This window comes from Mammaliicoccus sp. F-M27, from assembly GCF_022387115.1.
In the GTDB taxonomy this organism is placed as follows: Bacteria; Bacillota; Bacilli; order Staphylococcales; family Staphylococcaceae; genus Mammaliicoccus; species Mammaliicoccus vitulinus.
The window spans coordinates 1-115,343 of sequence record NZ_JAJNIE010000008.1 but is presented as its reverse complement, the minus strand read 5'-3'; the positions used below and the strand labels follow the sequence as shown (position 1 = coordinate 115,343).

Below are 115,343 nucleotides of genomic sequence, written 5' to 3'. Positions count from 1 at the left end.
TCTTTTCCTAAGTAAACCAATTCACTCGTCACGATTTTCTCTCTATATGAATCAATAGGCGGATTCGTAACTTGTGCAAAATGTTGTTTAAAGTAATTAAACAACGATTCAGGTCTTGTACTTAATACGGCAACAGGTGTATCAAAGCCCATTGCGCCAATAGGATCTTTTTTCTCGCTTGTAAGTTCAAACATATATTTGTTGATTTCTTCTTTTGTATATCCGAAACGACGTTGCAATTGGAATAATTTATCCTGTTCTATATGAGATGGTGAAGCTACAATGTCATTTACATTTAACGCTTTATGACTAACCCACTCATCGTATGGATATTCGCTTGCAATACGTTGTTTTAATTCGTCGTTCTCGATTACTTTATTTTCTTTAAAGTCTACTAACAATAGTTTCCCTGGGTTCAATTGACCTTTGTACACAACATGCTCTTCTTCGACGTCAATAACGCCTACTTCAGATGAAAATATAATTTCATTAGTATCTGTGATCGTATAACGTCCAGGTCTCAGTCCATTACGGTCTGTTAAAGCACCTAACTTATCACCATCACAGAAGCTAATCATAGTTGGTCCATCCCATGGCTCCATTAAGTAACTATAATACTCATAAAACGCTCTAATTTTTGGATCTTGCGTGTCATTATATAACCAAGGTTCAGGAATCAATAACATCGCCGCTTGCTCAGGAGGAATACTCAAACTCAAAAACTCTAAAGCATTGTCGACAATAGCTGAGTCACTACCTGATTCATCTAATACTGTTCCAATTTTATCTTTCACATCTCCAAAGATCGTCTCGATCAATCGATCTTGACGCGCGCGCATCCAGTTCACATTACCTTTAATCGTGTTAATTTCACCATTATGCATAAGTAATCTGTTTGGATGTGCTCTTTTCCAACTTGGGAATGTATTCGTACTGAATCTAGAGTGGACTGAACCAAACTTCGAAACATATGATTCCTCTAATAAATCGATATATAACCCTTTAATTTGATCTGAGCGCAACCATCCTTTGTAAACGATTGTTCTTCTAGATAAACTTGCAAAGTATAAATCTAAATTTTGTTCATCACCGTATCGTTCAATTTGTTTACGCGCAATAAATAAAGAGCGATCAAAATGTTCACTTGAATGATTTTCAACAAATACTTGTTGAATATAAGGCATTGTTTCTGCAACATGTTCAGCCAATACCGATATATCTACAGGTACATCTCTATATGAAATAACCTTTAAGCCTTCCGCTTCAAAAAATGCATTAAATTTTGTTTCATGCTCACTGCCAGCTATTTTCTCATCAGTGAAGAACATACCTACAGCATAATTTTCTTCTTCAGGTAAATTTAAATTTAATTTTTGTTTAAAATAGAGGTGAGGGACTTCAGTCATAATACCAGCACCATCGCCAGTAATACCATCAGCTCCAACTCCACCTCTATGATCTAACCTACAAAGCATTTCAATTGATTTTAATACAATATCATGTGACCTCTTGTTGTCCATGTTGGCATAAAAGCCAATTCCACAAGCATCATGCTCGTCCATTGAATCATACAGGCCAAGTTGTCTTCTATCTTTCTTAAATGACATACGACATCACCTCAACAATAAATTTCAGAATCTTCAATAATTGATAGTCTATATCATACTTTATAATGACTCATCTTAACAATATATAAAATAGATGAAATATATCTAAAAATTAGATAATATAAAACGTGAGGTGTTATATATGGAGATTAAACAATTGATTTACTTTAGAGAAGTTGCGTTACGAGAACACATTTCAGAGGCTGCATTAGAATTAGAAATCGCCCAATCTGCGGTGAGTAGACAAATTGCTAATTTAGAAAAAGAACTTAATACGACTTTATTTTTAAGAGAAGGTAGAAATGTTAAATTAACTGATAGTGGCGAACTGCTTCTGTCACAAGCGAATCGAATTTTAAATTTGATTGATGAGACGAAAGAGCTCTTCATACATCAAGACCAAACAGATAAACGCTCCATTAAACTCGCTTATACAGAAAGCTATGTTTCACAAGCTTTACCAGCGATCATCAAAACATATGAGCGCGACTTCAATATAGAAATAAGACCGATGATGATGACACCTGCAGAAATTGAAGAAGCTTTACTTTCACATCAAATAGATGTTGCGTTAAGCGAATTAACGCCGAAACTTTCAAATAACAAAAATACTCATAAACATGTTCTATTCGAAGAAACGTACAATTTATATGTACACAACAATAATGATTTATCTATGAATCCTAAACCACCGTTATCTCAATTAAGTCATCAATACATTTATCATTTCAACACTTTGCCTGACCAAATTTCACAATTAATACGGAAACATGCATCACAAAAAGCCTATCCTATTTCGAATTTTGCATTGTTACGTCAAACATTGCTATCGGAAAAAGGTGTGCTCATTATACCTGACTATTTGAGTAATGGAATGGAAGACGAACATCTCACTAAAATTCCTTTAACACATACAGAATTAAAAAGGACGATTCATATCGTTTACCAAAACAACAGTCAAAACAATCAATTAAAGACTTTTATAGAACATACACGCTCACTATTGCAAAGACAAACAACGTATCATTAAGGAGGAATTATTTTAAAATGGATTTTATTAATAGACCGACGGAAGAAACTGCTGCAGATTTACTTGGTGTTAAACTTATTCATGAAACTAAAGATATCACTTATACAGGCTACATTGTAGAAACAGAAGCCTATATCGGCAAACATGACCAAGCTGCGCACTCCTATAATGGAAAGAATACGAAAAGTGTACAATCACTTTATTGCGAAGGCGGTACAATTTATGCACATTCTATGCATAAACAGTTGCTCATTAACTTCGTTACGCAAGTTGAAGGAGAGCCTCAAGGGGTCTTGATTAGGGCTGTCGAACCTGAAGATGGTATTGAACAAATGGCAATCAATCGCAATGGTAGAACTGGTATAGAATTAACGAATGGGCCTGGCAAGTTCACACAAGCGATGAATATTTCTAAATCACTAGATGGCACTATGCTTAATGCTGGATGTCTTAAAATAGATACAATAAACCGAAAGTTCCCTAAAGACATCGACTTATCTGCTAGAATCGGTGTACCTAATAAAGGGGAATGGACGGAAAAACCTTTACGATTTACTGTAGCAGGACATCCTTACATTTCAAAAGCAAGAAAGCGTGATTCAATACCTTGCGAAGAAACATGGAAATAATTGAAGTAAGAAGTTGAAGGACGTATACTATAATTTATTAAAATCAAACGAAAAACGATGGTGTAATCACATGAATTCACAACTTAAAACACAATTTAAAAAGCCATTTAACATTACCATTATGATCTTCTTCATTTTAATCATGGGTGCTTATATCTTTACGCAGTATAACGCACAATTTTATAAGACACCGATCGGACAAATTACCGATATTACAAACAAGACGACTGAACAGACAGTTGATCAAAACAAAAATAAAGACACACTTCATAAAGAAAAAATTGAATTAAAAGTGTTGAATGGGAAGCATAAAGGAGATAACATTCAAATCTCTCATAAGTACACGGATTCTTTAACAGATTCCGAAAAATATCATAAAAATGATCAAGTTCTCCTATCTTATAAAGGCAAAGAAGATACTGCTATTATTAAAGGCTTAAAAAGAGATGGATCCGTTATATTAATGACTGGATTATTTTTATTAACATTACTTCTAGTCGGTAGAAAGTCTGGATTATATTCCATCATTTCACTCATCATCAATGTTACGGTTCTATTGTTTATGATTGATTATTTTATGAAATACAATAACCAGCACTTCTTCGTACTCATGACAGCTACTGTTATCTTTTCAACAATTGTTTCATTATTGCTTGTAAGCGGGTTTAAACGGAGAACTTTCGTCGCAATTATTTCAACATTACTTGGAACATTCTTAAGCATTGGAATATCTCAATTAGTGATGATGTTGACGAACAGTGACGGAATTAAATATGAAACGATGAGCTTTTTAACCATTCAGCCGACTCAAATCTTTCTTGCGTCAGTATTGATTGGTTCACTTGGTGCTGTTATGGACGTTGCAATTACTTTAACGAGTTCTTTATACGAAATTAAAGCGCAACATCCTAACATATCACTTAAACAGTTAAGACAGTCGGGTATTAATATCGGTAAAGATATTATGGGTACTATGACCAATATATTATTTTTTGCATATTTGTCAGGGAGTATTCCTATGGTCATTCTCTATTTCAAGAATAGTAACACCGTAACATATACCCTCTCTATGAACTGGTCGTTAGAAATTACGAGAGCTCTTATGGGTGGCATCGGTATTGTTATCACGATACCCATTACAATATTTGTTGCGATGATCTTTTTGCAGAGAGAGGAGGCTAACCGATGACAACATTTTTATTAGCCCTCATCTTATTGGTACTTATGATTTTAGTTGGTGGAAAGAAAGGTGTTAGATCCTATATAACGTTATTTTTAAATTTAATCACTTTATTTATAGCGTTATTATTAATTGTATATAAAGCACCTATATTCATCGTGTTAATCATTTTCTGCTTGTTAATCGCATGCATTAATTTGTTTTACATCAATGAATACAATACAAAGACGATTGCGGCCTTCTTCGCCACTATACTATCTACACTTATATTAATAGGATTAATCTATTTCATTGTCGATATTTCTATGTTGCAAGGATTTACCGAAGAAGAACAAGATGAAACTTATATATTTTCAATGAACATCGGGATAAACTATGCTCAACTCATGGTATTCACAATTGTATTAGCCGTTATTGCAGCAGTTATTGATTTAACCATTTCAATCAGCTCTCCGATGTATGAGTTATATGATGCACATCCAAATATTTCAATGAATCAACTATTCAAATCAGGCTTAACAATTGGGAGAGACATCCTTTCAACAACAACAAACACGATTTATTTCGCATATATCGGTGGCCAAATCACGTTATTCTTCTGGTTTGGTAAACTGAACTACACATTTGGCGAAATTATCAATGCTAAAATATTTGCCGCAGAAATCATTACAATATTGCTAGGCGGAATTGCTGTCAGCATTGCAATACCTATAACATCATTTATAACAGTGCGATTAATCAGGAAACAACAACATGTTAAAGAAAAAGAATATTAGCATTACAAAAAAGCTAGGACATAAATGTCCTAAACTATAATGTTTTTGTAAAGTGCATGCTTGCCTGGGGGTATGGTTCGAGCCTGTAGTCTCTCTCACATACTATCCCCCCGGGCGTCAGCACTTTACAAAACCAGAAATATAAAAACACCCAATCCGAAAATGATTCCAACGGATTGGGTGTTTTATTTTAAGTTGGGATTTATGTCCCAAACTCTTCAATTAATCTATATGCAGTAATGAACAGGCATAATGCCTTCTTACCTATTTATAATTAAATAGGCTCTAAATTATCTTCAATCTCTTTTCTTCTTGGTTCAAGGAATCCAGGTAAGTCTAATTGTTGACCGAGTTGTTCAACATCATCATACGGCAAACCAGGTCCTTCAGTAGCAAACTCTATTAATATATGTGAATGTCTATAATACAAACTCTTAAAGAAATCTCTATCTACAATTCCAGAATGTACGACTTTTTTCTCATCTAGCAATTGTTTCACTTTGTTCAATTCATCTTCATCAGCTACTGATAAAGCAAGGTGATGAATACTACCTTTACCAGGTCTTTCTTTTTCACCTTCTTCTTCTCTCAAAACAATATCACTATATAAGCCTTCAAAATCAATCGTATATAACAATTCACTTTCAGAATCTACCAATTCAAAATTTAAATCATTTTCCAAAAAGTCTTTCATTTCAGAAACGTCATCGATTTTAAATTCAATCGGACCCATACCCATAATTTGGTGTTCATTTGGAACATCAGTATATCTATTATTACGCCAATCTTGTGGCACTTTACGATCCCCATTAGGTAATAGCACCATTTCTAAGCCTTCGTGATCTCGAAAATGCAATGACATCATGCCATTATAAATACCGATAGCATCATGGTCGACACCTAAAGTTTCGAAACGATTTTTCCAATATCCTAAACTTTCTTCACTCGGAACTAACAATCCAATTCTTGAAATTGTGTTTGTACCTTTATGAGTTTGACCCATAGGTTTAAGTTCAAAAAATGTTAGAGAAGTACCAGGCGTCCCAACCTCATCACCATAGAACAAATGATACATTGAAGGGTCATCTTGATTCACAGTCTTTAAATACATACGCAAACCTAATTTATCCACGTAAAAATCTTTATTTAACTTAGCATCTTTCGTTAACATTGAAATATGATGGTGCCCTAATATTTCTACCATAATTGTACCTCCTATATATTTAACTACATTATACTCGTTAAATAATACCCATTACAAAAATTCAACTCAAATACAATAATAAAGACACCAGTCATAGTGACCTCTCTATGACTGGTGTCTTGTTATGCATATTTTTCGAAATATAAAATTTTTAGCGTTATGATAAATATCTAAGGAGAGATAAGTTATGACGATTGAACAGAAGAAGCGATCTATCTCATTATTATTAGCAGGGTTTATTATTTTCTCGAGTCTTTACGTTACACAACCAATATTTAATGGTCTTAGTCGCTATTTCAACGTTTCATTATCAGATATCAGTTTAACATTATCTGTATCTACATTTATGCTCGGTATCGGTTTAATCATCGTACCTATGTTCAATAATATTGAAAAGAAACGCATGATGTCTATTTCTGTACTACTCGTAAGCTTACTATCTATCGCTAGCGTATTCGCCACAAACTTCCATTTATTCCTCGTTATACGTGGTCTCATGGGTCTTGCATTAAGCGGCGTTCCATCTATTGCAATGGCATACATAGCAGACGAAGTTCATAAAGACCGTATCCGTAAAGTCATGGGATTATATGTCGCTGGTACAACTTTTGGAGGTATGTCAGGGCGAGTTGTTGTAGGTATTCTAACAGATATAGCCAATTGGCAAGTTGCCATCGCATCACTCAGTATCATCAATTTAATTCTTGCAGTATTAATGGTGATATTATTGCCCGCTTCAACTGTTCAAACACCAAATTGGGTCTCACCTAAGCAACATTTCATAAAATATGGTCAATTATTAAGGATACCTGCAGTATTAAAAGCAATGTCTTTAGCTTTTTTATTAATGGGTACTTTCGTAACAATTTATAGCTATATCACAGTCCGATTTGAACGACCACCATTCTCATTAAGTGAATCTACCATCGCGTTTATATTCATCTTATATTTAATCGGTACATATAGCTCAATCAACTTTGGTAAACTCAGCTACAAACTCGGTATAAAGAAAGCATATGCAGTAGCAATTACCATCATGATTATAGGTATCGCATTGACCTTTATAACTTACTTGCCAATAGATATATTAGGACTCGCAGCGATGACATTTGGATTCTTTGGTGCACATTCTATACAAAGTAGTTATATCGCAACACTCACAGAATCCAGCAAATCACATGCATCAACATTATACTTATTAGGCTATTACGTAGGATCTAGCCTGTTAACTATGCTCGGTGGATATATATTTATACATCTAGAATGGTTAGGTATCGGCATACTGTCACTCATGCTCACACTCACCGCAGTTATAATTAGTAAATCATTATTTAAAAATGTTTAATCAATGTTTCACACTGATTGTAGTCCAACTTTTTCTAATCCTAACTCTTCTACAGTCAGCCCTTCTTTGAAGAAGTCTCGCTCTAAAATGGTTGAGGCAATTACGATGATGGCATCTATATTTGGTGTTGGTACACCGATTACTCTGCCTAGACTTGACCAAAGTACTAAGCCAAATGCAATATCTTCTGTAAGATATCTATTTTCTACTTCATTTGGTCCATTGATCTGTGAAAATACTGGACTTGTATTAAATAGTTTGTTCAGTGGTTCGTCTTTATCTTCTTTAGATAAATAGCCTCGTTCTATACGAGCGCCTTTTGCTGTATTGAGCTCAAATCCTAACTTTCTACCTAATGAAAGTCTTTCTAATTCTACTGCATGTAACAGTTTAACTGTGTGTGGTGTAATACCTTCTTTGTATAGTGAGAAATTGTCTGCATAATCGATTCTCCCAACGTTTAGCAGTGTTGGTCCCGGATGCACTTCTGGATTCCCATTTTCTAAGTTGGTCTTCCAAAGACTTTCTTCTTTCACGATATATGGATATAACTTTTTGACGAGTTTAAAACTGTCTGTTAAATAACTTTTATCGTAAGTTGAAAAGTGCACTTTTTTTACGTTTAAGGATAAGTTTACTTCTGCTTTATCGTAGTCAACGCGTGTCCCATAAGTTAATGTATTTACTTCTGCAAACTTCGGCATAACTTCAATATGTTTATATTCTAAGACATTGATAAACCGGATTGACCCCATGGCTGCAGCTATGTTGAATAGGATAAGCTGTTGATCTGTGATAAATGGCGCCATCGTTTTAGCATAATGTTCAATGAACGAAGAAGGGATAATCATTTGTATAACTTCTGCATCTTTTAACACATATTCCATATCATCACTTATGTCCGTAAATTTTACGAAGCTTTTTTCACCTTCATTTATAAAATCAAAACCACCTCGTTCAAATGCTTTATCAAATTTATGAATAGATTGATTTCGACAATATAATTTTACTTGATGACCTTTCAAAATCATATCTAAAGCCGCCGTAACCGCTCCGTTACCCGATCCTACTATTGCTATTTTCATGTTATCAATCCCTTCTTTAAATGTGGTAATAAGTCTTTACTTAATATATACCCAGGAATTTTTAACATAAAAATAACTGAAGAAAATTAGAAAAATTTTCTTCAGTCAAATGACAAATAAATAAAGCTTTATGTTGTTTGTTTAGCTTTTTCTTCTATTGTTTGCGTGATCACATTAATAATTGTATCGATATCATCTTCTTCAATTACAAGAGGTGGTGCTAAACGTATAATGTTACCTTGTGTTTCTTTACATAAAATACCTTGCTCATTAATACTAGATACAATTGATTGTGCGTTCTCATTTAATTCAATACCGATAAACAATCCACGTCCTCTCACTTCTTTTATAATTGAACTATCAATTTTTTGAAGTCCTTTTAATAATTTTTCACCCAATTGTTCAGAACGTTCTGGCAGAGATTCATCTATCAGTACATCTAATGATGCGATAGACACTGCACACGCTAGTGGATTCCCACCAAAAGTTGAACCATGCGTACCTGGCGTGAGCACTTGCATAATATCATCATTAGCGACAACAGCAGAGATAGGATATAATCCTCCACCTAAAGCTTTACCTAATAAATACATGTCAGGTTCTACTTCTTCCCATTCCATCGCAAACATTTTACCAGTTCTACCTAATCCAACTTGAATTTCATCAGCAATTAATAAAATTTCATGTTCTTCACATAATGCTTTAACGTCTTTAATGAAATGTTTAGGTGGGATATTTACACCACCTTCTCCTTGAATAGGCTCCATGATGATAGCAGTCGTTTGAGGTGTAATAAGTGAAGCTATTTGTTCTACATTACCAAATTCACTATATTTAATATTACCTGCTAGTACACCAAATCCTTTTTTATAAGCTTCGTTTGAAGACAATGATAAAGAACCAATTGTTCTACCATGGAAATTACCTTCCATCGCTATAATCTCTGCATCATCAGCATTAACGCCTTTGATGTCTTGTCCCCATTTAGTCGCAACTTTAATCGCCGTTTCAACTGCTTCTGTACCAGTATTCATCGGTAAAACTTTATTCTTATTTGCTAATTTACAAATCTTTTCTTCCCAAACGCCTAAATTATCACTATATAATGCTCTAGAAGTCATCGTGATTTTTTGACTTTGATCAAGAAATGCTTGAACGATTTTAGGATGACTATGTCCTTGATTAAGAACGGAGAAACCAGATACACAATCAATATATGTATTGCCATCTGAATCTTTAACGTGTGCGCCCTTTCCTTCAGTCAAAACAATATTTAACGGGCTATAATTATTCGGGCTATACTTCTCTGTTAATTCAATAAACTGATTCATTTAGTACCCACCTTTAATAATAAATATACTTTAATTCGTATTATTATTCATTATCATACATTTATTTTGTATATAAGTCAAAATAAAAAGAGAAGTTTTTCACCTCTCTTTTGAAAATTACTTTTATTTCAACAAATTATTAATTGCATCATCTATATTAGGAAACTCAAATTCAAAACCTTGTTCAAGTAATTTCTTAGGAAATACTTTTTGAACATCTAATATAATCGTAGACTGTTCTCCTAATATTAATCGTAAAGCAAATTTAGGCGCAGGAATTAAATGTGGTCTATGAATCGCTTTACCAATTGATCGACCTAAATCATTTTGTTGAACAGGGTGTGGACTACATAAATTATAAACACCTTTAAACGCTTCATGATCAATCAACGTTGTAATACTTTTAATTAAATCTTCCATATGAATCCAACTCATCCATTGCTTACCTGAACCTAGTGGACCGCCAATAAAGAATTGATACGGTTTAACCATTGTCGGTAATGCGCCGCCTTTATCAGATAATATAACGCCAAATCTTCCAAGCAGCACTCTTGTTCCTAATTTATCAAATAACAGTGCTGTTTGTTCCCATCTTTCTACAACAGTTGATAAGAAATCATGAGATAAAAATTGATCGTCTTCATCATATGAAACGACTTTAGACGGTGGATAGTAGCCGACTGCACTCGCATTAAACAATACCTTTGGCGCATAATTTTGTTTCTCAAAATAATGATATAAACGGTTCGTAGATTCAATGCGACTATTCATAATGGCCGCTTTATGTTCTTCTGTCCAACGTTCATTAAGACTTGCTCCTGCTAAATTAATGACAATATCGATTTGAGGTAAGTCTTGTTCCCAACTATCTTCAGACCAATTAATATAATGAATCAGCGGCTCGTCTGAACTTCTATCACTTCGTGTTAAAATATAAATTTCACTGTCATTATTTAAATAATGTTCTACAAGTTCTGTTCCAACTAGACCTGTACCACCAGTCATTAATATTTTTTTCATTTTATCCCTACTTTGATTTAAATTGTTTTATAAAATCATCTATAATGATATATACCCGTTTAACAATAATTAATGGCCACCAATTAAAACTAAAGGAGCAATCATATGCATATTAGACTAGCGACAATTTCCGACTTAAAACAATTAGTAGCATTAAGAAAAGCTCAACTCATAGACGAAGGTTCCAATCCAACACCTAATATCGATATTGAATTAGAACGCTTTTTTACTGATGCATTAACAGACAAATCTTTATATCAATTGTTAGGCATTGAAAATGACATGATTATTGCAAGTGGCGCAATTATTTATTACCCATTCCCACCATCATTTACAAATCCATCTGGCGAAAGAGCATACGTCACAAATATTTATACGCATCCTGACTATAGAGGAAAAGGTATTGCACAAAAAATCATCAAAGAACTAATCAAAGATGTAGAATCTAGAAATATTAAAAAAGTTTTCTTAGCCGCTTCAACATTAGGTAAACCTGTCTATAAAAAGCTTGGATTTCAAGAAGCACCTGAATGGATGGAAATCAATTATGATTTATAGTACAAAGAAATATAGCGCTCATTTAACTTATTAATTTTAACCCAATCGTACTCGCTAATATAATGCCTATAAATAAGATGCGCTTATATTCTTTAGACTCACCGTAGAATATGATTCCCAATAAAGCGCCGCCTACTGCACCGATACCTGTCCACACTGCATAACTCGTGCTCATCGGTATTGTATTCATTGCTATTGATAAACAAATGAAACTCAATGAGAAGAACAGTGCTAACCCTAATAAAGAAGAAATATCATTACGTTTTGCATATATATTTATAAATAAGACCCCTAACATTTCAAAAAGCCCTGCCATCACCAATACTAACCATGCCATTTTATACGTCCTCCTCTTCATGTGTCACAAGTTTCAATCCGACAACACCAATAATCAACATCACGATTAACATGACTTTTCCTATTACTACAGGTTCACCAAAGAAAGCGAAATCCGCAATCGTAACACCTGTTGCTCCAAGACCTACATATACAGCATAGGAAGTCCCAACCGGCAGTTGTTTTGATGCATTAATGAGTAAATAAAAGCTCACTACAATGGCAACAATCGTTAAGAACCATTCAAACGTATTGCTCGCATGTGTTAGACCGACTACCCATCCCACTTCAAATATCGCACCGATAATAATTTTTAACCAATTCATTTATATATCCTCCTAAATTAAAAAAAGCCTGAGAAACTTATTCAATAAGTCTCCCAGGCTTTTATCCTTCCGTGTCACAAGTGCATACTCGTGGCTTTCTCTCGGTCCAGTCTAACATTTCTGTTACGGAACCCTAGAAAGCTTCTATTAGATTAATTCGAATTATAGCAAATCGATTTTTATTGGTCAACAAAGTATCATTCGTATCACTTAATTACAAATCACAACTTAAATCAGATATAATAGAATTAATACATAATGATCTATAATAATTGAGGTGAAAATATTGAATCAAACAGGCTATCGCATTAAACAAAGACGAGAAGAACTTGGATACAGCACATATCAATTAGCAAAACTTATGAACGTAAACCAATCAACCATTTCAAGATATGAAACCGGACAAACAGCCAAATTGACGCCAAACGTTGTAGAAAAATTATCAATCGCGCTCTCTACCACACCCGCATATATTATGGGCTGGGTAAACGTACCAGAAGCATACGAAGACGAAGAAGATTCTCAAATTATAAATGAGTCCATTCAACTTTTAAGATCATTAAACAAAGATAAAAAGAGACAAGTTTATCATTATATTCAAGAGATTTCTTCAGAGTAGAACAGATAAAACTCACTGAGCAAACAAGCTACTTTCAGGCGTTCTATGTTGCTTGTTTGATCAGTCTTGCAACTTTCGGGCGTTCTATGTTGCTTGTTTGATCAGTCTTGCAACATAGAGCATGTACTTAAAAGAACAAACGAAAAAATTTAAGAAAAATGGATATTTATAACGATTTTGTAAAGTGCTGACGCCTAAGGGAATAGTATGCCGTGCGCGACTATAGGCTCGAACCATATTCATAAAGCAACCACAGGCAAGCATGCACGAACAAAATCGTAGATTTATAATAAATAACAACTCATTTCTAGCTGAATAAATCAGTGAAATGAGTTGTTATTTATTTTGAGTTAGGATTTATATCCCACCTCTTTTTATAACCCGATAATTTTCATGCCATAGTATCCAATTAAAAAAGCTATCATCGCGAAAATAAAAGGTGTCACAATTGCTACAATTCTATCTTTAATTTTAACTTTCTTCGTTCTTTCACGAATTGTTTTTACATCTTTACCATCCATATAATCCATAATCTGACTATAAGCTTTAATATTATGTTTTCCTTTAAACTGCTCTACTTTATAACTATAAAACATACCTATTAACCACAATATAAAAGGTATTACGAGTCCATACATATCCAGAAACATCATACTCGGTATAAATGATATAGCTGCCAACGCTAAAAATAGCATCATCAATTTAGACCACTTATCAAATTCTTTTCTATTCATTTCTCTCTTCATCATATTTACGTCTCCTTTTACTAGATGATCTAAGGAAACATCAAAAATATTACTCAAAAGCAATAAAGATTCTATATCAGGGTAACTTTTACCCCGTTCCCAATTAGAAATAGACTGCCTACTCACAAATACTTTTTCTGCTAAATCTTCTTGAGATAAATTAAACTCTTTTCTTAAATGAATAATTTGCTTACTTAAGTTCATTTCGATGACTCCTTGCTATCAATTTAGTAAAAGACTTAAAAATAGTGTACCAAATAAAGTTTACATTGGACCAAAAATGAATCATAATCCTTGCCAAATGTTTTTTGCAACGTTGATATATCAGCGTTTACCAAAATAAAAAGCTGACACTTCAACTGTGTCAGCTTCTTTAACATTACATAGATTCCAATATACGGATACATTTTTCTTTTAATAGATCTGTTATTCTTTACTTATGCATCATAACACTTTATCATTTCGAGATATTTTTTCTTTCTAGACGATGTCATATAAAACTCAAAATGAGTTTCTTTTTCAGTTACTTCATATTTCGTTAATCCTGTTATTTCAAATAGTTTTTCTTTAGAGATTTTTTTCTCTTTTATGATGTTATTGAGTTTCTCACTTAAAACATCGCTCGATATATATAAATTAAAACGTATGGAAAATAGTAAAAATGATACTATTCCATAAATCATAACTTGTTGCATATTACTTTCTAAAATTAACAATGCTCCCCATACCACTAAACAAGGTAAGATGAATGACATTATAAACTGTTTCGGTCTTAGCTTCACGTTTTCTATAAATGCTTTCATAAAATCACCTCGCAATATAGTAATTGTTCTTAACACTTATTATACTTATATAATTAATAGACTTCAAACACACTCGTAAATTGAACTTTGAATTACAGATATGTATTCCCTTTCTTTAATTGCTTTTCGATAAATGATCGTTTTTCTTCAAGGTGTTCTGGTAAGTATAGTGGGATGTCTTGGAATGCCTTTTCTTCAAATGCTATTGCTTTCATATTAAGTGTTAATGTTGCGACTTCAAACAAGAGTTGATTTGGGTCTTGATAATATATAGATTTGAAAAATCCTCTGTTTTTTATTGGTGAATGTATCATGTTTAATTTGTCTAATGATGTTTCGATGTCTTGTAAAGTATCTCCTGTTTCTATTGATATCGCGACGTGATGTATACCTCCAAATCCTTGATCTTCTATTGGATTAAATGTGTCATATATAAAATGTATTTCATGGTACATATGACGATTATTGTTATGCAATATGTTAACAGTTAGATCTGTATCAAAGAATGTTGTTTGGCCATAGTCTTCCCAATTGTACATGCTTTGGAAATGTTGTTTACTTGCTTCTGGATATCTCACTCTAGCATGGACTGAATCTAAAGCGAGTATTTGGTGTTCGAAAGGAACAATGCTGTTCTCGTCTCTATTGAAATGACCTATATCTTCTTGTTCTGTCATCACGATTAAACCAAGTGGTGTTGCATCTGGTCCTTCAAAGCGGATTAGACTGCGGTCAGTGTAAATTTCTATTCCATAATGACAGACATCAAATTGATTAAATCTTTGTTCCCAGTATTTTAACGATTCTACTGATGGCACTTTAAAAAGTAATCGATCGAAAGCATTGGCTCCGAATTGATTATCCTTTCCTTCTTTCATTTCAAATAAAGTCACTTCAGTTCCAGGTCGACCATATTTATCTGCGAAGAATATATGATACATTTCATAGTTCTCTTGATTAACAGTTTTCATGAGTAAATTTAAGCCTAAAATATTACGGTAAAAATTAAATGATTGTTCTGCATCGTGATTAATAATCGATACATGGTGTATAATTGAATCGCGATTCATTAACAACAGCCCTTTCAAATTTATGGAGGTGATAGAATGGAATATTTCTTACAAGAAAACCCAAACTCTGATACTTTAATTGTACTTTTCCATGGTACCGGAGGCAATCAATACCAACTCTTACCTTTTTCAGGAGCGTTATTTCCTGAAGCTAATGTATTAAGCATGCAAGGAAGTGTTGGCGAAGGTAAAGAAAGACGATTTTTTGCACCCCTTAATCATAATGAATTAGATAGAGATGATTTTAATAAACAGACGGAATCCTTTGTTGAATTTTGGAATTCATTTACTAAAGCATATACTTTTAAAAATGTTATATTCCTAGGTTATTCTAATGGTGCCAACTTCATACTAGGCATACTTGAACACGGCATTGTAAATGTCGATCGTATTCTATTACTTCATCCTTCTGATTTAGCATACAATATCACTAAAAGTTATCAAGATACATCGCTTATTATCACGACTGGTTCAAACGACTATTTAACTGTACCCGGTAAAGTGAAAGCATTATCCAAAGCCCTTCAACCAAAGTTTAAAGACGTTCAATTTGAACTTTTAGACGGCGGGCATGAATTAGACGAACCTGAAATCAAATTATTAAAAACAATCCTCTAACTATTAGTTTAGAGGATTGTTTTTTGTGTCATATTTTCTTTCATCAATTTTTATATCGAAATCTTCTAAAGTGAGATCATCAATAGATTTTAATTTAAATAACTTAGGGTGTACAAACCAAAACATACCTAATAAGATAAAGAAGCATCCAGTCGTACTAATTAACGTAACAGGATTCATCACTTCTAGCAAGAATCCTCCGATTAGACTTCCTAATGGCAAACCCAACACACCTAGACTGCTAGTAATTGAAGTTATTCTACCTAATATATATTCTGGAATAATAGCTTGGCCAACTGAAAGAAATAGAATGTTAGTTAAACCTACAGATAGCCAACTCAAACCAAAGAAAATGATGTAAATATAAACCGGTACTAAGAAACCCAACAATAAAAATAAGCCTGATAACACAAAAGTAACGACCGTCGTTTTACCAAACGGAAATTTTTTAACATTATTTACTATCAATGTTGATGAAACCATACCTAAAGATATTGCAGATAAAAATAGTCCATAATATATAGGTTGATTTAAGTAGTGCGACAATACTGGTAGAGCAGTATATACCATGCCTATGCCAAAATTAACTACAAATGCTCCAATTTGAAAAATCCATAATAAAGAATGTCTTACTGTGTATAATCCTTCATATAAAGATTTTTTATATTCTTTGAAATTAAATGTGCTCACAATTTTATCATGAGATTTTATTTTAATCATCGAGTATACAACTGCAGCGATAATAAAAATAACCGTGTTCATTACATATAAAGAATAAATGCTAACAATAGAAATCAAGACTGAAATAACAGTATTTAATACTAAATCCATACTTTGATTTGAGAAAGACATCATTGCATTACCAGATACAATTTTCTCTCTCGGTAGTAGCGCAGGTACTAATTTATTACTGATTGGATACGAAACTTCACCTACCAATGCAGCAGTGACTACAAGAATGATAATAAGCATTGCATTCTCATAATTAAAAAGCAACATCGTTGCAATAATTCCAATTAAAACAGCTTGTAGAGTTTGAGAATGTATCAAAATTCGTTTCACATTAAAATGATCTATAATTGGACCATAAAACATCTGTAAACAACTCGGTACTAATATTAAACTGCTTAACATTCCTGTTAGTGTAGAACTTTTCGTAATATCATAAATCAACCACATAGTTGTTATAAAATAGATACTATCAGCAGTATTTGTTAATATCCGTCCAAAAATTAATTGTCTAAATCTAGAATATTTCAAGATATCTCTCATCAATCATCATCCTTACGATCAAAGACCTTATCATCAATTTCAAAGCCAATTACGTTTAAATAATAAATTTTCTCACTTTCGTCACTTTGTTGGTTATCTATCTCTTCAATTAATAAGTCGAGCTTTCGATTAAATGTATCAAACTGCTTCTCCGTCCAATTTGATTGTATAGTCTTTGAAATCAATTGATTATCAGTCGTAATTAATCCATATTGAAATAACACATCGATTGTTCTATTAATCTGCGAGTTAATCATACCTTTAGTTGAATCTGAGATTTCATTTTGATAATGATTCAGTAATTTAGGATTAACTTTAAAACCATTGTGTGTTGCAACATAATATTTATAAACATTGCTCCCCTTAACTTCACTGCGGTTGATTTTGACCATGTTGTATTTTTCAAGTTCTTTCAAATGATAAAAGATTTTAGCTTTTGGAATACTTAAATACTTACCAATTTCTGTAGCCGTCATTTCTTTTTCAATTAATAACATGGAAATTTCCATTCTCAACTTATCAGATATGCACTTTAACTCTTCAAAAGTATTGATTTCAAACCTATTTTGCTCCATTTGTTATCCCCCTTTTTTGTCGGTTAATTTATTTTAACCGATTAAAAAATTTAAATCAAGGAAATGTATAATGTGAAATAAAAATAGCCACATGAACTTTCATGTGGCTAAAATAGCATAACAGCATTAAATATCTGTATAATCTTTAATTTTAAATTCAGAGAATGTTGAATCATAATCTAAAACATATTTAGATTTTATACTGTTGCCATCTTGATCTTCTTTTGTAGTCTCAATTGTGATTGTTTTACCTTTTTTATCATACTTTGTTACTTCTAATGATGAGAATTCAGTACCTCCACCATCTTCAACAACATTTTCTATATGATCAGCTGTGTCTGAACTACTCTTGATATAACTTGATACGTACATATAGTCTTCTTCTTCATATGCTTCGTTCAACGCATCTATATAGTCTTCCATAAATGTTTGCACATCTTCTTTAAGGTCTTCGTTCTCTTCATAGTCTTTGATTGCTTCATCATCAAATGAAAGATCTACTGTAATTTCATCTTCGCCGTCTTCAGCTTTATCAACATTTACTGTGTCTGTTTTAAACGTTTTGTCATTTACTGTTATTTCGGCATATACTTCTACTTTTTCATCTGGTAAGAAAGGTCCATAAACTGTTTCATTATAAGAATCGTATGTACCTCTATCCTTACCATTAATATAAATATTTACATCTTCATCGCCATAACTATATTCTGAATCAATATTAACGGCAATATTTTTTTGTTTAAAGTTCTCTATTGCTTCATACGAACTCGCCATATTCACAATGATTTCACCTTCAAACTTCTTATTGCCTTGTTCTTTAGTCGCTTTCAAATTGTAATTTCCTATTGGAAGCGTAGCAAACATTTTTTCATTATCTTCTACAAGTTTAATTTTTTGTTTTTTTCCATCGTATTCGTAAGTAATCGTACTATCAGTATCTGGGTTGATTGAAACACTTTCTTTTACAACTTCAAAGTCATAATTATCAAAGATGCCATACTTTTTACCTTTTTTCTTTACTTGAATAACGGCTTCATCATCCGCGTTGATAGACGTACTTTGTTCATCATTTTCTTGCATTTCTTTTACTTTGCTTTCAACTTCATCAGCAAATCGGTCTGAACTATCCGCTTCAACTATGTAATCGTAAAAAGCTCTACTTTCAGTTTGATTGAGATTACGATTATTAAATTTCAAATGGTCTTTTAAGTTTTTTGTGTTTCCTTTTTTAATATCTGTAGAAATTTCTTTAGCTTCATTCACTGGAGATAATTTAGAATCAAACACTTTATAAACTGCAAATATTAATAAAAGTAATAAAGCTATAATCGCTATGATTATAATCGTTTTCTTGCTCATTTTCTTTTGTTCTTTAGGTTGTTCAGTCTTATTCTGTTGGTTGACAGGCATACCACATTTCGTACATACCTTTTGTTCTTCAGTCAGTTCTTTCCCACAATTTTTACAATATTTCATGCCTATCCTCCTAATAACCATTTAATAACGAATCAAGTATTTCTAATGAACTCGACATCGATCTTTCCACTAATATGCGTAAAATAATTGCTATGATAACAAAATAAATCAAAATGCCATAAATAACTGCCATACGCATGTTGTTATGATTACTGTATTTCGTCATTAAGTAAATAGGTGATATCACGAACAATAATAAACTTAGTATGATTAATATTGCCGCAAAGCTAGGCACTTTAATCGCCATGAACAGCATACCTAAGAAGAAAAATACCGTTGAAAATAAATTGAAAGCTATAAAATCAGATAATACTTTATGTACACTTAAATTGACGTTTAATATTTTTATAATTCCTAATGTAATACCGAATAACACGGCTAAAGATACAACTGAAGTAATGAGTATTCTAAACACAATACTTGATTTAGAAGGTTCCCACATTCCAAGATCAGCAGGCACTAAAATCAATAAAAAGATTAATAATAACAGCAGTCCCGCACCTACTAATGAAGCTATAAACTTATAACTATATGTATGTTGGCTCATCACTTCTTGATCTAATCTGGTGAAAATATTTTTAAAAAATCCTTTACTCTCATTTAAAGTATCCTTTTTATATGAGTTCAAAGAACTCTTAAACTTTTCTACTTTCTCATTATTGTTATTTGGTGCAGCGGTAGTTATATTTCCATCTGTCTGAGTTAACTTTTCTCCGCACTCCCCGCAAAATCTGTCATCTTGCGTCACTGCTGATCCACACTTTGGACAATTCACATTAAACACTCCCTATAGATATTTATATATAATGTTATCATAAAAATATATTACTTTTGATAGTAAATTTAAATAAATCTAAAAAATTACAATATTTTTATGCCAACACCTATTATTCACATAAATCTTAACAATAAATTTATAAATATTTAATATGAATTATTTTTACTTATTTTATATTTTCTTTTAAATATGCGCCGTACTGGCCGATATCATCCTTTATGATTAAATGATGATATTGCTTTGCAACAATTCGCTTTGTATCCCATCCTTGGCTAGCATAAAATGCTTCTCCCTCTTTGCTTGTGATCAATGCATCAAATGGGTCATCGTCAGTTTGACCCCCTTCATGGTCATGTTCACCAACAATCCAAGTTAAAGGGAATGAACCTTTAATATGTTTAGACTTCTCTAGTCGTTTAACAATGCCTTCTTTCTTTGGAGAACCACCCCCACCAAAAAGGACCGCACCGCCTGACTTAACATTCATTTCAGGCAATCTATCAAGCAACCAATAAGTCGTTGTTTCGGAACCACCTGAAAAACTCCCAATCCAAAGACGTTCATGGTTAGGCAGTGATGAAATAAGTTCTACTAAATATTGTGTATTAGCCTTACCCTTTTTCCACCACGTACCATCTTCACTAACCGTTTTAGGAACAATAAGCGTTAAGTTTTTTTCTTTAGCTACTTGTTTAATGCCATCTTTGCCACTTAAATAAGCTCGAGAATCTGGATGATGATATTCATATGCACCATCACCATGTAGCCATACTAACGTTCCTTTAGGATGTTTAGCAGGATACATTAAATAATCTACATTTGTACCATCTTTAGCATTAAAGTGATGCACTTCACGACCTTTATTTCCCCTCATATACATAAAGACAATTAAAATCACGATAATAAATATAATAAGAATGAATTTAAACTTTTTGATAACCATTTCCTCCTTTATCACTTACATATTATAGCCCGGGAAATATTTATCTTTTTATAAACTGGATGAGCTTTTTAATATTATATTATAAAACTTTTCCAATATTATCTACATTTAATTCATTCATATTTTATTCCTTAAAAAAAGAGTTAGATACACACATATAATGTGTTTCCAACTCACTTTTAATCTTTTATTTAATAATCGTATTCTCAAAGACAAGTTTAGGTTTCGCACCTAAAATTAATAAAAAGATTTGAGCATATTTTACATCTTGATGATTTTCAAAGATATTTATTAATGTATCAACATTTTCATCTTCAGTAATTTTTTTAACTTCTTCAGTATAAATTTGTAATACAGAATCTTTAATAAATGGTGGTTGTGATTCAACTTTATCAATACCATTTATTAATTCCCCTAAATATTGATAATGAATTTGTAATTGTCTCGTCAAACTCACAACATGCTCTACATTCTTAAAGAAATGAGGGTGTTTTTTTTCTAGTGATAAGATATCATCTTGAACATTATATATTTCATTTGTACTTGCAAACATCTTTAATAACTCCCTTCTTTAATTCTTTCCCAAGGTTTTTCTAAACCAATAATTTCTGTTAATTCTTGGCTATGCTCTCTTCTTTGTCTTCTCATGTTTGCTCGTTTGCTCCCTGATTCAAATAAGAATAATTCTTCTTTTGATTCTGGAACAATAGATGGTACTGTAATAGGTCTCTTGTCAGTATCTAAAGCTACAAAAGTTAAAAATGCTGTAGCTGCTATCTTTCTTTCTCCTGTTAACATATCTTCAGCAATTACTTTACAAAAGATTTCCATGGACTTATTCCCTGTGTATGACACGAAAGATTCAATACAAACTGAATCCGTTTGTCTAATAGGTACTAAGAAATCAATAGAATCTGTTGATGCTGTCACACATTCTTTGACTCTTGCATGTCTTCTAGCTGATAAAGTAGCATTATTATCTAGCTTTTTCATTAATACGCCTCCGAACAACGTATTATAATTATTCAAATCGTTTACTAAAACTTGATCCGTGCTTACTACTCTGCTTTCATTGGGGTGTTTAAAATGATTCATATACATTTCCTTTCTTATATCTCGTATATCTACATACTAAGCCCCTTAAAGCATTTATAAAAATCGTTAATTTTTATGCGACTCATAAAAATAATCTATGTAACCGCATAACTTAGCCGTTTAAAAGGAATCTGTCTTGTAAGAATTCAAGTAATTTTTTAGTAATATGATTTTGATAGCCTTCTTTTTTCCAAATAATCGCTAATTCCCAGCCTATATTTAAATTGCTAATGCTAATGCTTTTTAAGTCTTCATGGAGTAAATCCGTAATACTTGAAGGTAATATACATATACCTAAATCCGATAAAATCATCTGTTCAATGAAAGTCCATTGTGTACTTTCAGATATAATATTAGGAATGAAACCTGACATCCTACAACACTGCTTAATACGGTCATTTAAATAATAATCTGAATTAAACAGGATAAAACTCTCATTTGCTAATTTATTAAGATCAATAGATTGTTGATCTGCCATACAATGATTTTTATTCACGACAACTTTCAACTCTTCACTGAAGAAGAAGAATGAATTAAACAAACTATTATCAGTAGGCAATACAGTAATGCCTATATCTAAATCATCCTTTAAAATCTCATCTTCAATTCTTTTACTACCATCTTCTAAAATGTGAAAAGTAACATTAGGATATAATTGATGGAATTCAGAAATAAGCTTAGTAAACCTATTCACATTCATAATTGTAGGAATCCCAATTCTGACATGACCTTCTTCAATTTCTAATAAATTATTTAACTCAACAGGAATATTTTCATACATCTTTAAAAAGTCCTTACATATTTTATAAAAGACCTTCCCAGCATCCGTTAAAACAATCTGTCTCTTAGAACGATCAAACAACTCTACACTTAATTCCTCTTCTAACAACTTAATTGAATTACTAATCGTAGGCTGCGTAATATATAAATTTTCTGAGGCTTTTGTCATACTCTTGAACTTCGCAACTTCTATAAAATATTGCATTTGTTTTATCTCCACTGTAAACCTCCTAGAAATTATTCATCTTTCCTTATATTATTACATAAATGTTTTCATTATAAAAAACCGTTCTAACATGATTGTTAGAACGGCGGTATTTATAACTTATATGTAAACGTCAGAACGATGTTTTTTTATCCCTTAAAATCGGATAAAACTTTAATCCATCAGTTCGTATTTTCTAATTTGTTTTTCAATTTTTGGACTTGTCGCTTCAGCTTGTTCCTTAGCCTCTTTACTCATATTTTTATGTTCTTCAACATGAGCCGGTCTAGAAACCCAAGCTTGAAAGTCTTTTTTGTCATGCCATTTAGAAACAATTGCATATTCTAATTTGCTTCCCGCTTCCGACTTCCATACTTCTGCATCAATGAAACCTTCAAAGCCTTCAAAGTCTTGTTTAGCATGACTCATCTTATTATTTAAGATAGACTTTGCATCCGAATCTTTAGTTGAAAACGTTGCTTGTGCGATAAACATATATGATTCCTCCTCAACTTTATATATCCAAATATAACAAAGATTCGTGATTTATACTGAAAAACGGCTTATCGCGAGGAAAATCATTTACAATTTTTTCTCCTTTTAAATATTACAATAAATCCATATCTATCGTCTCGTTTCCAATATCAAAAAATGCTTTTTCATGTGTGGCCATAATAACTGTAATACCTTTACTATTTAATTCTTTGAATATATTCATGATATTCTGTTTGTGTATTTCTATCTTTTCGACACAAAACAACCCTCTAACCATTGCGGCTAGAGGGTTTGTTATGTTTATATCATTATTCCCATTCTATTGTACTTGGGGGCTTAGATGTAATATCATAGACGACTCTGTTTACGTGGTCTACTTCGTTTACGATACGGCTTGATACTTTTTGTAACACTTCCCAATCGATTCTTGCGAAGTCGCTTGTCATACCGTCTATTGATGTTACTGCGCGCACACCGATTGTATAGTCATATGTACGATAGTCTCCCATAACACCTACTGAACGGATGTCTGGTAATACTGTGAAGTATTGCCAAATATCTCTTTCTAGACCTTCTTCACTTACAACTTCTCTAAGTATAGCGTCAGATTCTCTCACGATTTCTAATTTATCTTCTGTAATTTCACCTAACACACGGATACCTAGTCCTGGTCCTGGGAATGGTTGGCGCCATACTAAATGTTCTGGTATGCCTAATTCTATTCCTAGTGCGCGTACTTCGTCTTTAAACAGTGTATTAATTGGTTCGATTAATTGGAACTGCATATCTTCTGGTAATCCACCTACGTTATGGTGTGATTTAATTGTTTGTGCAGTTTTTGTTCCTGATTCGATAATATCTGTATAAAGTGTTCCTTGTGCAAGGAAGTCTACACCTTCAAGTTTAGAGGCTTCGTCATCAAACACATAGACGAATTCATTCCCGATGATTTTACGTTTCTGTTCAGGGTCTGATACGCCTGCTAATTTGCTCATGAAACGTTCTTTAGCGTCTACTCTGATGATATTCATGTTGAATCCTTCACCAAAGTTTTCCATTACCATGTCACCTTCTCCTTTTCTAAGAAGTCCATGGTCTACGAAAATACATGTTAGTTGATCACCGATAGCTTTATGAAGTAACACTGCTACGACTGATGAATCAACACCGCCACTCATCGCACATAAAACGCGACGATCTCCAACTTGTTCTCTAATTTTTTCTACTTCGATATCAACAAAGTTTTCCATCGTCCAATTACTTGTACAATCACACACACGACGAATAAAGTTTCTCAATAAGTCATTACCATATTCAGTGTGACGTACTTCTGGGTGGAATTGAACACCGTATAATTTTCTTGATTTATCTTCGATTGCTGCATTTTGACAACTTGGGCTATCTGCAATGATTTCAAAGTTTTCTGGGATATCGATAACTTTGTCACTGTGACTCATCCAAACTGTTTGACTATCAGGTAAGCTAAAGAATAAATCATCATCTGATTTAACGTTTAATGTTGCTTTCCCATATTCACGTTCACTAGCTCTTTCTACAGAACCACCTAATAATTTTGTCATTAATTGCATTCCGTAACAAATACCTAATACAGGGATGCCTAGTTCAAATATTTCAGGATTAATTGTAAATGATCCTTCTTCATAAACTGAATTAGGTCCTCCTGAAAGGATAATACCTTTAGGATTCATTTTTTTAATTTCTTCGATTGAGATTTCATGGTCGTGTAGTTCACTATAAACGCCCATCTCTCTTATACGACGCGTAATCAATTGGTTATATTGACTACCAAAGTCCAATACAAGAATTAACTCTTGTTCAAAAGCCATTTCCATAATTGTTGATCTCCTTTAATTAAAATGAGTAGTTTGGTGCTTCTTTAGTAATTTGAACATCATGTGGATGTGATTCTTTTAGTCCTGCGCCAGTCATTCTAATAAACTGAGCTTCTTCTCTTAGCGCTTCTAAATTAGCTGAACCAGTGTAACCCATACCACTCTTAATACCGCCAGTTAATTGATAGATTGTATCTTGTAACGGTCCTTTAAAGTCGATTCTACCTTCAATACCTTCTGGAACGAATTTCTTAGCAGTCGTGTCTTCTTGGAAGTAACGGTCTTTCGAACCTTGTTCCATTGCGCCAAGTGAACCCATACCACGATATACTTTGTATTGACGTCCTTGGAAGATTTCAGTTTGTCCTGGGCTTTCTTCTGTACCAGCAAGTAAGCTACCTAACATTACAGCGTTACCGCCTGCAGCTAATGCTTTAGCAATATCTCCTGAGAACTTAATGCCACCATCTGCAATAATCGCTTTACCATGTTTACGAGCTTCAGTTGCACAATCATAAATTGCTGTAATTTGTGGTACACCCACACCAGCAACAACACGAGTTGTACAAATAGACCCTGGTCCGATACCAACTTTAACGACATCTGCTCCTGCTTCAAATAACGCTTTTGTACCTTCTTGAGTTGCTACATTACCTGCAATGATTGTTACTTTTGGATATGATTGACTAATTTCTTTAACTACATTTAATACACCTTTAGAGTGACCATGTGCAGTATCAATAACAAGAGCATCCGCTCCTGCTTCTACTAATTTTTGAGCACGAATTGGTGTATCTTTAGCAATACCTAAAGCTGCTGCAACAAGAAGACGACCTTCTTTATCTTTAGCTGCATAAGGGAATTCAATCACTTTTTCAATATCTTTAATTGTAATAAGCCCTTTAAGTTTACCTTCGTTAGTAATTAATGGAAGTTTTTCGATTTTATATTTTTGTAAAATTTCTTCTGCTTCTTCTAGAGTCGTTCCAACTGGAGATGTAACTAAGTTTTCTTTAGTCATAACATCTGAAATTTTGATTGAGAAGTTTTCAATAAATCTTAAATCACGATTCGTAATAATACCTACAAGTTCCATATCTTCATCGTTCTTAACAATAGGCACACCAGAAATACGATATTTACTCATTAATGCTTCTGCTGCATATACTTGTTCGTCAGGCGTTAAGTAGAATGGATTTGTAATGACACCATTTTCAGAACGTTTAACTTTTTGTACTTCGTCTGCTTGATGTTCGATAGACATATTCTTATGAATAACACCTAAGCCACCTTGTCTAGCCATAGCGATAGCCATTTTAGCTTCAGTAACTGTATCCATACCAGCTGAGATAATCGGAATATTTAACTTAATATTCTTAGATAGTGACACACTCAAATCTACATCACTTGGTAATACCTCAGATTTTGCTGGTACTAGTAATACATCATCGAACGTTAAACCTTCTTTTTGAAATTTGTTTTCCCACATGAATATAACCTCCACTAATTTATTATCATATTTATTATTTCACATTTTCACTATTTTGTTGATTGTTTAATCCATTAAAACACAAATTTAATATAATAGCTGAGAAAGTACCTAATACTATACCATTTTGAGTTAACCATGCATATTCTTCTCCAAATGTTTCAAGCGCTTGAGGTACTGCCGTAATGCCTGCACCGATTCCAACAGAAACAGCAATTACGAGTAAATTGTTTTGTTTATTAAAGTCTATACCACCAAGCATTTTAACACCATAAGCCATAACCATTCCAAACATTGCAATCATCGCGCCACCTAACACAGGGAAAGGTATCATACTAGCTAAAGCACCAATTTTTGGTATAGATCCACATACAATGAGCAGTGCAACCATCATATACATAATTTGATTCTTTTTAGCACCTGATAATGAAACAAGACCAACATTTTGAGAATACGCTGTATATGGAAAGGCATTAAATATTGCGCCGATGATAATAGCGATTCCTTCAGCTCGATAACCTTTTGATAAATCTTTTCTTGTAATAGGTTGTTTTGTAATTTCACTCAGTGCATGATAGACGCCTGTTGATTCGATTAGACTTACAATCGCAATAATGACAAAGACGATAGTCGTACCAAATTCAAATTCAAATCCACTAAATCTAAATGGTCTTGGCAACTCTAACCAATTAGACGTTTTTAAACTAGATGTATCTACTAAACCATAGAAGGAAGCGATGATCGTTCCAATCAATAAACCTAATAAAATGGCAATCGATTTTATAAACCCTTTTGATAACCTTTGTATAACTAATATGATAACTAGCGTAAAGATACCTAAGAATATATTTTTACTATCTCCATAATTTTTCTCACCTTGACCTCCAGCTAAATAGTTCATAGCTACTGGCATTAAAGTTATACCAATTATTGTCACTACACTACCTGTAACAACAGGTGGAAATAATTTAACTAAGTACGAGAAAAATGGTGAAATGAGAACGACGATAATTCCTGATAAGAATATTGAACCGTATAAGACGCCGATACCATGTGTATTACCTACTAATATCATTGGTGCAACTGCAGTAAATGTACATCCTAAGACTACCGGCAGTCCTATACCAATACCTTTATAAACTTGTAAAAATGTTGCCACGCCACACATAAAGATATCAATTGCGACTAAATATGCGACTTCTTCCGGCGTGAACTTAAGTGCAGAACCTACGATGATCGGTACCATTATGGCACCTGCATACATTGCGAGTAAATGTTGAATACTTAAGATGAAATTTTTCATTTTATTCTCCTACCAGTTTAACTTTATTTCCTAATAAAGAAGAAACTTGGCAAAGTGACAATACTTCCAATCCTTCAGATTCCAACTTCTCTCTACCTGGTTGGAAACTTTTTTCGATAACGATGCCAATTCCCGATGTTCTAGCATTTGCTGCTTGAACTAAACGATGTAAACCTAATGATGCTTCACCGTTTGCTAAAAAGTCATCGATAATAAGTACGTGATCATCTTCATTTAAAAATTGTTTCGCAATAACAACTGTACTTGTTGTATTTTTAGTAAATGAGTGGATATCTGTGTGATAATACTCAGACGTCATTGTAGATGGTTTCGCTTTTTTAGCAAATAAACACGGAACATCTAAATGTAACGAAGCCATAATTGCTGGTGCAATACCAGAAGCTTCAATAGTCAGTATTTTTGTAATCTTCTTGTCACTAAAATGATCAATAATGACTTGTCCAACTTCGTACATTAACTTTGCATCGATTTGATGATTTAAAAATGAATCCACTTTAAGAATCTTTTCATCGATGACTACACCATCTTCTTTAACCCTATCCTGTAGTGTCCTCACACTACTCGCCTCCTCATTTAGATTAAAAAAAACACACCTTAATCCTAGAAATTAGGTAAGATGAGTAAAAAATAATATAAAACCACACTATTTAGATAGTCTGATTCCAGTGTTATTCATTTACTCATAGTCGTGTCGTTTAAGGCAACACGGTAGAAACTTCTAAAGCCATATTCTTCAGATTATATGAGTTTTTAGTAATAAATTATTCATTGATAATAACAAAATATCAGTATTTTTACAATAGGCAAAAGCTTATTATAACGCTATTTAAACAGCATTTGAATAAACTGAATTGTTCAAATAATTAGAAAGCTATTATTTTTTTGTGTTTGAGTCGCTCGTACAAGGGTATTTGTGAATTATATTGTATTTTAGAAGACAATATTTATTAAGTTTTTAACATCTAGAGAATCATCACTATTTATCAGATTTTTACACATTACAAATTTATGGAGGTTTTAGTATGGGTAAAATAGAAAAGTTTAATAACGAAAGTGAATTACTGCAACGCATTGACCAATTAAAGCAAGAAGGTGCAGGAGAAAGTGATTTACAAGTCATCTCTGAAGAAAAGCTTGAGGATAATTCTCTAGACTACACAGATGTAAAAGTTAAAAACTCAAGAGGATCATTTAGTGATAAGATTACAGCTTTATTCTCTGGAGAAAGTGCTGAAGAAAGAGTTTTATCAAGCTTAAAAGTTCCAGAAGAACAATTAGATAAGTATAAAGCAGATTTAAGTAACGGTAAGATACTATTATATATTGATAATGATAATTTAGGAGATACTGACAACTACGATTCCGGTCATCCTAAAGATTCTCAATCAGGGAACGAACACTATGATGATACAAAACCATTTTCAAATAATGATAATGAAGAAACAGGTGTTTCTAAAGGAACAGCTGCTGGGGCAGGAGTAGGTGCTGGCGCTGCAGGTGCTGCAGCAGCTAGTTCGTCTAATCGTCACAATGAAGATGCGCAAGATCAAAATGAATTTAATCAAAGTGATGACGTTTCTAAAAATGATATTACAAACAATGATACAACTGAAAAAAATGAAACATCTTCATTCAATAAGCAAGCAGGAACAGATAATTATACAGACACTAACCGATACGGTAACAGTATAGGTGACGAAAGTGTTGCACATGATGATGTAGATGATTCTAATATTGCTGATAACAAAGATGAATTTAATCAATCTACTGGCAATCAAAATGACAAGCAAGCACATGATGATACTTCTACTTCGGCAAATCTAGCTGGTGCATCAGGTCTTGGGGCTGCTGGATATGCAAACAAACAAGCTGACGATGATTTAGAAGGTCAAGATGACCGTCAAGTTTATTCTAGTGATAACGAAAGAGATTTAGAAGCATTAAACAACAAAGAAACGACAAACACGAGATCTCAATATCGTGAAACGGATAACGTAAAAGACCAACAAAGCTTATCAAGAGAAGACGAATCTTCATTCTCAAGAGTTAACGATGATGATGTTGAAGCAGAGCGTTCATCATTAATCTATAATAAACCAAATGAAAGTGTTGATGCGCCTAATGCAACAAATGAAGATACAGCACGAGAATCAAACTTCTCATCTAGTCAAAATAGACAAGATACTAATATCAATGCATCAAATCAATCATTTAATGATCGTAATCAAAATATCGAAGATGAAGAATCTGTTCAACTACACGAAGAACGCTTAAATGTTGATAAAGAAAACGTTGAAACTGGGCAAGCTTCAGTTGATAAACGTGTCGTTGAAGAAAACGAAGAATTCGATGTACCCGTTGAACGCGAAGAAGTAACGATTGAACGTCGACCAGTAAATGAGAAGGTAGACGAGGACTTCAACGCAAACGAAGATGATTCAGTACACGTTCCTTTACATGAAGAACGTGTAAACGTTGATAAAGAAAATGTTGTATCTGAAGAAATCGTGATTAAGAAAAATAAAGTTCAAGATACTGAACATGTATCTGAAAAAGTAAGACGAGAAGAAGCAGATATTAACAATCCGACAGATGACCCAAATAGACAATAACTATAATATTTAAGACTGCCAACCGAGTCTCGGTTGGCAGTCTTTTTTGTGCGAAGTCTACCTCTATGAATATCTTATGTTATAATATTATAAAATATTGATTGGGGGGTTCATAATTATGAATTTTGAAGTTGTCACATCTATAGATGATCCATTATTTAAAAAAGCTTTAGAAATGTATGAAGATATTTTTAAAGCTGAAGTAAGAGAAGATCGTCACGTCTTTATTCACTCTTTAACATCAGATTATATACAAAAACATTATATATTTTTAGTTGGTTTAATAGATGATACTGTCGTAAGTTTATCTACAGGACATTATGAACCTACCACAAATTCAGCTTTTATCATTTATTTAATGACACATCCTGAATACCGAAACCAACGCGTCGGTGCACAAACATTAGAAAAAATTGAGAAAGAGCTTCATAAGCATGCTCAAGATGTTCATGGAAGAGATGCTAACATGATCATGCTCGAATCATTTGGCGTAGAAGTATATGATGATGAAAGCAAACAAGAAGATGCGATTATGCGAAAGAATTTCTTTAATAGACATGGTTATGAAATTCAACAAGACTTTCCGTATATACAGCCAAATCCTCAAAAATCATTACCGCCAACACCGATAGACTTATATATTAAACAATACTTACCACTTCAAAAAGATGTTATTGCTCCAAGTATTCGTTCTTGTTATATCAATAAATATATACACGGCAACGAAAATGATAGAGAATTTGTTTATGAACTCTTAGAATCTATGGATTTATAATTAATAAAATAAAAAAGCATATCACGCTACTGATATTTCTCAGTGAACAGCGTGATATGCTTTTTTATAGTGTGACGACTTTGAAAGTGCATGCTTGCCTAGATGTATGGTCCCAGCCCCTTAGTGTTATACTAAACGATACCTGTTCATCAATTCTGATACAGTCTCATCTCGTGCGCCTTCTGGATGTGTGCCACACCATAAATTCATATAATCTTTATTCCCCAATTTTTTAGACTGCCCTCTCATCGGCTGTGTTAATATATTTTGAATAGGATAAGGGCAAATACTGTCTTTAAATTGTTCAACATACCGAATATAAGGATTAATAATACCGTTTGCATATCGTCCACTAAATGTATTCGTAAGTATAATATCTTCTGATTTTGCATTTAATATACTTTCTTTATGCACCTTTGGAACACCACTTCCTCTTGTTGTTAAAAATGCTGTTCCAAGTTGTACAGCTGCTGCGCCTTTTTCGATATAATATTTTGCTTGCTCAGGTGTTGTAATACCTCCTGCTACAATAAGCGGTAAGTTTACTTTTTGATAAGTTTGACCGAAGAGTTCTTCTAATGTTAAACGTTCTTCAGGCAACGCTTGCTCAAATGATCCTCTATGACCTCCCGCTTCACTACCTTGTATCACAACGGCATCTACACCTATCGCTTCTAAAGCTTTAACTTCATCTAAATTAGTACCTGTTCCGACCACAATTATATGGTGTTGATGTAATTGTTGAACGAGATGTTCTGAAGGTAGTCCAAACGTAAAGCTAACAAGTTCCACACCTTTATCAATAATCACAGCTATCATTTGATCAAATGTGTTCTCAATCGAAACTTCTTTGACGGGTTCATAGTTTAATTTTTCAGCGATAGGCTCTAAAATTCTATTCATAAAATCGACTTTTTCTTGATTAACTTCTGGAAATTCAGGTACGAATAAATTAACGCCAAATGGTTTATGAGTCATTTCCCTAATTTGATCGATATCTCTCGCAAGTGTTTCTGGTGTCATGTAGCCAGCTCCAATTTGTCCAAATCCACCTTCATTACATACAGAAGCAACTAAATTCGGCGTCGTCACGCCTCCAGCCATTCCTGCTAGAAAGATTGGTTCCGTTATTTTTAATTCAGATAATAAAGTAGTCGCTTTCATTTACAAAACCCCCAAAAATAATTTTCAGCCATAAGCTAATCATTTTATTTTTCTTATAAATTAGTGCATTATAATCTCATCATACTAAAAGGAGAAATAAAATGACACAATCAAACCTTTCACTAACTGAAATTATTAACAAAAGAAAATCAGTTAAAGAATTCGACCCAAACTTTAAAATACCTAGAGAAGAAATAAAAGAAATGATAGAGCTAGCTACTAAAGCACCTTCTTCAATTAATCTTCAACCTTGGAGATTCGTTGTAATTGACTCAGAAGAAACAAAACAAAAATTAGACCACCTTGTACAATTCAACCAAAGACAATTACACTCTTCAAGCGCAATTATTCTTATTCTTGCAGACTTGAAACATGCTGACTACGTAAGTGATATTTATGAAAAAAATGTTGAACTTGGATACATGGATGAAAACTCTAAAGATTACTTCGTTGAAACAATATCTAATTTAATCAGCAACGCTGATGAAAGCTACTTCAACGCTCAAGGTTTAATGGATGTTAATTTAGCATCAATGCAATTAATGCTTATCGCTACAGACCACGGTTATGATACAAACCCTATCGGTGGTTTCGATAAAACAGCTGTATTAGAAGCTTTAAATATCGATACTTCAAGATACGTTCCAGCACATTTATTAGCGATTGGTAAAGGGGTTAAACCACCTCACGATTCTAGTAGATTACCATTAGAGAACATATTGGCTTGGAATGACGAAAGCAACGGCTCTATCGGTCAATAGGTTGCTTTAACATTTAACAATTTAGACACCCTACTTATCGACAACAAATGATTGTTGTCGATATTTTTTATATTGCAATCATTACCATAATCATGTAAAATTCACTTCTGTGAGTTTTATTTTTTTACTTAAAAGCTTTACCGCTTTAAAGTATTTATATAGTAAGGAAGGAATTCAAATGAAAAATTTATCGCAATGGTCATCAAATATTGGCTTTATTTTAGCTAGTGCAGGTTCAGCAATAGGTCTAGGAGCAGTATGGAAGTTTCCTTATATGGCTGGCACATATGGTGGTGGCGCATTTTTATTAATATTTATTATATTTACACTACTCGTCGGCTTACCTTTACTTTTAAGTGAATTTGTTTTGGGACGATATGGTAGAACGTACTCTACAAATATCTTTAAAAAAGTTTCTGGAAAATCATCGTTTAACTTAATAGGATGGCTCGGGAATTTAACAGTATTCGTACTATTTTCATTCTATAGTGTTATAGGTGGTTGGATCATTCTATATATTATACGTACATTGTTAGACAGCTTTGGATTAACGCAGTCACACGATTACGGTCATGTCTTTAATGATTATATTTCTAATCCATTATATTCATTAGCTAGCCAATTCGCTTTTATACTCTTTACTGTCATCATCGTCAGTAAAGGTGTCGAAAAAGGAATCGAGAAAGCATCAAAAGTAATGATGCCACTATTGTTTATCTCATTTGTCATCATTATTATTAGATCTGTAACTTTAGATGGTGCAGTAGAAGGTATTCAATATTTTCTACAACCTAAAATTTCAGACTTAAGTTCTGAAGGTATATTATATGCATTAGGTCAGTCATTCTTTGCTTTATCACTTGGTACATGTGGCATGATGACTTATGCTTCTTATTTAAACCGCAAGACCAATATCGTCAAAAGTGCTAATGCAATTGTATGGATGAACATCGCCGTTTCTATAGCAGCAGGTTTAGCCATATTCCCAGCAATATTTGCTTTTGGTTTAGAGCCAAATCAAGGGCCAGGATTATTATTCATTGTTCTTCCACAAGTATTTGACCAAATGTTCGTAGGTCAATTGTTCTATCTGTTATTCTTAATTTTATTCTTATTTGCAGCCATTACATCTTCAATTTCTTTATTAGAATTAAATATATCTAACATTACTAAAAATAATAACGATAATAGAAAAAAATGGTCTTATATAATAGGTGGTTTAGTATTTGTATTTGGTATTCCGTCAGCATTATCAAACGGACTATTACAAAACTTTACATTTGGTGTTGGAACCTTCTTTGATAACATGGATTACTTAGTCGCAAACGTCTTAATGCCTATCGGTGCATTGGGTGTTACCATCTTTGTCGGACACATATTTAACAAAGAGACCATCATGAAAGAACTGAATATGAGTGATACTAAAAAAGGTAGAATCTTTGTCAACGTATGGTATTTCCTAGTCAAATTTGTTTTACCTATTATTATCATCGCAGTATTTATTGGCCAATTATTATAAATCGATTTCCAAAATAAGACACTTCATATAAATAAAAGCATGTCACGCTAATCACGTAAAAATGACTAGCGTGACATGCTTATTTATTTTGAGTTGAACTCACTTATAATAATCCTAACCATTTCCAATAAGTCATACTCATCAAGATAATGAGCAAATAACCGATTATTGTTAATGGTATACCTGTTTTTATAAAATCTTTAACTGTGAATGTTTCAGTACCATACGCCAACATATTTTGTGGCGAACTAACCGGTAATAAGAATCCGAAGCTAATAACAAATTGCTGTATAAGTACAAATCCAATAGATTGATCACCTAGATTTAATGTTTGCGTTAATGCAATAAACACAGGTATTAAGGCCGAAGATAAACTTGTTGCACTGGCAAATCCTAAATGAATTAAAATATTGAATATTGAGATTAACGCAATTGTAGCTATAAGCGGCATATGATTAAGTCCCATCAATCCAAACGTCTTATCACTTAACCATTGTGCAGCTGTTGTTTCTAACAAAACTGTACCTAGTGATATACCAATCCCAAATACAATTACAGTACCCCATGGTATTTTTTTCTCAACATCTTCCCATGAGAATACACCAATTTTTGGCGTTAACATAATGGCTAATGCAATAATCGTTATGGAAGAAGAATCAATTGGATGTAATACTTTTTCTGTAGACCAGAATAGCAAGAGCAAGACAGAAATAATAATCAGTCTCCACTCTCTAGCAGTAATTGGACCTAATTCATTTAATTGCGCTTTTACTAATTCCGTACCGCCTTCAATTTCTTTTTCTTCAGGTTTGATAATCATGATCATGACGAAGTATAGAACAACTGACATGATAATGGACCAAGGAGCTGCTTACAAGAACCATTCACCCCATGAAATGTCTTGTCCCATCGATTTATTAATAAAGCCTATAGCGACTATATTTTGGGCTGCAGCCGTCTTTATACCGATATTCCATATAGAAACTGCATGTACAGCTGTAATAATCAATAACGCTGCTAATTTACTGTTTTTAGAAGTATTAAATGCTGCTATCATACCAAGTAGAATAGGTACTACTGCACCAGCTCTTGCTGTAGCAGAAGGTACAAAAAATGCTAATATAATTGCAACGATAATGGCACCTATAACAATTCTATTTGTTTTATTACCTACTATAGAAAGTACTTGTAGTGCTAATCGCTTATGTAAGTTCGTGACTTGCATCGCTGTCGCTAAAAATAATGCTGCAGCAACTAGTGCAACGGCTGAACCAGAAAATCCACTTAACGCCATTTGTAATGCATTACTAGTACCTAATAACGCATCCCCTTCTAATGCTTTACCATTTGCTGCCGGATTACCTAGAGCATCTCCTAAATTTTGCACTGGGCTAAATCCAATCAATACAACTATAAGACCGACAATCATAACTGCCGATACTGGATAAGTTACAGCTTCTGTAACCCACATAATAACTGCGAATGCTAAAATGGCTAACGCACATTTTGCCATAACGGGTAAATCATTTGGCGTTGGTAATAATAAAATTCCAATTAATAATACGAAACTAACAATAATCCAAATTGGTTTAAACGCTTTCTTCTCTATATCTTTTGACATTTGAAACAGCTCCAAATTTATTATTTATTGTTCTAATTTCCTAAATAATAACATATTTCTTATTTGTATATAATACTTTTTACAATTAATACAACAAATGCTTGAACTTTATCATAATTACATGTAATGTAATAAGGGAAGTGTGACGGTTGTCTGCCCATAGACAACCCTACCTATAAAACTACTGCCAAATAAAGGATGATATATAATATGTTAACGAAAGAATTCGCAGCTAAGGTCGGTCTTAGCGAAAAACAAGTTAGAAAAATTGTGCAACACTTAGAAGACAGAGGATATCAACTTTCTAAGACTGAATACCGTGGAAGAGAAGCAACAGACTTCCAAGAAGAAGATGTAGAATTATTCCAAGAAATAGCTGAAAAAGTTAAAGAAACAAACAGTTATGATCAAGCTTTTGAAACGCTAGAAAAAGAAAAAGACTTCTTACAAGTTCTAGTGAAAGATCAGCCAGATCAGCAATCACCTGAGCTTCAACAATTAATCGAAGAGTTAAGATCAGAAGTTCAACATATGCGTAGAGAAAGACAAATGTTAGGTGAAATGTTGCAACAAGTACATATCCAACAACAAAAATTGGAACAAACTTTAGCATTACAAGCACCTCAACAAACTGAAGAAGCTGTACAAACGAATGAAACGAAAGTTGCAGATAAAGAATCTTCACAAACTAACAGTTCAGAAAGTGTCACATCAGACATTACTTCTAAAGAAGCGGCAGAAAACAAAGAAGATACTAACATAAGTAAAGAAACTGTTTCTACTGAAGAAAAAATAGAGAAGAAACTTAAAGATGAAGATAAAGTTGAAGATAAAGCTTCAGCAGTTAAGACAGAACCTACAACTGACAAAACAGAAGAAGTTAAAGTAGAAACTAAAGAAGCTGATCCTACTCAAGAAGTTGCAGCTGACAAACAAGAAACAGCAGTTACAACTGAGAAGCAAGAAACTACAAATAATATTGCTGAAGAAGAAAAAGTAGATACAACTTCTACTCTAGATGCAACAAGTGAAGAAACTAAATTAGAAACAGAAGAACCAAAGAAAAAAGGATTCTTCTCAAGATTATTCAATATTTAATCCATTCAAAAAGGAGTTTGAGCTTATTGCTCAGACTCCTTTTTATTAAGATTTTGTAAATTTCCACTATATAATTGTTAAAAGAAGCGCTACTTTGTTATATTAAACTTTATATTAAGCTCGTTTAATTAACATTAACAATTGGGAGTGTTTCATATTATGGAAACATTAAATTACGAAGATATTACCAGCGAAAAGCTATGGCAACTAAACAATCAAGTTGTTAAAATCATAAAAGATGACTTAGACTTTTACATCAAACTAAATCTTAAAGAAAACAATGATAAATTAGTTGTATTTTCAAATGGTGCAATTGATCCTTCTAAAAGTAAACCACCTGTTTTTATGAGAAGTAAATGGCATGAAGACTTTAATGCCAATTGCCTATATATAGACGATAGAACAGTCCACTATAAGCAATTAAGGATTGGTTGGGGTGTTGGTAGAGAACAACGTCATTTTCTAGTAGACTATTCCGAAATTACCAAACATATAGCAGAACACCTTAATATAGAAGCTCATGATGTTGTTTATTGCGGCTCATCTGCAGGCGGATATATGTCTATGTATCTTGCCACTTTACATAAAGAATCGACAGCTGTTGTAAACAATCCGCAATGCTACGTTGATCGATATGATAAAGTAAATGTCGAAAAACTGTATAACAAAATATTTCCTGGACGCTCACGAGACTATATCAAAAAGCAATATTCACTTAGATTATCCATCACAAGTCTCTTTAGACATGAAAACTATGTTCCAAAAATTTACTATATCCAAAACAGATTGTGTCTGACAGATATGACAAGACACTATGAACCATTCTGCAATTTTCTTGATAAATACAACATAAATAGTATCAACATCAAATTTATCCTCTACAATAATAAGGAAAAGGGACACGATCCCATATCTCGTGAAGCCACTGTTGATTTTGTTAATAAAGTATTAGAAAATAAGCTCGCAATAGCTGACTTCTAAACAATATACGCCCTTAGGATACTATCCTAAGGGCGTTTTTATTCTATCCAAACCACCTCAATAAATGCTATTAAGACAAAATTTAAGATATTCATGTGAAAATTCAAAAATTAATAAAGCACTTTCATTAATATTTATGTTACCCTATACGAGTACTGTAAAAAATTGATAAATTCTTAAAGCAAAGGAACTCATTATGAAATTCACAAAAGAAGAATGGCGTAACACAAACTTTAAATTAGATATGGACACAAGTCATTTAAACCTTGAAGAAATCATCAGCTTAAATGACAATTTAACAAACTCTGAAATTAACGAAGTCTATTTACCACTCATTAATTTTTTAACAAACAAAGTTAAATTCCATAAAGATTACTCATTTGATATTAACAATAAATTACAAAACAAAGAAAACACTCCACCATTTATTATTGGTATTTCAGGTGGCGTTTCTGTCGGTAAAAGCACAGTTTCAAGACTGCTCTTAAGCTTACTTCAAGAATACAATACAGACTGGAAAGTTGATCTCATCACAACAGATGGGTACATTATGCCTAAACAAGAACTGATAGATAAAGATTTATTATCTAAAAAAGGATTCCCAGAAAGTTACGACACCAAAACTTTAATCAGTCACTTAAAACAAATTAAAAACAACGAACGAAACATACAAACTTACACATATTCGCATATCACATATGATCGATTAAAAGATCAATATCACAACATTGATTGCCCAGACATTCTCATCATAGAAGGTGTGAATATATTCCAAGTTAGTCCACATGAAGAAGAGCTCGTAAGTGACTATATCGATTATAAAATATACTTAGATACAACAATAGAAAACATGAAAAAATGGTATCTCAATCGCTTCTTATTGTTACAAGAAGAAGCCTTCCAGAAGCCTGACTCACATTTCTATAAATATCGAGACATCCCTCAAGAAGAAGCCATCACAATAGCTACAGACCTTTGGGATAATATAAACGAAGTCAATTTGATTAAAAACATCTTACCAACTAAAAATAGATCCGACCTCGTACTCTATAAGAATCATGCACATGTAATCGAGCAGTTGAAGTTTAATAAATTTTAGTGGAGAAAACGTGGAGTCTAATATAAATGAAAAAACATCTACACCTGTTAATACTATTAATAGTCATTGTAATTTCTGGCTTAAGTATTCTCATAGAACAAAAAACAAATATATTTCACAATTTATCGTCACTACTGTTTTTACAATATGTATTATCTATAGTCTTTAACCTTTTCCTGTTAAAGTACCTATTTAAATTTAAAAAAGTAGCACTCATGTTCAGTCGTGTTAACATTTTAATATGGTATGTTGTATATACAATTATTTTAATTGCCATTTCAAGCATTATTTTAAATATAGATTATTCAAGCTTAAGATTAAGATTAACCGAAGTTATACTATCCATACTATATTTATTTACAATGAGTTTTTTAACACAGTTTCTCATTTGTGAAACACTTAAAAAAATAAACTTTAAGACAGCCTATCCAATTTATATAAGCAGTATACTAATGTTGATTTTAGTCATATTCATTACACTGCCTATTTTCGTTAATTAAAATCTAAAACACCCCCTTAGCTCATTTGCTAAAGGGGTGTTTAGTGATCTAGTAGTCTAAAGATTATATTTCTACTTCTATTTTTTTCACATATACTGCATTACCAGTTATCTTAATATCATACTGCTTATCTTGCTTCTCAACGTGAACGATTACTTTGCCATTTTTTTCTATTTCTTGACCTTGTTCTATTACAAGTTCAAATGTTTCTTCTGCCATATTCTTAATATACTGAGCATAATATGCGCCCATCACTCCTGAAGCTGTTCCTGTTACTGCGTCTTCTGTTGTCCCGGAGTATGGTGATGAAAAATGTCTTGCATGCATATCTAAATGTTTATCATACGTTTCAAAACAGAATGGGTGTACAGATGCACGTGGTCTTTCTTTTAATATTTCAGGAAATAACTTATTTTGTGGTTTCATTTTCTTACAAGTTTCTAAATCTTTGACCGGAACTAATAATGTCCATGCTCCTGTACTTCCATAAACAATTGGGTATTTCATTTCTAAATCATGCTCATCAATCCCGATTGACTGCGCTAAGTCTACCTTAGAACCTTCAAATTTTTCGAATTTTGGTATTGCCTGATTCATCGTTATATAAATTTTTTCATCATATGTATTGATACTTACAGGAAGAATACCTGCTTTTGTCTCGATTTTAAAATCTTTTTTATCTTCTAAGTGTCCATTTATTTTCATTGCATACATAGTAGCCATTGTAGCATGTCCACAAAGTTCCACTTCATGACCAGGTGTGAAATATCGAATCTGAAGATCTGCACAATCAGATACTAGAGGAAATGCCGTTTCATTAAATCCAATCTTTTTTGCGATTTCTTTCATTTCATCATCAGTTAAATCTTCACTATTTAATACTACTCCTGCTGGATTTCCTTTATTAGGTTCAACACTAAATGCATCATAATGATATACCGTTATTGATTTCAAGAAGCAACCTCCTAAACTTTCAATAAATTTATTTAATATTTATTTTTAAAAATGAGTTTGCATTGGATTGAAACTCATAGTTCACTTGAACTTCTTCTGTAGTATAACCACGTTCATTTAAGGTATGTATAATTTTATCTAATTCTTCGTAGCGATCACCCTCAATATTAACGAGTGGGAATATGCGAATTTCTTCCTTAGTCACACGCAACATTTCTTCAAGTGTTTGAATATGAAAATTAAAATCAAACGCTTCTGAATATAAAAATAAAAAGTGAGCAGATAATAAAATATCAAATTCATTATCACTAAAAGGTAACTGAGGTAACTCAACGGCATGATACTTTTCTTGATACAGTTTCATATCTTTCACACAAGTATCCAGTGCTTCTATTCTATAATCTTTCAAATCATCAGTATCATTAAAAAATGTCCAATTATAATTTGATTTAGATTTTTCCATTTTATTAATCATGTGTTTAATATCTTCTTTACCCTTATTATATAATTCAACATTATTAAAATAATAAGCAATATCACAGGCTTCAACATCTATACCATTTTCTCTAGCCGTCGCACTAAACGAACACGCGCCAGCCGGACAGTCTAGAACCTTTTTGTTTTTAAGGTTTGCTATCGCTAAGTCAAACATATTTACGTATTCTTCAAAAGTTCGACCTATAAAGATAATTCGATCAATATCTAATTTTGTATTATTTGCTAAGTTACTCATCGTATCCTCCTATCAAAAACTTTTCCCAATGGTAACATAGTTACAAAAAGAATCATATTATCTTTTTATGATTGAGTTAAAGTACACATACAAGACCAAAACTAAAAGAGCTAAAAATATTCATCGATAATCTTGCTTAAGTCGAAAGTATGTACTATAATATTTACAAATAGCGGTACACATCTGCGGAGTGTACTTGAGGTTAACTGTTGCGACGGTTGCCTCTTTTTTTATGTCGATTTTTCTAGAAATATTCACACTCTGAGAAAAAATCGCGAAATTTTTATAAAAACAATCACAAAAAACCCCTCTAGCCTGATTGCTAGAGGGGTTTATATACATTAAAAATTATTGTTCTTCTTTAACATATGGTAATAAAGCCATGTGACGTGAACGTTTGATAGCTATAGTAAGCATACGTTGGTATTTTGCTGAAGTACCCGTTACACGACGTGGTAAAATTTTACCTCTTTCAGAGATAAATTTCTTAAGTAAATCTGTATCTTTGTAGTCGATTTGTGTAATACCGTTTGCAGTGAAATAACAAACTTTTTTACGACGACGACCACCTCTTCTTGGTCCACCTGCCATGATTGAGTTCCTCCCTTCTTTTTAAATTTTTATATTTATATTCGTTTCAATCAACTATTAGAACGGCAAATCATCATCACTGATATCAATTGGTCCATTAGCATTCGCAAATGGGTTACTTGATTGTTGATTATTATTTGACTGTTGATTTGAAGGTGCTTTTTGTCCTTGTTGCTGATTACCGCCAAAGTCTTGTCCATAATTCTGGAACTCGTTATTATTTTGGTTATTTGATTGGTTATCATTACCAGATTGACGTTGATTTGCGCCTTTAGGTTCAAGGAATTGAACACTGTCACAAACAACTTCAGTTACATAAACACGACGACCTTCTTGGTTCTCGTAGCTACGAGATTGTAGACGACCTTCAACACCTGCAAGACTACCTTTAGATAAGTAATTGTTTACATTCTCTGCGGGGCGTCTAAATACAACACAGTTGATAAAGTCAGCTTCTCTTTCACCTTGCGAATTCGTAAAAGTACGATTGATAGCTAAGGTGAAAGTAGCAACTTGAACGCCTGAGGGTGTTACTCTGTATTCCGGATCTTTAGTTAACCGACCGACTAATACAACACGATTAATCATTTAATCTCCCCCATATCTTAAAAGTTAAATTATTTTTCTTCTTCGCGTATAACGATGTGACGAATAATATCATCAGTGATCTTAGCTAAACGATCAAATTCGTTAATTGCTTCGTCATTTTCAGACTTAACTCGAACGATATTGTAGAAACCTTCTGCGAAGTCTTGGATTTCATAGGCTAAACGACGTTTACCCCAATCCTTTTCTTCGATGACTTCTGAACCGTTTGAAGCTAAGATTCCTTTAAAACGTTCAACGACAGCTTTTCTAGCTTCGTCTTCGATATTTGGACGTACTACGTACATTACTTCATATGTTCTCATCAATTTACACCTCCTTATGGTCTATGCGGCCTAACAACTTAGTATTAAGCAAGGAATAATTTTCATTACTCACAATCAAGAATTATAGCATAGAGTATTACTTTTTACAATCTTTTTATCACTCAATAGAACTAATAAAAATAGCCGCTTGTGTTAATCACAACCGACTATCTTTCAATATATCTTCAATTTTACACATTAAATCTAAAGTGAACGACGTCTCCGTCTTTCATAAGATATTCTTTACCTTCTAATCTTACTTTACCCGCTTCTTTTGCACCGTTCATACCATTATTATTTAATAAATCATCATAGCTCACGGTTTCTGCTCTAATGAAGCCTCTTTCAAAGTCTGTATGAATGATTCCAGCACATTGTGGTGCTGTCATGCCTTCTATAAATGTCCAAGCTCTTACTTCTTGTTCACCTGCTGTAAAGTATGTTGCTAATCCTAACAAGTCATATGAAGCGCGAATTAATTTGTCTAATCCTGCTTCTTCTACGCCTAAATCTTCTAAGAACATTTCACGATCTTCTTCGTCTAATGTTGCTAATTCTTCTTCGATTTTTGCTGAAATAACAATAACTTCTGATCCTTCGTTACTTGCATACTCTTCAATTTTTTGTACGTATTCGTTGTCTTCTGGGCTTGCTACTTCGTCTTCTGCTACGTTTGCTACGTATAGCATTGGTTTTGCTGTTAATAAGCTCAAATGTTTCACGATTACTTGTTCTTCAGGTGTGAATTCTAAGCTTCTTACTGGCTCGTTGTTTTCTAATGTCTCTTTAATTTTTGCTAACACTTTTTCTTCTGCAACTGCGTCTTTGTCTTTCTGTCTCGCCATTTTTATGACTCTGTCATAACGCTTTTCAACTGACTCAAGGTCTGCTAGCACTAATTCCATATTGATGACTTCGATATCATCTATTGGATCTACTTTACCTGATACGTGCGTTACATTTTCATCTACAAATGCGCGCACAACTTGGCAGATTGCGTCTACTTCACGAATATGTGATAAGAATTTATTTCCTAATCCTTCACCTTTAGATGCACCTTTAACAATACCTGCTATATCTGTAAATTCAAATGCTGTTGGTACTGTTTTCTTAGGTTTAACTAATTTCGTAAGTTCTTGTAAACGTTGATCTGGTACTTCAACGATACCTACGTTTGGATCGATTGTTGCGAATGGATAGTTCGCTGCTAATGCTCCTGCTTTTGTAATTGCGTTAAATAGTGTTGATTTACCTACGTTAGGTAATCCGACTATGCCAGCTGTTAATGCCATATGTTATTCACCTTGTCCTTTTTCAATTATTTTTTTTATTTTTTTATTAAATTCTTGTCTAGGTAGCATGATGCTACGAGAACACTCTTCACATTTAATTCTAACATCTGCACCGAGTCTTATGATTTTAAATCTATTAAACCCACATGCGTGTTGTTTTTTCATTTCAACGATATCATTTAAATTATACGATTTCATCATATGACTGCCTCCCGAGTAGATGATTACTGAATATTGTTAGGATTATACGAAACCATAGTTGGTATAGGTGCTTGTATACCTTCTTTATCGAAGAATGATTTTATTTCTCTTCTTAAGATTCTTGCACCCGACGTATGTTCATTAGGTTCTGTTTCACCTGCAATTTTTATTGTTGCTTCTCCTGCTGTAACGGTTTCTACACCTAAAATTTCTGGGTCTTTGATGAAGATTTCGTATTTCTCTTTAAGTGTAGGTAAAAATTCATTTAATTTACTTTCTACTTCGTTTAAATCTTCTTTAATGGATACGGGTATTTCCACGATTGCCATACCGTTATGAATTGAAAAGTTCACAATCTCATTCATCGTACCATTTGGAAGTATCGTTAAATCTCCTGCAAATGATAAAATTCTCGTAGATCTCATTCCTATTGATTGTACAGTACCTTCAGCAACAGTTGTACCCGTTGTATTAATTTTTACATAGTCTCCAACATCAAATTGATTTTCAAAAATAATAAAGAATCCTGTTATGACATCTTTCACTAACGTTTGTGCTCCGAAACCAATAGCTAAACCTACAACACCTGCACCTGCAATAATACTTTCAACTCTTATACCTAAATTGCTTAATATTGTTGTAACCACAATAAACCACACTACATATGAAATGACATTTTGTAGTAAGTTTACCATCGTTTTAGCACGCTTGTTAGACTTCCCTATCCTCTTAGTTCCGTATTTAGTAGTAAAGAATTTTTCAACAACTTTATGGAGAACCTTTATAATAATAAATGCTAATACAACATAAAATATTCCGATTAAAATTTGTTCTATCCATTTCTGCCAATTCTCAGGATTCATAAATGGGTCTATCATTTTATGAATGATATTCATAATTTTATCCAAAATTCTGCACCTCTTATTCTTCTAGCAATAATTCCATAATTCTCTTATATTCATCTTCAGAATTAAATTCAATAGATATTTTACCTGCTTTTTTTGTCTTTGAAATATCAATGTTAGTTCCATATTTCTCTTTTAATTGATATTCATGTTTAACTAAAAAGTTTGGCTTGCTCTTTCTTGCTTTTCTTGTCTTCCCATGATCATTAGCATTCAAAAACTTTATATATTCTTCTAATGCTCTAACACTCATGCCTTCTTTGACAATTTTTTGTGCTACTTGATTTAATTGATGTTTCTTTTCTAAACCAAGTAATGTTCGTCCGTGTGCACTTGATAATTTTTCTTCGTTAATTAAACTTTTCACACTTGGAGGTAAGTTAAGCAACCTTAAAACATTCGCAATATAAGATCTTGATTTCCCTAATCTATCCGCGACATTTTGCTGTTTTAAATTAAGTTCTTTCATCATCGTGGCATAACTCTTTGCTTCTTCTAAGGGTTTAAGGTTTTCACGTTGAAGGTTCTCTATAATAGCGAGTTCTAACATTTCTTCATCCGTTAATGCTTTAACAATCGCTGGAACTGTATCTTTGCCAGCTAATTGACTCGCTCTATATCTTCTTTCTCCAACTACGATGTCATAACCTTTAATCGTTTCTCTTACTACTATTGGTTGTAATACACCATGTTGTGAAATGGACTGCGTTAAATCTTTCAAAGCTGCTTCATCAAAATAATCTCTCGGTTGATATGGATTCCTTCTTAATTTGGATAAAGGAATTTCAACTATTTTATCATGACTCAGATTATAAGAAATCTTTTCAACAAGTTCATGATTTCTTTCTTTCATTTCATCACCACGTCATATCATCTAATTTGTTTCACGTAAAACATCCACAATAGATTATAACAATTTTGTTGATGATATGCACAAAAGAATAATTGACCGATAAGTTAAAATATTCAGAAAAGTTGTTGACAAAAAAACAACACCATAGTATTGTGTAATATATCAACAACGAAATATAAATTAAAATCACGATAAAAAGGAAAGTAAATCTTACACTGCAATTATCAGAGAGTTCCCATTTGCTGAAAGGGAATATTGAAAGAAAGATTGAAAATGGCCTTGGAGTGGTGACATCGATATTGAGGTGTCAACGGGATCGCCCGTTATAGCGATACAGTATTAAAGTCTCTTTAGTGTTGATGGCGTACTGGAATTTGTTTACGATTTTACTGCCATTATATACTCTTACTTAAGAGACCACGTACTTATAGAGGTAGTGTCAGTAATGTCATTACAAACAAAGGTGGTACCGCGAGCTAAGCTTTCGTCCTTTACATCCGATCATTTCGGGTTTAAAGGACGGAAGCTTTTTTTATTTTTTAAATACATTAGGGGGACGGCTATTATGAAATCTACTCAACTCGCTCAAATTTCATTAACTAAAGATCATACCGGGGCTACTACAAACCCTATCTATCTTGCTACAGCCTATCAACATGAAAAATTAGGTTGTTCAACTGGCTTTGATTATACAAGGACTAAAAATCCAACGCGCTCTCAATTTGAAGAAGCTTTTGCCAAATTAGAAGGTGGAAAATACTCATTTGCAACTTCTAGTGGTATGGCAAGTATTCAATTAATATGTAACTTATTTAAACCAAATGATGAAATACTCGTTTCATTTGATTTATATGGTGGCACTTTTAGACTGTTTGAGTTTTACGAAAAACAATACAACATTAAATTTAAATACATCGATTTTTCAAATATTGAAGAAGTTAACGCATCTATCAATGATCATACGAAAGCATTCTTTATCGAACCAATATCAAATCCGTTAATGTTCTCTGTAGATTTAGATCCACTTTATGCAATTGCAAAATCTAAAAATATTTTAACGATTATAGATAATACATTCTTAACACCATACTTATCTACACCATTAAAAGATGGCGCCGATATCGTACTACACTCTGCTACTAAATACATAAGTGGTCATAACGATGTATTAGCAGGAATTGTAACAGTTTCTGACGATTACTTAGGTGAATTACTTGGACAATTCCACAATATGATTGGTGCAACATTATCACCGTTCGACAGTTATTTATTGCTTAGAGGATTAAAAACGCTTCACTTACGACTTGATCGTGCTACTGAAAATGCTCAAAAGTTAGCCGCTTCACTTCAATCAGTTGATAGCATCGACGAAGTATTATATTCCGGTCAAACAGGCATGTTAAGCATTCGATTAAACCACGCTTATAGTGTTGATAGCTTTTTACAAAATATTGATTTATGTATATTTGCTGAAAGCCTAGGTGGTACTGAAACATTTATCACTTTCCCATATACACAAACACATGTAGACATGGCTGATGAAGAAAAAGATAAACGCGGCATCGATGAATACTTACTTCGTTTATCAATTGGAATTGAAGACTATGAAGACATTTACGAAGACATACTTCAAGCACTAAAAAATTCAAGAAAAGAAGGAGTGTCAATATGAGCTATTCAAAAGAAACATCACTAATATTAGATTCCACTAGAGGCAATGAACATTTATCAAGCAATCAACCATTATATTATTCATCAACATATCACCAACAAACTTTAGGTGGTAATGCTGAATATGATTACGCAAGAAGCGGTAATCCAAATAGACAGCTACTCGAAGAAAAATTAGCTGACTTAGAAGGCGGTCAATACGGATTTGCATTCAGTTCAGGTATTGCCGCTATTACAGCAGTATTTTTAACATTAGAACCAGGTGATCACGTCGTCCTTCCAGATGATGTTTATGGCGGTACGTTCAGATTAACAGAACAAATACTCAAGAAATTCAAAATCGAATTTACAACTGTTGATCAAACAGACTTACAACAAGTAAAAGCTGCTGTCCAAGACAATACAAAACTTATCTATGTAGAAACACCTTCTAACCCACTATTTAAAGTGACTGATATAGACGGTGTTAGCCAGATAGCTCGTAAAAACAACGCACTTTTAGCTGTAGATAATACTTTCATGACACCACTTGGACAATCTCCATTGAAACTAGGTGCAGATATTGTCATTCATTCAGCAACGAAATTCTTAGGTGGTCATAGTGATTTAATTGCAGGTGCTGTTATCGTAAACGACCCACAACTTAAAAACGACATTTACTTAATCCAAAATGGTACAGGTTCAGGTTTAAGCGTTTATGATTCATGGACACTCGCTAAACATTTAAAAACATTGCCTATTAGATTTAAACAATCCGTTTATAATGCGGAACAAATTTACAGATATTTAATTGAAAATGAAGCGATTGAAACTGTTTATTATCCAATTACAAGCGACACGCATTTAAGACAAGCTAAAAATGGTGGTGCCGTGCTTGGATTCAGACTTAAAGATGAATCAAAAGCACAAGCATTTGTCGATCATCTCAATATACCGCTCGTTTCTGTAAGCTTAGGTGGCGTTGAAACCATTCTTTCACACCCAGCTACAATGAGTCATGCAGCTATTCCAGAAGATGTGAGAGCTGAACGTGGTATAACAAATGGATTATTTAGACTGTCAGCAGGCTTGGAAGATGTCAAAGAATTGATTACAGATATCGATTGGGCATTAAAGGAGGCTACATATGAATCTAAAAAAAGCATTGAAGAACCGCATTTTAGTAGCTGACGGCGCAATCGGAACAATCCTTTATTCTGAAGGGTTAGACACTTGCCCAGAAAGTTATAATCTGACTCACCCTAAAAAAGTTGAGCAAATACATCGCTCATATATAGAAGCTGGCGCAGATGTCATTCAAACGAACACATATGGCGCTAACTTTGAAAAACTACAAGATTTCAATTTAGAACATCGTGTGAAAGAAATACATCGAGAAGCTGTTCAAATCGCTAAAAAAGCAAGCAATAAAGACACATTTATTCTAGGTACGGTAGGTGGCTTTCGCAACATTAAGAAAAGCCACTTATCTATAGAAGCCATTCAATACCATACAGAAATTCAAATCGAAACACTTGTTAATGAAGGTGTAGATGGCATTTTATTTGAAACTTATTATGATTTAGAAGAGTTGCTAACTGTTTTAAAAGATGCAAAAGCTAAATATGATATTCCGATTATCGCTCAACTTACTGCAAGCAATACAAATTATTTGAGAAATGGTACACCTATACCTGATGCATTAGAAGCTTTATTAAATGAAGGTGCAGATATCGTCGGTTTAAACTGCCACCATGGCCCTTACCATATGATCAAGACATATAAACATATTGAAATTCCTGACAATGCCTATCTTTCTTGCTACCCTAACGCAAGTTTGCTGGATTTAGAAGAAAACGACTTAAAATACAATAACAACTCAGAATACTTTTCTGATGCAGCTAAAGAACTTGTCAATCAAGGTGTCAGATTAATAGGTGGATGTTGTGGTACAACACCAGAACATATTAAAAAGATAAAGAATATCGTTAAAGACTTAACACCTATAAAACATAAAAATGTTATTCCGATAGAAACAAAGCAGTATAAAAAGCAAAATAAAAACGAACCAAGTATTAAAGAACTCGTCCAACAAAGACCAACCGTCATAGTTGAACTAGATACGCCGAAACATTTAGATACAAATAGGTTTTTTGAAGGTATACAAGCGCTTGAAGATGCGGGTGTAGAAGCTGTAACACTTGCTGACAACTCGTTAGCAAGCGTTAGAATTTCTAACATTGCAGCAGCCAGCATTATAAAAGAAAAATATAAAATTAGACCCCTCGTACATTTAGCATGTCGAGATAGAAATTTAATCGGTCTTCAATCACATCTGATGGGGCTATCCCTTCTAGGCATTAACGATATTTTAACAATTACAGGTGACCCATCAAAGGTTGGTAATTTCCCTGGTGCAACAAGTGTATTCGATGTCAATTCTAGCGGATTAGCCGAGATTATTACTCAATTTAATCAAGGTATTAACGCTGACGGAGATACATTAAGAAGTAATACGAACTTCTCTGTTGCTGGTGCATTTAATCCAAATGTAAGACGCCTTGAACCAGCAGTTAAAAGATTAGAAAAGAAAGTTGAATCTGGCATGGAGTATTTCATTACTCAACCGATTTATGAACCTGAAAGGGTTAAAGAGATATATGAAGCAACAAAACATATAGATGCACCCATTTTTATAGGCATAATGCCTATAACGAGCTATAACAACGCACTATTTTTACACAACGAAGTTCCTGGTATTAAATTATCAGAAACTGTTCTCAACGCTTTTGAAAAAGTGAAAGACGATCGAGACGCAACTCGAAAGCTCAGCATTAGCTTGAGCAAACAATTAATTGATGCAGTACACCAATATTTTAATGGCTTGTACTTAGTTACACCATTTTTAAAATATGATTTAACAGTTGAATTAGCAAATTATTCAAAATTAAAAACTGGAACACAAACCAAGGAGGCAATATTATGACAATTAAAACAGCAAATTTAGGATTTCCAAGACTAGGTAAAAAAAGAGAATGGAAAAAAGCCATTGAAAGCTACTGGGCTAAAAAAATAGATAAAGCTGAATTAGATCAAACATTGCAAGGTCTGCATAAAGAAATATTAACAATTCAAAAAGAACACCATGTCGATCAAATTCCTGCTGGTGATTTCTCACTATATGACCATGTTCTAGATACATCATTATTATTCAATATTATTCCAGAACGTTTCCAAGGACGCCCTGTTGACGATGATTTATTATTCGATATCGCTAGAGGTAACAAAGAGCATGTTGCAAGTGCACTGATCAAATGGTTTAACACAAACTATCACTATATCGTACCTGAATGGGACAACGTTTCACCTAAAGTAAATAACAACGTATTATTAGAGAAATTTAACTTTTCTAAAGAAGCGGGTGTCAACGCGCATCCCGTTATTGTAGGTCCTGTGACTTATGTTGCTTTATCTAAAGGTGGAGACCAAAGTTTCGATGAAAAAGTAAGAACACTTTTACCATTATATAAAGAAGTATTCGAAAGTTTAACTGAAGCTGGTGCAGAATATATTCAAGTAGATGAACCTATTTTAGTTACTGACGAAGCAAAAGAACTTCAAGACATTACGAAAGAAGCATACGAATTTTTCAACAAAGAAGTACCTTCTACAAACTTGGTATTACAAACTTACTTTGAACGCGTTGATTTAAGCTTTGTAGGCCAATTACCAGTATACGGTCTTGGTTTAGATTTTGTGCATGACAATGGATTTAACTTAAAACAAATTAAAGACGGTTTATTCCCTAAAGAAAAAGCATTATTTGCTGGTATCGTTGATGGAAGAAATGTTTGGGCAACAAACATAGAAGAGAAAAAAGCATTAATAGAATCATTACAATCTTATACAGAAGAATTAGTGATTCAACCATCTTCATCTCTACTACACGTACCAGTTACATTAGAAGAAGAAACTTTAGAAGATTCAGTACGCGAAGGTTTGAGTTTTGCTACTGAAAAATTAGATGAATTATATGCTTTAAAACAATTATTCAATGAAAATGATGACACTTTATACAATGAATTAAAAGCTCAATTTGAACGCTTTGAAAGTCAATCATTCAAACAACTTGAATACGATTATGATTCAGTGAAATCAGAACGTTCAACACCATTTAAAGAAAGAAAAGTATTACAAGATGAAGTATTAAATTTACCAGACTTACCTACAACAACGATTGGTTCATTCCCTCAATCTACAGAGGTAAGAAAATACCGTGCTGATTGGAAAAACAATAGAATTTCAGACGAAAAATACGAAGAATTTGTACAAAACGAAATTAAACGTTGGATTGATATTCAAGAAGAAATTGGTTTAGACGTATTAGTACATGGTGAATTCGAGCGTAACGACATGGTTGAATTCTTTGGCGAAAAATTAAACGGATTCTTAGTAACTAAGTTCGGTTGGGTTCAATCATACGGTTCTCGTGCCGTTAAACCACCAATCATCTACGGTGATGTTAAATGGACAGCTCCATTAACAGTTAAAGAAACATTATACGCTCAAAGCTTAACTGACAAACCTGTTAAAGGTATGCTTACAGGTCCAGTTACAATTTTAAACTGGTCATTTGAACGTGTTGATATCCCACGTAGCGAAGTTCAAGATCAAATCGCTTTAGCTATCAATGAAGAAGTACTCGCACTTGAAGAAGCAGGTATCAAAGTCATTCAAGTAGACGAACCTGCATTGCGCGAAGGCTTACCTTTAAGCTCAGAGTACCATGAAGATTATTTAAATAAAGCTGTTCATTCATTTAGATTATCAACATCTTCAGTCCAAGATTCAACTCAAATTCATACACATATGTGTTACTCTCAGTTTGGACAAATCATCCATGCGATCAAATCATTAGATGCTGACGTTATTTCAATCGAAACATCTAGAAGCCACGGTGATTTAATTCAAGACTTTGAAGACATTACGTATGATCTAGGTATCGGTTTAGGCGTTTATGACATTCATAGCCCTCGTATACCTACAGAAGAAGAAATTACAGTAGCCATCAATAGAGCACTTCAAAAGATTGACCGTTCTCTATTCTGGGTAAATCCTGACTGTGGATTAAAGACTAGACAAGAAGAAGAAGTTAAACAAGCATTAACAGTATTAGTCAAATCAGTAGAAAAATTACGTCAAGACAGCACAGTTAAACAACCAAATTAATCAATCATATGAGGTGATGTTATGTCATATCCATTGTGGGACACGCTAAATCAACTAAAAGAATATAATTGGATAGATTTAACGCATACTTTTGATTCTGAGTCTCCCCATTTCTCAGCTTTTGAAAATGCAGAAACAAAAACATTATATAAAGTTAAAGATGATGGTTTCTTTGCGCAATCATGGCAATTCCCTACACAGTACGGTACACATATAGATGCACCGATACATTTTGTAGAACATAAGCGATATTTACATGAATTAGGCTTACAAGAAACAGTATTACCTTTAATCGTATTAGATTTTTCAAAAGAAGTGGCTCAAGATTCAGATTTCAGATTAACAAAAGAACATATTCTTCAATGGGAATCAGAAAATGGTCCTATTGAAAGCGGAACGTTCGTAGCATTCAGAAGTGACTGGTCAAAAAAATGGCCAGACAAAGAACAATTTGAAAATAAAGATAAAGAAGGTCATGAACACCTCCCAGGATGGTCATTAGATGCCCTTAAGTACTTATTTGAAGAAAGAAAAATCAAATCTATAGGACATGAAACGTTCGATACAGATGCTTCTGTAGACATTCGTAAACATAACGATATAGTCGGTGAGCGTTACGTCCTTGGTTTAGATACTTTCCAAATAGAATTGTTAACCGGATTAGACAAACTGCCAACACGTGGTGCAGTTATATTAGCCATTAGCCCTAAACCTAATAATGCTCCCGGGTTCCCTGTCCGAGCATTTGCTATTACCCCTAAATAATAGCACTGCCATATAATATTTTTGAGCGAGTGTTATATGGCAGACTAGCTTCCCTATATTAAATATATATAAAAAGAACCTTTCGGTGGAGACCGAAAGGTTCTTTTTTCATGATTAGTATTTTGATACAGTTGCTGCGCCAATTTGATGATCTATTTCTATCGCATTCTCACTATTTTTTCGATATAAATAATAGAAGTACATTGTCCATAAAATTGTGAGACCGATAGATAGCCAATAGCTTAGCTTTAAATCCATTCCAAATCCAATAGGCTGACTTAAAATATAAGTGAATATATTCCACGTCATGAATAATGCGGGTATTAACGCGACATAGAAATTCTTTTTAGATAACAGCAAGTACATTACCCCTATCCACAACGCTATAACAGCTGTCGTTTGGTTTGCCCAAGAGAAATATCTCCACAAGATTGTAAAGTCCACTGTCGTTAATATAAAGCTAATAATAAACATTGGTATCGCGATAGCAAATCTCTTCCATACTTTCTTTTGACCAATATTAAAGTAATCAGCAAGAATCATTCTCGCACTTCTAAATGATGTATCTCCACTCGTAATTGGCAATACAATAACACCCAGTATTGCTAATGTACCAAATACAGATCCAAGTAACATAGTAGATGCTTCACTCACTACAAGAGCTGCTTCACCTTTAGCCAACACTTCTTGTAGGCCACCATATCCACCAAATAAACTCATTGCAGCCGCAGCCCAAATCATCGCTATAACACCTTCAGCGATCATCATGCCGTAAAATATTTTGCGACCATTTTTTTCATTATTCGTCGTTCTAGAAATTATCGGCGATTGTGTTGCATGGAAACCAGATAAAGCACCACATGTAATCGTAAAGAATAACAATGGGAATATCGGTGCAGAATCAGGATGCATATTCTTCAACGTTAATTCTGGAATTTCTGCCCCAGTCATTAATAATCTGATGAAAATACCAACTGCCGAAATCATCAGAACAAAGCCAAACACCGGATAGACTTTACCAATAATTTTGTCGATTGGTAAAATCGTTGATAAGAAATAATATAAGAAAATAACAAAAATGATAATACCTAGTGCAATTCTTCCATCCATTAACGAATGTAACAGTAATGCCGGACTTGTTACAAACACCGTACCCGTCAATAACAATAATAATAACGTAAAGACATTCACTAAATGTCTCATCACATTACCTAAAAACTTACCAGCTAATTCAGGTAGATGAGCCCCTTTATTACGAATTGAAATCATACCTGTTAAATAATCGTGGACAGCCCCAGCAAATATAGAACCTAATACGATCCATAAAAAAGCAACAGGACCATATAAAGCACCCATAATAGGCCCAAATATCGGTCCTACACCAGCGATATTTAATAATTGAATCAGTGAGTTTTTATTTGTCGTCATCGGAACATAATCGATGTTATCCCTTTGATCATGAGCTGGTGTCGGACGTTCATCCTTAACGCCAAACATCTTTTCAATATACTTACCATATGTAAAATAACCTACAATCAATAATACAATAGAAACTAAAAATGTAATCATTGAAATCCCCCTTATTATGTAAGCGTTTACAGAAAATTATAAATGAATCATTTACAAAATACAATGCTTTGCGCGCAATTTAACAACATTTTAACTTAGTATACATATCAACTTTGATTATGATTTACATAATATTACTTTATTTGCACATTGACTATGCAAGCATGGACTTTACAAAATCAAAAATATAAAAATCACCCAATCCGAACATGAATCAAACGGATTGGGTGATTTATTTTGAGCAAGAGATTGATGTCCCCAGCTCATTTTAGCTATTTTCTTTTATAAACTTTAATCGTAATTTCGTAAAAGTCTTTATGTTCTTCATCGATGCGTTTAATCTTAATTCCCTCTTTTTCAACATTTTTAATGCTTTGTCCAAGTGAATCAAGGGCTTCTGTAATATCTTGCTCGAATTGGAATTGTTTAGCTTTTACTTTTTCAGAGCCTCGTATTTTCTTAACACGATCCTCTGTTTGTTTAACGTTTAAATTTTGTGAATGGATGGCTGTTAAGACATCTTGTTGACCGTCATCGTCTAGACCTAACATCGCTCTAGCGTGTCTTTCTGTTATTTCACCTTTTTGTAGTGAAATTATGATCGGTTCTGATAATTTAAGCAATCTCAATTTATTTGCTATAAATGATTGGCTTTTCCCCATACTCACAGCTAAATCTTGTTGTGTAATATCTTCTAAATCAAGAAGCTTTCTATATGCTTCCGCTTCTTCTATTGCTGATAAATTTTCTCGTTGAATATTTTCAATTAGTGCTACTGCTGCTGTTTCTTTATCATTTAACGGCTTAATAATTACTTCTGTTTCAGGTAAATCGTTATGTTTTATTGCACGAAATCTTCGCTCTCCCGCTATGATTTCGTACATACCTTCTTCAATTGGACGAACAACAATTGGTTGTAATAATCCATGTTCTTTTATAGATTGTGCCAATTCTTTAATTTTTGATTCATCGAATACTTTTCTCGGTTGGTAACGGTTTGGCACAATTCTCTCTGTTGAAATTATCGCTACATTACCTTCAGCTCGAGCTTCTTCTATGTGTTCTAATTCTTTGTCTTTTAGTCCAAATAATTTAGAAAAAGGCTTTTTCATCTCAATATACCTACTTTCGTTCATACATATTTCCCAGGAATTATTTTGTTAACGGCTCTTTGTTTGGTGTTCCTGGTTTTCTTGGATATTTCTTAGGTGTTTGTTTTAATTTATCTATCGTAATTATTTGTCTCATACTTTCTTCTAAAGGTAAAGTGAAGTCATATATTTCATTCACTTGTCCTCCTAAGACTGAAATAGCAAATTGTGCATCTTCCAACTCTTCACTGCCTTGCGAACCTTTTAAAGCTACAAATTGCCCACCCTTTTTAACTAAAGGTATGCACAATTCACTTAATACAGATAATCTTGCCACTGCACGCGCTGTTACAAGATCAAAGCTTTCACGGTAATTGCTCTTACCAAACGTTTCAGCTCTATCATGCACAAAGTTCACATTGTCTATATTTAATGCTGCTGCTAATTCATTTAAAAATTTAATACGTTTATTTAATGAATCTACTATTGTAATTTGTAAATGTGGATATATAATTTTCAGCGGTATGCTAGGAAATCCTGCTCCAGCACCAACATCGCATATTGATTCAATTTTGTTGAAATCTAAATAAAAGCTAGGTGTTACAGAATCAAAAAAGTGTTTCAAGTAAACCTCTTCTTTTTCAGTCACGGCTGTTAAATTAATTTTTTCATTCCACTCTACTAACATTTCAAAATAAATCTCAAATTGATTAATTTGTTTATCTGTTAACGCTATACCTGATTCTTTTAAGGAATTAATAAATGTTTGTTCGTTCATCTAGTTCACCTTCTGAATTTTACCTTGTTCGATATAAACAAGCAATATTGAAATGTCTGCTGGATTAACCCCTGAAATACGTGAAGCTTGTGCGATATCTAGTGGGTTGACTTCTTTTAATTTTTGACGTGCTTCAGTCGCTAAACTGTTAATAGCATCGTAATCAATATTTTCAGGTATTTTTTTATCTTCCATGCGTTTCATTTTTTCAACTTGTGCTAATGATTTTTGAATGTAACCTTCGTATTTAGTTTGAATTTCTACTTGTTCTTGAACATCCGGACTCACTGGAGATTCTTCTTGTAAGATTTCCATAATTGCATCATAGTCCATTTCTGGTCTACGTAATAAATCTAGCGCTAAAATTCCATCTTTAAGTGCTGAACCTCCGCGACTTTCAATAACACTTTGTGTATGTTCATTCGGTTTAATACGGATATCTTTTAATCTTTCTTGTTCTGAAGTGATTGCATCACGTTTTTGGTTAAATTTAGCGTAACGTTCTTCAGAAATCATGCCAAGTTCATAACCAATGTCTGTCAGTCTTAGATCTGCATTGTCATGTCTAAGTAATAGACGGTGTTCGGCACGTGAAGTTAATAAACGATAAGGCTCATTTGTACCTTTCGTCACTAAATCATCTATTAATACACCAATATAAGCATCTGAACGACGTAAAATAACATCTTCTTTACCTTGTACTTTACCTGCTGCATTAATACCAGCCATTAAACCTTGACCAGCCGCTTCTTCATATCCTGAAGTACCGTTAATTTGACCAGCAGTGAATAAGTTAGTTACGATTTTTGTTTCGAGTGTTGGCCATAATTGCGTTGGAACAATTGCATCATATTCAATTGCATAACCTGCACGCATCATATCAGCTTTTTCAAGTCCTGGAATTGTTTCTAACATTTTGCGTTGAACATCTTCCGGTAAACTTGTAGATAAGCCTTGTACATAAACTTCTTGAGTTTTGCGTCCTTCTGGTTCTAAGAACAATTGATGTCTTGGTTTATCATTGAATCTTACGAATTTATCTTCAATGGAAGGACAATATCTTGGTCCAGTACCTTTAATCATGCCTGAATACATTGCTGATAAATGTAAATTATCATCGATAACTTTATGTGTATGTTCATTTGTATACGTTAACCAACAAGGTAATTGATCTAAAATGTATTCTGTCGTTTCATAGCTAAATGCACGTCCGACATCATCACCTGGTTGAATTTCAGTTTTGCTGTAATCTATTGTATTTCCATTTACACGTGGTGGTGTTCCAGTTTTGAAACGAACAATCTCAAAGCCTAATTCTTTCAAATGTTCAGCTAGTTTAATAGATGGCATTTGATGATTTGGGCCACTTGAATATTTTAAGTTTCCTAAAATGATTTCACCACGTAAAAATGTTCCTGTAGTTAATACAACTGCATCAGCTTCATAAGTTGATCCAATAACCATTTCTACGCCTTTAACTTTATTATCTTCTATAATTAAACGTTCTACCATACCTTGCATAATATCAAGATTTGGTTCGTCTTCGATTACACGTTTCATTTCTTCTTGATATAATACTTTATCAGCTTGTGCGCGTAATGCTCTAACAGCTGGGCCTTTACCCGTGTTTAACATACGCATTTGAATGTGTGTTTTATCAATCGTCTTAGCCATTTGACCACCAAGTGCATCGATTTCTCTCACTACTATTCCTTTTGCTGGGCCACCTACTGATGGGTTACATGGCATAAATGCTACACTATCTAAATTAATTGTAAGCATAAGTGTTTTTGCGCCACGTCTCGCTGAAGCTAAACCTGCTTCTACTCCAGCATGCCCTGCACCGACAACAATAACGTCATATTTTTGTGTCAAAATTTTTCCTCCTTTTTATTTTCCTAAACAGAATTGGCTAAATAATTGATCGATAAGTGATTCACTTGCTTCTTCACCGATAACTTCTCCTAGCAATTCCCAAGTCTTAATTAAATCAATTTGTACGATATCTATAGGTACACCGTCTTCTGCAGACTGTATTGCATCATTAATTGCCCTTTTCGCATCTTTTAAAAGTGCTATATGTCTTGAATTAGAAACATACGTCATATCTTGTGATTGAACTTGACCACCAAAGAATAATTCTGATATTTTTTGTTCAAGATCTTCTATACCTTGCTGTTCTATCATCGATGTTTGAACTAACGGATGATCACCTATCATTTCTTTTAATTCATCCATATCTAGGTTTTGTTCTAAATCCATTTTGTTTATGATAACAATAACGTCTTCATCTTTAATGACATCAAATAATTGATAATCATTTTCTGTGAGTGACTCGTTATAATTAAGTACAAATAGAATTAAATCAGCTTCTGATAAAGCTTTTCTAGACCTTTCAACACCAATTTTTTCTACGATGTCTTCCGTTTCACGAATACCTGCTGTATCAACGAGCCTTAATGGCACGCCGCGAACATTAACATATTCTTCTAATACGTCACGCGTTGTTCCGGCAACTTCAGTTACGATTGCTTTATTATCTTGAATCAAGTTGTTAAGCATCGAACTTTTACCAACATTAGGCTTCCCTACTATTACTGTAGATAGCCCTTCACGCATAATTTTTCCTTGTTGACCTGTTTTTAATAACTGATCAATTTCGTTCTCAATATGTCTAGCTTCCTTTAGTAGAAATTGTGCAGTTGCTTCTTCAACATCGTCATACTCTGGATAGTCAATATTGACTTCCACTTGTGCAAGAATTTCTAAAATGGACTGTCTCAGCCCTTTTATTAGACTACTTAGACGCCCTTCCATCTGCCCTAAGGCTACCTTCGATGCGCGTTCCGTCTTAGATCTGATGAAATCCATGACTGCTTCAGCTTGTGACAAGTCAATACGTCCGTGTAAAAAGGCTCTTTTCGTAAACTCACCTGGTTCAGCCATTCTAGCACCATTTGACATCGTTAATTCAAGCACACGGTTAACTGTTACAAGTCCACCATGACAGTTAATTTCTACTATATCTTCTCTTGTAAAAGTCTTAGGTGCTTTCATTACAGCTACCATCACTTCCTCAATCACTTCATCTGATTCAGGATCAATAATGTGACCATAATTTATAGTATGTGATGCTACTTCGTTGAGTTGTTTTTTTCCTTTATATATACGATTGGCAATGTTTAAGGCATCCGGGCCACTTAATCGTACAATTGCTATTGCGCCTTCACCCATAGGCGTTGAGATACTTGTAATTGTATCTAATTCCATGATTTTCTCCTCCACCATTAGTAACTATTCTATTGATTGTAAATGGTTTTGTTCTATTTTTCGAATTTTATGTTCGAAAAAATGCGGAGCGAGATCACTCACTCCGACTATTATCATTTATTCTTTATGACTAAATATCGATGTGGCTCTCTTCCTTCAGAGTATGTTTCGATATTTTCAATTTTACTCACTGCTTGATGCATAATTTTACGTTCAAAGTTCGGCATTGGCTCTAATTTAACCGGTTTTTTCGTCTGGGTTGCTTTTTTAGCCATATTAATTGCCAACTGTTCTAAAGTTTCTTTACGTTTTTCACGATAAGATTCAATATCTAATATGAGCGCATAATAACCTTTCACAAATTGATGCATATAATTTTGACCTACAGTTTGTAGTGCATTTAAAATTTGTCCACGTTTACCTATTATATAAGCAGCGTTATTCGAAGTCATATTAATATAAATTGTATTAGACTTAATTTCGTATGAACCATCTACATCAATGTTCATTTCTCTTATAATATTAAGCACATACGTTAATGTATCTTGTGCTACTTCATTTAATGAATCTTTTTTCTGATTGTTATGTTCACGTATATCTTCTTCTGACTGAATATCATTTTCGTCGTTATTATTTTCTTCTATAATTATTGCTTCTTCGTGATGCGTTTCATCACTTATTGGTTCGTCAGCTTCTTCATGTTGTTGATGACGACATTTTAACGCTTCAATTGACTCAAACTGCTTAAGTTCAGGATCAATGATAGTTAATTCAATGTGTGCATCTTGTTTCATAAATCCAAAAATACCTTTTTTACCTTCTTTAATAACATCAATTCTTACTTGTTGTTCTTGAACATTTAAATCTTCTAAACCTTGTTGAAGTGCTTGTTCTACTGATTGTCCTTCATAGCGTGATTTAAGCATGCTGCAACCTCCTAGTAAAATATCAATACTTAGGGAATACGTTTATTAAAAACTTTAGCAATCTTCAATACATGCTCTAAACTCTTCTGCGTTTCAACTACTTCTAAATTAACAGATTGGTTTCGAGCGATAACAATGATGTCTTTAGGAATAATATTTTCTTTATGATTCTTAAAACATTCTCTAATTGACCTTTTTATTCTATTTCTAGTAACAGCATTTCCTAATTTTTTTGAAACACTTATACCTAATCTAAAGTGTTCATGTTCGTTTTCTGCTGTATAAATAACGAATTGTCGATTAGCAACTGACTTACCTTTTTTATATATTCTTTGAAAATCATTGTTTTTCTTAATACGATAAGCCTTTTCCACAAACATCCACTCCAAAAAACAACACTTAATTATTGTTTATTATACAAAACAATTACATCAATTAAAACAAAAAAAAGACCACTGCTCTTCAGTGATCTTAAGCTGATAATACTTTTCTACCTTTACTACGACGGCGAGCTAATACTTTACGGCCGTTTTTAGAGCTCATGCGAGCACGGAAACCGTGTACTTTACTATGTTTACGCTTATTTGGTTGATACGTACGTTTTACCATTTAAGAACACCTCCATTATTTATTCTTAACATCTAAATTTACAGTTAGATAATTGTTTGTATGATATTCATTTATATATATCAGAAGATTAGTTTCAAAATTAGTTATACCATACACGTGACTTTTCACAATTTCAATAACTACTAAACTATAACAAATCAGTTTTTAAAAATCAAGAAGAAATTTACAACAATCGAAAATAGAGTTATCCACTTATTCACAATGCATTACCAACTTTTTGTGGATAATTATATAAATCTTATTTCTTATTCACAGCCTAATTTAATCTTTTTACACATATTCACAACCATTTGACAACTTGTTTTGTTTGAAAGTATAATTGTGTGGATAAGTTATACAAAGTATTGATACTACTATGATTTCTATAGAAGAATACTAGTGTAAAGATTGTGGACAAGAGAATTGGAAAGTTGAGTTATCCACCGTTTGTTAGTAAGTTGTGGATAATTATTAACAACCTGTGGTTTTCTTTATCAACAATCTTATTTTATGTGTATAACTCCATAAATTTAAATTAGAAAGAGGACTTTTATGAATTCAAAAGAAGAAATTTGGGAGCAAGTGTTATCTATTGCTGAAGATCAAATCGCTTCTGCTGGTTATAATACTTGGTTCAAAGGCACTTACTTACATCAAATAGATAGTAATCGTGCAATCGTCGTTGCACAAAGTCCTTTTGTTGCTGAGTGGTTAACCAATAAATATCATGAACATGTCATTAATTTCATCTATGATGTCATTGGAGACAAGGTTCAAGTTAAATTTATTTCAGAAGAAGATTTGCAAAGTGAAGATTTCGCTGAAAAGCCGAAAAGATCAAAAGTAACCGAAGAACATGAAGAAGTAATAAACAGCCAACTTAATAGTAACAACACGTTTGATACATTTGTTATCGGTCCGGGTAATCAGTTCCCGCATGCTGCTTCATTAGCTGTCGCTGAAGAACCAGCCAATGCTTATAATCCACTATTTATATATGGTGGTGTTGGTTTAGGCAAAACGCACTTAATGCATGCAATTGGCCATTATGTACTTGAACAGAATCCAAATGCGAACGTACTATATACATCTAGTGAGAAATTTACAAATGAATTTATTAAGTCTATCCGAAAAAATGATACTGAAAGCTTTAGAGACAAGTATCGTAATATCGATGTTTTATTAATAGATGATATTCAATTCATTCAAAAGAAAGAACAAACTCAAGAAGAATTTTTCCATACATTCAACGATTTACACCAAAATAAAAAGCAAATTGTTATTTCTAGTGATCGTCCACCTAAAGAAATTCCAACTTTAGAAGATCGTTTAAGAACGCGCTTTGAATGGGGTTTGATTGTAGATATTACGCCGCCTGATTTTGAAACAAGAATGGCTATCTTACAAAAGAAAATTGAAGAAGAAAATCTTGATTTACCAGTAGAAGCACTAACTTACATCGCAAATTCTATTCAATCTAACATTCGTGAACTAGAAGGCGCTTTAACAAGAGTTTTAGCTTATTCTAAACTTAGAAATAAACCTATTAATACTGATTTAGTTGCTGAAGCGCTTAAAGATATTATTTCAACACCAAGATCTACTAAAATAACAATTCAAGATATTCAGCAAGTCGTTGGTAAAATGTATAACATACGAATAGAAGATTTTGCTGCTAAAAAGCGTACAAAATCTATTGCGTATCCGAGACAAATTGCAATGTATCTATCTCGAGAGCTAACGGATTTCTCTTTACCTAAAATTGGTGAAGAATTTGGTGGTCGAGATCATACAACAGTGATTCATGCACACGAAAAAATCAGAAAAGATTTAGAAAATAATCCAGAACTCAAAACTGATTTAGAACAACTAGAAAAACAAATCCGTGGATAATGTGGATAAGTTGTGCACATTCGTACACAGTTTATTAACATGTGAATAACTTTCGTATCACGTTTTTAAGGCGCTTATCCACCAATCCACAGCCCCTATGACTATTACTATGATTTTAAAAGATATATAATTAAATATATAACGACTGGAAGGAGTTTTATAAGTTATGAAATTTACAATTCAACGAGATTACTTTCTTAATCAATTGAATGATACATTAAAAGCAATTTCACCAAGAACTACATTACCGATACTTACAGGAATCAAAATCGATGCAACAGATAAAGGCATCATATTAACAGGATCAGACTCAGAGATATCGATTGAAATAACAATCAACCAAAATATTGATGGTGAAAAGATTGTAGATATAGAAGAAAAAGGTTCTGTTGTACTTCCAGGACGTTTCTTTGTAGATATTGTTAAGAAATTACCAGGTAAAACAGTAAATCTATCAACTAACGAGCAATTCAAGACACTTATCACTTCAGGACATTCTGAATTTAATGTCAGTGGTTTAGATCCAGATCAATATCCACTATTACCACAAGTTTCTGAAGATGATGCAATCAAATTACCAATCAAAGTATTAAAGAACATTATCGCACAAACGAACTTTGCAGTGTCCACCTCAGAAACACGCCCAGTATTAACAGGTGTTAACTGGTTAATCCAAAATAATGAATTGACCTGTACTGCAACAGATTCACACAGACTTGCATTAAGAAAATTAAAACTTGAAGATGAAGAGATCGAAGATAAGAATGTCATTATTCCAGGTAAAGCTTTATCGGAATTAAATAAAATCGTTTCTGATTCTGAAGAAGATATCAATATTTTCTTTGCTAGTAACCAAGTATTATTTAAAGTTGGTCATATTAACTTTATTTCTCGTTTACTTGAAGGAAACTATCCTGATACTACGAGATTATTCCCAGAAAACTATGAAACTAAATTAACGATAAACAATAGTGAGTTTTATCATGCTATTGATCGTGCATCATTATTAGCACGTGAAGGTGGAAATAACGTCATTAAATTATCAACGGATGCAGATAAGTTAGAATTATCTTCAACTTCTCCAGAAATTGGTACGGTTAAAGAAGATGTAGCTACTGATAATGTTGAAGGGGAATCACTAAAAATATCATTCAATTCTAAATATATGATGGATGCATTAAAAGCAATTGATAATGATGAAGTGCAAGTGGAATTCTTTGGCACGATGAGACCATTTATTCTCAAGCCAAAAGGTGATGAAACAGTTATTCAACTGATTTTACCAATTAGAACATATTAGTAAAAATTTAAAGAAACTCTCTGGAATTTTGAGAGTTTCTTATTTTTTTGTTTATATATGTCAAGTCAACTTGACATATAATCCATAATCTTTTACTGTAAAGTTAACTTGATAGGAAGTGATCGATTGAAAAATAAAGTTTACGAATATCGGACGGATAGAAAGATGACGCAAAGCGAGTTATCTCGTTTAGTCAACGTGTCGAGACAGACGATTAATTCTATTGAGCGTTACAAATTTAATCCGACATTAGTATTGGCACATAAGCTTTCACAAGTATTTGAAGTATCTATAGACGAATTATTTATATTTGAAGATGATGAAAATATAGATGTTTCAGAAATACGACCCAATAAAAAGGAGTAAAAGTTATGACATTAATTATTAAAAATGTTTCAAAAAAGTTTAACGACTTTACTGCAGTACATGATGTTAACTTGGAAGTTCCAAAAGGCACAATGTATGGATTTTTAGGTGGAAACGGTGCAGGTAAAACAACAACATTTCGCATGATTTTAGGTTTATTACCTAAAACAACAGGCGTTGTTACTTTTAATGACGAGCCAATTGACTATTCCATGACGAATAAAATTGGCTATTTACCTGAAGAAAGAGGATTGCATCCAAAACTTAAAGTATGGGAGCAAGTACAATATTTAGCAGAATTAAAAGGGATGAAGAGAAAAGACATTGCAACTGAATTAGACTATTGGTTGAAAAGATTTGATGCGTTTGAAAATAAAGAAAAAAAGATTGAAGCATTATCAAAAGGGAACCAGCAAAAAGTTCAATTAATTGCAGCAATCATTCATAAGCCTGAACTATTGATTCTAGATGAACCGTTTAGTGGACTAGATCCAGTAAACGTTGAATTACTAAAATTAGCCGTTAAAGACCTTAAAGAACAAGGTACGACGATTATATTTAGTTCGCATAGGATGGAGCATGTTGAAGAATTATGTGATTATATTTGCATAATGAGTAAAGGAAAAGCGATTGTGTCAGGTTCTTTAGACAATGTTAAAGATGATTTCGGTAAGAAAGATATTTTCATCGAAGGTGAACATGATTTTGAATTCTTAAAAGACTTTGAAGGCGTTGAAGATTTCAAAATGACTAAAAAAGGCGTTAAATTCACAATTTCTGATGAATCATATGCTGAAAATATTTATCAAAACGTTACGAAATTAGGATATCTTAAACGATTCCAAGTAGCAGAACCATCACTTAACGATATCTTTATTGCTAAGGTGGGTGAAAAACATGAATAAATTTTGGCCAACTTTTAATTTAACGTATATGCAAAAAGTAAAGAGTAAGTCGTTTATTATTATGACAGCTATTTTTATGATTTTTATTTTTGCATTAAGCAATGTTGATAAAATTATTGATTTATTTGATAACAGTAGTAAAACAGTCGCGATACAAACAGATAACGACATGATTTACAACGTGTTAGAGAAACAATATAAACAAAGTGATAATATTAAAAAAGTCGAAAAAGTCTCACTGGAAAAAGGTAAAAAGGGCGTTAAAGATAAAAAATATAAACGCCTCATTCAAGTTAATGTGAAAGGTGAAAAAGTAGACGGTACAATCTACGAAAAGGGTAGTGTTAGTGAAAGCGAGAAGATGAGGTTACAATCAACGCTTAGTCAAATGCAATCATCATTAACAGCACAAAAATTAAACTTATCAGAAGACGATTTAAAAACATTAAATACGCCTAGTGACGTAAAAACAGAAGAAATTAAATCTAGTGATGAAAAGCAAACGAGTGATATTAACCCGAAAGTTCAAGCTTTAAATACTGCGGTCGTTTATATCATTATCTTCTTATCATTCTTCATAGCGATCAATTATGCTAACCAAATTGGTTCCGAGATTGCGACTGAAAAGACGACTCGTGTGATTGAAATGATCATAACAAGTGTGAAGCCGTCAATACATGTTTCAGCTAAAATATTAGCGATTATAGCTGTCGCATTTACTCAAATCTTCTTTATCATTCTCGCGATTGTGATTAGTATCTTTGCATTTGATTTAAAAGGTCTATTCGAATCAGCTGGTGTAGAGTATGGCCCTGAGACGACGAGAATCATCATTTACGGTGCAGTATACTTAATTTTAGGGGTAATATCCTATATTTCATTAGCGGCTATTCTAGGGGCCTTAACGAGCCGTATAGAAGATCTTGCTCAATCTATGATGCCCGTAACATTTGTATCATTAGGTGCATTTTATATTGCGATATTTAGTATTTCTAATCCTGATACAATGCTTGTTAAAGTGACGAGCTTTATTCCATTGTTGTCGCCAATGGTTATGTTATTGAGAACAACTTCAGAAACAACGCCTGAGTGGCATTTAATTTTAGGGATCGTTATATCAGTTATTACGAGCATCGTGTTACTTGTATTTGCTGCTAAAACTTATCGCGGTAGTGTGCTTACGTATGAAAAAGGTATCATTAAAAATTTAAAAAACGCATTAAATATTACTAAATAATTTTAAAAACTTTATAAATAGCTAATTTGTCACAAAACCTTAATGATTTTTTGTGGAATAATATAGAAATTCTCTGAATGATAGTATAAAATTTATAGTATCAACTATAGAGATTGAGGGGTTAATATGGCGAATAAAAATAGTAATAGTAATATAATGTTTCTGATGATAGCAATAGTTGTTGTTGTCGTAGGTATCGTATTACTAGTTGTGTTTGGTGGAAGCGGAAGTGACAACAAAGAAGAAAGTCTATTTGATAGAACTGTTAAAGCAACAGATTTATCAAAAGATACAAACGATAATCCAACACATAAAAAAGATAAAGCTAAAGTTCAAATCATAGAATTTGGGGATTTTAAATGTCCAGCATGTAAAGCATTCGAAACAAATTACATGGATCAAATTGAAAAAGATTATATCGACAAAGATAAAGTTGAATATAGATTCGTTAATGCACCATTCCACGGTGAAGGTTCTGAATTAGGGGGCGCTTCTGCGCACGCTGTGTATAAAATAGCACCAGATGCGTATTGGGATTATCATAGAGCATTATTTGAAGCGCAACCAGATGATCATAATGCTGAAACTGATGACGAATGGTTAGATTTAAAAGTAGTGAAAAAAGCAATAGACGGTTTAGATATCAATCAATCTAAAAAAGATCAAATTATGAAATTAGTGAAAGATAGAAATTCAGAATCATATAAACAAATGAAAAACGATTCTGATTTAACGAATAAATATGACATAGACATAACACCAACAGTAATTGTAGATGGTAAAGTGTTAGCAGATCCAATGGATTACGACAAAGTATCCAAAGCAATCGATCAAGCAATCGAAAAGAAAAATAAATAAAAATAGGTGATATATTTGAAGCAACAATATGCACTATTTATTTCCTGGGTAATAGCTTTAGTTGCTATGTTAGGCAGCTTATATTTTAGTGAAATACAAGGATTTGTACCATGCACATTATGTTGGTATCAAAGAATATGTATGTATCCTTTAGTAATTATATTAGGTATTGGCTCATTCCAAAATGATGGTAACGTTAAAAAAATAGCACTACCATTTTCAATAATCGGGCTGTTAATATCAACGTGGCACTATTTAGAACAAAAAGTACCAGGATTTGCTGACATCAAACCATGTACACAAGGCGTGCCATGTTCATCAGAATATATCAATGGACTTGGATTTATAACGATACCATTTTTAGCAGGAATAGCATTCCTGTCCATTAGCTTAATATTAATATTCTCAAAAAAAGATAAAGAAATTTTAAAATAAGAGCTTGAGATTCAGTATCTTGCTCACAATATGAAACATAGCTTGCTATCAAATGTGAGCTATGTTTTTTTAGTTTAAATATAAATTTTTTGGAGATTTATTTATCTTAAAATGAATTGCGCTTAAAAACATGATTTTTTAGTAAAAAAAAGGTATAATATAGAGATGACTAATTAAGATTGGAGTGAAGATAGTGGTACAAGATATCTCAGTTAAAGACGATATAACTTTAGGTCAATTCCTAAAAAACGAAGGCGTCATTGGAACGGGTGGTCAAGCTAAATGGTTCCTCCAAGATGAAGAAGTATTGATAAATGGTGAACGTGAGACTCGTCGTGGTAAAAAATTACATGATGGTGACGTAATCGAAATTCCTTCAGAGGGTCAATTTCGTATTAACCATCTTAGCGAATAAATTATGATACTACAAAAGCTTACTTTAACCAATTACAGAAATTATGATGAATGTACACTTCAATTTAATTCAAATGTTAATATATTAATTGGCGAGAATGCCCAAGGTAAGACGAATTTATTAGAATCTATTTATACTTTAGCATTAGCTAAAAGTCATAGAACTTCAAATGACAAAGAACTCATACAGTTTGGTGAAGAGTATGGTAAAATAGAAGGTGAACTAAGTTATCGTCATGGAACAATGCCTATTTCTTTAATCATTACTAAAAAGGGCAAAAAGGCGAGAGTTAATCATCTAGAACAGAGTCGTTTAACACAATATATTGGCCATTTAAATGTGGTATTGTTTGCACCAGAAGATTTGAATATTGTAAAAGGTAGCCCGCAAATCAGACGACGTTTTATTGATATGGAACTCGGTCAGATGTCTGCGGTCTATTTAAATCATTTATCTAATTATCAGAGATTACTTAAACAAAAAAATCATTACCTCAAGCAATTACAAATTGGGAGAATGAAAGATCGAACAATGTTAGAAGTATTCAATGAACAATTTTCAGAAGCGGCAGCAAATGTAACTTTGAAGCGTGCACATTTTATTAGTGAATTACAAAAAATTGCAGAAGTTATTCATCAAGGTATAACGAGTGAAAAAGAAAGTTTACAGGTTCAGTACGAACCTAATATAAAACTGGCTGAAACACATCAAAATGTATCTGAATTGAAAAATGCTTTTTGCGAGTTGCTTAATGAATCTATGGATAAAGAGATTGAGCGTGGAAGTGCAAGATTTGGGCCACATAGAGACGACATTAGCTTTCATGTTAATGACATGAATGTACAAATTTATGGTTCGCAAGGACAACAGCGTACAACAGCATTATCTATAAAGCTTGCAGAGATTGAGTTGATTAATCAAGTTGTTGGGGAATATCCAATATTATTATTAGATGACGTGTTGAGTGAACTTGATGATAAACGACAAACCCATTTATTAAGTACTATTCAAGAAAAGGTACAAACATTTGTTACGACTACATCTGTTGATGGAATTGAACATGAGATTATGAAAGATGCCAAGGTATTTAATGTATCTAAAGGCAATATTATTGAGTAGATGAAAGTGAAGGTGGAAATACGTGTCAGAACAAAATAACGGTACAAGTTATGGTGCAGATCAGATACAAGTATTAGAAGGTTTAGAGGCAGTCCGTAAACGCCCTGGTATGTATATCGGTTCTACAGCTGCAAGAGGTTTACATCATCTAGTTTGGGAAATTGTTGATAACAGTATTGACGAAGCATTAGCTGGATATGCAGATCATGTAGAGCTTGTGATTGAAAAAGATAACTGGATTAAAGTAACGGATAATGGTAGAGGTATACCTGTAGATATTCAAGAGAAAATGGGTCGTCCTGCTGTAGAAGTTATATTAACCGTTCTTCATGCTGGTGGTAAATTTGGCGGTGGCGGATACAAAGTATCTGGTGGTCTGCATGGTGTTGGATCATCTGTCGTAAACGCACTATCTTCTGAACTAGAAGTTTACGTTCACCTTAATAATAAAATATATCATCAAGCATACGAAAGAGGTGTACCAGCTTTTGATTTGAAAGTCATTGGCGACACAGATCATACAGGTACAGCTATTCGCTTTAAAGCAGATAAAGAAATTTTTACTGAAACAACTGAATACGACTATGAAACATTACAAAAGCGTATTCGTGAACTTGCATTTTTAAACAAAGGTATTCAAATCTCATTAAGAGATGAAAGAGACGAAGAAAATATTAAAGAAGATTCTTACCACTATGAAGGCGGTATTAAATCTTACGTTGAAATGTTAAATAAATCTAAAGAAGTATTATATGATGAACCAATTTACATTCATGATAGTAAAGAGGATGTAGAAGTTGAAATTTCAATTCAACATAACAGTGGCTTTGCTACAACTTTACTTACGTATGCCAATAACATTCATACTTATGAAGGTGGTACTCATGAGGATGGTTTTAAACGTGCTTTAACACGTGTTATTAATAGTTATGGACTGAAGAATAAACTTCTTAAAGAGAACGAAGAGAAGCTATCTGGTGAAGATGTGCGTGAAGGTATGACAGCTGTTGTATCAATTAAACATAGTGATCCTCAGTTCGAAGGACAAACTAAGACTAAATTTGGTAATTCAGAAGTACGTCAAATTGTTGATAAACTTTTCTCTGAACTATTTGAAAGATTCTTATTAGAAAACCCAAATGTTGCGAGAATTATTGTTGATAAAGGTGTTATGGCGTCTAGAGCTCGTCTTGCTGCTAAAAAAGCAAGAGAAGTTACGAGACGTAAATCAGCTTTAGAAGTTTCGAGTTTACCGGGTAAACTAGCTGACTGTTCAAGTAAGAAACCTGAAGAATGTGAACTATACATCGTTGAGGGTGACTCTGCCGGGGGGTCTGCGAAATTAGGTCGTGACTCTAGAACACAAGCAATATTACCTTTACGAGGTAAAATTTTAAACGTTGAAAAAGCACGTTTAGATAGAATCTTAGGTAACAATGAAATACGTGCAATGATTACGGGTCTTGGTACAGGTATTGGTGGAGAATTTGATATTAGTAAAGCAAGATATCATAAATTAGTTATTATGACGGATGCCGATGTCGATGGTGCTCATATTAGAACGTTATTATTAACATTCTTCTACAGATTTATGAGACCACTTCTTGAAGCGGGATATGTGTATATTGCACAACCACCTTTATACAAAGTAGAACAAGGTAAGAAAAAATATTACGTATTTAACGATAGAGAACTAGATAAATTAAAAGAAGAACTTAGCTCAACACCAAAATTATCTATAGCACGTTATAAAGGTCTTGGAGAGATGAATGCTGATCAATTGTGGGATACAACAATGAATCCTGAACATCGTTCAATGCTTCAAGTAACACTAACTGATGCGATAGAAGCTGACGAAACTTTTGAAATGCTTATGGGAGATGTTGTTGAGTTTCGTCGTCAATTTATTGAAGAAAATGCCGAATACGCAACGTTAGATATATAAAGCATTATTTACGATTTAAGGAGGATATGATTAATGGCTGAAATACCACAATCAAGAGTTATTGAACGTAACATCAGTAAAGAAATGAAAGAGTCATTTTTAGATTATGCAATGAGCGTAATTGTATCTCGTGCTTTACCAGATGTTAGAGATGGTTTAAAACCAGTTCATAGACGTATATTATATGGTATGAATGATCAAGGTATGACTTCAGATAAACCTTATAAAAAATCTGCACGTATCGTTGGTGACGTAATGGGTAAGTATCACCCTCATGGTGACTCATCTATTTATGAAGCAATGGTGCGTATGGCACAAGACTTTAGTTATAGATATCCATTAGTAGATGGCCAAGGTAACTTTGGTTCTATGGATGGCGATGGTGCTGCTGCAATGCGTTATACAGAAGCACGTATGTCTAAAATCACAGGCGAATTATTAAGAGATATAAACAAAGATACAATTGATTTCCAAGATAACTATGATGGTAACGAAAGAGAGCCGGTAGTCTTACCTGCAAGATTCCCTAACTTACTAGTAAATGGTACTTCAGGTATAGCTGTTGGTATGGCTACGAATATACCACCTCATAACTTGAACGAAGTTATTGACGGCGTATTAGCATTAAGCCATAACCCAGAAATTACAACGAATGACTTAATGGACATCGTTCAAGGACCTGATTTTCCAACATCTGGTTTAATTATGGGTAGAAGTGGTATTAGACGTGCTTACGAAACTGGTCGTGGTTCAGTTATCATGAGAGCCCGTTCAGAAATAGAACTTATGAAGAACGGTAAAGAGCGTATCGTAGTAAGTGAAATTCCTTACCAAGTTAACAAAGCAAGATTAATTGAAAAAATTGCTGAGTTAGCACGTGATAAGAAAATTGAAGGTATTACAGACTTAAGAGATGAAACAAGCTTAAAAGTCGGCGTTCGTATCGTTATTGAAGTTAGAAAAGATGCTAATGCGAATGTTATCTTAAATAATTTATATAAACAAACGCCATTACAAACTTCATTTGGTGTAAATATGATTGCTTTAGTAAACGGTAAACCTAAACTATTAGGCTTACGCCCAATACTATTCCATTACTTAGAACACCAAAAAGAAGTCGTAACAAGACGTACGAAATATAACTTGAAAAAAGCACAAGATAGAGCACATATTCTTGAAGGTTTAAGAATAGCGTTAGACCATATCGATGAAATCATCGCATTAATTCGTGAAGCACAAAGTGATTCAGAAGCGATGGAAGGTTTGCAAAATCGCTTTAACTTATCTGAAAGACAAGCTCAAGCGATATTAGATATGCGTTTACGTCGTTTAACTGGATTAGAACGTGGCAAAATCGAAAATGAATATCAAGACTTACTTAAACTTATTGAAGAATTAAAAGCGATTTTAGATGATGAAGAAAAGTTACTTGAAATCATTAGAGAAGAAATCACTGAAATTAGAGATAAATATGGTGATAAACGTCGTACTGAAATAACGGCAGCTGGTCTTGATCAAATTGAAGATGAAGACTTAATCCCAGAAGAACAAATCGTGATTTCATTAAGTCATAATAACTATATTAAACGATTACCAGTTTCTACATACCGTTCTCAAAACAGAGGCGGTCGAGGTGTACAAGGTATGAATACTATAGAAGATGACTTTGTTAGCCAGTTAGTGACGTTAAGTACACATGATAACGTCTTATTCTTTACGAATAAAGGCCGTGTATACAAACTTAAAGGTTATGAAATTCCAGAAATGTCTAGACAGTCTAAAGGTTTACCAATTGTGAATGCTTTAGAAATTGATAAAGACGAAATGATTAGTACAATGATAGCAGTTAAGGATCTTTCAAGCGAAGAAAACTTCTTAGTATTTGCTACTAAACATGGTACTGTTAAACGTTCGAAACTATCTAATTTCTCACGTATAAACAAAAATGGTAAGATTGCCATCAACTTTAAAGAAGGCGATGAACTGATAGCGGTTAGACTGACGGATGGTACTAAAGAAGTGATCATCGGTACGAAACATGCTTCGTTAATTCGATTTGATGAAACTAAATTACGCCCATTAGGTAGAACAGCAGCAGGTGTAAGAGGTATTTCATTAAGAGAAGGTGACGAAGTAATAGGATTAGACATCACAGATGAAGAGCATCAAGATGAAATCCTAATTGTAACCGAAAAAGGTTATGGTAAACGTACATCAGCAGATCAATACCGTATTTCTAATAGAGGCGGTAAAGGTATTAAGACTGCTACGCTAACTGAGAAAAATGGTGAACTTGTTTGCATTACTACTGTTACAGGTGATGAAGATTTAATGATTGTTACCAACTCAGGCGTAATAATTAGACTTCATGTGTCAGATATTTCTCAAAACGGACGAAGCGCACAAGGTGTTAGATTAATCCGTTTAGGCGATAACCAACACGTTGCAACAGTTGCAAAAGTTGAGCCGGACGAAGATGAAATAGCAGAATCTCCAGTAGAAGGCGATTTAGATGAAACTGTAAGTACAGAAGATACTGAAGAGCATGATGGAAAAGAAGACTTAAGAGAAGACTTCATTGAACGTGTAAATGAAGACATCGAAGAACAAGATAACGAAGAAGAATAATATATTAAAAAGAGCACAAATTCTTAATTCCGAAGAATTTGCGCTCTTTTTTTACTTTAATTTCTGAGTCTTCGTGCGATTTGTCTGTGAAATTATCAAGTCAGGCTCCACATGATAAATCGTAAACTTTAAAATATAAAAATATATCTTCACTAGGCGATTACCTAATGAAGATATATTTTATTATGATTCAAATGACTTCATTGCGTATGGAATTTCATCGATCAGTTTTGATGGTGGGACAATATACATATCTTTAGATAGCTTTTCACCAATATAACTGTGGATATAAGTTGCATTTATAACCGCTTCTTCTAAATCAAATTGCCCAACAAAACTTGTGATCATACCTGCTAACGTATCTCCCATTCCACCTGTAGCCATAGCGGGTGTACCGATTGATAATTTATATTCATGGTCTCTAAAGAATAATTCTGTACCATGTTTTTTTAATACGACAGTCGCATTCAATGCTTTAACTGCCTCTTTATTTTTTTCATATGTTTGTTCTTCTATTGGGATATTGCTCAATCGTTCCCATTCTTTTTGATGAGGTGTAAAGATAATTTCACATTCTGGTAAAGTATGCTTTAATTTACTCAAAATCGTTATAGCATCTCCATCAATAATTAAAGTTTGGTGTGGCTGAATATTTTGGAATAGAAACGTTAACGTATTATTCCCTTTAAAGTCTAAACCAAGTCCCGGCCCGATTAAAATACAATCCGATTGTTCGATTAATTTAGAGAGCTTTTTCAAATCTGTTATATCTGAAACCATTGCTTCAGGACAACGTGAATGTAATGCGGCGAAGTTTGATGAATGTGTGGAGACTGTTATAAGACCACTACCACTAAATACACACGCCCTTGCAGCTAACATGATTGCGCCACCTAAATTAGCGTTACCACCGATTAATAATATTCTACCATAATCCCCTTTATGAGATTCTTGTTCCCTCTTTGGAATTGTGACAGATGAAATTGTCTTCATATTAACCCACCTTCAAGTAATTGTACGATTCATTATGCCACTTAAAGATGAAATTGAACAGTATATTTTTTAAAACATTACAAAGAAATTACTTTAACAAGGTAATATATTAATCAATCACTGAATTACGGATGTTCTAAAAAGTATTGTCATAAATTTTATGAAAGCGTATACTAAAAGTGAATATAGACATTAGTTATTAGACGAGATAGGAGCTTTCACATGACTGAACAAATATCGATTGGAAAGTACGCTACATTATTAACCCTTACAGATGAGGATACTGCTAAACAGTTAATGCCTCAATGTCGTGAAATGCAATTTTTAACAGGCAGAATTGGAACAATGTCATTGAATAAAATTATTGCATCGGTTGAAACAGCGGCTAGAAGAGAAGGTATTATTTCTGAAAGTCATTATAGAGAAACGCACGCATTATACCATGCCATATTAGAAGCGGTTAATGGTATTACGAGAGGCGAATTATCTATAGGTGAAATCATGCGAACAGTTGGCTTAAGATTTGCTATTGTACGAGGTTATCCATATAAAGACGTTGGAGAAGGTGAATGGATAGCAGTTAGTTTATACGGTACGATTGGCGCGCCTATCAAAGGTAAAGAACATGAAACAATTGGATTAGGTATAAATCATATATAAGACATAGAAACGCCTATTAGACATTAGATATGAGAAAGGTGCAACAAATGATGATTTGTTGTATTTTTTTGTGTCCTGAAAAGGAGTGTTTTGAATGGCTTTAGTATTAAATGGTAAAGATTTAACAATTCATGATATTAAAAAGTTTTTAAAAGAAGATGGGCAAATCACAATATCAGAAGAAGCATTAGTTAATGTTAGAAAAAGTCGAGAAACAGTTGAGAGAATTATTAAAAATAAAGAAACTATTTATGGTATTACGACTGGTTTTGGATTGTTTAGTGATGTATTAATAGAAAAAGAAAAATATAACGATTTACAAGTGAATTTAATACGTTCACATTCGTGTGGTATTGGTAAACCATTTCCTAACGATGTGTCATTAGTCATGATGATTCTGAGACTAAATACGATGTTAAAGGGACATTCTGGTGTTACGGAATCACTAGTAGCATTACTTGTAGAATTTATTAATCGAAGAATTATACCTGTCATACCAGAACAAGGGTCATTAGGCGCTTCTGGAGATTTAGCGCCATTATCTCATTTGGCATTAGCGCTTATTGGTGAAGGAGATGTTCAATACGAAGGTGAAACACGTAATGCAAAAGAAGTATTACATGAAGTCGGATTAGAACCTCATTCGTTACAAGCGAAAGAAGGATTAGCACTCATTAATGGAACACAAGCAATGACATCACAAGGGGTAATTGCTTATATAGAAGCAGAAAATATTGCTTACCATTCTGAATGGATCGCTTCATTAACACATCAAGCGCTTAACGGTATAGTAGATGCTTATGATGAACATGTTCATATTGCAAGAAATTTTAAGGAACAAGTTGAAGTCGCAGAAAGAATGAGAAATTGGTTGGAAGGATCTCAATTAACAACGCGTCAAGGAGAAGTGCGCGTGCAAGATGCTTATACATTGAGGTGTATTCCACAAATTCATGGCGCAAGCTTCCAAGTGCTGAATTATGTAAAAGAAAAATTAGAATTAGAAATGAATGCAGCTAATGACAATCCTCTAATTTTTGATAAAGGTGACGAAACACTTGTGATTTCAGGTGGCAATTTTCACGGACAACCGATTGCATTTGCAGTTGATTTCTTGAAAATCGGTGTAGCAGAATTAGCTAATGTTTCAGAGAGAAGACTTGAGAGATTAGTTAACCCACAGCTGAATGGGGGTCTACCAGCTTTTCTAAGTCCTGAACCTGGTTTACAAAGCGGTGCGATGATTATGCAATATGCAGCCGCTTCATTAGTCTCAGAAAATAAAACGTTAGCTCACCCGGCAAGCGTAGATTCAATTCCTTCATCAGCAAACCAAGAAGATCATGTATCGATGGGCACAATCGGGGCGAGACACGCGTATCAAATTATTCAAAATGTAAGAAGAGTCATTTCTATTGAGTGCATCATTGCATTGCAAGCTGTAGAAATTAAAGGGGTAGAGAAATTATCGCCTAAGACTAAAGCGAAATATGAAGAACTAAGAGCAATAGTGCCATCAATCACACAAGATAGAGTATTTCATCATGATATAGAAAAAGTTTATGAGTATTTAAGATAATTGAAGAGCAAACATAGGGGTGATGTGATGCATAATCAGCAATTAGATAATACCGGTAAAAAGATGTGGAGATTTTATGTGTTTAGTTTATTAGGAATTGCATTATTCTTTGTGCCAATGCAAATCGGTGAAAATAGTACGATTTTAGTCGATCACATTCATTTAGCTATACGTGCTTTATTCGGTCACTTTATGGCTTATTACGCACTTATTATTATATTAATAGGCGCAATCTTACCGCTTGTACGGATGGACTTTAAGAAATCTATCACCGACTTTATATTGGTATTGTTTAAAGTGATGGGTGCTGTAATTGGTTGTATGTATGTTTTTAAAGTAGGACCTCAATTGCTTTTTAATCCTGACTATGGGCCATTCCTATTCGATAAATTAATGTTACCACTCAGTGTTCTCATACCAGTTGGTGCCATTGCTTTATCATTCTTAGTAGGTTATGGACTTTTAGAATTTATTGGGGTGCTTATGCAACCTATTATGAGGCCAGTATTTAAGACACCAGGTAAGTCTGCCGTAGATGCAGTTGCTTCATTTGTAGGAAGTTACTCTTTAGGATTGCTTATTACAAACAGAGTTTATAAAGATGGTATGTACAACAAGAAAGAAGCGGTTATTATCGCAACTGGATTTTCAACTGTATCAGCAACATTCATGGTTATTGTAGCAGGTACTTTAGATTTAATGGATATGTGGAACTTGTTCTTTTGGAGTACGTTAGTTATTACATTTATCGTAACCGCAATTTCTGCACATTTACCACCTATTTCAGGTGAATCAGAAGCTTATTATCATAACCAAGAAGGTCAGAAAGAAATGAAGGTTCAAGGTAATTATCTTAAAGCAGCATATAGAGAAGCAAAGCGCCAATCACATCAATCTTTAACATTATTTAAAAACATTATGACAAATTTAAAAGATGGAATAGAGATGACGATGGCAATATTACCTTCAATTTTATCGATAGGATTTTTAGGATTATTATTAGCTAATTTTACGCCTATTATCGATTGGTTGAGCTATATATTCTATCCATTCATTTATCTGTTTCCTATCGATGATAAACCGTTGTTAGCAAAAGCTTCCACAATATCAATCATCGAAATGTTCTTACCATCACTTCTAGTTGTTAAGGCATCGATTGAAGTGAAGTTTGTTACAGCAATTACAAGTATCTCAGCAATTATATTCTTCTCTGCTTTGGTACCTTGTATTTTGGCAACAGAAATTAAAATTCCGATATGGAAATTGGTTTTAATATGGTTTATTCGTGTCGCACTTACTTTATTAATCGCGATACCGTTCAGTTTATTAATTTTTTAGAAAAGGGGAAATGACATATGTCTAGAGAAATTAAAGCTAAAAAAGGTTTAGAAATTGAATGTAAAGGTTGGGAACAAGAGGCTGTACTAAGAATGTTATACAACAATCTTGATCCTGAAGTGGCAGAGCATCCTGATAAATTAGTGGTATACGGCGGTATTGGTAAAGCTGCTCGTAACTGGGAAAGCTTTGATGCGATTGTTGAAACGTTAAGAAGATTGGAAAGCGATGAAACGATGCTCGTACAATCTGGTAAGCCAGTAGCTGTATTCAAAACACATGAAGAAGCACCTAGAGTATTACTATCAAACTCTGTTCTCGTGCCTAAATGGGCAAATTGGGAACATTTCCATGAATTAGATAAGAAAGGTCTTATGATGTATGGCCAAATGACTGCAGGTAGCTGGATTTATATCGGTTCACAAGGTATCGTTCAAGGTACATATGAAACTTTTGCTGAACTGGCAAATCAACATTTTGATGGATCTTTAAAAGGTACAATCACATTAACGGCTGGATTAGGTGGCATGGGTGGTGCTCAACCGTTAGCAGTTACGATGAATGACGGTGTCGTCATCGGTGTAGATGTGGATCCTTCACGAATTGAAAAGAGAATTGAAACAAAATATTGTGATATTATGACTGATTCATTAGACGAAGCTTTAGAAAAGGCAGAAGAAGCTAAAAAAGCCGGTAAACCACTCGCAATCGGTTTAGTAGGTAATGCAGCTGAAGTCCATCATGAAATTCTGAACAGAGGATTTAAAATTGATATCATAACGGACCAAACTTCAGCGCATGATCCGTTAAATGGATATGTTCCAGAAGGCTATTCGTTAGAAGAAGCGGACAAATTACGAGAAAGTGATCCTAAAAAATATGTTAAATTATCTTCAGCGTCTATGAAAAAACATGTAGAAGCGATGTTATTATTCCAAGAAAAAGGCGCAGTAGCTTTCGACTATGGAAATAATATTCGACAAGTAGCATTTGACGAAGGTTTAGAAAAAGCCTTTAATTTTCCTGGTTTTGTACCTGCTTATATTCGTCCATTATTCTGTGAAGGTAAAGGACCATTTAGATTTGCAGCATTAAGTGGAGATCCTAAAGATATTGAAAGAGCAGATCAACTCATGAGAGAATTATTCCCAGAAGATGAGAAGCTCATGCGTTGGTTAGATATGGCTACTGAAAAAATCGCATTTCAAGGATTACCTTCTAGAATTGCATGGTTAGGATATGGAGAACGTGCAAAAATGGGATTAGCATTAAACGAACTTGTGAGAAACGGTGAAATCACAGCACCAATCGTTATCGGTCGTGACCACTTAGATTCTGGTTCTGTAGCATCTCCAAATAGAGAAACAGAATCAATGAAAGACGGTTCAGATGCTGTCGGCGACTGGGCAATATTAAATGCGCTTGTTAACACTGCTGCAGGTGGTTCATGGATTTCAGTTCACCATGGTGGTGGCGTTGGTATGGGCTACTCTTTACATGCTGGTATGGTAGTTGTAGCAGATGGTAGTGAACGCGCTGATAGACGACTTGGAAGAGTACTCACAACAGATCCTGGCATGGGTGTTGCGAGACATGCAGATGCGGGTTACAACATTGCTATCGATACTGCGAAAGAAAAAAATGTAGATATTCCAATGTTAAAGGAGAAAGATAACAATGAATAATATCATCATACAAAATATAGGTGAATTAATTTTACCGAAAAAGACTGCTAGACCTCTTAAAGGTAAAGAATTAAACGAATTAAATATTATTAAAAATGGTACGGTTGTTATTAACGATGGCAAAGTGGTTTATGCAGGTGAATATACTGATGAATATGAAGCGGACGAAGTGATAGATGGATCAAATAAAGTAGTCTCTCCAGGTTTAATAGATGCACATACACATTTAGTGTTCGGTGGGTCTAGAGAACATGAAATGGCTCTTAAACAACAAGGCGTAAGCTACTTAGACATCTTGAAACAAGGTGGCGGTATTTTAAGTACGGTTGAATCGACACGTCAATCTACTGAGGATGAGCTTTATCAAAAATCTAAAAAAGAGATTGTTAGAATGATTCAATTTGGCACGACGACTGTTGAAGCTAAGAGTGGTTATGGGCTAGATAAAGAAACAGAATTAAAACAATTAAATGTGGCACATCAACTAGATCAAGACACACCAATCAGAATGAAACATACTTTCCTTGGACCACATGCGGTACCTAAAGATGCTAAAGATAATGCGACATTTTTACAAGAAATGATAGATTTATTAGATGATGTGAAAGATAAAGCTGATTTTGCAGACATTTTCTGTGAAACAGGTGTATTCACAATTGAAGAATCAAGACGTTATATGCAAGCAGCAAAAGATAAAGGATTAAAAGTTAAAATCCATGCTGATGAAATTGATCCTCTCGGTGGATTAGGTTTAGCGATTGAAGAAGGTGCAATTTCAGCAGATCATTTAGTCGCTTCCAGTGAAGAAGATAAAGCAGCTTTAACAGATAGTGATACTGTAGCTGTCTTATTACCAGGTACAACATTCTATTTAGGTAAAGATCAATACGCGGATGCTAGAGGTATGCTTAATCATAACGGTGCGATTGCGATAGCAACGGACTTTAATCCAGGTAGCTGTGTAACGGATAACCTTCAACTGGTGATGAGTATAGCAGCATTAAAATTAAAGCTTACACCTAATGAAATATGGAATGCTGTTACAGTGAATGCCGCTAAAGCAATTGATGTAGACGCAGGTACACTTGAAAAAGGTGACCAAGCAGATGTGGTCGTTTGGGACATTCCAAACCATGAATATTTACCTTATCATTATGGCGTCAATCATGCTCATACAGTTATTATCAATGGTAAAAAAGTTTATGAAAATCCAGGCTTATTGTCTGAATCATAATATAGCTTGAAAATATGATGTCGATTTGATATATTTAGGTTAAATTAATATCCATATTGTTTAGGAATAAGTAATTTAAGACTGTCATGTAAAGAGAGCTTGTGGTTGGTGCAAACAAGACATGAAACTTAAATGAATCTATCCTATTAAGCAGAACAATCGGTTTAAACCGTTATATGACTTAGAGTGCAGTCTATACGACTGTTAAATAGGGTGGCAACGCGTAAGCACCACGTCCCTTGTGTAACAACAAGGAACGTGGTGCTTTTTTTCTTAAACAATTATGGAATAAGAGGGAGGAAATATTATGTTAGACATTAGGTTAATTAGATCTGAACCAGAATTCGTTAAAGACAAAGTATCAAAAAGAGGTGATGACCCAAAAGTCATCGATGAAATTTTAGAATTAGATAAAAAACGTCGTGAGTTAATTGCTCAAACGGAAGAACTTAAATCTCGTCGTAATAAAGTGAGCGGAGAAATCGCTCAGAAAAAACGTAATAAAGAGAATGCGGACGACGTTATATTAGAAATGCGTCAAGTCGGCGATCAAATTAAAGAAATAGATCAAGAATTAAATCAAATAAATGATGACGTTACTTATAAATTAGTAAGAATTCCTAATTTAATTAGTGACGAAACACCAGTTGGTAAAGATGAAGATGATAATGTTGAAGTTCGTAAATGGGGTACACCTCGTACATTTGATTTTGAATCTAAAGCACATTGGGATTTAGTTGAAAGCTTGAAAATGGTGGACTTTGATAGAGCTGCTAAAGTATCAGGTGCACGTTTCGTATTTTTAACAGGTAAAGGTGCTCAACTTGAAAGAGCGCTTATGAATTTCATGGTGACAATGCATACAACTCAACATGGTTATACTGAAATGATGGTACCACAACTTGTAAATGCAGATTCAATGTTTGGTACTGGCCAATTGCCTAAGTTTGAAGAAGACTTATTCAAAGTGGAAAAAGAAGGATTATATACAATTCCTACAGCAGAAGTACCATTAACGAATTTCTATCGTAATGAAGTGTTACAAAATGAACAATTCCCTATTAAATTTACTGGCCAATCAGCATGTTTCAGAAGTGAAGCAGGTTCTGCGGGAAGAGACACTAGAGGTCTAATTAGATTGCACCAATTCAACAAAGTAGAAATGGTAAGATATGAAAAACCTGAAGATTCTTTCAATGCGTTAGAAGAACTTACAGGACACGCTGAAAACATTCTTCAAGCGCTAGAATTACCTTACAGAACAATTAATCTATGTACAGGCGATATAGGCTTTGGAAGCTCTAAAACATATGATATAGAAGTATGGTTACCGAGCTACAATGATTATAAAGAAATCAGTTCTTGTTCAAATATGACCGATTTCCAAGCTAGAAGATCAAACATTAGATTTAAACGTGATAAAGATGCTAAACCTGAATACGTACACACATTAAATGGTAGTGGTTTAGCAGTTGGTCGTACTTTTGCAGCAATTGTCGAAAACTATCAAAATGAAGATGGAACAATCACAGTGCCTGAAGCATTAGTACCATTTATGGGTGGACTTAAAACAATTGAACTATAAGTGAGTTAAATCTTACAAAAAGGGTAATCATATATTGGTTGCTCTTTTTTTAGACTTAAATCTTGAATATACTTTTTATATCTGATATAATAAGTATATAAAATAAATAAAGGGAGTTTTGACACATGACTAATTTCAATTTTGACAAAACACACAGTAGTTTAGAATTTACAGTAAAACATTTAATGGTATCTCGCGTTAAAGGAACTTTTGAAGACTATGATGTAGAAGTTTCAGGAGACATTAATGATTTATCATCATTAAAAGCAAAAGTAACAATTAAAGCAGATTCAATTAATACTAAAAATGCAGACCGTGATGGACACTTAAAATCAGCAGATTTCTTTAGTGCAGATGAAAATCCAAACATTACGTTTGAAACAAAATCAATCAGTGAAGATTCAATCACTGGAGATTTAACAATGGCTGGTACAACTCACGAAGAAACTTTCGACGTTGATTTCAACGGCGTAAGTAAAAATCCATTAAACGGTGAAACAGTTACAGGTTTCGTAGTAAATGGTAAAATTGATCGTGAAAAATACGGCGTATCATTTAACCAAGCATTAGAAACAGGTGGCGTAATGATCGGTAGAGATGTTAAATTCGAAGCAAGTGCTGAATTCAGTTTAGGCGAATAATTTATAATAGATTATATAAGAACTACGTACAAAGTTGAAAAAGCTTTGTGCGTAGTTTTTTTGTTTTGTTTATTATTTTCCGAATATTTAATCAAGCTTTATTGCTAATGTACTTTAGGTATGATAAAACTAAGACATATTAAAATTATTAAAGAGGTAAGTCAGACTGAGGTTAGACAAACATTAGACTTACCCTCGTAGCGATATTTTGTTTGGAGGTAGGGTGTTGAACAGTTATAGCGTGACTCATAAAGCTTCGTTTCTTCAAGGCGTTAAAGATTGTATACCTACTATGCTTGGTTATTTTAGTGTCGCATTAGCATTTGGTATTGTTGGTGTTTCATCAGGTTTATCTATTTTAGAAATCACATTATTATCTATCTTTGTATATGCGGGTGCTGCTCAATTTATTATTTGTGCTTTAGTTGCCATCCAATCTCCTATATCAGCGATTTTTTTAACCGTATTCTTTGTTAATTCTAGAATGTTTCTACAAAGTTTAGCGCTCGTTCCAGCATTTAAAAGCAATTCATTTTGGTCTAACATTGGTATCGGAACACTCGTTACAGATGAGTCGTTTGGTGTTGCAATTACGAAATATGCGAAAGAAAAATCATTAAATTCAACTTGGATGCACGGTTTAAATATTTCGGCTTATTTATTATGGATTTTGACATCTATATTAGGCGGTTTAGTAGGGAATTTAATTCCTAGGCCAGAAGCATTTGGGCTGGATTATGCACTAACAGCGATGTTCATATTTTTACTTGTGGCCCAATTTGAAACGATACATAAAAGTAAAATCACCGTATATATATATTTAATTGTATTAACGATTGTAAGCATGATGCTCCTAACATTATTTATGCCGACTTACTTAACTATTATTATAGCGACCATCATTGCTTCAGTAGTAGGGGTGGTGTTCGATAAATGAGTATTTCGACTTATTTGTTGTTGATTACGGCAGGTTGTTTTGTTTTAACGTGGATGATTAGAGTATCGCCTTTTGTACTTTTAGCGAAGGTTGAATTACCGAAAAATGTGATTAAGTGGTTACAGTATGTACCTGTTTGTCTGTTTACTGCATTAATCGTCGAAGGTATGTTAAACCAAGAAGGTACGTCTGGATTTACATTGAATTATGAAAGTATGATTGTTGCCGTTCCAACCATCATGATCGCTTTAATATCTAGAAGTTTAACAATCACAGTTATAGTAGGGATGTTTATCATGGCGATGGTCCGATTCGTCTTTTAATTTCATTCGTTACCTTATTGAAAGAAATGCTCTTTTCTAGTATTCTTAATATAAATTATATAGCAAAGCTTATTCAGAGAAGTTAAGGGATTTGGCCCGATGACACTTCAGCAACCGGTCATATTGGATACGGTGCTACTACCAACGAGTTTACTCGCATAATAAGGATGATGAGGACTTCTTACTTCTTTAACGAGTAAGAAGTTTTTCTATTTAATAACAGAGGGGGTTCTAATATGATTATTTCTCGAGAAACAGGTTTAGTCGAATTAGGATATTTTGAAACAGAATCTGGTGAAGTGATTGATAACTTGAAACTTCAATATGAATATGTTGGATATAAAGGTCAACCTTTAGTCGTTATTTGTCACGCGTTAACAGGTAATCATTTAACGTATGGCGACGATGAAAATCCAGGCTGGTGGAGAGAAATTATAGATGGTGGTTACCTTTCAATTAATGATTATCAATTTATTACATTCAACGTAATTGGTAGCCCTTATGGCTCGAGTTCTAAATTGAATACATCAAATTTCCCAGAAAAAATAACGATGAGAGATATTTCTAAAGCGAATATTTTAGCGTTAAAACATTTTGGCTATGAAAAAATAGATGTACTTATCGGCGGTTCTTTAGGCGGTATGCAAACTCTAGAAATGCTTTACGATGGATCAATTGAAGTTAAAAAGGCCGTTATATTAGCAGCGACTGAGAAGACGTCATCATATAGCAGAGCATTTAATGAAATCGCTAGACAAGTTATAAATATGAATGGACAAGATGGCTTGAGTATAGCAAGACAGCTCGGCTTCTTAACTTATCGTTCAAGTAAAGATTATGAGGCGAGATTTTCAGCAGATGACGTCGTGAGTTATCAAAAATATCAAGGTAATAAATTTAAAGAAACTTTCGATAAAGATTGTTATTTAACCTTGTTAGACGTATTAGATAGCCATGACATATTTAAAGGCCGTAATGATGTTGAAGAAAGATTGCAACAACTAGAAACGAAAGTCTTAACTTTAGGCTTTGCGGATGATTTATTGTATCCAGATGATCAAGTGAGAGCTTTAGGTAGATTCTTTAAATATCATAGACATTTCTTTGTGCAAGACAATGTTGGTCACGATGGCTTCTTATTAAACTTTGGAGATTGGGCACCTAATGTCTATCACTTTTTAAAATTACATAAATTCAAAGCACGCTAATATCATTTAAAAAGTCACCTACATTGTTTTAAGAGATAAAAATCTGTAAAATAGAGAAAGATGTTTAAATTAGATTGGGAAGTGAAAAATTTGTCTTTTAAAGTCGATATAAAAGCGACAATTATAGCAACATTAGCACTAGTGCTAAGTGTGGTAGTTATGAATTTCGCACCATATTTAGCAATTATTATATTACCGTTCATTACGATACCTGGAACAATACTTTGGTATCGATCTAAACCGTCGTTTTTTGTGACTGTTGTCGTGACATTATGTGCGACCGTACTATTCAATAATATGTTTTTATTAACAGCGATGACGCTTATGGTATTTATGAGTGTATTCATTGGACAATTGTTACTTGAACGTACATCAAAAGAACGTATATTATACTTAGTTACAGCATTTATGAGTATATTAACAATCGGTAGTGTGTTAATTTTACAAATTACAGGGAACATACCTTTAACAAGCAAGTTATTTAGTCAGTATCAAGATGTATTAATGTCTTATTTTCAAATGAGTGGAAATTTAACGACAGAAATTGAAGAAGCATTACGAGTTTCAATTGAGATATTACAAGTAAGCATTCCTGGGTATATAATATTATGGGTATTTGTACTTGTCCTCGTTAATTTACTCGTGACTTTCCCTATATTAAGAAAATTCAAAGTAGCGACACCAGTATTCAGACCATTATTTATGTGGCAAATTAATAGAAGTGTTGCGTTTGTATTTGTGATAACTGTACTTGTAAGTTTGTTTGTTTCAAAAGAAAACGTAGTGATGTATGGCATAGTCACTAACTTACAATTTGTGTTAGAATGGGTTATATTTATTCAAGCATTATCCTTGTTCCATTTATACGTAAAAGTAAAAAAATTACCTATTATTGTAGGTGTTTTGATATTTGTAATGGCCTTCATATTTAAGCCGTTTGCATACTTATTTGGATTAATGGATATTTGGTTTAATTTAAAACAACGCATAAAAAAGTAAATTGAGGTGAGTTTATGAACCGTCAATCAGTTAAGAAAGCCCTAATATTTCCGTACGTCATTATGATGATATTAGCTTTAGTGCTACTCGTTTTCAGTTTTTTTAATTCGATATTTTGGGCGATTATTTCGACGGTTGTTACGATAATTCTAATTGCAATAAGCATATTTTTTATTAGAAAAAGCTTTGCGAAATTAGACTTATATATTGGAAGTTTAGCCGGAAGAATTACTAAAAGTAAGACAAGTGCTGTTAGTGACTTGCCAATAGGTGTAATACTATTAGATAAAAAAGATCATATCGAATGGATTAATAATTTTGTTAATAAGCGCTTAGAGCGAGATGTTTTAGACGAACCGATTAATGAAATCTTTCCAAACATTTTAAAAAGATTAGAAAATACACCAGAAGTAGAGATTGAAGAAGGTTCATATAAATATAAAGTTACGTATACCGAAGATGAAAAAGCGATTTATCTTTTCGATATTACAGAGTCTGCACATGTGTATGAGTTATATGAAAATGAAAAACCAATCATAGCGACGATTTTCTTAGATAACTATGACGAAATTACTCAGAATATGAACGATTCTCAACGTTCCGAAATTAACAGTATCATCACGAGCGTAATTGATGATTGGTCATCACGTTATCAACTCTATATTAAACGTTATAGTTCGGATCAATTTGTAGCTTTATTAAATAATAGTATTTTACAAGATATAGAAACATTGAAGTTCAATTTGTTAGATGACTTAAGAGATAGAACGCGAGAAATCGGACATCAATTAACACTGAGTATCGGTATTGGTGAAGGTAGTGAGAACTTAATTGAATTAGGTGAGCTATCTCAATCCAGTTTAGATTTAGCGCTCGGTCGAGGTGGAGACCAAGTAGCCATTAAAAATAGTAACGGTAATGTAAGATTTTACGGTGGTAAAACGGATCCAATGGAAAAAAGAACAAGAGTCCGTGCTCGTGTAATTTCTCATGCATTAAGAGATATCTTAATCGAAGGTGACAAAGTTATTATTATGGGTCATAAATCACCAGATATGGACGCAATCGGTGCTGCAATCGGTGTTTCTCGTATCGCTAAAATGAATAATTTAGAGTCTTATATCGTGTTAAATGACTCTGATATTGATAGCACTTTAGAGCGTGTTATGACTGAAATAGATGAGAAACCTGACCTTAAAGAACGGTTTATTACATCAGAAGAAGCATGGCATGAAATGACACCACGTACGACGCTCGTTGTTGTGGATACGCATAAACCTGAACTTGTAATAGACGAGAATTTGCTGAACAAGGCAAATAGAAAAGTGGTTATCGACCATCACCGTCGAGGAGAAAGTATTATTTCTAGCCCGCTACTTGTTTATATGGAGCCTTATGCAAGTTCAACTGCAGAGCTCGTTACAGAATTATTAGAGTATCAACCAACAGAACATCGTTTAACGAGAATCGAATCAACAATTATGTTAGCAGGTATCATAGTCGATACGCGTAACTTTACTTTAAGAACTGGATCACGAACATTTGATGCAGCGAGCTTTTTAAGAAGTCACGGTGCAGATACCATTCTCTGTCAGCATTTCTTAAAAGATGACATAGACACATATATTAAACGTTCGGATTTAATTAAGACTGTTAAACTATTCCGAAGTGGCGTCGCGATTGCACACGGTGAGGATCATCAAACGTATCATCCTGTAACAGTGGCACAAGCAGCAGATGAGTTGCTTGGTTTAGAAGGTGTAGAAGCATCTTACGTAGTTGCAAGACGTTCAGAAGATACAATTGGTATTTCCGCCCGCTCATTAGGTGAAGTGAATGTACAATTAACAATGGAAGCATTAGGTGGCGGCGGTCATTTATCAAATGCCGCAACACAAATTAAAAATACATCAGTAGAGAAAGCAATCGAAGAATTAATTAAGGTTGTTGAATCAGAAGAAAAAGGAGTGGAAGAATAATGAAAGTTATTTTCACACAAGATGTTAAAGGTAAAGGTAAAAAAGGAGAAGTAAAAGACGTACCAGTAGGTTATGGTCAAAATTACTTAATAAAAAATAATTATGCTGTAGAAGCGACTCCTGGAAACATGAAACAATTAGAACAACAAAATAAACGCCAAGAAGAGTTAAAACAACAAGAAATAGATGATGCAAAAGCACTTGCTCAAAAACTAGAAGAAATAGAAGTTGAAATACCTGCTAAAACAGGTGAAGGTGGTAAATTGTTCGGATCAGTAAGTACGAAACAAATTACTCAAGCATTAGAAAAACAACATCAAATTAAAGTGGACAAACGTAAAATGGACTTACCTAACGGCATTCATAGCCTAGGTTATACAAAAGTTTCTATTAAACTTCATAATAAAGTTTCTGGAACATTAAAAGTACACGTTGTAGAAGCTTAAGTGATTCATTAAAATGGTCGGTATTTGATTTACCGACCTATTTTAATGCGTTATAATAAAAAATATTAAAAACGGAAAGGAGTAATCAGTATGGATGGTATGGATAATATGATGAATGCAAAACAAATGCCCCATAGTATAGAGGCTGAACAATCTGTTATCGGTGCAATCTTGATTGATCCTGAACTGATTAACTCAACAGGTGAAACGTTAATACCTGAAGCTTTCTATCGTGCAAATCATCAACATATATTTAGAGCGATGTTGATGTTAAATGAGCAGAATAAAGAAATTGATTCGGTAACACTGATGGATGAGTTAGCAGCTGAATCTTTGTTAGAAGAATCGGGTGGTCCTGCATATTTAGCTGAATTAGCAAACAATGTTCCGACAACTAGAAATATTCATTTCTACACAGATATCGTGTTTAAGCATGCAGTGAAACGTCAATTGATTCGTGTAGCAGATAGTATTGCTGAAGATGGGTATAATCCAGAACTGGATTTAGAATCATTGTTAGGTGACGCAGAGAAAAGAATATTAGAAATTTCTGCTTCAAGAGGTACAGAAGGATTCAAAGACATTAAAGATGTCTTAAGTATTGTATTTGATAACGCTGAGCAACTTGATCAAAACAGTGGTCAAACGCCAGGAATACCAACAGGATATAGAGATTTAGACCAAATGACAGCAGGCTTTAACCGCAATGATTTAATCATTATTGCGGCACGTCCTTCTGTCGGTAAGACTGCCTTCGCATTAAATATTGCCCAACAAGTCGCTACGCATCAAGATTTTTACTCTGTCGGCATATTCTCACTCGAAATGGGTGCAGATCAGCTGGCAACACGTATGATTTGTAGTACAGGTAATGTTGATTCGAACAGATTGCGTACAGGATCGATGACAGAGGAAGACTGGAGTAGGTTTACAGTAGCTGTCGGTAAACTGTCTCGCACAAAAATATTTATCGATGATACGCCAGGTATCCGTATCACGGATATACGCGCAAAATGTCGTAGATTGAAACAAGAACACGGATTGGACATGATTGTGATTGACTACTTACAGCTCATTCAAGGTAGTGGTTCACGTAGCTCAGATAACAGACAACAAGAAGTATCTGAAATCTCACGTATGCTTAAAGCGATAGCTAGGGAACTAGAATGCCCTGTTATCGCACTAAGTCAGTTATCCCGTGGTGTTGAACAACGACAAGATAAGAGACCAATGATGAGTGATATTCGTGAATCGGGTTCTATTGAGCAAGATGCGGATATCGTTGCCTTCTTGTATAGAGAAGATTACTATTCAAGAGGTGGAGAAGACGAAGATGGAGAAGCAATGGATGCCGGTGCACAAGATGAGAATGGTGAAATAGAAATTATTATCGCCAAACAACGTAATGGTCCAACTGGTACTGTTAAACTTCACTTCATGAAACAATACAACAAATTCACAGATATTGATTATCAACATGCTGGAATGGAATTTGGATAAAAAAGTTTTTTGGTAAAAAGGCGTACATTTATATAGTTTTCTATTAAAATGTACGTCTTTTGTTTTGTGTAAAGTGACAATTATTTCTTTATGTTTGTGTTTGTACAATGAAATATTTAAGGTTAAATCCTTTTAAACACTATGGTTATGGTCTTTGATAGAGTTTATCATACATTTATAGGTTGTAAAAAAACGCTCCTTACTAATGTTCGTTTTTAGTTTGCAATTTAGTTATAGGACTGATAGAATACTTTATGGTTAATGAGAAAAAGCGGAGGTGCTCACATGTCATCAATCGTAGTAGTTGGGACGCAATGGGGAGACGAAGGTAAAGGTAAAATTACAGATTTCTTAGCAGAGGATGCAAACGTTATTGCACGTTTTTCAGGTGGTAACAATGCAGGTCATACAATAAAATTTGATGGAGAAACTTTTAAATTACACTTAGTACCATCAGGTATATTTTATAAAGATAAATTAAGTGTTATCGGTAATGGCGTCGTAGTAGATCCAGTTGCTTTATTAAAAGAATTAGATGCATTAAACGAACGCGGTGTTATAACAAATAACTTGAGAATTTCTAACCGTGCACAAGTAATCTTGCCATATCATTTAAAACAAGATGAACTAGAAGAAGAAAAACGCGGAGACAACAAAATTGGTACAACTAAAAAAGGTATCGGTCCAGCTTATGTAGATAAAGCGCAACGTATCGGTATTCGTATGGCTGATTTATTAGATAAAGAAACATTTGAAAAACGCTTAAAAGAAAATCTAGAATATAAAAATGAATTGTTTGAAAAAATGTTCAATGCTGAAGGTTTCACGTTTGAAGAAATCTTTGAAACATATTTTGCTGCTGGACAACGCTTAAAAGAGTTTGTTACAGACACACCTAAATTATTAGACGATGCTTTCGTAAATGATGAAAAAGTTTTATTCGAAGGTGCACAAGGTGTCATGTTAGATATCGATCATGGTACTTATCCATTCGTTACATCAAGTAACCCAATTGCTGGTAACGTTACAGTAGGTGGCGGTGTTGGTCCAACATATGTATCTAAAGTTATCGGTGTATGTAAAGCTTATACATCACGTGTAGGAGACGGTCCATTCCCTACAGAACTATTCGATGAAGATGGTCACCATATCCGTGAAGTTGGTCGTGAATACGGTACAACAACAGGACGTCCACGCCGTGTAGGTTGGTTTGACTCAGTTGTATTACGTCACTCACGTCGCGTAAGTGGTATTACAGACTTATCAATCAACTCAATCGACGTACTTACAGGTCTTAAAACAGTTAAAATCTGTACAGCTTATGAAATTGACGGTGTTGAAATTACAGAATACCCAGCAAACTTAAAAGAATTAGAACGTTGTAAACCAATCTTTGAAGAATTACCAGGTTGGGAAGAAGACATTACAGGATGCCGTTCATTAGAAGAATTACCAGATAACGCACGTCGTTATTTAGAGCGCGTTTCTGAATTATGTGACGTAAAAATTTCTATCTTCTCAGTAGGACCAGATAGAAACCAAACAAACTTATTAGAAAACTTATGGGATTAAGTTTTAAATAAAAAAGCATATCACGCTACTGAATTTTTCAGTCATAAGCGTGATATGCTTTTTTTATATAGTGTTACGATTTGCTCTTACAAGCTTCTCTTGAAATATCATAACCAACTTAAAATAAAAAAGCACAAAAACTTATCGTTTCAAGCTTTATTAAGACTCCCCTATCATACGGATGTCTAACTCACATACTAAATTTATAAGTTTTCATGCGTTTTTATTCAATATTAATGAATTTCTCTCTTTTTAAAGCGTCCACCTTTAACTTCGCTGACATCTCCTATTGATAGAAATGCGGTATTGTCGATTTCAGTAACGATATCTTTTAGTTTAGATTCTTCTAGTCGAGTGATTACACAGAATACGACTTTTTTATCTTCGCCTGTATAAGCGCCTTCTCCATTAAGATAAGTTACACCTCTACCTAGACGGTCGTTAATTGCTTCACCGATGTCTCGATATGTATCGCTAATAATCCATACTGCTTTTGATTCATCAAATCCTTGAACGGTCACATCAATCATTTTAGCTGCGATAAAGTATGCGATTACGGAAAACATGGCCGACTCCCAATTGAATACAAATCCGGCTGCTGCGAATATGAAACAGTTAATGAGCATCACGATTTCTCCAACTGAAAAAGGTGCTTTACTACTCACTAAAATTGCACTGATTTCAGAACCGTCTAAAGATCCGCCATATCTAATGACGAGACCGACACCTAAACCTATAATTGCGCCACCAAAAATTGTAACCAAAAAGGTTTCTTTAATAAAAGGTTCAAAATGATGTAAATAGGCAGTTGTAATTGATAAGACGGTTATCGCATAAATAGTCGAAATCGTAAATGTCTTACCAATTTGTTTATAACCTAAAAAGAAAAAGGGAATATTCAATATGAATATAAATAGTCCGAGTTTCATATTAGTTAAATGACTTAAAATAATCGCGATGCCTACTATTCCGCCATCAAGTAATTTGTTAGGGACTAAAAATAGTTCTAATCCAACGCCCATTAACACGCTACCTATCGTGATAAAAATGAATCGTTTCAGGATTTCTCCTTTACTTAATTTGCGATGTCCTTTTTTAATAACTTGCGCTTGCTCCATATCATCATCCCTTTTTATTACTTCTATTTATATTATATAAAAAATTTTGAATAAAATCTTGTCTTCTGTATAACAGTCATGCTATAATCAATCTTGTGTTAAACAGAGGCCCCTTGGTCAAGCGGTTAAGACACCGCCCTTTCACGGCGGTAACACGGGTTCGAATCCCGTAGGGGTCACCATCTAAATTATATACATATAAGGTCCCGTGGTGTAGCGGTTAACATGCCTGCCTGTCACGCAGGAGATCGCGGGTTCGATTCCCGTCGGGACCGCTTTTAATGCTTATCGTAATAACGATAAGCATTTTTTTGTTGTACAATTATAGAATAACGCCAAACAATAGAATTAATGGACAAATAGTGTTAAATTATAGTATAGGATATCATGCACGAGAGTGTGCTTGAAGATACTTATTTTCAAAAAGAAATGAGGTAAACATATGGCTAGAAAAATAGTAGTCGTTGATGATGAAAAACCAATAGCAGATATACTTGAATTTAATTTAAAAAAAGAAGGTTATGATGTTTATTGCGCATATGACGGTAATGACGCAGTAGATTTGATATATGCAGAGGAACCAGACATAGTGTTATTAGATATTATGTTACCTGGTAGAGATGGAATGGAAGTTTGTCGAGAAGTTCGAAAGAAATTTGAAATGCCTATCATTATGTTAACAGCTAAAGACTCAGAAATTGATAAAGTGTTAGGTTTAGAACTCGGTGCAGATGATTATGTTACGAAACCATTTTCAACACGTGAATTGATTGCGCGTGTTAAAGCGAACTTACGTAGACATTATTCACAACCTACTCAAGCAGAAAATGAAGAAACGAATGAAATTGTTATTAAAGATATTACAGTATATCCAGATGCTTATTCAATTAAAAAGCGTGGTGGAGATATCGAATTAACACATCGTGAGTTTGAGTTATTCCATTATTTAGCGAAACATATTGGACAAGTTATGACGCGTGAACATTTACTACAAACTGTATGGGGTTATGATTACTTCGGTGACGTGCGTACTGTAGACGTAACGATACGCCGACTACGTGAAAAGATCGAAGACGATGCATCTCATCCAGAATATATCGTAACGCGTAGAGGTGTGGGTTATTTCCTACAAACGCAAGAGTAGGCTGATAGTATGAATTGGCTAAAGAAATTTCAGTCCTTACACATTAAACTTGTCGTCATTTATGTTTTATTAATCATTATTGGTATGCAAATTATCGGTTTGTATTTTACAAACAGTCTTGAGAAAGAACTGACACGTAACTTCAAGACAAACATTGAGCAACACGTGAAACAGATTAATTACAACATAAAGAAAACGTACAACTCAGAAGATCCAAATCGGAACTTCCAAAAAGAAATACAAGGTATATTAGATGACTATGCAAACCGAACTGAAATTGATGAAATTAGATTTATTGATCAAGATCAAATTATCGTTGCGACATCTAAAGCTACAAATCAGAATACCGTCAATCAAAAAGTAAATGATAGCTCTGTACAAAAGGCATTATCGTTAGGTAAATCCAATGATAAAATCGTTTTGAAAAATGATTCTTCAGATAGTAACAGAGTGTGGATTAAAAATAAACCCGTTAAATATGAAGGTGAAGTTGTAGGAGATATATACGTTGAATCAGATATTGATTCTGTATATGAGCAGTTAAACAACATTAACCAGATTTTCATTATAGGTACGGCAATCTCATTATTGATCACAATTGTGCTCGGTTTCTTTATTGCGAGAACAATTACGAAACCAATATCAGATATGCGTAACCAAACATTAGAAATGTCTAAAGGTAACTATACACAGCGCGTGAAGATATATGGAAATGATGAAATTGGTGAACTGGCCTTATCATTTAATAACTTATCGAAACGTGTACAAGAAGCACAAGCGAATACTGAAAGTGAAAAACGACGTCTCGACTCTGTTATCACACATATGAGTGACGGTGTATTAGCGACGGATAGACGTGGTCGCGTACGAATCATCAATGAAATGGCGCTTAAGATGTTAGGGCTAGAACGTTCTGATGTAGAAGCTAAACATATATTAGACATTCTTAATATTGATGATGATTACTCATTAGATGATTTACAAGAGAACAATGATAGCTTCATTATCGATGTAAACGAAGAAGAGGGTATCATTGCACGCGTTAACTTCAGTACAATCATTCAAGATACCGGCTTTATTAATGGTTATATTGCGGTATTACACGATGTTACGGAACAACATATTTTAGAGAATGAACGACGCGAATTTGTTGCGAATGTTTCACATGAATTACGAACACCGTTAACATCCATGAGAAGTTATATAGAAGCATTAGAAGAAGGTGCTTGGCGTGATCCAGAAGTTGCGCCTACATTCTTAAATGTTACACGAGAAGAAACCGATCGCATGATACGTCTCGTGAATGATTTATTACAGCTATCTAAAATGGACAATTCAAGCGATCAAATGAATTCAGAGTTGATTGACTTCAATATGTTCATCAATAAAATTATTAACAGACATGAAATGTCACAAGGTAAGAATGTAACATTTATTCGTGATATACCAGTTAAAGGACTATTTGTAGAAATTGATCCTGACAAGATGACACAAGTGTTTGATAATGTTATAACAAACGCGATTAAATATTCTCAAGAATCTCAAAAACGTGTAGAGTTTCATGTGAAACAAAATACGTTATATAACAGAATGACGATCCAGATTAAAGATAATGGTATCGGTATACCTGTTAATAAAGTAGATAAAATATTTGATCGTTTCTATAGAGTAGATAAAGCAAGAGCGCGTAAGATGGGCGGTACTGGATTAGGTTTAGCGATTACTAAAGAAATCGTTGAAGCACATAAAGGTAGAATTTGGGCTAATAGTAAAGAAGGTCAAGGCACATCTATTTATATTACCTTGCCATGTGAAGTCATGGAAGATGAGTTTGGTGATTGGGATGCGTAATAGAGAAGTTATTAAATCTGCTATTCTCATAATCCTTGTGTTAGTCAGTGTATTTATGACATACCGTGTATGGACATTCACACCTGAACTGACAGACTTGGAAACGGATGTTAATACCGATACACCTTCTATTGGACCTAAGATTAGTAAGCCTATTGATAGCGTGATTATGCCTTTTAGAATGATTAATCGCAATGGCACAGACGTGAAAGGGACGTCTAATGTAAAAGATATTAAAAGAATAACGGATCAAATGTTGAGCAAAGAAGTTAAGAAAGTTGATATTTTAAGCAGTGAATCAGTTGTTGAACTTGAAGATTTATCTGAACGTTATACGATTTTAGACTTCCCTGACAGTGTCCCGAGTGAAATGTACTTGAATCAAGTATTAGGCATGAACATGAGTTATTATCCTAAAGTTAATTTTGATAGAATTTTAGTAGATACTAAGTCTACAAACGAAGCGGTTGTTTATTTATTAAGTGAAGATAAACGTAAAGCTGTAAAGCTACAAACGACGATGAAAAGTCATAAATTCGATCAAATTAATAAAGCAGCTGCATCAGATTTGAAACCTTATACGGGTATCATTACGAATGAAACGACTACAAATGAAATCAACCAAATTTATGCACCTGAAACTGCTGATAATATGAACATTTACCGTTATGTATCTAATAAAATATCAGTAGCGGACTTAAATGATGTTATTCTTGGAGAATCTGTTATTGCACGCAGTAACGAAGATAACATTTCAACATATAACAATAATACGGGGATTTCTACTGTAAACGAAGAAAAGCAAACGTATCGTTATACGAATTTATCGGAAGATGAAAATCGTCAAAAAGATATTTCTAAATCGATTACGAATACATTTAAATTTATTAATGAACATGCAGGATATACAGATGAGTTCCGTTTATTTGATACCGATCAGAAGACGGGTAAAATCGATTACCAAATGTTCTTAAACAACTATCCAGTATTTAATGATGATAAGCTATCTTCAATCGAAGCTGTGTGGGGTAGAGATACGATTAATGAATATAATAGAGGATTGATCACAACAGGTGTAGCAGTACCGTCTAAAAAAGAAGCAGATGAATTGCCTTCATCAGAAGAAGTGAGATACGGTTTAGCTTCTAATGCACAAATAGACTTTAATAAAGTTACAAACATGGCTATTGGATATGATTTATCAATACCAAATAATGAAATTGATAATTTACAAGATACAATTGAATTCACGCCAAAATGGTATATTAAATATGATGGTGAATGGAAAAGATATGAGAATGGAGGGCTTACTTAATGGATTGGAAACATGCCAAGTCACTCTTCATCATTGTGTTCGTTTTGATTAACATTGGATTGGTCGTCGTCTATTTTAATAAAATTAACAACTCGATCGTTCAAGAATCTAACGCACAATCAGATGTGAATTTCTCAAAAGAAGGAATAGAAATTCCACAATTACCAGAGTATAAAGATAAAGAAATGCAAGCTATAACAGGCAGTAGTAAATCATTTAGTTCTGATGAACTTGAAGGTGTGTATACATTAACTGAAAAAGACACACAGATTAATAAAGACATCAATGTAGACTTAGATAAAGGTAGCAAACAAGCATCATTCAAAAACTTCATCAATAAAGAGTCCTTTAAAGGTAAAGAATACAAAGATAAAAGTAACAACACAGATAAAAATAAAGTGATTTACGAACAAAACTATGAAGGTTTACCTATACTGAATAATAGTAAAGGGCAAATCGTCTTTAATATAGAAGACGGTAAAGCAAATAAATATACACAAACATATTTAGATAAACTGAAACCAGGTAACGGAGATAACAATCATAAGCAAAAAATTGCAGATGCTAAGACAGCTTTAGACATATTGTATTACAACACATACCTTAAAAAAGGTGATAAAGTAGAATCCGTGAGATTAGGCTATTATAGTGTCGTTAAAGAAATTGGAGGACAAGTACTTGTTCCTTCATGGGAAGTCAAAATTAAATCCGAAGAAAACGGTAAAAGTAAGACTAAAGTATTGTACATTGATGCAATCAAACCAGAATCAACTGTGTTAGAAGAATCATAAGAGAAGGTAATTAAAGGAGATGAACACTTGTGATCGCAATGAGCGTACTCGCAAGTGGCAGTACAGGAAATGCCACTTATATAGAATCAGATAAAGGAAGCCTACTCGTAGACGCAGGGTTGACAGGTAAAAAATTAGAAGGTCTGTTTCAACAAATAGACCGTAACATCAGCGACTTAGAAGGCATCTTAGTAACCCACGAACATGTCGATCACATAAAAGGGTTAGGCGTACTTGCAAGAAAATATAAACTACCTATCTATGCCAACAAGAAGACGTGGCAAATGATAGAAGCTAAAGATAAAAATATACCACTTGATCAAAAGTTTAACTTTGAACCATATGAAACAAAAACATTAGCAGGTATTGATATCGAGTCATTCAGCGTGTCACACGATGCGATAGACCCACAGTTCTATATCTTCAATCATGACTATAAAAAATTAACAATGATAACAGATACAGGATATGTGTCAGACAGAATGAAAGGTATGATACATGGTAGTGATGCATTTGTATTTGAAAGCAATCACGACGTAGATATGTTAAGAATGGGTAGATATCCATGGAAGACCAAACAACGTATATTAAGTGATATGGGTCACGTATCTAATGAAGACGCAGCACATGCAATGTGTGACGTGATAACAGGTAATACAAAACGCATTTATCTTTCTCACTTGAGCCAAGATAATAACATGAAAGATTTAGCAAGAATGAGCGTAGGACAAATATTAAACGAAAACGACATAGATACAAACAAAGAAGTCATCTTATGCGACACAGATAAAGAAAAAGCAACGCCAATATATTATATATAGGCAAAAGATATCCCCAATTCTGAAATTGGGGATATCTTTTTAGTTTGTCCACAGATATACCCACAGTTATACACAATTGTCCACAAACTGTGCATAACTACATGGGTTATCCACCATTCTATCCACAATGTATATAATTCAGTGGATAAATAGCACCAAAATGTATAAAAATAAACGACTAAATATTAAGAAAATATACAAAAATATTGAAATGTTGATATAATGATAAAGAAAACTGTGCATAAGTTGATAACCTGTGGATAACTTTTAAGACAATGAATAAAGGTGGATAATGATGAAAATAACAATCATAACAGTCGGTAAACTAAAAGAGAAGTACTGGAAACAAGCCGTAGACGAATATAATAAGAGATTAGGCGCTTATACGAAGACAGAATTAATCGAAGTAGCAGACGAAAAAGCACCAGATAATATGAGCGAAAAAGATATAGAGATCGTGAAAGAAAAAGAAGCGGACCGTATTATGTCGAGAGTAAAACAAGACAGTTACGTCATTACCCTGGAAATAGAAGGTAAGATGTTAACAAGCGAACAGCTTAGTAAAGAAATCGATAACCTCATGACACGAGGAAATTCACACATCACATTTATTATTGGCGGATCAAACGGATTGCATAGTAAAGTACTCCAACGCAGCAACTACGCCCTATCATTCAGCAAAATGACCTTCCCACATCAAATGATGAAAGTCGTGTTGATGGAGCAAGTATATAGAGCATTTAAGATAATGCGTGGGGAAGCGTATCACAAATAAAACTAAAAAATAGATTGTGTATAATAAAAGCTATTTCAAATACCGCATTACTACCCGATAAGCAGAAGCATATCATAAATGATGCGGTTTTTTGATAAGGTTCCCGTTGTTAATAATATAGAAGAAAATGAACTCATTATTAAAGAAAATTTTAAATCACTATATTAACAAGTAGACAAACCCTACGTAAATTAATTTGCGTAGGGTTTGTCTCTTTTTATTTATGTCCTGTTAGCATATGCTTTTAGGAGTAAATTGTGTCAACTTTTGTGAGAAAACTATTAGACGAAGACTATAGACTAAGAAATTAGTCGCGGAAAAAGTGAGCACAAAAACTGTTAGAAAGTAGAAGTCTATAAATATAGTATTAGTTATAAAATATAATTAACCCAGCAGTAAATCAAATTTTAAAATATTCAAGTATTATTTGGTTCAATTGCTCTGAAACTTGAATAAAATCGCAATTTAGATCTAATGTTTTTACACTAATATGATTTCCACTCATTTGATAGTCATTGTCGGGAAATACTTTTTCATCAGTTTTAGCATAAAGTAACATTCCCGAAACTTTTGCTGACTTTTCTTTTAAATCAATATCTAGATTTTTAACATAGGTGAAAATTTGATACAGATTTCCAGAATGAATTTTATTAACACCATAGTTATTTTGTAGTGTTTTAGTATAATACTTAGTATCAATTATTAAATATTTATTATTATATGAAAGGATAATATCGGTCTTCATCACAGGTAACATATCCCTAACTCCATCATCTACCATCCAAGGAATATAGGACGCTGTAACTGTTAATTGCGGAAATTCTTTTTTGTAATATTCAAAGATAAATTTTTCAAATAAACGTGATAGTTGTTGCTCATCTGAGTAATCCATTAGTTGATTACTTCCATCTTTTTTTGACTGTAGTAATCTTTTAATAATTAGATAACATATAGACGTTAACATTTTATATGTTTGATTATTACGAGTAAATTGTAAATTCCAATTGATATTATGTTTTTCTAATGTATCTACTTTGTCAAAAAATAATAATAACTTTTTAATTTTTTTCTTTCTCTCATTTGAAATTTCAGTTTTAAGTAACAAAATCATAGTTGTTTTAATTATCTTATTCATATACATATTAATCGAAAACTCATCATATGAACAATTGAGCTTCTGATTCATGATATCTAGATTTTTAATAGATTCTGTGATATTAATTTTGCCTCGAACCATTTTCAAAGATTCTTTTTCTTCTACGTATTCATGATGTAAGCCACGTTTTAGTTGAATAGATACGCCCTTAATTAAAATAGCTGCATACAAATCAATTGCATTCTCGAAATCTTCCGTCGCGACTTTACGGTAACCTTTTTCATTTAGTACTTTATATGCATATGACAACATATAATACACATTCTTAATAGCTATCATTGAATAGCTCCTCTTAATTTTCCAGACCATGAATCTACCTTATCTGGTTCATCAAACCAATATTCATTTATTAACGGAATAATTTCATATTCTACTATATTTTCTAATTCATAGTCAGTAACATTTGATAAGTTGCAGAAATAACTATGGCCAATAATAAATCCTTCACCAAGTGACTCATCTCTTTTAATTTCAGAGTTCAAATTTAAAATACATTGAATAAGAGAATCAAATTTAGAACTAGCTAGCTTTTCTTGATATGAACTAAATCCTGTTGTCATAAATCCTGTTGTCATATTATAAAAGGCAAATCGTCTACGCAATGCATAATCTAACATTGTTAAACTGCGATCAGCTGTATTCATCATTCCAAGAATATAAATATTTGGAGGGACAGAAAACTTTTCGTCTGCGTATAATAACTGAAGTTCTGTTCCGCGTTTATCATTCTCTATTAACATGAATAGTTCCCCTAAAATCTTACTTAGATTTCCACGGTTAATTTCATCAATAATAAAGAAATAATCATTTTCTATATCATTTTCTGCTCGTTTACAAAAATTGTAGAATGTTCCTTTACGGAGTTCGAACCCGGATTCTGTCGGTCTAAATCCCATAACAAAATCTTCATAAGAATAATTTTGATGAAATTGAACCATTTGAACACGTTTTTTATCCTTTACTCCCATCATTGAATAAGCTAGTCGTTTAGCTACAAAAGTCTTACCAACACCTGGAGCGCCTTGTAAAATAACATTTTTCTTTCTTCTAACTAAATTTACTAACTTAAGATAATCCTCTTCTTCCATAAATACATCATTTAAAAAATGATTTCTATCATAATTTGGTAAGACTACTTCTGTTTCATCTTCTATATCAATTTTATCTTCTTCAAATAATATTTTAAGATTTTCAAGAAAATCATTATATGGTGTAATATTGGTTAAAGTTTTAGGGGCTGGCTTTATAGAAGTGATCCATTCTCCTTTATCTTTCCAATCGACTGTACGAATATTTTTAAATTCTTGATTTGGATGATACTCATGTTCAGAAGTAACTATTCCCCAGCCAATTATTTGTTTTTGGCCCTTTTTAACATAAACAATATCTCCAATTTTCATTTCATTAGTAAATTGCCAAATAGCATTCGTAATATTAATATAGCTGTTTGTATTTCCATTAATTTCTTGTAACTTTTCTTTCATATCTCCTCTACTTGTATACATTGAAAAATCTTCTAATTCTTCCCAACCTATCGCCATAAGTCCTTTTTTATAAAACGCATCCCAATTAATTGCTTGCGACCCTGGTGAAAATATCCAATAATTCATTGATTCAACATCTTTATCTGCATCTGTTGTTTCAATTTTATTCTTTTTTTGTAAATTAATTTTTTCAGAATAAAGCCAAGCATCGTAACTCAATTCAATAAAGTTATCAATTAAAATTTCTTCATTTGAAAGATAATCTTGTATGTTATCTATTATTTCTATGTACTCTTCACCTGATAATTTGCCATTTATTCTAGGTAACCTATTTATTGTTTCACCAGTAATTTCACCAGATTCATATATATACCATCTAGAACGAGAATCGAGATTGACAAATTTTTCTGGAGCAATCCAGTATAAACCACTTGTCAATTTACTATTATGAATTCCTTTTTTGGACATAACTTTATCAAAATATTCTATGAATTTTTCTTGAGAAGTAGATGTAGGATCATTAGCAAATTCTAATGCTGCGTTAAATAGCATCCAAAGTTCATCAATATCATTTGCATTGCGGTCACCTTTAAAATAATAAAATGTAGCTCCCATATTATTGATAGTTGGAATACTCTCAAAACTATTTGGTAATTCTGCCTTAATTTCGAAAAGTTCTGCTATTGCTTCCAATATTTTCACCTTATTTGCTAAAGTTAACCTGCTTTTATTAAATAAAGCAAACACTGTAAATGGATCAATATCTGTTAAATCATTATTTCTCTCTAAAGTTGGTAGTTTAATTTCAGTCATTTTATATATTTTTTTTACTTTTTCAATTAAATCCTTACGATTTTCATGATATTTCAATAGTTTTATAGCAAATTCTTTATAAAAATCAACCCACGTTATATCTATTGCACTTTTCATTAAATCCTGATCCCCCTATAAATACCGTTACGATAACTTTTTATTTATATTTTATTAAATCAAATATAACATATGATTAGTATTAAAATTCTTTAGCTCCTACCACATATTCTAATCTTCCAACAATTGGTTTAATTCTATCTTCAAAATTAAATTAGAACATTAATCGATTTAATATCTGTCATTTTCATATCCATATATTTCATTTTAACCTCAATAAATTTATCATGCTAATTACAACTTATTGTCTAGCTTTATTTGCGATACGCTTCCCCTTATTAGTGATATTGCTAACAATCCCTAAATATAATTCTACTTTTTAATAATCGCTAATGCTCATATTTAACAACTATAATGAAGCTAGTAATCCATTTTTGTCAATGGTTAAATTTAACCATTGACAAAAATGGAAGGTTGATTTATAGTTAGGTTAACATTAACCGGAAGGAAGGTAATCAAATGGAATTATTTAATTATATTGATAAATTAAGAGGAACTATGTCATTAGAAGAAATACAAGAGTTAATAATTAATATTATAAAAGGTGAAGATATTGAAATAGAATCTAAAGCTGAAATAGCGGAAGAATTAATTCAAAAGTTAAAAACACTTAATTTTTCAGAATTACAAAATACTTACTACACACTCCAAACAATGAATAGAAATGCTATTGCTAACTACACTGATTCGATTGAATCTTTGGCTTTATCTATCTTTAAAAAATATAACAATGGAAATTCACTTTTAGATTTAGGGTCTGGTTCTGGACATATGCTATGGAGATCAAGTACTGAGGGACAATTTAAATATTTACGTGGTGAAGAAATCAATACCAAATCTGCCAATGCTAGTAAAGTACTACTTTCAAAATCAAAACCAAATATTGAAATCATTAACACTGATTCTACTTTAAATTTTGCAAATAAAGATAAATTTGATTATATATATTCAGACGCACTCTTTTTGAATGCAGATAACGAAAGATTGAAAAAAATCGAAAAAAATGCAGCTACAAATTACTTAAAAACAAGAAGTAAATTTTCTGAATGGATATTTACAAACCGTATATTAAATAACCTAAATGATGATGGTGTTGGAGTCATTGTATTAAGAGATGCCGCAATGTCTACTGAAATGGCAAAAGATATTCGAAAAGATTTAATTGAAAATAATTTAGTAAAAGCAGTTATACAACTACCGTCAAATTTAATTACCAATACTGCTATATCAACTACTTTATTAGTTTTACAGAAAAACAGTGAAGATAATGTAGTCTTTGTCAATGCTTCTGAAACATATACTAAAAAAGGGAGACTACAAAAAGCCTTTGAGACCAAAGATATTAAAAGCATTATGAACGGGCTGAGTTCAGATACAGAAATTTCGAAAAAAGTTAGTAAAGAAGTAATAAAAAACAATGATTATAATTTATCACCTGTAAGATACTTAGTTAATATTGAAGATCGTCTTCTTAATCCTGTTAAGCTGACAGATATCGTAGAAGCTATTCGAGGAAAAGATGTATCTAAGAAAAAGCTTGATGATGAACAAAACAAAGATAAAGCGGGTTATTTATTAAATCTTTCCGATTTAAAAGATTTTAAAATTAATATACCTAAACAAAAAATCAGCCAAGAGATACTTGATGAATATGATAAATATCTACTTAAACCTATGGACATTGTAATAAGTACTAGAAGTTCGGAACTTAAAATAGCAATTGTTAATGAAAATTTAGCAAGTAATAATATCATTATATCTTCTAACTTTAATATTTTGAGAGTGAAAGATAATAAAATTAATCCTTACTATTTATTTGCATTTTTGACAAGCCAAATAGGTACAGAACAATTTGAACAATTAATGACAGGAACAGTTATTAATGTTATTTCTCAGAAAGCATTACAAGAATATAAGGTTTCTTTATTGGGCCAAGAATCCCAAGAAGATATTGCATTTAAAATGGAAGAAGAATTAGTGGAGTATTATAGCTACTTGAATAAAATTCAAAGATTTCAAAATAAATTACCACAACTTTTTCATGAGAATGGAGGAGAATAGTGTTGAGTAAGTTAAGTATTGAGGAACTAAATGAATTTTTAGATGATTTGTTTGATAGATTAAAAAATGAAGCAAAGCTTTACAATTCTCAGAGTGAATTTGATATTTTCTTAGCCCGTTATCAATTTCAAAAAAATGACGATTATAAAGGCAACCTCTATAATGACAATGCTAAAGTACTGATTCTAGGTGTTAGAAATGGTGGATTGAAGTCTAAGGATATTAGTGGGATATTTAAAAAAGCTGGTTTGAAAGATAAATATAAAATAATTGAATATGATGATATGACTAATTTTGATGTGTCAATCTTAGAAAACTCTACTCAATATACAGATATATTTATTGGAGCTGCTCCTCATAAAATGAAAGGAATCGGCAATACTGGTAATCCTATTCAAAAATTATTGGATGGATCAGAAACATTATATCCTAAAATTCATAAATTAATAAGTGGAAACGAACTCAAAATAACTAAAACAAATTTAATGAATGCTATTGCAGATTCAGTTTTATCAAATTCTATTAGATATATAGATAGATATTAAAACTTTAAGCAAATACTTTTATATATGGAGGACTATTGATGGAGAGTAATATAAAGATAATTGAAGGGGAAATTATAGATCAAGGTGGTTTTTCTACAATTTACGAGTGTGAACTGGAACGGAATGGAGAATTATATACTAATTTAGTAATGAAAAAGTTAAATAATACTCACAAAAAAATTATACCTCACAGGTTTGATAGAGAAATACGATATATGACTCAACTTGTGCATAAAAATATCGTAAAGCCTATATATATTGATTATAATGAAGATATAATTGTAATGCCTAAATTCAAATATAATTTAGTGACATTTATTGAAAATAATAGTATTGATAATATAAATAAACAAGAGTTAATTCTAAAAATTTTAGATGCTATAGAATATTATTTATCTGAAGGTATATTACACAGGGATTTAAAACCTCAAAATATTTTAATTGACGAAAAAAACGAACCTTATTTAACAGATTTTGGATTGTCTTCTAAATTGGAAGGAGTAAAAACTCAACTTTCTTTAACTAAGACTGGTACTTCAAATTGGGGTACACCCTTTTATATTTCTCCTGAACAATATGAAGATTTAAAAAGTGCGGATGAAAAATCTGAAATCTATAGTATTGGGCGTGTAATATATTCAATTTTCACTGAAGATTTCAGAGCATTTGATATGGCTCATTTAGATAAGTTAGATTCTAAATTAAAGTATATTATTGAAAAATCTACTAAACCAAATCGAGAAGATCGATTTGGAAATGTTAATGAACTTAAGAAAGCAATAAATAACACTTTCAATACCGAAATAAGTATTGATGAAATGGAAATTGATGATATATTGGAAATATTAGAAGGAAACTCTAGTACACATAGTAAAGATGAGATATTTACAATTATAAATAATACAGATTTTGTTCAAATTGCTAATTTTTTCACTAGTTTAGATAATAATAAACATAAAAAATTAAAGGATATTAATAAAAGTGAATATAATATGTTTATTGATAATGTTGCCGAAAATATTAAGAATTCATCTTTTATTTTTAGTTATGTTGATACTATCAGTGCTAAATATTTAAACCTTCTGGAAAGTAGTATTATTGAAATAAAACAACAAATAAATTTATTACTATCATTTATAAATGTATCAACATCTCATAATCGCTTTGACGCTATGCAGAAGTGCGGGGAATATATCAACAGTATAACTGATAAATTTATACTAGAAGAATTAAAAAACGCAATAATTAAAGAAAATAAAGTTTTTGAATGTAAAAAAATAAATGAATATTATAACATAAGCAATTTATTAGATTTAATTAACAGTTCAAAAGGAGTGCATGACTAAGATGGCAACAATTGGATTTGAAGAAAAGTTATGGCAAGCAGCAGATAAGTTACGTGGAAGTATGGATGCAGCAGAATATAAAAATGTAGCATTAGGTATTATATTTTTGAAATATGTTTCTGATTCATTTGAGGAAAAGTATGAAGAATTATTGAATGATGAATATGCAGATGAAGAAGATAAAGATGAATACTTAGCAGAAAATATTTTCTGGGTTCCTAAAGAATCGAGGTGGCAATACATAAATGATAATTCTAAGAAGCCAGAAATTGGTCAAATTATCGATAAAGCTATGATAGCAATTGAAAGAGAAAATGAGTCTTTAAAAGGGGTCTTGCCTAAAGATTACGCAAGACCAGCTTTAGACAAGGAAAAATTAGGAGATATTATTGATTTATTTACTTTCAAGGTCGGAGACTCTGAAAGTAAGAAGCAAGATGTCTTGGGACGTGTTTATGAATACTTTATTGCAAAATTTGCGAGCGCTGAGGGTAAAAATGCTGGGGAATTCTATACACCAGCTTCAATAGTTAAATTACTTGTTGAAATGGTTGAACCTTATCAAGGTAGAATTTATGATCCTTGTTGTGGGTCGGGCGGAATGTTTGTACAAAGTGAACATTTTATCGAACGACATCAAGGCCGCATAGATGATATTGCTGTTTATGGTCAAGAGTCTAATCCAACTACTTGGAAATTAGCAAAAATGAATTTGGCTATTCGAGGTATAGATAATGATTTAGGTGATCATCATGCAGACACATTTCATAATGATTTACATAAAGACTTGAAAGCTGATTTTATATTAGCTAATCCGCCATTCAATGCAAGTGATTGGGGACAAGAAAAATTATTAGATGATTACCGCTGGAAATTTGGTATTCCTCCAAAAGGCAATGCCAACTATGCATGGATTGAACATATGATTTCTAAACTTGCACCAAGTGGTACTGCAGGATTTGTATTAGCGAATGGCTCGATGTCTACAAGCAGTAAAGATGAATTAGAAATACGTAAAAACTTAATTGAACAAGACTTAGTTGAATGTATAGTCACTTTACCAGGACAATTATTCTATTCTACACCTATCCCTGTATGTCTATGGTTCCTGTCAAAAAACAAATCTAAAAACGGTAAGAATGAGCGACGTGGAGAAGTACTATTTATAGATGCTAGAAATATAGGAAGCTTGGTATCAAGAACATTAAAAGAATTTTCAGATGATGAAATAAAAGATATAGCAAATGTCTATCATTCATGGCGTGGAACAAACGATAATCAATATGAAGATAAAGCAGGTTTCTGTAAAGTAGCAAAGACAGAAGAAATAAAAGATAACGAATACATCTTAACGCCAGGACGTTATGTAGGATTAGCAGAAGTAGAAGAAGATTCAGAACCATTTGAACAGAAAATGGAAAGAATCACAGCAGATTTAAGTGAACAATTTGCGAAATCAAAAGAACTCGAAAACCAAATCCGAAAATCATTGGAGGGGTTAGGTTATGGAGTATAAAGAATATGAATTAGGGGAACTTATAGAATATAGGAATGAAAAATTATTAATTGAAAACGTCAGCTTAGAAAACTATATATCTACCGAAAATCTATTGCCAAATCGTAATGGGAAGCAAAATGCTGAGAAATTACCAAATACTAAGTCTGTAAAAAAATACTATGAAAATGATATATTAATATCCAATATCAGGCCATACTTTAAGAAAATTTGGCAAGCAGAAATTCCAGGTGGTGCTTCTAATGATGTACTGATATTAAATTCTTGTAGCAATAATACAACAAATGATTATTTATATTATTATTTATCACAAGACAAATTTTTTGATTATATGACTCAAACAGCTAAAGGTACAAAAATGCCTCGTGGTGATAAAAAAGCAATACTAGGTTATGAAATTAAAGTTCCAAATATAAAACATATACAGAATTATATAGTGAACCTTGGGAAAAATATAGATAAGAAAATTGAAACCAATAAAAAAATCATAGCAAATCTTGAAGATCTTTCTCAAACACTATTCAAACGTTGGTTTGTTGATTTTGAATTCCCTGATGAAAATGGAAATCCATACAAATCAAGCGGCGGAGTGATGGTTGATAGTGAATTAGGGAAGATACCTAGAGATTGGGAAGTTAACGAATTAGGAAATTATGTGGATATTATAAAAGGTTTATCATATAAGGGTGCTTTTCTAGATAAACAACATGAAAGAAGTGATTCTTTTCCACTATTAAGTATTAGTAATTTCAACTTTATATCAGGTTTTAAATCAAATAAAACAAAGTATTACTTTGGTGATTATAAAGAGAGACATTTAGTTAATCCTGGAGATATCTTAATTGCAGCAACTGATTTAACTCAAGATAGAAAAATACTTGGAGCACCTGCAATAATTCCTAATTTAAATAAAACAATGATTTTTAGTTTAGATGTTTTTAAAATTACTGAGACAGCAATTCCTAAGTATGTATTGTATTTTTTATTACAATCTGCCAAATATCGTGAGTTTGTAGAAGGTAGCGCTACAGGCACAACTGTTATAAGAATTGCAAAGAATGTAATATTGAAAGTTCCCATAGTTATAGATAAAGATATATCTCTAAAATTTGATAATTTAATAAAACCATATATGGAAATAATAGAACATCTTTCTCAAGAAAACCAAAAATTGACGCAATTAAGAGACACGTTATTACCAAAATTAATGTCAGGTGAAATTGAGATACCTGATGACATCGAGGTGAATGAAGATGAGCTTTCAATTTAGTGAAGATGATTTAGAACAGGTTGCACTGAAGTGGTTTGAGGGTCTTGGCTATTCTGTTAAGAATGGTCGAGATAGTAGTGAAAATGGGATTATGAATGAACGGGAGAGCGACAAAGATGTTGTGCTTGATGATCGTTTGGAAGCGGCTTTGAGACTTATTAATCCTGAACTAAATAATAGTGCAATTGAACAGGCTATGCGTGAAATTTCTATTGAGAAGTCTCCTAGTTTATTAGAGAATAACCGTTCTTTCCATGAAATGATTACAAATGGTATTGAGGTTGAACATTATAATGATGACGGTGAGACGATTAATGATTTGGTATATGTATTCGACTTTGATAACCCAGGAAATAATGATTTCTTAGCGGTTAATCAATTAACTGTTGAAAATGGAGATTATAAAAAAAGACCTGATATTGTGTTATTCATAAATGGATTACCAGTAGTGGTAATTGAACTGAAAAATTCTACAAATGAATCTGTTGGTATTGAAGATGGATACCATCAGTTAGAAACTTATAAAATGAGAATTCCACAATTATTTAATCATAATGCAGTATTAGTGACGAGTGATGGTGTTAATACAAAAGCTGGTTCTTTAACTGCTGATTATGATCGTTTTATGACTTGGCGTACTAAAGATGGAAAAACTGAAGATTCATCAACGTTTCGTAGTTTAGATATATTGATTCACGGTATGTTAAATAAAGAGGTACTATTAGATTTAATTCATCATTTTGTTTTGTTCCAAGATGATGGTAAAGGAAATATAGTTAAAATATTAGCTGCATATCATCAATATTATGCAGTTAATAAAGCCGTTGATCGTGCTATGGAAGCAACATCTGAACATGGTGATGGTAAAGGTGGTGTTATTTGGCATACACAGGGTTCTGGTAAGAGTTTGACAATGGTTTTCTTCTCAGGAAAGTTAATTCAAAAATTAAATAATCCAACATTAGTGGTCGTAACAGACCGTAATGACTTAGACAATCAATTGTATGGTACTTTTGTTAAGTCCAAAGGACGTTCTGGTAAAGGATTATTAAGACAAACACCTAAACAAGCTGAATCACGAAAAGAATTGAAAGAACTATTATCTGTAGAATCAGGTGGTATCGTATTTACAACTATGCAGAAATTCGAACCTGAAGAAGGTCAAGTGACAATGGATGCATTAACAGAACGTAAAAATGTAGTAGTTATGGCAGACGAAGCACACCGCACACAATATGGTTTCAAAGCAACTTACGATGAAAAAGGTGAAGGTATTAAATATGGGTATGCAAAATATTTAAGAGATGCTCTACCTAACGCTTCGTTCGTTGGTTTTACTGGAACACCTGTATCTTCTACAGATAAGAATACGCAAATGGTATTTGGTAATTATATTGATGTATATGATATGACACAATCTGTAGAAGACGGTAGTACGGTTAAAATATACTATGAAAGTCGTATTATTCCATTAAATTTACCAACCGATTTAGATATTGATGAAGCATATGATGTCATTACTTCTGGCCAAGAAGAAGATACTAAATCTCGATTGAAATCTAAGTGGTCACGTATAGAAGCTCTATCTGGTGCAAAACAACGTGTACATGCTTTAGCGACTGATATTATTAATCACTTTGAAACAAGACAGAAGGCAATGAAGGGTAAGGGTATGATTGTCACAATGAGTCGTCGTATTGCAGTTGATTTATATGATGAAATTGTAAGACTTAAACCCGAATGGCATTCAGATGATGATGACAAAGGTGTTATCAAAGTCGTAATGACAGGTTCATCTAGTGATCCGCAAAACTTCCAAAAACATATAGGTCCGAAAAAGCGAAGAAATCTTCTAGAGAATCGTATGAAAGACGTTAATGATGAATTACAACTCGTAATTGTGCGAGACATGTGGTTAACAGGATTTGATGTACCTTCAATGCACACAATGTACATAGATAAACCGATGAAAGGTCACAATTTAATGCAAGCTATTGCACGTGTTAATAGAGTATTTAAAGATAAACCAGGTGGATTAATTGTTGACTATGTAGGTATTGCTGAAAGTCTGAAGGAAGCACTAAAAGAGTATACGGATTCTGATAGAGAACAAACAGGTATAGATACAGATAAAGCGCTAGAACTAATGTTAATGAAATACGATATCATTCAAGATATGTTGTATAACCATGACTATTCTGACTTTGAGTCAGAAGATCAATTAAATCGCTATAATGCTATCTCAAATACGATGGACTATATCATTGGATTAGGTGAGAAAGAAAGAGAGCGATTTGTGACAACAGTGACGGAGCTTTCTAAGGCATTTGCATTATGTGCAACTGAGGAAGCTGCTCAAGAACTGAATAGTGAAATTGCGTTTTTAAAAGCAGTAAAATCGGGACTTGTTAAATT

Annotated in this window: 103 protein-coding genes, 2 tRNA genes, 1 pseudogene, 3 riboswitches and 2 other annotated features (1 of these 111 running past the window's edge); of the genes and pseudogenes, 60 read left to right on the top strand and 46 right to left on the bottom strand. The window is 33.1% G+C overall.

Features of this window, described 5'->3' with window-relative positions; all coding sequences use genetic code 11:
- Window positions 1-1,607, bottom strand: the beginning of a protein-coding gene (gene gltB / locus LQ598_RS09380; protein ID WP_239745443.1) for a glutamate synthase large subunit. Its footprint begins 2,887 nt before the window's first position; 1,607 of the gene's 4,494 nt are visible here — the first part of the coding sequence; its start codon is at window positions 1,605-1,607; the stop codon falls past the left edge of the window.
- 142 nt (window positions 1,608-1,749) lie between these two features.
- On the opposite strand from gltB, the gene gltC reads away from it, so the two are divergent.
- From gltC to LQ598_RS09360, 4 genes are all read left to right on the top strand, one after another.
- Window positions 1,750-2,637, top strand: a complete 888-nt coding sequence (gene gltC / locus LQ598_RS09375) for a glutamate biosynthesis transcriptional regulator GltC (RefSeq protein WP_107536503.1) — start codon at window positions 1,750-1,752, stop codon at window positions 2,635-2,637.
- Window positions 2,638-2,654: 17 nt separating this feature from the next.
- A complete protein-coding gene (locus LQ598_RS09370) occupies window positions 2,655-3,266 on the top strand; it encodes a DNA-3-methyladenine glycosylase (RefSeq protein ID WP_239745442.1) in 612 nt (203 codons plus the stop codon).
- A 70-nt stretch (window positions 3,267-3,336) separates the two neighbouring features.
- The gene (locus LQ598_RS09365) at window positions 3,337-4,455 is read left to right on the top strand and encodes a YibE/F family protein (protein ID WP_239745441.1); all 1,119 of its coding nucleotides are present in this window, start codon (window positions 3,337-3,339) and stop codon (window positions 4,453-4,455) included.
- Window positions 4,452-5,222, top strand: coding sequence for a YibE/F family protein (locus tag LQ598_RS09360; RefSeq protein ID WP_016912603.1), 771 nt, complete (start codon window positions 4,452-4,454; stop codon window positions 5,220-5,222). The genes LQ598_RS09365 and LQ598_RS09360 overlap by 4 nt, the downstream gene beginning before the upstream one ends.
- 274 nt (window positions 5,223-5,496) lie before the next feature.
- Here the strand turns inward: LQ598_RS09360 and LQ598_RS09355 are convergent, their stop codons facing one another.
- Window positions 5,497-6,426: a VOC family protein gene (locus LQ598_RS09355; RefSeq protein ID WP_016912753.1), complete on the bottom strand. Its 930-nt coding sequence runs from the start codon at window positions 6,424-6,426 to the stop codon at window positions 5,497-5,499.
- 187 nt (window positions 6,427-6,613) lie between these two features.
- Between LQ598_RS09355 and LQ598_RS09350 the strand changes: the two genes are divergently transcribed.
- Window positions 6,614-7,771 (top strand): MFS transporter, encoded by a 1,158-nt coding sequence (locus tag LQ598_RS09350; protein ID WP_239745440.1) that lies wholly within the window; start codon window positions 6,614-6,616, stop codon window positions 7,769-7,771.
- A gap of 8 nt (window positions 7,772-7,779) precedes the next feature.
- Here LQ598_RS09350 and LQ598_RS09345 read toward each other — a convergent pair whose 3' ends face one another.
- The 3 genes from LQ598_RS09345 to LQ598_RS09335 all read right to left on the bottom strand — a co-directional run bounded on the left by LQ598_RS09345 (window position 7,780) and on the right by LQ598_RS09335 (window position 11,207).
- Window positions 7,780-8,856, bottom strand: a complete 1,077-nt coding sequence (locus LQ598_RS09345) for an NAD/NADP octopine/nopaline dehydrogenase family protein (RefSeq protein ID WP_239745439.1) — start codon at window positions 8,854-8,856, stop codon at window positions 7,780-7,782.
- A 128-nt stretch (window positions 8,857-8,984) separates the two neighbouring features.
- A complete protein-coding gene (rocD, locus tag LQ598_RS09340; RefSeq protein ID WP_239745438.1) occupies window positions 8,985-10,187 on the bottom strand; it encodes an ornithine--oxo-acid transaminase in 1,203 nt (400 codons plus the stop codon).
- A 123-nt stretch (window positions 10,188-10,310) separates the two neighbouring features.
- Window positions 10,311-11,207: a TIGR01777 family oxidoreductase gene (locus LQ598_RS09335; RefSeq protein WP_239745437.1), complete on the bottom strand. Its 897-nt coding sequence runs from the start codon at window positions 11,205-11,207 to the stop codon at window positions 10,311-10,313.
- A gap of 105 nt (window positions 11,208-11,312) precedes the next feature.
- Here LQ598_RS09335 and LQ598_RS09330 point away from each other — a divergent pair, with 105 nt between their 5' ends.
- A complete protein-coding gene (locus LQ598_RS09330; protein WP_016912748.1) occupies window positions 11,313-11,765 on the top strand; it encodes a GNAT family N-acetyltransferase in 453 nt (150 codons plus the stop codon).
- 22 nt (window positions 11,766-11,787) lie between these two features.
- Here the strand turns inward: LQ598_RS09330 and LQ598_RS09325 are convergent, their stop codons facing one another.
- Together LQ598_RS09325 and LQ598_RS09320 are read right to left on the bottom strand one after the other, a co-directional pair.
- Complete coding sequence (locus LQ598_RS09325; RefSeq protein ID WP_016912747.1) at window positions 11,788-12,102, bottom strand: DMT family transporter; 315 nt, start codon at window positions 12,100-12,102, stop codon at window positions 11,788-11,790.
- Between the two features lies 1 nt (window position 12,103).
- Entirely contained in the window at window positions 12,104-12,427 is a 324-nt protein-coding gene (locus tag LQ598_RS09320; RefSeq protein ID WP_016912746.1) for a DMT family transporter, read from the bottom strand.
- A 48-nt stretch (window positions 12,428-12,475) separates the two neighbouring features.
- Window positions 12,476-12,575: riboswitch (guanidine-I (ykkC/yxkD leader) on the bottom strand.
- Window positions 12,576-12,713: 138 nt separating this feature from the next.
- Between LQ598_RS09320 and LQ598_RS09315 the strand changes: the two genes are divergently transcribed.
- The gene (locus LQ598_RS09315; protein WP_016912745.1) at window positions 12,714-13,046 is read left to right on the top strand and encodes a helix-turn-helix domain-containing protein; all 333 of its coding nucleotides are present in this window, start codon (window positions 12,714-12,716) and stop codon (window positions 13,044-13,046) included.
- A 374-nt stretch (window positions 13,047-13,420) separates the two neighbouring features.
- Here LQ598_RS09315 and LQ598_RS09310 read toward each other — a convergent pair whose 3' ends face one another.
- From LQ598_RS09310 to LQ598_RS09300, 3 genes are all read right to left on the bottom strand, one after another.
- Complete coding sequence (locus LQ598_RS09310) at window positions 13,421-13,996, bottom strand: helix-turn-helix domain-containing protein (RefSeq protein ID WP_107558917.1); 576 nt, start codon at window positions 13,994-13,996, stop codon at window positions 13,421-13,423.
- Window positions 13,997-14,229: 233 nt separating this feature from the next.
- Window positions 14,230-14,595, bottom strand: a complete 366-nt coding sequence (locus LQ598_RS09305; protein ID WP_016911852.1) for a hypothetical protein — start codon at window positions 14,593-14,595, stop codon at window positions 14,230-14,232.
- Between the two features lie 92 nt (window positions 14,596-14,687).
- Complete coding sequence (locus tag LQ598_RS09300; RefSeq protein ID WP_239745436.1) at window positions 14,688-15,665, bottom strand: VOC family protein; 978 nt, start codon at window positions 15,663-15,665, stop codon at window positions 14,688-14,690.
- Window positions 15,666-15,701: 36 nt separating this feature from the next.
- On the opposite strand from LQ598_RS09300, the gene LQ598_RS09295 reads away from it, so the two are divergent.
- Window positions 15,702-16,283 (top strand): alpha/beta hydrolase, encoded by a 582-nt coding sequence (locus tag LQ598_RS09295; RefSeq protein ID WP_107558920.1) that lies wholly within the window; start codon window positions 15,702-15,704, stop codon window positions 16,281-16,283.
- 3 nt (window positions 16,284-16,286) lie between these two features.
- Here LQ598_RS09295 and LQ598_RS09290 read toward each other — a convergent pair whose 3' ends face one another.
- The 13 genes from LQ598_RS09290 to xpt all read right to left on the bottom strand — a co-directional run bounded on the left by LQ598_RS09290 (window position 16,287) and on the right by xpt (window position 29,124).
- Complete coding sequence (locus tag LQ598_RS09290; protein WP_107558921.1) at window positions 16,287-17,555, bottom strand: MFS transporter; 1,269 nt, start codon at window positions 17,553-17,555, stop codon at window positions 16,287-16,289.
- Window positions 17,555-18,130 (bottom strand): ArsR/SmtB family transcription factor, encoded by a 576-nt coding sequence (locus LQ598_RS09285; RefSeq protein WP_107558922.1) that lies wholly within the window; start codon window positions 18,128-18,130, stop codon window positions 17,555-17,557. Before LQ598_RS09285 ends, LQ598_RS09290 begins: the two co-directional genes overlap by 1 nt.
- 126 nt (window positions 18,131-18,256) lie before the next feature.
- Window positions 18,257-19,606: a TcaA NTF2-like domain-containing protein gene (locus tag LQ598_RS09280; protein WP_158256843.1), complete on the bottom strand. Its 1,350-nt coding sequence runs from the start codon at window positions 19,604-19,606 to the stop codon at window positions 18,257-18,259.
- A 10-nt stretch (window positions 19,607-19,616) separates the two neighbouring features.
- A complete protein-coding gene (locus LQ598_RS09275; protein ID WP_158256844.1) occupies window positions 19,617-20,381 on the bottom strand; it encodes a zinc ribbon domain-containing protein in 765 nt (254 codons plus the stop codon).
- Between the two features lie 169 nt (window positions 20,382-20,550).
- Window positions 20,551-21,327 (bottom strand): hypothetical protein, encoded by a 777-nt coding sequence (locus LQ598_RS09270; RefSeq protein ID WP_239745435.1) that lies wholly within the window; start codon window positions 21,325-21,327, stop codon window positions 20,551-20,553.
- Between the two features lie 187 nt (window positions 21,328-21,514).
- A complete protein-coding gene (locus tag LQ598_RS09265; RefSeq protein ID WP_016911847.1) occupies window positions 21,515-21,880 on the bottom strand; it encodes a hypothetical protein in 366 nt (121 codons plus the stop codon).
- Window positions 21,881-21,882: 2 nt separating this feature from the next.
- The gene (locus LQ598_RS09260) at window positions 21,883-22,422 is read right to left on the bottom strand and encodes an acyl-CoA thioesterase (protein WP_026023222.1); all 540 of its coding nucleotides are present in this window, start codon (window positions 22,420-22,422) and stop codon (window positions 21,883-21,885) included.
- A gap of 112 nt (window positions 22,423-22,534) precedes the next feature.
- Complete coding sequence (locus LQ598_RS09255; protein WP_016911845.1) at window positions 22,535-23,422, bottom strand: LysR substrate-binding domain-containing protein; 888 nt, start codon at window positions 23,420-23,422, stop codon at window positions 22,535-22,537.
- 159 nt (window positions 23,423-23,581) lie between these two features.
- Window positions 23,582-23,902: an antibiotic biosynthesis monooxygenase family protein gene (locus LQ598_RS09250; RefSeq protein WP_107556480.1), complete on the bottom strand. Its 321-nt coding sequence runs from the start codon at window positions 23,900-23,902 to the stop codon at window positions 23,582-23,584.
- A 308-nt stretch (window positions 23,903-24,210) separates the two neighbouring features.
- Complete coding sequence (gene guaA / locus LQ598_RS09245; protein WP_016911843.1) at window positions 24,211-25,755, bottom strand: glutamine-hydrolyzing GMP synthase; 1,545 nt, start codon at window positions 25,753-25,755, stop codon at window positions 24,211-24,213.
- Between the two features lie 19 nt (window positions 25,756-25,774).
- The gene (gene guaB / locus LQ598_RS09240; RefSeq protein ID WP_119595714.1) at window positions 25,775-27,244 is read right to left on the bottom strand and encodes an IMP dehydrogenase; all 1,470 of its coding nucleotides are present in this window, start codon (window positions 27,242-27,244) and stop codon (window positions 25,775-25,777) included.
- A 34-nt stretch (window positions 27,245-27,278) separates the two neighbouring features.
- Entirely contained in the window at window positions 27,279-28,547 is a 1,269-nt protein-coding gene (locus LQ598_RS09235) for a nucleobase:cation symporter-2 family protein (protein WP_016911841.1), read from the bottom strand.
- Between the two features lies 1 nt (window position 28,548).
- Window positions 28,549-29,124 carry a xanthine phosphoribosyltransferase gene (xpt, locus tag LQ598_RS09230; protein ID WP_107556482.1) on the bottom strand — a complete coding sequence of 192 codons (576 nt, stop codon included), beginning with the start codon at window positions 29,122-29,124 and terminating at the stop codon, window positions 28,549-28,551.
- A 107-nt stretch (window positions 29,125-29,231) separates the two neighbouring features.
- Window positions 29,232-29,334, bottom strand: a riboswitch (purine riboswitch).
- A gap of 256 nt (window positions 29,335-29,590) precedes the next feature.
- On the opposite strand from xpt, the gene LQ598_RS09225 reads away from it, so the two are divergent.
- Together LQ598_RS09225 and LQ598_RS09220 are read left to right on the top strand one after the other, a co-directional pair.
- Window positions 29,591-31,180 carry a DUF2382 domain-containing protein gene (locus LQ598_RS09225; RefSeq protein ID WP_107558927.1) on the top strand — a complete coding sequence of 530 codons (1,590 nt, stop codon included), beginning with the start codon at window positions 29,591-29,593 and terminating at the stop codon, window positions 31,178-31,180.
- Between the two features lie 118 nt (window positions 31,181-31,298).
- Window positions 31,299-31,955, top strand: a complete 657-nt coding sequence (locus LQ598_RS09220) for a GNAT family N-acetyltransferase (RefSeq protein ID WP_016911838.1) — start codon at window positions 31,299-31,301, stop codon at window positions 31,953-31,955.
- 126 nt (window positions 31,956-32,081) lie between these two features.
- On the opposite strand, the gene LQ598_RS09215 is transcribed toward LQ598_RS09220, so the two are convergent.
- Window positions 32,082-33,119 (bottom strand): NAD(P)H-dependent flavin oxidoreductase, encoded by a 1,038-nt coding sequence (locus LQ598_RS09215; RefSeq protein ID WP_239745434.1) that lies wholly within the window; start codon window positions 33,117-33,119, stop codon window positions 32,082-32,084.
- Between the two features lie 101 nt (window positions 33,120-33,220).
- Here LQ598_RS09215 and LQ598_RS09210 point away from each other — a divergent pair, with 101 nt between their 5' ends.
- Together LQ598_RS09210 and LQ598_RS09205 are read left to right on the top strand one after the other, a co-directional pair.
- Window positions 33,221-33,880 carry a nitroreductase family protein gene (locus LQ598_RS09210; protein ID WP_016911836.1) on the top strand — a complete coding sequence of 220 codons (660 nt, stop codon included), beginning with the start codon at window positions 33,221-33,223 and terminating at the stop codon, window positions 33,878-33,880.
- A 178-nt stretch (window positions 33,881-34,058) separates the two neighbouring features.
- On the top strand, window positions 34,059-35,399 hold the full coding sequence (locus LQ598_RS09205) for a sodium-dependent transporter (protein ID WP_016911835.1): 1,341 nt from the start codon (window positions 34,059-34,061) through the stop codon (window positions 35,397-35,399).
- A 103-nt stretch (window positions 35,400-35,502) separates the two neighbouring features.
- Here LQ598_RS09205 and LQ598_RS09200 read toward each other — a convergent pair.
- Window positions 35,503-37,020, bottom strand: a pseudogene (locus LQ598_RS09200) (DASS family sodium-coupled anion symporter).
- A gap of 210 nt (window positions 37,021-37,230) precedes the next feature.
- Between LQ598_RS09200 and LQ598_RS09195 the strand changes: the two are divergent.
- The 3 genes from LQ598_RS09195 to coaA all read left to right on the top strand — a co-directional run bounded on the left by LQ598_RS09195 (window position 37,231) and on the right by coaA (window position 40,198).
- On the top strand, window positions 37,231-38,118 hold the full coding sequence (locus tag LQ598_RS09195; protein WP_107558929.1) for a hypothetical protein: 888 nt from the start codon (window positions 37,231-37,233) through the stop codon (window positions 38,116-38,118).
- Window positions 38,119-38,277: 159 nt separating this feature from the next.
- Window positions 38,278-39,099: a glycosyl transferase gene (locus LQ598_RS09190; RefSeq protein ID WP_107558930.1), complete on the top strand. Its 822-nt coding sequence runs from the start codon at window positions 38,278-38,280 to the stop codon at window positions 39,097-39,099.
- A gap of 196 nt (window positions 39,100-39,295) precedes the next feature.
- Window positions 39,296-40,198 carry a type I pantothenate kinase gene (gene coaA, locus LQ598_RS09185; protein ID WP_016912332.1) on the top strand — a complete coding sequence of 301 codons (903 nt, stop codon included), beginning with the start codon at window positions 39,296-39,298 and terminating at the stop codon, window positions 40,196-40,198.
- A gap of 563 nt (window positions 40,199-40,761) precedes the next feature.
- Here coaA and LQ598_RS09180 read toward each other — a convergent pair.
- The 9 genes from LQ598_RS09180 to LQ598_RS09140 all read right to left on the bottom strand — a co-directional run bounded on the left by LQ598_RS09180 (window position 40,762) and on the right by LQ598_RS09140 (window position 47,138).
- Entirely contained in the window at window positions 40,762-41,652 is an 891-nt protein-coding gene (locus LQ598_RS09180; RefSeq protein ID WP_107592960.1) for a PhzF family phenazine biosynthesis isomerase, read from the bottom strand.
- Between the two features lie 28 nt (window positions 41,653-41,680).
- Entirely contained in the window at window positions 41,681-42,385 is a 705-nt protein-coding gene (locus LQ598_RS09175) for a class I SAM-dependent methyltransferase (RefSeq protein WP_107558931.1), read from the bottom strand.
- Between the two features lie 348 nt (window positions 42,386-42,733).
- Window positions 42,734-42,976 carry a 30S ribosomal protein S18 gene (gene rpsR / locus LQ598_RS09170; protein WP_016912338.1) on the bottom strand — a complete coding sequence of 81 codons (243 nt, stop codon included), beginning with the start codon at window positions 42,974-42,976 and terminating at the stop codon, window positions 42,734-42,736.
- A 57-nt stretch (window positions 42,977-43,033) separates the two neighbouring features.
- Window positions 43,034-43,564, bottom strand: a complete 531-nt coding sequence (ssb, locus tag LQ598_RS09165) for a single-stranded DNA-binding protein (protein ID WP_016912339.1) — start codon at window positions 43,562-43,564, stop codon at window positions 43,034-43,036.
- 29 nt (window positions 43,565-43,593) lie between these two features.
- A complete protein-coding gene (rpsF, locus tag LQ598_RS09160; RefSeq protein WP_016912340.1) occupies window positions 43,594-43,887 on the bottom strand; it encodes a 30S ribosomal protein S6 in 294 nt (97 codons plus the stop codon).
- Between the two features lie 191 nt (window positions 43,888-44,078).
- Window positions 44,079-45,179, bottom strand: coding sequence for a redox-regulated ATPase YchF (gene ychF / locus LQ598_RS09155; protein WP_107558932.1), 1,101 nt, complete (start codon window positions 45,177-45,179; stop codon window positions 44,079-44,081).
- A 3-nt stretch (window positions 45,180-45,182) separates the two neighbouring features.
- Entirely contained in the window at window positions 45,183-45,380 is a 198-nt protein-coding gene (locus LQ598_RS09150; protein ID WP_103323404.1) for a DUF951 domain-containing protein, read from the bottom strand.
- Window positions 45,381-45,403: 23 nt separating this feature from the next.
- A complete protein-coding gene (locus tag LQ598_RS09145; protein WP_016912343.1) occupies window positions 45,404-46,288 on the bottom strand; it encodes a mechanosensitive ion channel family protein in 885 nt (294 codons plus the stop codon).
- Window positions 46,289-46,301: 13 nt separating this feature from the next.
- A complete protein-coding gene (locus tag LQ598_RS09140) occupies window positions 46,302-47,138 on the bottom strand; it encodes a ParB/RepB/Spo0J family partition protein (protein WP_107558933.1) in 837 nt (278 codons plus the stop codon).
- A 182-nt stretch (window positions 47,139-47,320) separates the two neighbouring features.
- Window positions 47,321-47,633, top strand: a binding site (T-box leader).
- Window positions 47,634-47,703: 70 nt separating this feature from the next.
- Between LQ598_RS09140 and LQ598_RS09135 the strand changes: the two genes are divergently transcribed.
- From LQ598_RS09135 to LQ598_RS09115, 5 genes are read left to right on the top strand one after another with little or no spacing between them, the layout of a single operon-like run.
- Window positions 47,704-48,810: a PLP-dependent transferase gene (locus LQ598_RS09135; protein WP_016912345.1), complete on the top strand. Its 1,107-nt coding sequence runs from the start codon at window positions 47,704-47,706 to the stop codon at window positions 48,808-48,810.
- The gene (gene metC, locus LQ598_RS09130; RefSeq protein WP_016912346.1) at window positions 48,807-49,979 is read left to right on the top strand and encodes a cystathionine beta-lyase MetC; all 1,173 of its coding nucleotides are present in this window, start codon (window positions 48,807-48,809) and stop codon (window positions 49,977-49,979) included. The genes LQ598_RS09135 and metC overlap by 4 nt, the downstream gene beginning before the upstream one ends.
- The gene (locus tag LQ598_RS09125; protein WP_107558934.1) at window positions 49,936-51,774 is read left to right on the top strand and encodes a bifunctional homocysteine S-methyltransferase/methylenetetrahydrofolate reductase; all 1,839 of its coding nucleotides are present in this window, start codon (window positions 49,936-49,938) and stop codon (window positions 51,772-51,774) included. The genes metC and LQ598_RS09125 overlap by 44 nt, the downstream gene beginning before the upstream one ends.
- On the top strand, window positions 51,768-54,017 hold the full coding sequence (metE, locus tag LQ598_RS09120; RefSeq protein ID WP_107558935.1) for a 5-methyltetrahydropteroyltriglutamate--homocysteine S-methyltransferase: 2,250 nt from the start codon (window positions 51,768-51,770) through the stop codon (window positions 54,015-54,017). Before LQ598_RS09125 ends, metE begins: the two co-directional genes overlap by 7 nt.
- A 21-nt stretch (window positions 54,018-54,038) precedes the next feature.
- A complete protein-coding gene (locus LQ598_RS09115; RefSeq protein WP_119609214.1) occupies window positions 54,039-54,782 on the top strand; it encodes a cyclase family protein in 744 nt (247 codons plus the stop codon).
- 114 nt (window positions 54,783-54,896) lie between these two features.
- On the opposite strand, the gene LQ598_RS09110 is transcribed toward LQ598_RS09115, so the two are convergent.
- From LQ598_RS09110 to rpmH, 8 genes are all read right to left on the bottom strand, one after another.
- Complete coding sequence (locus LQ598_RS09110; RefSeq protein WP_107558937.1) at window positions 54,897-56,351, bottom strand: carbon starvation CstA family protein; 1,455 nt, start codon at window positions 56,349-56,351, stop codon at window positions 54,897-54,899.
- A gap of 272 nt (window positions 56,352-56,623) precedes the next feature.
- The gene (locus tag LQ598_RS09105; protein WP_016911744.1) at window positions 56,624-57,463 is read right to left on the bottom strand and encodes a ParB/RepB/Spo0J family partition protein; all 840 of its coding nucleotides are present in this window, start codon (window positions 57,461-57,463) and stop codon (window positions 56,624-56,626) included.
- A 40-nt stretch (window positions 57,464-57,503) separates the two neighbouring features.
- Window positions 57,504-58,220, bottom strand: a complete 717-nt coding sequence (gene rsmG / locus LQ598_RS09100; protein WP_016911743.1) for a 16S rRNA (guanine(527)-N(7))-methyltransferase RsmG — start codon at window positions 58,218-58,220, stop codon at window positions 57,504-57,506.
- Window positions 58,221-60,095, bottom strand: coding sequence for a tRNA uridine-5-carboxymethylaminomethyl(34) synthesis enzyme MnmG (mnmG, locus tag LQ598_RS09095; RefSeq protein WP_016911742.1), 1,875 nt, complete (start codon window positions 60,093-60,095; stop codon window positions 58,221-58,223). It abuts the gene before it with no gap.
- Window positions 60,096-60,110: 15 nt separating this feature from the next.
- Window positions 60,111-61,490, bottom strand: a complete 1,380-nt coding sequence (gene mnmE / locus LQ598_RS09090) for a tRNA uridine-5-carboxymethylaminomethyl(34) synthesis GTPase MnmE (RefSeq protein ID WP_016911741.1) — start codon at window positions 61,488-61,490, stop codon at window positions 60,111-60,113.
- A 113-nt stretch (window positions 61,491-61,603) separates the two neighbouring features.
- On the bottom strand, window positions 61,604-62,416 hold the full coding sequence (gene jag / locus LQ598_RS09085; protein ID WP_107536359.1) for an RNA-binding cell elongation regulator Jag/EloR: 813 nt from the start codon (window positions 62,414-62,416) through the stop codon (window positions 61,604-61,606).
- A gap of 29 nt (window positions 62,417-62,445) precedes the next feature.
- A complete protein-coding gene (gene rnpA / locus LQ598_RS09080) occupies window positions 62,446-62,790 on the bottom strand; it encodes a ribonuclease P protein component (protein WP_016911739.1) in 345 nt (114 codons plus the stop codon).
- 97 nt (window positions 62,791-62,887) lie between these two features.
- Window positions 62,888-63,025, bottom strand: coding sequence for a 50S ribosomal protein L34 (gene rpmH / locus LQ598_RS09075; RefSeq protein WP_016911738.1), 138 nt, complete (start codon window positions 63,023-63,025; stop codon window positions 62,888-62,890).
- Between the two features lie 552 nt (window positions 63,026-63,577).
- Between rpmH and dnaA the strand changes: the two genes are divergently transcribed.
- The 11 genes from dnaA to gyrA all read left to right on the top strand — a co-directional run bounded on the left by dnaA (window position 63,578) and on the right by gyrA (window position 76,126).
- Entirely contained in the window at window positions 63,578-64,918 is a 1,341-nt protein-coding gene (dnaA, locus tag LQ598_RS09070) for a chromosomal replication initiator protein DnaA (RefSeq protein WP_016911737.1), read from the top strand.
- 166 nt (window positions 64,919-65,084) lie between these two features.
- Window positions 65,085-66,218 (top strand): DNA polymerase III subunit beta, encoded by a 1,134-nt coding sequence (gene dnaN / locus LQ598_RS09065; RefSeq protein ID WP_016911736.1) that lies wholly within the window; start codon window positions 65,085-65,087, stop codon window positions 66,216-66,218.
- Window positions 66,219-66,344: 126 nt separating this feature from the next.
- On the top strand, window positions 66,345-66,584 hold the full coding sequence (locus tag LQ598_RS09060) for a helix-turn-helix transcriptional regulator (protein ID WP_016911735.1): 240 nt from the start codon (window positions 66,345-66,347) through the stop codon (window positions 66,582-66,584).
- A 5-nt stretch (window positions 66,585-66,589) separates the two neighbouring features.
- On the top strand, window positions 66,590-67,489 hold the full coding sequence (locus tag LQ598_RS09055; protein WP_107556487.1) for an ABC transporter ATP-binding protein: 900 nt from the start codon (window positions 66,590-66,592) through the stop codon (window positions 67,487-67,489).
- On the top strand, window positions 67,482-68,726 hold the full coding sequence (locus tag LQ598_RS09050; RefSeq protein WP_107536356.1) for an ABC transporter permease: 1,245 nt from the start codon (window positions 67,482-67,484) through the stop codon (window positions 68,724-68,726). Before LQ598_RS09055 ends, LQ598_RS09050 begins: the two co-directional genes overlap by 8 nt.
- 126 nt (window positions 68,727-68,852) lie before the next feature.
- Window positions 68,853-69,584 (top strand): DsbA family protein, encoded by a 732-nt coding sequence (locus LQ598_RS09045; protein WP_107536355.1) that lies wholly within the window; start codon window positions 68,853-68,855, stop codon window positions 69,582-69,584.
- A 15-nt stretch (window positions 69,585-69,599) separates the two neighbouring features.
- Window positions 69,600-70,019 carry a disulfide oxidoreductase gene (locus LQ598_RS09040; RefSeq protein WP_107536354.1) on the top strand — a complete coding sequence of 140 codons (420 nt, stop codon included), beginning with the start codon at window positions 69,600-69,602 and terminating at the stop codon, window positions 70,017-70,019.
- A 184-nt stretch (window positions 70,020-70,203) separates the two neighbouring features.
- Window positions 70,204-70,434 (top strand): S4 domain-containing protein YaaA, encoded by a 231-nt coding sequence (gene yaaA, locus LQ598_RS09035; protein WP_269473333.1) that lies wholly within the window; start codon window positions 70,204-70,206, stop codon window positions 70,432-70,434.
- A gap of 3 nt (window positions 70,435-70,437) precedes the next feature.
- The gene (gene recF, locus LQ598_RS09030) at window positions 70,438-71,553 is read left to right on the top strand and encodes a DNA replication/repair protein RecF (RefSeq protein WP_016911729.1); all 1,116 of its coding nucleotides are present in this window, start codon (window positions 70,438-70,440) and stop codon (window positions 71,551-71,553) included.
- A 22-nt stretch (window positions 71,554-71,575) separates the two neighbouring features.
- Entirely contained in the window at window positions 71,576-73,498 is a 1,923-nt protein-coding gene (gene gyrB / locus LQ598_RS09025; RefSeq protein WP_107536353.1) for a DNA topoisomerase (ATP-hydrolyzing) subunit B, read from the top strand.
- Between the two features lie 33 nt (window positions 73,499-73,531).
- Window positions 73,532-76,126, top strand: a complete 2,595-nt coding sequence (gyrA, locus tag LQ598_RS09020; protein ID WP_107536352.1) for a DNA gyrase subunit A — start codon at window positions 73,532-73,534, stop codon at window positions 76,124-76,126.
- A 183-nt stretch (window positions 76,127-76,309) separates the two neighbouring features.
- On the opposite strand, the gene LQ598_RS09015 is transcribed toward gyrA, so the two are convergent.
- Window positions 76,310-77,119, bottom strand: coding sequence for an NAD(P)H-hydrate dehydratase (locus LQ598_RS09015; RefSeq protein ID WP_103322407.1), 810 nt, complete (start codon window positions 77,117-77,119; stop codon window positions 76,310-76,312).
- 222 nt (window positions 77,120-77,341) lie between these two features.
- Here LQ598_RS09015 and hutP point away from each other — a divergent pair, with 222 nt between their 5' ends.
- From hutP to LQ598_RS08940, 15 genes are all read left to right on the top strand, one after another.
- Window positions 77,342-77,779, top strand: a complete 438-nt coding sequence (gene hutP, locus LQ598_RS09010) for a hut operon transcriptional regulator HutP (RefSeq protein ID WP_107536351.1) — start codon at window positions 77,342-77,344, stop codon at window positions 77,777-77,779.
- A 94-nt stretch (window positions 77,780-77,873) separates the two neighbouring features.
- The gene (gene hutH / locus LQ598_RS09005) at window positions 77,874-79,358 is read left to right on the top strand and encodes a histidine ammonia-lyase (RefSeq protein WP_107536350.1); all 1,485 of its coding nucleotides are present in this window, start codon (window positions 77,874-77,876) and stop codon (window positions 79,356-79,358) included.
- A 27-nt stretch (window positions 79,359-79,385) separates the two neighbouring features.
- The gene (locus LQ598_RS09000) at window positions 79,386-80,696 is read left to right on the top strand and encodes a YjiH family protein (protein WP_107556489.1); all 1,311 of its coding nucleotides are present in this window, start codon (window positions 79,386-79,388) and stop codon (window positions 80,694-80,696) included.
- A 17-nt stretch (window positions 80,697-80,713) separates the two neighbouring features.
- Window positions 80,714-82,381, top strand: a complete 1,668-nt coding sequence (gene hutU, locus LQ598_RS08995; protein ID WP_016911396.1) for a urocanate hydratase — start codon at window positions 80,714-80,716, stop codon at window positions 82,379-82,381.
- Window positions 82,374-83,615 carry an imidazolonepropionase gene (hutI, locus tag LQ598_RS08990; protein WP_107556490.1) on the top strand — a complete coding sequence of 414 codons (1,242 nt, stop codon included), beginning with the start codon at window positions 82,374-82,376 and terminating at the stop codon, window positions 83,613-83,615. The genes hutU and hutI overlap by 8 nt, the downstream gene beginning before the upstream one ends.
- A 47-nt stretch (window positions 83,616-83,662) precedes the next feature.
- Window positions 83,663-83,858 (top strand) — a binding site (T-box leader).
- Between the two features lie 64 nt (window positions 83,859-83,922).
- Entirely contained in the window at window positions 83,923-85,200 is a 1,278-nt protein-coding gene (serS, locus tag LQ598_RS08985; protein WP_016911394.1) for a serine--tRNA ligase, read from the top strand.
- Between the two features lie 125 nt (window positions 85,201-85,325).
- Window positions 85,326-85,841 (top strand): YceI family protein, encoded by a 516-nt coding sequence (locus LQ598_RS08980; RefSeq protein ID WP_016911393.1) that lies wholly within the window; start codon window positions 85,326-85,328, stop codon window positions 85,839-85,841.
- A 241-nt stretch (window positions 85,842-86,082) separates the two neighbouring features.
- The gene (locus LQ598_RS08975) at window positions 86,083-86,778 is read left to right on the top strand and encodes an AzlC family ABC transporter permease (RefSeq protein ID WP_192977736.1); all 696 of its coding nucleotides are present in this window, start codon (window positions 86,083-86,085) and stop codon (window positions 86,776-86,778) included.
- Window positions 86,775-87,101 (top strand): AzlD domain-containing protein, encoded by a 327-nt coding sequence (locus LQ598_RS08970; protein WP_107536348.1) that lies wholly within the window; start codon window positions 86,775-86,777, stop codon window positions 87,099-87,101. Before LQ598_RS08975 ends, LQ598_RS08970 begins: the two co-directional genes overlap by 4 nt.
- Window positions 87,102-87,167: 66 nt before the next feature.
- Window positions 87,168-87,269: riboswitch (SAM riboswitch) on the top strand.
- A 68-nt stretch (window positions 87,270-87,337) separates the two neighbouring features.
- Entirely contained in the window at window positions 87,338-88,309 is a 972-nt protein-coding gene (gene metX / locus LQ598_RS08965) for a homoserine O-acetyltransferase MetX (RefSeq protein ID WP_107556492.1), read from the top strand.
- A 60-nt stretch (window positions 88,310-88,369) separates the two neighbouring features.
- Entirely contained in the window at window positions 88,370-89,308 is a 939-nt protein-coding gene (locus LQ598_RS08960; RefSeq protein WP_016911389.1) for a DUF2232 domain-containing protein, read from the top strand.
- A gap of 14 nt (window positions 89,309-89,322) precedes the next feature.
- Complete coding sequence (locus LQ598_RS08955; protein WP_107536347.1) at window positions 89,323-91,287, top strand: DHH family phosphoesterase; 1,965 nt, start codon at window positions 89,323-89,325, stop codon at window positions 91,285-91,287.
- Window positions 91,287-91,733, top strand: coding sequence for a 50S ribosomal protein L9 (gene rplI / locus LQ598_RS08950; protein WP_016911387.1), 447 nt, complete (start codon window positions 91,287-91,289; stop codon window positions 91,731-91,733). The genes LQ598_RS08955 and rplI overlap by 1 nt, the downstream gene beginning before the upstream one ends.
- Before the next feature lie 99 nt (window positions 91,734-91,832).
- The gene (gene dnaB, locus LQ598_RS08945) at window positions 91,833-93,233 is read left to right on the top strand and encodes a replicative DNA helicase (protein WP_199196552.1); all 1,401 of its coding nucleotides are present in this window, start codon (window positions 91,833-91,835) and stop codon (window positions 93,231-93,233) included.
- Between the two features lie 285 nt (window positions 93,234-93,518).
- Entirely contained in the window at window positions 93,519-94,805 is a 1,287-nt protein-coding gene (locus tag LQ598_RS08940; protein ID WP_016911385.1) for an adenylosuccinate synthase, read from the top strand.
- Window positions 94,806-95,038: 233 nt separating this feature from the next.
- Here LQ598_RS08940 and LQ598_RS08935 read toward each other — a convergent pair whose 3' ends face one another.
- A complete protein-coding gene (locus LQ598_RS08935; protein ID WP_016911384.1) occupies window positions 95,039-95,923 on the bottom strand; it encodes a YitT family protein in 885 nt (294 codons plus the stop codon).
- Window positions 95,924-96,030: 107 nt separating this feature from the next.
- Here LQ598_RS08935 and LQ598_RS08930 point away from each other — a divergent pair.
- The 8 genes from LQ598_RS08930 to rlmH all read left to right on the top strand — a co-directional run bounded on the left by LQ598_RS08930 (window position 96,031) and on the right by rlmH (window position 102,620).
- Window positions 96,031-96,105: transfer RNA gene (locus LQ598_RS08930), tRNA-Glu, on the top strand.
- Window positions 96,106-96,125: 20 nt separating this feature from the next.
- Window positions 96,126-96,198 (top strand) — tRNA-Asp (locus tag LQ598_RS08925).
- A 167-nt stretch (window positions 96,199-96,365) separates the two neighbouring features.
- Complete coding sequence (gene yycF / locus LQ598_RS08920; RefSeq protein WP_016911383.1) at window positions 96,366-97,067, top strand: response regulator YycF; 702 nt, start codon at window positions 96,366-96,368, stop codon at window positions 97,065-97,067.
- Window positions 97,068-97,076: 9 nt separating this feature from the next.
- On the top strand, window positions 97,077-98,918 hold the full coding sequence (gene walK / locus LQ598_RS08915; protein ID WP_107536344.1) for a cell wall metabolism sensor histidine kinase WalK: 1,842 nt from the start codon (window positions 97,077-97,079) through the stop codon (window positions 98,916-98,918).
- Entirely contained in the window at window positions 98,911-100,233 is a 1,323-nt protein-coding gene (locus LQ598_RS08910) for a YycH family regulatory protein (RefSeq protein WP_107556494.1), read from the top strand. The genes walK and LQ598_RS08910 overlap by 8 nt, the downstream gene beginning before the upstream one ends.
- Window positions 100,233-101,024 (top strand): two-component system regulatory protein YycI, encoded by a 792-nt coding sequence (locus tag LQ598_RS08905; RefSeq protein WP_107556495.1) that lies wholly within the window; start codon window positions 100,233-100,235, stop codon window positions 101,022-101,024. Before LQ598_RS08910 ends, LQ598_RS08905 begins: the two co-directional genes overlap by 1 nt.
- Window positions 101,025-101,062: 38 nt before the next feature.
- Entirely contained in the window at window positions 101,063-101,845 is a 783-nt protein-coding gene (locus LQ598_RS08900) for an MBL fold metallo-hydrolase (RefSeq protein WP_026023197.1), read from the top strand.
- Between the two features lie 295 nt (window positions 101,846-102,140).
- On the top strand, window positions 102,141-102,620 hold the full coding sequence (gene rlmH, locus LQ598_RS08895; protein ID WP_016911378.1) for a 23S rRNA (pseudouridine(1915)-N(3))-methyltransferase RlmH: 480 nt from the start codon (window positions 102,141-102,143) through the stop codon (window positions 102,618-102,620).
- A 400-nt stretch (window positions 102,621-103,020) separates the two neighbouring features.
- On the opposite strand, the gene mcrC is transcribed toward rlmH, so the two are convergent.
- Both mcrC and LQ598_RS08885 read right to left on the bottom strand, forming a co-directional pair.
- Window positions 103,021-104,055 carry a 5-methylcytosine-specific restriction endonuclease system specificity protein McrC gene (gene mcrC, locus LQ598_RS08890; protein WP_239745432.1) on the bottom strand — a complete coding sequence of 345 codons (1,035 nt, stop codon included), beginning with the start codon at window positions 104,053-104,055 and terminating at the stop codon, window positions 103,021-103,023.
- On the bottom strand, window positions 104,052-106,190 hold the full coding sequence (locus tag LQ598_RS08885; protein ID WP_239745430.1) for an AAA family ATPase: 2,139 nt from the start codon (window positions 106,188-106,190) through the stop codon (window positions 104,052-104,054). Before LQ598_RS08885 ends, mcrC begins: the two co-directional genes overlap by 4 nt.
- A 459-nt stretch (window positions 106,191-106,649) precedes the next feature.
- Here LQ598_RS08885 and LQ598_RS08880 point away from each other — a divergent pair, with 459 nt between their 5' ends.
- The 6 genes from LQ598_RS08880 to LQ598_RS08855 all read left to right on the top strand — a co-directional run.
- Window positions 106,650-108,251: an N-6 DNA methylase gene (locus LQ598_RS08880; RefSeq protein WP_239745429.1), complete on the top strand. Its 1,602-nt coding sequence runs from the start codon at window positions 106,650-106,652 to the stop codon at window positions 108,249-108,251.
- Window positions 108,252-108,253: 2 nt separating this feature from the next.
- Entirely contained in the window at window positions 108,254-108,796 is a 543-nt protein-coding gene (locus tag LQ598_RS08875; RefSeq protein WP_239745428.1) for a hypothetical protein, read from the top strand.
- A gap of 38 nt (window positions 108,797-108,834) precedes the next feature.
- Window positions 108,835-110,142, top strand: a complete 1,308-nt coding sequence (locus LQ598_RS08870; RefSeq protein ID WP_239745427.1) for a protein kinase domain-containing protein — start codon at window positions 108,835-108,837, stop codon at window positions 110,140-110,142.
- Window position 110,143: 1 nt separating this feature from the next.
- A complete protein-coding gene (locus LQ598_RS08865; RefSeq protein WP_239745449.1) occupies window positions 110,144-111,658 on the top strand; it encodes a class I SAM-dependent DNA methyltransferase in 1,515 nt (504 codons plus the stop codon).
- On the top strand, window positions 111,648-112,928 hold the full coding sequence (locus LQ598_RS08860; protein WP_239745426.1) for a restriction endonuclease subunit S: 1,281 nt from the start codon (window positions 111,648-111,650) through the stop codon (window positions 112,926-112,928). Before LQ598_RS08865 ends, LQ598_RS08860 begins: the two co-directional genes overlap by 11 nt.
- The coding region (locus tag LQ598_RS08855; protein WP_239745447.1) for a type I restriction endonuclease subunit R at window positions 112,912-115,343 on the top strand (2,432 nt) is incomplete at its 3' end. The genes LQ598_RS08860 and LQ598_RS08855, both read left to right, overlap by 17 nt.

What these genes read in the sequence shown, in the direction of transcription:
- gltC (WP_107536503.1), top strand. Translation starts at nt 1,750, where the DNA reads ATGGAGATTAAACAATTGATTTACTTTAGAGAAGTTGCGTTACGAGAA.
- LQ598_RS09370 (WP_239745442.1), top strand. Translation starts at nt 2,655, where the DNA reads ATGGATTTTATTAATAGACCGACGGAAGAAACTGCTGCAGATTTACTT.
- LQ598_RS09365 (WP_239745441.1), top strand. Translation starts at nt 3,337, where the DNA reads ATGAATTCACAACTTAAAACACAATTTAAAAAGCCATTTAACATTACC.
- LQ598_RS09360 (WP_016912603.1), top strand. Translation starts at nt 4,452, where the DNA reads ATGACAACATTTTTATTAGCCCTCATCTTATTGGTACTTATGATTTTA.
- LQ598_RS09355 (WP_016912753.1), bottom strand. Translation starts at nt 6,426, where the DNA reads ATGGTAGAAATATTAGGGCACCATCATATTTCAATGTTAACGAAAGAT.
- LQ598_RS09350 (WP_239745440.1), top strand. Translation starts at nt 6,614, where the DNA reads ATGACGATTGAACAGAAGAAGCGATCTATCTCATTATTATTAGCAGGG.
- LQ598_RS09345 (WP_239745439.1), bottom strand. Translation starts at nt 8,856, where the DNA reads ATGAAAATAGCAATAGTAGGATCGGGTAACGGAGCGGTTACGGCGGCT.
- rocD (WP_239745438.1), bottom strand. Translation starts at nt 10,187, where the DNA reads ATGAATCAGTTTATTGAATTAACAGAGAAGTATAGCCCGAATAATTAT.
- LQ598_RS09335 (WP_239745437.1), bottom strand. Translation starts at nt 11,207, where the DNA reads ATGAAAAAAATATTAATGACTGGTGGTACAGGTCTAGTTGGAACAGAA.
- LQ598_RS09330 (WP_016912748.1), top strand. Translation starts at nt 11,313, where the DNA reads ATGCATATTAGACTAGCGACAATTTCCGACTTAAAACAATTAGTAGCA.
- LQ598_RS09325 (WP_016912747.1), bottom strand. Translation starts at nt 12,102, where the DNA reads ATGGCATGGTTAGTATTGGTGATGGCAGGGCTTTTTGAAATGTTAGGG.
- LQ598_RS09320 (WP_016912746.1), bottom strand. Translation starts at nt 12,427, where the DNA reads ATGAATTGGTTAAAAATTATTATCGGTGCGATATTTGAAGTGGGATGG.
- LQ598_RS09310 (WP_107558917.1), bottom strand. Translation starts at nt 13,996, where the DNA reads ATGAACTTAAGTAAGCAAATTATTCATTTAAGAAAAGAGTTTAATTTA.
- LQ598_RS09305 (WP_016911852.1), bottom strand. Translation starts at nt 14,595, where the DNA reads ATGAAAGCATTTATAGAAAACGTGAAGCTAAGACCGAAACAGTTTATA.
- LQ598_RS09300 (WP_239745436.1), bottom strand. Translation starts at nt 15,665, where the DNA reads ATGAATCGCGATTCAATTATACACCATGTATCGATTATTAATCACGAT.
- LQ598_RS09295 (WP_107558920.1), top strand. Translation starts at nt 15,702, where the DNA reads ATGGAATATTTCTTACAAGAAAACCCAAACTCTGATACTTTAATTGTA.
- LQ598_RS09290 (WP_107558921.1), bottom strand. Translation starts at nt 17,555, where the DNA reads ATGAGAGATATCTTGAAATATTCTAGATTTAGACAATTAATTTTTGGA.
- LQ598_RS09285 (WP_107558922.1), bottom strand. Translation starts at nt 18,130, where the DNA reads ATGGAGCAAAATAGGTTTGAAATCAATACTTTTGAAGAGTTAAAGTGC.
- LQ598_RS09280 (WP_158256843.1), bottom strand. Translation starts at nt 19,606, where the DNA reads ATGAAATATTGTAAAAATTGTGGGAAAGAACTGACTGAAGAACAAAAG.
- LQ598_RS09270 (WP_239745435.1), bottom strand. Translation starts at nt 21,327, where the DNA reads ATGGTTATCAAAAAGTTTAAATTCATTCTTATTATATTTATTATCGTG.
- LQ598_RS09265 (WP_016911847.1), bottom strand. Translation starts at nt 21,880, where the DNA reads ATGTTTGCAAGTACAAATGAAATATATAATGTTCAAGATGATATCTTA.
- LQ598_RS09260 (WP_026023222.1), bottom strand. Translation starts at nt 22,422, where the DNA reads ATGAATCATTTTAAACACCCCAATGAAAGCAGAGTAGTAAGCACGGAT.
- LQ598_RS09250 (WP_107556480.1), bottom strand. Translation starts at nt 23,902, where the DNA reads ATGTTTATCGCACAAGCAACGTTTTCAACTAAAGATTCGGATGCAAAG.
- guaA (WP_016911843.1), bottom strand. Translation starts at nt 25,755, where the DNA reads ATGGAAATGGCTTTTGAACAAGAGTTAATTCTTGTATTGGACTTTGGT.
- guaB (WP_119595714.1), bottom strand. Translation starts at nt 27,244, where the DNA reads ATGTGGGAAAACAAATTTCAAAAAGAAGGTTTAACGTTCGATGATGTA.
- LQ598_RS09235 (WP_016911841.1), bottom strand. Translation starts at nt 28,547, where the DNA reads ATGAAAAATTTCATCTTAAGTATTCAACATTTACTCGCAATGTATGCA.
- LQ598_RS09225 (WP_107558927.1), top strand. Translation starts at nt 29,591, where the DNA reads ATGGGTAAAATAGAAAAGTTTAATAACGAAAGTGAATTACTGCAACGC.
- LQ598_RS09220 (WP_016911838.1), top strand. Translation starts at nt 31,299, where the DNA reads ATGAATTTTGAAGTTGTCACATCTATAGATGATCCATTATTTAAAAAA.
- LQ598_RS09215 (WP_239745434.1), bottom strand. Translation starts at nt 33,119, where the DNA reads ATGAAAGCGACTACTTTATTATCTGAATTAAAAATAACGGAACCAATC.
- LQ598_RS09210 (WP_016911836.1), top strand. Translation starts at nt 33,221, where the DNA reads ATGACACAATCAAACCTTTCACTAACTGAAATTATTAACAAAAGAAAA.
- LQ598_RS09205 (WP_016911835.1), top strand. Translation starts at nt 34,059, where the DNA reads ATGAAAAATTTATCGCAATGGTCATCAAATATTGGCTTTATTTTAGCT.
- LQ598_RS09195 (WP_107558929.1), top strand. Translation starts at nt 37,231, where the DNA reads ATGTTAACGAAAGAATTCGCAGCTAAGGTCGGTCTTAGCGAAAAACAA.
- LQ598_RS09190 (WP_107558930.1), top strand. Translation starts at nt 38,278, where the DNA reads ATGGAAACATTAAATTACGAAGATATTACCAGCGAAAAGCTATGGCAA.
- coaA (WP_016912332.1), top strand. Translation starts at nt 39,296, where the DNA reads ATGAAATTCACAAAAGAAGAATGGCGTAACACAAACTTTAAATTAGAT.
- LQ598_RS09175 (WP_107558931.1), bottom strand. Translation starts at nt 42,385, where the DNA reads ATGAGTAACTTAGCAAATAATACAAAATTAGATATTGATCGAATTATC.
- rpsR (WP_016912338.1), bottom strand. Translation starts at nt 42,976, where the DNA reads ATGGCAGGTGGACCAAGAAGAGGTGGTCGTCGTCGTAAAAAAGTTTGT.
- ssb (WP_016912339.1), bottom strand. Translation starts at nt 43,564, where the DNA reads ATGATTAATCGTGTTGTATTAGTCGGTCGGTTAACTAAAGATCCGGAA.
- rpsF (WP_016912340.1), bottom strand. Translation starts at nt 43,887, where the DNA reads ATGAGAACATATGAAGTAATGTACGTAGTACGTCCAAATATCGAAGAC.
- ychF (WP_107558932.1), bottom strand. Translation starts at nt 45,179, where the DNA reads ATGGCATTAACAGCTGGCATAGTCGGATTACCTAACGTAGGTAAATCA.
- LQ598_RS09150 (WP_103323404.1), bottom strand. Translation starts at nt 45,380, where the DNA reads ATGATGAAATCGTATAATTTAAATGATATCGTTGAAATGAAAAAACAA.
- LQ598_RS09140 (WP_107558933.1), bottom strand. Translation starts at nt 47,138, where the DNA reads ATGAAAGAAAGAAATCATGAACTTGTTGAAAAGATTTCTTATAATCTG.
- LQ598_RS09135 (WP_016912345.1), top strand. Translation starts at nt 47,704, where the DNA reads ATGAAATCTACTCAACTCGCTCAAATTTCATTAACTAAAGATCATACC.
- metC (WP_016912346.1), top strand. Translation starts at nt 48,807, where the DNA reads ATGAGCTATTCAAAAGAAACATCACTAATATTAGATTCCACTAGAGGC.
- LQ598_RS09125 (WP_107558934.1), top strand. Translation starts at nt 49,936, where the DNA reads ATGAATCTAAAAAAAGCATTGAAGAACCGCATTTTAGTAGCTGACGGC.
- LQ598_RS09115 (WP_119609214.1), top strand. Translation starts at nt 54,039, where the DNA reads ATGTCATATCCATTGTGGGACACGCTAAATCAACTAAAAGAATATAAT.
- LQ598_RS09110 (WP_107558937.1), bottom strand. Translation starts at nt 56,351, where the DNA reads ATGATTACATTTTTAGTTTCTATTGTATTATTGATTGTAGGTTATTTT.
- LQ598_RS09105 (WP_016911744.1), bottom strand. Translation starts at nt 57,463, where the DNA reads ATGAAAAAGCCTTTTTCTAAATTATTTGGACTAAAAGACAAAGAATTA.
- rsmG (WP_016911743.1), bottom strand. Translation starts at nt 58,220, where the DNA reads ATGAACGAACAAACATTTATTAATTCCTTAAAAGAATCAGGTATAGCG.
- mnmE (WP_016911741.1), bottom strand. Translation starts at nt 61,490, where the DNA reads ATGGAATTAGATACAATTACAAGTATCTCAACGCCTATGGGTGAAGGC.
- jag (WP_107536359.1), bottom strand. Translation starts at nt 62,416, where the DNA reads ATGCTTAAATCACGCTATGAAGGACAATCAGTAGAACAAGCACTTCAA.
- rpmH (WP_016911738.1), bottom strand. Translation starts at nt 63,025, where the DNA reads ATGGTAAAACGTACGTATCAACCAAATAAGCGTAAACATAGTAAAGTA.
- dnaA (WP_016911737.1), top strand. Translation starts at nt 63,578, where the DNA reads ATGAATTCAAAAGAAGAAATTTGGGAGCAAGTGTTATCTATTGCTGAA.
- dnaN (WP_016911736.1), top strand. Translation starts at nt 65,085, where the DNA reads ATGAAATTTACAATTCAACGAGATTACTTTCTTAATCAATTGAATGAT.
- LQ598_RS09055 (WP_107556487.1), top strand. Translation starts at nt 66,590, where the DNA reads ATGACATTAATTATTAAAAATGTTTCAAAAAAGTTTAACGACTTTACT.
- LQ598_RS09050 (WP_107536356.1), top strand. Translation starts at nt 67,482, where the DNA reads ATGAATAAATTTTGGCCAACTTTTAATTTAACGTATATGCAAAAAGTA.
- LQ598_RS09045 (WP_107536355.1), top strand. Translation starts at nt 68,853, where the DNA reads ATGGCGAATAAAAATAGTAATAGTAATATAATGTTTCTGATGATAGCA.
- recF (WP_016911729.1), top strand. Translation starts at nt 70,438, where the DNA reads ATGATACTACAAAAGCTTACTTTAACCAATTACAGAAATTATGATGAA.
- gyrA (WP_107536352.1), top strand. Translation starts at nt 73,532, where the DNA reads ATGGCTGAAATACCACAATCAAGAGTTATTGAACGTAACATCAGTAAA.
- LQ598_RS09015 (WP_103322407.1), bottom strand. Translation starts at nt 77,119, where the DNA reads ATGAAGACAATTTCATCTGTCACAATTCCAAAGAGGGAACAAGAATCT.
- hutP (WP_107536351.1), top strand. Translation starts at nt 77,342, where the DNA reads ATGACTGAACAAATATCGATTGGAAAGTACGCTACATTATTAACCCTT.
- hutH (WP_107536350.1), top strand. Translation starts at nt 77,874, where the DNA reads ATGGCTTTAGTATTAAATGGTAAAGATTTAACAATTCATGATATTAAA.
- LQ598_RS09000 (WP_107556489.1), top strand. Translation starts at nt 79,386, where the DNA reads ATGCATAATCAGCAATTAGATAATACCGGTAAAAAGATGTGGAGATTT.
- hutU (WP_016911396.1), top strand. Translation starts at nt 80,714, where the DNA reads ATGTCTAGAGAAATTAAAGCTAAAAAAGGTTTAGAAATTGAATGTAAA.
- hutI (WP_107556490.1), top strand. Translation starts at nt 82,374, where the DNA reads ATGAATAATATCATCATACAAAATATAGGTGAATTAATTTTACCGAAA.
- serS (WP_016911394.1), top strand. Translation starts at nt 83,923, where the DNA reads ATGTTAGACATTAGGTTAATTAGATCTGAACCAGAATTCGTTAAAGAC.
- LQ598_RS08980 (WP_016911393.1), top strand. Translation starts at nt 85,326, where the DNA reads ATGACTAATTTCAATTTTGACAAAACACACAGTAGTTTAGAATTTACA.
- LQ598_RS08970 (WP_107536348.1), top strand. Translation starts at nt 86,775, where the DNA reads ATGAGTATTTCGACTTATTTGTTGTTGATTACGGCAGGTTGTTTTGTT.
- metX (WP_107556492.1), top strand. Translation starts at nt 87,338, where the DNA reads ATGATTATTTCTCGAGAAACAGGTTTAGTCGAATTAGGATATTTTGAA.
- LQ598_RS08960 (WP_016911389.1), top strand. Translation starts at nt 88,370, where the DNA reads ATGTTTAAATTAGATTGGGAAGTGAAAAATTTGTCTTTTAAAGTCGAT.
- LQ598_RS08955 (WP_107536347.1), top strand. Translation starts at nt 89,323, where the DNA reads ATGAACCGTCAATCAGTTAAGAAAGCCCTAATATTTCCGTACGTCATT.
- rplI (WP_016911387.1), top strand. Translation starts at nt 91,287, where the DNA reads ATGAAAGTTATTTTCACACAAGATGTTAAAGGTAAAGGTAAAAAAGGA.
- dnaB (WP_199196552.1), top strand. Translation starts at nt 91,833, where the DNA reads ATGGATAATATGATGAATGCAAAACAAATGCCCCATAGTATAGAGGCT.
- LQ598_RS08940 (WP_016911385.1), top strand. Translation starts at nt 93,519, where the DNA reads ATGTCATCAATCGTAGTAGTTGGGACGCAATGGGGAGACGAAGGTAAA.
- LQ598_RS08935 (WP_016911384.1), bottom strand. Translation starts at nt 95,923, where the DNA reads ATGGAGCAAGCGCAAGTTATTAAAAAAGGACATCGCAAATTAAGTAAA.
- yycF (WP_016911383.1), top strand. Translation starts at nt 96,366, where the DNA reads ATGGCTAGAAAAATAGTAGTCGTTGATGATGAAAAACCAATAGCAGAT.
- walK (WP_107536344.1), top strand. Translation starts at nt 97,077, where the DNA reads ATGAATTGGCTAAAGAAATTTCAGTCCTTACACATTAAACTTGTCGTC.
- LQ598_RS08910 (WP_107556494.1), top strand. Translation starts at nt 98,911, where the DNA reads ATGCGTAATAGAGAAGTTATTAAATCTGCTATTCTCATAATCCTTGTG.
- LQ598_RS08905 (WP_107556495.1), top strand. Translation starts at nt 100,233, where the DNA reads ATGGATTGGAAACATGCCAAGTCACTCTTCATCATTGTGTTCGTTTTG.
- LQ598_RS08900 (WP_026023197.1), top strand. Translation starts at nt 101,063, where the DNA reads ATGAGCGTACTCGCAAGTGGCAGTACAGGAAATGCCACTTATATAGAA.
- rlmH (WP_016911378.1), top strand. Translation starts at nt 102,141, where the DNA reads ATGAAAATAACAATCATAACAGTCGGTAAACTAAAAGAGAAGTACTGG.
- mcrC (WP_239745432.1), bottom strand. Translation starts at nt 104,055, where the DNA reads ATGATAGCTATTAAGAATGTGTATTATATGTTGTCATATGCATATAAA.
- LQ598_RS08885 (WP_239745430.1), bottom strand. Translation starts at nt 106,190, where the DNA reads ATGAAAAGTGCAATAGATATAACGTGGGTTGATTTTTATAAAGAATTT.
- LQ598_RS08880 (WP_239745429.1), top strand. Translation starts at nt 106,650, where the DNA reads ATGGAATTATTTAATTATATTGATAAATTAAGAGGAACTATGTCATTA.
- LQ598_RS08870 (WP_239745427.1), top strand. Translation starts at nt 108,835, where the DNA reads ATGGAGAGTAATATAAAGATAATTGAAGGGGAAATTATAGATCAAGGT.
- LQ598_RS08865 (WP_239745449.1), top strand. Translation starts at nt 110,144, where the DNA reads ATGGCAACAATTGGATTTGAAGAAAAGTTATGGCAAGCAGCAGATAAG.
- LQ598_RS08860 (WP_239745426.1), top strand. Translation starts at nt 111,648, where the DNA reads ATGGAGTATAAAGAATATGAATTAGGGGAACTTATAGAATATAGGAAT.